General features: G+C 37.8%; 82 protein-coding genes and 1 pseudogene. 16 read left to right on the forward strand and 67 right to left on the reverse strand.

Translation table 11 applies throughout. The features are described from left to right. Positions 1-386 precede the first annotated feature (386 nt). The 13 genes from lysS to HMPREF0877_RS09350 all read right to left on the reverse strand — a co-directional run bounded on the left by lysS (position 387) and on the right by HMPREF0877_RS09350 (position 19,185). Positions 387-1,871: a lysine--tRNA ligase gene (gene lysS, locus HMPREF0877_RS09290; RefSeq protein WP_002829137.1), complete on the reverse strand. Its 1,485-nt coding sequence runs from the start codon at positions 1,869-1,871 to the stop codon at positions 387-389. Positions 1,872-1,978: 107 nt separating this feature from the next. Further along, the gene (gene hslO, locus HMPREF0877_RS09295) at positions 1,979-2,872 is read right to left on the reverse strand and encodes an Hsp33 family molecular chaperone HslO (RefSeq protein WP_040761215.1); all 894 of its coding nucleotides are present in this window, start codon (positions 2,870-2,872) and stop codon (positions 1,979-1,981) included. Between the two features lie 112 nt (positions 2,873-2,984). Beyond that, entirely contained in the window at positions 2,985-5,054 is a 2,070-nt protein-coding gene (ftsH, locus tag HMPREF0877_RS09300; protein ID WP_002829139.1) for an ATP-dependent zinc metalloprotease FtsH, read from the reverse strand. Between the two features lie 78 nt (positions 5,055-5,132). Further along, positions 5,133-5,729, reverse strand: coding sequence for a hypoxanthine phosphoribosyltransferase (gene hpt / locus HMPREF0877_RS09305; RefSeq protein WP_002829140.1), 597 nt, complete (start codon positions 5,727-5,729; stop codon positions 5,133-5,135). A gap of 106 nt (positions 5,730-5,835) precedes the next feature. Next, the gene (tilS, locus tag HMPREF0877_RS09310; protein WP_002829141.1) at positions 5,836-6,810 is read right to left on the reverse strand and encodes a tRNA lysidine(34) synthetase TilS; all 975 of its coding nucleotides are present in this window, start codon (positions 6,808-6,810) and stop codon (positions 5,836-5,838) included. Between the two features lie 273 nt (positions 6,811-7,083). Beyond that, positions 7,084-7,470, reverse strand: coding sequence for an FtsB family cell division protein (locus HMPREF0877_RS09315; RefSeq protein ID WP_002829143.1), 387 nt, complete (start codon positions 7,468-7,470; stop codon positions 7,084-7,086). A gap of 137 nt (positions 7,471-7,607) precedes the next feature. Further along, positions 7,608-7,886, reverse strand: coding sequence for an RNA-binding S4 domain-containing protein (locus HMPREF0877_RS09320; protein WP_002829144.1), 279 nt, complete (start codon positions 7,884-7,886; stop codon positions 7,608-7,610). Beyond that, on the reverse strand, positions 7,877-9,475 hold the full coding sequence (locus HMPREF0877_RS09325; protein WP_002829145.1) for a polysaccharide biosynthesis protein: 1,599 nt from the start codon (positions 9,473-9,475) through the stop codon (positions 7,877-7,879). The genes HMPREF0877_RS09320 and HMPREF0877_RS09325 overlap by 10 nt, the downstream gene beginning before the upstream one ends. Before the next feature lie 4 nt (positions 9,476-9,479). Continuing rightward, positions 9,480-12,980, reverse strand: coding sequence for a transcription-repair coupling factor (mfd, locus tag HMPREF0877_RS09330; RefSeq protein ID WP_002829146.1), 3,501 nt, complete (start codon positions 12,978-12,980; stop codon positions 9,480-9,482). Positions 12,981-12,997: 17 nt separating this feature from the next. Further along, a complete protein-coding gene (gene pth, locus HMPREF0877_RS09335; protein ID WP_002829147.1) occupies positions 12,998-13,564 on the reverse strand; it encodes an aminoacyl-tRNA hydrolase in 567 nt (188 codons plus the stop codon). Positions 13,565-13,714: 150 nt separating this feature from the next. Continuing rightward, positions 13,715-15,295 (reverse strand): amidase family protein, encoded by a 1,581-nt coding sequence (locus tag HMPREF0877_RS09340; protein ID WP_002829148.1) that lies wholly within the window; start codon positions 15,293-15,295, stop codon positions 13,715-13,717. Between the two features lie 175 nt (positions 15,296-15,470). Beyond that, on the reverse strand, positions 15,471-16,421 hold the full coding sequence (locus HMPREF0877_RS09345; RefSeq protein WP_002829149.1) for a TerC/Alx family metal homeostasis membrane protein: 951 nt from the start codon (positions 16,419-16,421) through the stop codon (positions 15,471-15,473). A 244-nt stretch (positions 16,422-16,665) separates the two neighbouring features. After that, positions 16,666-19,185 (reverse strand): YhgE/Pip domain-containing protein, encoded by a 2,520-nt coding sequence (locus tag HMPREF0877_RS09350; protein ID WP_002829151.1) that lies wholly within the window; start codon positions 19,183-19,185, stop codon positions 16,666-16,668. Positions 19,186-19,319: 134 nt separating this feature from the next. On the opposite strand from HMPREF0877_RS09350, the gene HMPREF0877_RS09355 reads away from it, so the two are divergent. Continuing rightward, positions 19,320-19,922 (forward strand): TetR/AcrR family transcriptional regulator, encoded by a 603-nt coding sequence (locus HMPREF0877_RS09355; protein WP_002829152.1) that lies wholly within the window; start codon positions 19,320-19,322, stop codon positions 19,920-19,922. A gap of 247 nt (positions 19,923-20,169) precedes the next feature. Beyond that, a complete protein-coding gene (locus HMPREF0877_RS09360) occupies positions 20,170-21,657 on the forward strand; it encodes a zinc metalloprotease (RefSeq protein WP_002829153.1) in 1,488 nt (495 codons plus the stop codon). Positions 21,658-21,827: 170 nt separating this feature from the next. Here HMPREF0877_RS09360 and HMPREF0877_RS09365 read toward each other — a convergent pair whose 3' ends face one another. The 5 genes from HMPREF0877_RS09365 to HMPREF0877_RS09385 all read right to left on the reverse strand — a co-directional run bounded on the left by HMPREF0877_RS09365 (position 21,828) and on the right by HMPREF0877_RS09385 (position 27,041). Further along, complete coding sequence (locus HMPREF0877_RS09365) at positions 21,828-22,538, reverse strand: TatD family hydrolase (RefSeq protein ID WP_002829154.1); 711 nt, start codon at positions 22,536-22,538, stop codon at positions 21,828-21,830. A 61-nt stretch (positions 22,539-22,599) separates the two neighbouring features. After that, entirely contained in the window at positions 22,600-23,244 is a 645-nt protein-coding gene (gene cbpA / locus HMPREF0877_RS09370) for a cyclic di-AMP binding protein CbpA (RefSeq protein ID WP_002829155.1), read from the reverse strand. Positions 23,245-23,480: 236 nt separating this feature from the next. After that, the gene (locus tag HMPREF0877_RS09375) at positions 23,481-25,265 is read right to left on the reverse strand and encodes a heavy metal translocating P-type ATPase (protein WP_040761220.1); all 1,785 of its coding nucleotides are present in this window, start codon (positions 25,263-25,265) and stop codon (positions 23,481-23,483) included. A 374-nt stretch (positions 25,266-25,639) separates the two neighbouring features. After that, complete coding sequence (locus HMPREF0877_RS09380) at positions 25,640-26,401, reverse strand: ABC transporter permease (protein WP_002829158.1); 762 nt, start codon at positions 26,399-26,401, stop codon at positions 25,640-25,642. Then, positions 26,394-27,041 carry an ABC transporter ATP-binding protein gene (locus HMPREF0877_RS09385; RefSeq protein ID WP_002829159.1) on the reverse strand — a complete coding sequence of 216 codons (648 nt, stop codon included), beginning with the start codon at positions 27,039-27,041 and terminating at the stop codon, positions 26,394-26,396. Before HMPREF0877_RS09385 ends, HMPREF0877_RS09380 begins: the two co-directional genes overlap by 8 nt. A 264-nt stretch (positions 27,042-27,305) precedes the next feature. Between HMPREF0877_RS09385 and HMPREF0877_RS09390 the strand changes: the two genes are divergently transcribed. Then, positions 27,306-28,274 (forward strand): AEC family transporter, encoded by a 969-nt coding sequence (locus HMPREF0877_RS09390; protein ID WP_002829160.1) that lies wholly within the window; start codon positions 27,306-27,308, stop codon positions 28,272-28,274. Between the two features lie 86 nt (positions 28,275-28,360). Here the strand turns inward: HMPREF0877_RS09390 and HMPREF0877_RS09395 are convergent, their stop codons facing one another. The 6 genes from HMPREF0877_RS09395 to HMPREF0877_RS09420 all read right to left on the reverse strand — a co-directional run bounded on the left by HMPREF0877_RS09395 (position 28,361) and on the right by HMPREF0877_RS09420 (position 32,589). Then, positions 28,361-29,008 carry a DUF421 domain-containing protein gene (locus HMPREF0877_RS09395; RefSeq protein ID WP_002829161.1) on the reverse strand — a complete coding sequence of 216 codons (648 nt, stop codon included), beginning with the start codon at positions 29,006-29,008 and terminating at the stop codon, positions 28,361-28,363. Between the two features lie 2 nt (positions 29,009-29,010). Further along, a complete protein-coding gene (locus tag HMPREF0877_RS09400; RefSeq protein WP_040761222.1) occupies positions 29,011-29,460 on the reverse strand; it encodes a DUF3290 family protein in 450 nt (149 codons plus the stop codon). A 234-nt stretch (positions 29,461-29,694) separates the two neighbouring features. Beyond that, the gene (locus HMPREF0877_RS09405; protein WP_002829164.1) at positions 29,695-30,177 is read right to left on the reverse strand and encodes a GNAT family N-acetyltransferase; all 483 of its coding nucleotides are present in this window, start codon (positions 30,175-30,177) and stop codon (positions 29,695-29,697) included. A 33-nt stretch (positions 30,178-30,210) separates the two neighbouring features. Next, complete coding sequence (locus HMPREF0877_RS09410) at positions 30,211-30,693, reverse strand: YbaK/EbsC family protein (protein ID WP_002829165.1); 483 nt, start codon at positions 30,691-30,693, stop codon at positions 30,211-30,213. 107 nt (positions 30,694-30,800) lie between these two features. Next, complete coding sequence (locus HMPREF0877_RS09415; RefSeq protein WP_002829167.1) at positions 30,801-31,754, reverse strand: LacI family DNA-binding transcriptional regulator; 954 nt, start codon at positions 31,752-31,754, stop codon at positions 30,801-30,803. 22 nt (positions 31,755-31,776) lie between these two features. Next, entirely contained in the window at positions 31,777-32,589 is an 813-nt protein-coding gene (locus HMPREF0877_RS09420) for an HAD family hydrolase (protein ID WP_002829168.1), read from the reverse strand. A gap of 271 nt (positions 32,590-32,860) precedes the next feature. Here HMPREF0877_RS09420 and HMPREF0877_RS09425 point away from each other — a divergent pair, with 271 nt between their 5' ends. After that, on the forward strand, positions 32,861-33,274 hold the full coding sequence (locus HMPREF0877_RS09425) for a GNAT family N-acetyltransferase (protein WP_002829169.1): 414 nt from the start codon (positions 32,861-32,863) through the stop codon (positions 33,272-33,274). 77 nt (positions 33,275-33,351) lie between these two features. Here HMPREF0877_RS09425 and HMPREF0877_RS09430 read toward each other — a convergent pair whose 3' ends face one another. Continuing rightward, on the reverse strand, positions 33,352-34,035 hold the full coding sequence (locus HMPREF0877_RS09430; protein ID WP_002829170.1) for a B3/B4 domain-containing protein: 684 nt from the start codon (positions 34,033-34,035) through the stop codon (positions 33,352-33,354). Positions 34,036-34,298: 263 nt separating this feature from the next. Then, positions 34,299-35,156: an NmrA family NAD(P)-binding protein gene (locus tag HMPREF0877_RS09435; protein WP_002829171.1), complete on the reverse strand. Its 858-nt coding sequence runs from the start codon at positions 35,154-35,156 to the stop codon at positions 34,299-34,301. Between the two features lie 128 nt (positions 35,157-35,284). Here HMPREF0877_RS09435 and HMPREF0877_RS09440 point away from each other — a divergent pair, with 128 nt between their 5' ends. The 5 genes and pseudogenes from HMPREF0877_RS09440 to HMPREF0877_RS09460 all read left to right on the forward strand — a co-directional run bounded on the left by HMPREF0877_RS09440 (position 35,285) and on the right by HMPREF0877_RS09460 (position 41,072). Beyond that, entirely contained in the window at positions 35,285-35,749 is a 465-nt protein-coding gene (locus HMPREF0877_RS09440) for an Rrf2 family transcriptional regulator (RefSeq protein WP_002829172.1), read from the forward strand. Positions 35,750-35,989: 240 nt separating this feature from the next. Then, complete coding sequence (gene spxB / locus HMPREF0877_RS09445) at positions 35,990-37,741, forward strand: pyruvate oxidase (protein ID WP_002829173.1); 1,752 nt, start codon at positions 35,990-35,992, stop codon at positions 37,739-37,741. 145 nt (positions 37,742-37,886) lie between these two features. After that, a pseudogene (locus tag HMPREF0877_RS09450) lies at positions 37,887-38,455 on the forward strand (LOG family protein). Positions 38,456-38,980: 525 nt separating this feature from the next. Next, positions 38,981-40,000 carry a ketopantoate reductase family protein gene (locus HMPREF0877_RS09455; RefSeq protein WP_002829177.1) on the forward strand — a complete coding sequence of 340 codons (1,020 nt, stop codon included), beginning with the start codon at positions 38,981-38,983 and terminating at the stop codon, positions 39,998-40,000. Between the two features lie 49 nt (positions 40,001-40,049). Further along, positions 40,050-41,072: a branched-chain amino acid aminotransferase gene (locus HMPREF0877_RS09460; protein ID WP_002829178.1), complete on the forward strand. Its 1,023-nt coding sequence runs from the start codon at positions 40,050-40,052 to the stop codon at positions 41,070-41,072. A gap of 68 nt (positions 41,073-41,140) precedes the next feature. Here HMPREF0877_RS09460 and HMPREF0877_RS09465 read toward each other — a convergent pair whose 3' ends face one another. Genes HMPREF0877_RS09465 through HMPREF0877_RS09480 form a run of 4 tightly spaced genes read right to left on the reverse strand, consistent with a single transcriptional unit; the run spans position 41,141 to position 43,213 of the window. After that, complete coding sequence (locus tag HMPREF0877_RS09465; protein ID WP_002829179.1) at positions 41,141-42,004, reverse strand: aldo/keto reductase; 864 nt, start codon at positions 42,002-42,004, stop codon at positions 41,141-41,143. A 36-nt stretch (positions 42,005-42,040) separates the two neighbouring features. Further along, positions 42,041-42,451 (reverse strand): cupin domain-containing protein, encoded by a 411-nt coding sequence (locus HMPREF0877_RS09470; RefSeq protein WP_002829180.1) that lies wholly within the window; start codon positions 42,449-42,451, stop codon positions 42,041-42,043. A 24-nt stretch (positions 42,452-42,475) separates the two neighbouring features. Next, a complete protein-coding gene (locus tag HMPREF0877_RS09475; RefSeq protein WP_002829182.1) occupies positions 42,476-42,799 on the reverse strand; it encodes a carboxymuconolactone decarboxylase family protein in 324 nt (107 codons plus the stop codon). 33 nt (positions 42,800-42,832) lie between these two features. Next, positions 42,833-43,213: a DUF2255 family protein gene (locus tag HMPREF0877_RS09480; RefSeq protein WP_002829183.1), complete on the reverse strand. Its 381-nt coding sequence runs from the start codon at positions 43,211-43,213 to the stop codon at positions 42,833-42,835. 139 nt (positions 43,214-43,352) lie between these two features. Between HMPREF0877_RS09480 and HMPREF0877_RS09485 the strand changes: the two genes are divergently transcribed. Beyond that, on the forward strand, positions 43,353-43,790 hold the full coding sequence (locus HMPREF0877_RS09485; RefSeq protein ID WP_002829184.1) for a MerR family transcriptional regulator: 438 nt from the start codon (positions 43,353-43,355) through the stop codon (positions 43,788-43,790). Positions 43,791-43,897: 107 nt separating this feature from the next. Here the strand turns inward: HMPREF0877_RS09485 and HMPREF0877_RS09490 are convergent, their stop codons facing one another. The 8 genes from HMPREF0877_RS09490 to HMPREF0877_RS09525 form a co-directional block, all read right to left on the reverse strand. Continuing rightward, positions 43,898-44,542 (reverse strand): GDSL-type esterase/lipase family protein, encoded by a 645-nt coding sequence (locus HMPREF0877_RS09490; protein WP_002829185.1) that lies wholly within the window; start codon positions 44,540-44,542, stop codon positions 43,898-43,900. Between the two features lie 44 nt (positions 44,543-44,586). Then, positions 44,587-45,258 (reverse strand): type 1 glutamine amidotransferase, encoded by a 672-nt coding sequence (locus tag HMPREF0877_RS09495; protein ID WP_002829186.1) that lies wholly within the window; start codon positions 45,256-45,258, stop codon positions 44,587-44,589. Between the two features lie 126 nt (positions 45,259-45,384). Beyond that, positions 45,385-45,627, reverse strand: a complete 243-nt coding sequence (locus tag HMPREF0877_RS09500) for a single-stranded DNA-binding protein (protein WP_002829187.1) — start codon at positions 45,625-45,627, stop codon at positions 45,385-45,387. 211 nt (positions 45,628-45,838) lie between these two features. Then, complete coding sequence (locus tag HMPREF0877_RS09505; RefSeq protein WP_040761226.1) at positions 45,839-47,644, reverse strand: oligopeptide ABC transporter substrate-binding protein; 1,806 nt, start codon at positions 47,642-47,644, stop codon at positions 45,839-45,841. A 118-nt stretch (positions 47,645-47,762) separates the two neighbouring features. Further along, positions 47,763-48,707: an ABC transporter permease gene (locus HMPREF0877_RS09510; RefSeq protein WP_002829190.1), complete on the reverse strand. Its 945-nt coding sequence runs from the start codon at positions 48,705-48,707 to the stop codon at positions 47,763-47,765. A 16-nt stretch (positions 48,708-48,723) separates the two neighbouring features. Continuing rightward, entirely contained in the window at positions 48,724-49,680 is a 957-nt protein-coding gene (locus HMPREF0877_RS09515; protein WP_002829191.1) for an ABC transporter permease, read from the reverse strand. A 6-nt stretch (positions 49,681-49,686) separates the two neighbouring features. Then, positions 49,687-50,634, reverse strand: coding sequence for an ABC transporter ATP-binding protein (locus HMPREF0877_RS09520; RefSeq protein ID WP_002829192.1), 948 nt, complete (start codon positions 50,632-50,634; stop codon positions 49,687-49,689). Beyond that, positions 50,631-51,656, reverse strand: coding sequence for an ABC transporter ATP-binding protein (locus HMPREF0877_RS09525; protein ID WP_002829193.1), 1,026 nt, complete (start codon positions 51,654-51,656; stop codon positions 50,631-50,633). The genes HMPREF0877_RS09520 and HMPREF0877_RS09525 overlap by 4 nt, the downstream gene beginning before the upstream one ends. 294 nt (positions 51,657-51,950) lie before the next feature. Between HMPREF0877_RS09525 and HMPREF0877_RS09530 the strand changes: the two genes are divergently transcribed. Next, complete coding sequence (locus tag HMPREF0877_RS09530; protein ID WP_002829194.1) at positions 51,951-52,853, forward strand: DMT family transporter; 903 nt, start codon at positions 51,951-51,953, stop codon at positions 52,851-52,853. Here the strand turns inward: HMPREF0877_RS09530 and HMPREF0877_RS09535 are convergent, their stop codons facing one another. The 5 genes from HMPREF0877_RS09535 to HMPREF0877_RS09555 form a co-directional block, all read right to left on the reverse strand. Next, positions 52,854-53,315, reverse strand: a complete 462-nt coding sequence (locus tag HMPREF0877_RS09535; protein ID WP_002829195.1) for a GNAT family N-acetyltransferase — start codon at positions 53,313-53,315, stop codon at positions 52,854-52,856. Between the two features lie 9 nt (positions 53,316-53,324). Beyond that, complete coding sequence (locus tag HMPREF0877_RS09540; RefSeq protein ID WP_002829196.1) at positions 53,325-53,825, reverse strand: YbaK/EbsC family protein; 501 nt, start codon at positions 53,823-53,825, stop codon at positions 53,325-53,327. 49 nt (positions 53,826-53,874) lie between these two features. Beyond that, positions 53,875-54,324: a GNAT family N-acetyltransferase gene (locus HMPREF0877_RS09545; protein ID WP_002829197.1), complete on the reverse strand. Its 450-nt coding sequence runs from the start codon at positions 54,322-54,324 to the stop codon at positions 53,875-53,877. Between the two features lie 81 nt (positions 54,325-54,405). Next, positions 54,406-55,791 (reverse strand): MFS transporter, encoded by a 1,386-nt coding sequence (locus HMPREF0877_RS09550; RefSeq protein ID WP_002829199.1) that lies wholly within the window; start codon positions 55,789-55,791, stop codon positions 54,406-54,408. 141 nt (positions 55,792-55,932) lie between these two features. Further along, positions 55,933-56,331, reverse strand: coding sequence for a LysM peptidoglycan-binding domain-containing protein (locus HMPREF0877_RS09555; RefSeq protein WP_002829200.1), 399 nt, complete (start codon positions 56,329-56,331; stop codon positions 55,933-55,935). A 173-nt stretch (positions 56,332-56,504) separates the two neighbouring features. Here HMPREF0877_RS09555 and HMPREF0877_RS09560 point away from each other — a divergent pair, with 173 nt between their 5' ends. Beyond that, positions 56,505-57,404, forward strand: coding sequence for a YihY/virulence factor BrkB family protein (locus HMPREF0877_RS09560; protein WP_040761233.1), 900 nt, complete (start codon positions 56,505-56,507; stop codon positions 57,402-57,404). A gap of 258 nt (positions 57,405-57,662) precedes the next feature. Here HMPREF0877_RS09560 and HMPREF0877_RS09565 read toward each other — a convergent pair whose 3' ends face one another. Genes HMPREF0877_RS09565 through HMPREF0877_RS09580 form a run of 4 tightly spaced genes read right to left on the reverse strand, consistent with a single transcriptional unit; the run spans position 57,663 to position 60,129 of the window. After that, the gene (locus tag HMPREF0877_RS09565) at positions 57,663-58,226 is read right to left on the reverse strand and encodes a DNA-3-methyladenine glycosylase I (protein WP_002829202.1); all 564 of its coding nucleotides are present in this window, start codon (positions 58,224-58,226) and stop codon (positions 57,663-57,665) included. Between the two features lie 20 nt (positions 58,227-58,246). Beyond that, the gene (locus tag HMPREF0877_RS09570; protein ID WP_002829203.1) at positions 58,247-59,188 is read right to left on the reverse strand and encodes a DUF4097 family beta strand repeat-containing protein; all 942 of its coding nucleotides are present in this window, start codon (positions 59,186-59,188) and stop codon (positions 58,247-58,249) included. Continuing rightward, the gene (locus tag HMPREF0877_RS09575) at positions 59,181-59,816 is read right to left on the reverse strand and encodes a DUF1700 domain-containing protein (RefSeq protein WP_138075724.1); all 636 of its coding nucleotides are present in this window, start codon (positions 59,814-59,816) and stop codon (positions 59,181-59,183) included. Before HMPREF0877_RS09575 ends, HMPREF0877_RS09570 begins: the two co-directional genes overlap by 8 nt. Next, positions 59,806-60,129, reverse strand: a complete 324-nt coding sequence (locus HMPREF0877_RS09580) for a PadR family transcriptional regulator (RefSeq protein ID WP_002829205.1) — start codon at positions 60,127-60,129, stop codon at positions 59,806-59,808. Before HMPREF0877_RS09580 ends, HMPREF0877_RS09575 begins: the two co-directional genes overlap by 11 nt. A gap of 118 nt (positions 60,130-60,247) precedes the next feature. Between HMPREF0877_RS09580 and HMPREF0877_RS09585 the strand changes: the two genes are divergently transcribed. Together HMPREF0877_RS09585 and HMPREF0877_RS09590 are read left to right on the forward strand one after the other, a co-directional pair. Beyond that, positions 60,248-60,526 (forward strand): PspC domain-containing protein, encoded by a 279-nt coding sequence (locus HMPREF0877_RS09585; RefSeq protein ID WP_002829206.1) that lies wholly within the window; start codon positions 60,248-60,250, stop codon positions 60,524-60,526. 116 nt (positions 60,527-60,642) lie between these two features. After that, positions 60,643-61,320, forward strand: coding sequence for a DUF554 domain-containing protein (locus HMPREF0877_RS09590; RefSeq protein ID WP_002829207.1), 678 nt, complete (start codon positions 60,643-60,645; stop codon positions 61,318-61,320). Positions 61,321-61,409: 89 nt separating this feature from the next. Here HMPREF0877_RS09590 and HMPREF0877_RS09595 read toward each other — a convergent pair whose 3' ends face one another. The 13 genes from HMPREF0877_RS09595 to HMPREF0877_RS09655 form a co-directional block, all read right to left on the reverse strand. After that, entirely contained in the window at positions 61,410-61,865 is a 456-nt protein-coding gene (locus HMPREF0877_RS09595; RefSeq protein ID WP_002829208.1) for a threonine/serine exporter family protein, read from the reverse strand. Further along, positions 61,866-62,633, reverse strand: coding sequence for a threonine/serine exporter family protein (locus HMPREF0877_RS09600; protein ID WP_002829209.1), 768 nt, complete (start codon positions 62,631-62,633; stop codon positions 61,866-61,868). 188 nt (positions 62,634-62,821) lie between these two features. After that, the gene (locus HMPREF0877_RS09605; protein ID WP_040761255.1) at positions 62,822-63,097 is read right to left on the reverse strand and encodes a hypothetical protein; all 276 of its coding nucleotides are present in this window, start codon (positions 63,095-63,097) and stop codon (positions 62,822-62,824) included. A gap of 173 nt (positions 63,098-63,270) precedes the next feature. Continuing rightward, on the reverse strand, positions 63,271-64,179 hold the full coding sequence (locus HMPREF0877_RS09610) for a phosphatase PAP2 family protein (RefSeq protein WP_002829211.1): 909 nt from the start codon (positions 64,177-64,179) through the stop codon (positions 63,271-63,273). 214 nt (positions 64,180-64,393) lie between these two features. After that, the gene (locus HMPREF0877_RS09615; RefSeq protein ID WP_002829212.1) at positions 64,394-65,038 is read right to left on the reverse strand and encodes a FusB/FusC family EF-G-binding protein; all 645 of its coding nucleotides are present in this window, start codon (positions 65,036-65,038) and stop codon (positions 64,394-64,396) included. Between the two features lie 161 nt (positions 65,039-65,199). Continuing rightward, positions 65,200-66,753, reverse strand: a complete 1,554-nt coding sequence (locus tag HMPREF0877_RS09620; protein ID WP_040761236.1) for a bifunctional metallophosphatase/5'-nucleotidase — start codon at positions 66,751-66,753, stop codon at positions 65,200-65,202. A gap of 80 nt (positions 66,754-66,833) precedes the next feature. Continuing rightward, positions 66,834-67,628: a phosphonate ABC transporter, permease protein PhnE gene (gene phnE, locus HMPREF0877_RS09625; protein WP_002829214.1), complete on the reverse strand. Its 795-nt coding sequence runs from the start codon at positions 67,626-67,628 to the stop codon at positions 66,834-66,836. Continuing rightward, the gene (gene phnE / locus HMPREF0877_RS09630) at positions 67,628-68,410 is read right to left on the reverse strand and encodes a phosphonate ABC transporter, permease protein PhnE (protein WP_002829216.1); all 783 of its coding nucleotides are present in this window, start codon (positions 68,408-68,410) and stop codon (positions 67,628-67,630) included. The genes phnE (HMPREF0877_RS09625) and phnE (HMPREF0877_RS09630) overlap by 1 nt, the downstream gene beginning before the upstream one ends. A 3-nt stretch (positions 68,411-68,413) precedes the next feature. Then, the gene (gene phnC, locus HMPREF0877_RS09635) at positions 68,414-69,178 is read right to left on the reverse strand and encodes a phosphonate ABC transporter ATP-binding protein (protein WP_002829218.1); all 765 of its coding nucleotides are present in this window, start codon (positions 69,176-69,178) and stop codon (positions 68,414-68,416) included. A 124-nt stretch (positions 69,179-69,302) separates the two neighbouring features. After that, positions 69,303-70,235, reverse strand: a complete 933-nt coding sequence (locus HMPREF0877_RS09640) for a phosphate/phosphite/phosphonate ABC transporter substrate-binding protein (RefSeq protein ID WP_002829220.1) — start codon at positions 70,233-70,235, stop codon at positions 69,303-69,305. Positions 70,236-70,471: 236 nt separating this feature from the next. Beyond that, positions 70,472-71,824, reverse strand: coding sequence for an LCP family protein (locus tag HMPREF0877_RS09645; protein ID WP_040761239.1), 1,353 nt, complete (start codon positions 71,822-71,824; stop codon positions 70,472-70,474). A 188-nt stretch (positions 71,825-72,012) separates the two neighbouring features. After that, positions 72,013-72,969 carry a thymidylate synthase gene (locus HMPREF0877_RS09650; protein ID WP_002829222.1) on the reverse strand — a complete coding sequence of 319 codons (957 nt, stop codon included), beginning with the start codon at positions 72,967-72,969 and terminating at the stop codon, positions 72,013-72,015. 20 nt (positions 72,970-72,989) lie between these two features. Continuing rightward, a complete protein-coding gene (locus tag HMPREF0877_RS09655) occupies positions 72,990-73,463 on the reverse strand; it encodes a deaminase (RefSeq protein ID WP_002829223.1) in 474 nt (157 codons plus the stop codon). Positions 73,464-73,774: 311 nt separating this feature from the next. Here HMPREF0877_RS09655 and HMPREF0877_RS09660 point away from each other — a divergent pair, with 311 nt between their 5' ends. Further along, on the forward strand, positions 73,775-74,023 hold the full coding sequence (locus HMPREF0877_RS09660; RefSeq protein WP_002829224.1) for a Veg family protein: 249 nt from the start codon (positions 73,775-73,777) through the stop codon (positions 74,021-74,023). 55 nt (positions 74,024-74,078) lie between these two features. Here the strand turns inward: HMPREF0877_RS09660 and HMPREF0877_RS09665 are convergent, their stop codons facing one another. From HMPREF0877_RS09665 to metG, 7 genes are all read right to left on the reverse strand, one after another. After that, positions 74,079-75,437, reverse strand: coding sequence for a hemolysin family protein (locus tag HMPREF0877_RS09665; protein ID WP_002829225.1), 1,359 nt, complete (start codon positions 75,435-75,437; stop codon positions 74,079-74,081). Positions 75,438-75,528: 91 nt separating this feature from the next. Next, positions 75,529-76,905, reverse strand: coding sequence for a hemolysin family protein (locus tag HMPREF0877_RS09670; protein WP_002829227.1), 1,377 nt, complete (start codon positions 76,903-76,905; stop codon positions 75,529-75,531). Positions 76,906-76,955: 50 nt separating this feature from the next. Next, a complete protein-coding gene (gene rsmA / locus HMPREF0877_RS09675) occupies positions 76,956-77,852 on the reverse strand; it encodes a 16S rRNA (adenine(1518)-N(6)/adenine(1519)-N(6))-dimethyltransferase RsmA (RefSeq protein ID WP_002829228.1) in 897 nt (298 codons plus the stop codon). Next, complete coding sequence (gene rnmV / locus HMPREF0877_RS09680) at positions 77,852-78,409, reverse strand: ribonuclease M5 (protein WP_002829229.1); 558 nt, start codon at positions 78,407-78,409, stop codon at positions 77,852-77,854. The genes rsmA and rnmV overlap by 1 nt, the downstream gene beginning before the upstream one ends. Further along, positions 78,410-79,219, reverse strand: coding sequence for a TatD family hydrolase (locus HMPREF0877_RS09685; protein WP_002829230.1), 810 nt, complete (start codon positions 79,217-79,219; stop codon positions 78,410-78,412). 167 nt (positions 79,220-79,386) lie between these two features. Continuing rightward, complete coding sequence (locus HMPREF0877_RS09690) at positions 79,387-81,336, reverse strand: cation:proton antiporter (protein WP_002829231.1); 1,950 nt, start codon at positions 81,334-81,336, stop codon at positions 79,387-79,389. Positions 81,337-81,429: 93 nt separating this feature from the next. After that, entirely contained in the window at positions 81,430-83,433 is a 2,004-nt protein-coding gene (gene metG / locus HMPREF0877_RS09695) for a methionine--tRNA ligase (protein WP_002829232.1), read from the reverse strand. A gap of 235 nt (positions 83,434-83,668) precedes the next feature. On the opposite strand from metG, the gene HMPREF0877_RS09700 reads away from it, so the two are divergent. Continuing rightward, positions 83,669-84,265: a MarR family winged helix-turn-helix transcriptional regulator gene (locus tag HMPREF0877_RS09700; RefSeq protein ID WP_040761247.1), complete on the forward strand. Its 597-nt coding sequence runs from the start codon at positions 83,669-83,671 to the stop codon at positions 84,263-84,265. The last annotated feature ends 92 nt before the right edge of the window (positions 84,266-84,357 follow it).

Raw genomic sequence — 84,357 nt, forward strand, 5'->3', positions numbered from 1 at the left:
GTTGCGTTTCACAACTTAGTTAGTATATCAACAATCTAAATAATTGTCAACAACTAAGTTTTATAACAAATCTTTTATAAAACTTGCGTTTCACAACTTAAACTATATTACAGTATATTCATTTGAATGTCAACACTATAATTTAGATAAGTTTTGATGTCTTTTGAATTGATTTTTTCATCGCTTCCAAAACCCAACTTTTATATAATACGACTATGATTGAGAGAATGCAAGCTTTAATTTGAATTTTATAACATTTAATTTTAGCACTTAGATATTCTTCATCAACTTATCAGATAACCCACACACCAATAAAAAAGCTGAAACAGAATTTTCTATCTGTTTCAGCTTTTTAATAGATACAATATTTTTTGCGTGTTGATATCTTAACGCATTGTTGGGAATAACAAGACGTCACGAATCGTATCAGCATTTGTTAGCAACATTACCAAACGATCGATTCCGATACCTAAGCCACCAGTAGGCGGCATACCATACTCCAAAGACTCAATAAAGTCTTCGTCAATACCTTCGGCTTCATCGTTTCCTGCTGCCCGTTCAGCTGCTTGTGCCTCAAAGCGCTCGCGCTGATCAATCGGATCATTTAACTCAGTAAAGGCATTGGCATATTCACCGCCCGAAATAAACAACTCAAAACGTTGCGCAAAACGCTTATCGTCATCACTCTTCTTAGCTAATGGTGACACTTCTACTGGATGTCCGTAGACAAAAGTTGGTTCAATCAATGTATCTTCAACAAAGTTCTCAAAGAATTCATTAATAATGTGACCAACACCCCAGTATTGCTCATACTTAACACCCTTCTCGTCAGCAATTGCACGGGCTTCTTCAACCGTGTAATCTTGCCAAAAATCAACACCAGTTTTTTCCTTGATCAAGTCCACCATGTGCTTACGTGCGAATGGCTTAGCCAAATCAATCGTGTGTTCTTGATAAGTAATGATCATATCATCGGCAACAACCTTTGCAGCAGCCTTAAAGATATTTTCAGTTTCAGTCATGACATCGCCAAGATCCCAAAAGGCAGCATAAGATTCCATAACTGTAAATTCAGGATTGTGTTTTGGATCCATACCTTCGTTACGGAAGACACGACCAATTTCATAAACACGCTCCATACCACCAACAATTAAACGCTTCAAATGTAGTTCAAGTGCAATACGCATGTACAAATCGATATTCAAAGCATTGTGGTGTGTAATAAATGGTCGTGCAGCAGCCCCACCAGCAGCATTTTGAAGCATAGGTGTTTCTACTTCTGTAAAGCCATCACCATCCATGTATGCACGAATAGCAGAAATAATCTTTGAACGCTTTTGGAAACGATCAAACGAGTCATCATTCGCAATCAAATCCAAATAACGTTGACGATACTTTGTTTCAATATCAGTCAAACCATGGAACTTGTCTGGCAAAGGACGCAAAGCTTTTGAAAGGTGCGTAATTGCAGTCACATTTAATGACAATTCTCCAGCACGGGTCTTCATGATGGTACCTTTGAAGCCCAACCAGTCACCTAAATCTGATTTTTTAAACCATTCATACGTTTCTTCACCAACTACTGGTTTTTGTACAAACACTTGAATACGTCCTGAACGATCCTTAATGTCAGCAAAACTAATTTTACCTGAACGGCGCTTTGTCATCATGCGTCCAGCAATTGCGACTTCATTTGCTTGCGCTTCTAAATCTTCACCTGAAACATCATCATATAATGTGTGTAATTCAGATGCCATGTGTGTCCGATCAAAACGGTGACCAAATGGATCGATACCTGCATCACGCAATTCGGTCATTTTTTCACGGCGTTTGATCATTTGGTCATTTAACGACACTTGTTGGTCAGCCATATTCCTATTCCTGCCTCATTTTTCTTTATTGATTCTTTGGTGCTTCCACCATACATAATTATAAGTTTGCCAATCTTCTGTCCATTTTGCAAGTCTCAGGACAAATTTTACAAACCATTTGCATCCTTGCTAGCAATAATTGCCTGCAATTCGTTTTCGTCGAAATTAATAATTTTACCAGTAAATCGATCGATAATTTCAACACCATGGTCTTCAGCTAATATTTCTTGTAATTCTGTAAGTGGTAATGTCGCCAACATCCGGGCATAGTCATGCTTCGCAATTTCTGGGTAAAGATTTACCTCAGTTGTTGACAATACTTTCACTTGTTCTTCACCAAACAAATTATTGAGTAAATCACTTGGCGTAAACCCTTCAAGCATTTGTGTGGAAATGGCTGGAAAATTAGCCAATTTATCTTCTAATGTGGCAATATCCTCATCCGTAGCATCAGGTAATGTCGAAACCATAAATCCTCCGGCCGTGACAATGGTGCCATCGGGATCAACCAATACAGATACCGCTACGGCCGAAGGGATTTGCTCCGATTTAGCCATATAGTAAGTTAAGTCATCCCCAATTTCACCAGTTACTAAGGCTACTTGCCCTGTAAATGGCTCATTTGCTCCAAAATCTTTTGTTACTGATAAAAATCCATCTGTACCAACAGCATTCGCTACGTCAGGTTGTCCCTTAGGCGTCAAAGGTAAGGTCACTTTTGGATTAGTCACATAACCACGAACCTCACCCTGAGCTGATGCCTCGACAACAACTTTTCCTGCCGGTCCTTGTCCATCAATACTGATAGCTAAGCGTTCATCGCCCTTAAGGATTGCATTTGACACCATTAATGAACCGAGCAATGCACGTCCTAAAATCGTAATTCCAAGTTGTGAAGCGTCATGAAATGTGGCAACTGTTTTCATCATATCAGTTGCTTCAATTGCAATCGCACGAAACTTACCATCGTCCGTTATCGCACGTATTAATTTATCTGCCATATTGATGTCCTTTTCTGATTGTTTTTCCGTTATCAAGTGTAACACAGAGTACATAAAAAAAGAGCCTAGGAATATATTCCCTAGCTCTTTGATACTACCTATTTATCAAACATTAAGCACGATCATCCTCGTTATCTGATGAATCATCGTCAGGTGTCAATGACTCTGAAGCAACTGCCTTTTCAGACGCAACATCTTCAGTCAATTTATCATTTGCAGCCTTCTTAGCTTGCTCGTATGACATCGGCGTTGATTCATCGGCCTTAGAATTTGCTTCGTCCGGCATCTTACCAGTGTTGAACAAGCTCAAAATTTGCTTCTCATCCAACGTCTCGTACTCTAGCAAAGCTTGCGCAATGGCTTCATGCTTGTCCTTATACTTAGTAATAATATCACGGGCTGTATTGTAACCCTCAGTTGTAATACGACGTACTTCTTCATCAACTAAACGTGAAGTCGTATCTGAGTATAATGGTTGACCATATTGTTGGTCACCATCTTTCTCTAACTGGACCATACCAAGCTTATCAGACATACCATATTGTGTAACCATCGCACGAGCAATACCTGTCGCTTGCTCAAAGTCGTTTGAGGCTCCCGAAGACTGTTGATTAAATATCAATACTTCAGCAGCACGACCACCCATCAAACCAGCAACCTGATCCATAGCGTCCGTCTTACTCATCAACATTTGATCTTCACGAGGTAACATGATTGCATATCCGCCTGCACGACCACGAGGAACAATCGTTACCTTATGCACAACACGTGCCTCGTTTAATACAAGACCAACAATAGCGTGTCCAGCCTCGTGATAAGCGACCGTCTTACGTTCTTTAGCTGAAACAACACGATCCTTCTTTGCTGGACCAGCAATGACACGGTCTTCAGCTTCATCCAAATCCTTACCCGTAATCGTATTGTTATTCTGACGAGCGGCTAACAAAGCAGCTTCGTTCAGCAAATTCTCCAAGTCAGCTCCAACGAATCCCGGCGTTTGCTTAGCAATTTCCTTCAAGTCAACACTTGAATCTAATGGCTTATTCTTCGCATGAACCTTCAAGATTGCCTCACGACCCTTAATATCAGGACGACCAACCAAAATCTTACGATCAAAACGACCTGGACGAAGCAATGCCGGATCAAGCACATCAGAACGGTTTGTTGCCGCCATGACGATAACACCTTCATTACCTTCGAATCCATCCATCTCAACCAACATTTGATTCAGCGTTTGCTCACGTTCATCGTGACCTCCGCCCATACCGTTACCACGTTGACGTCCAACCGCATCAATTTCATCGATAAAGATAATTGATGGTGCTGCCTTCTTGGCATTTTCGAACAAATCACGAACACGACTTGCTCCAACACCAACGAACATCTCAACGAAGTCAGAACCAGAAATTGAAAAGAATGGTACGCCAGCTTCACCAGCAACAGCCTTAGCTAGTAAAGTTTTACCAGTTCCGGGAGGGCCCTCTAGAAGTACACCTGATGGTATACGAGCACCTAACTTAAGGAACTTCTTTGGATCCTTTAAGAATTCAACAACTTCGACCAATTCTTGCTTTTCTTCTTCAGCACCTGCGACATCAGCAAAGCGCTTTTTGTTTTCTGATGGATCAGCCGGCTTAGCCTTTGACTTACCAATCCCCATCATATTGCCACGGCCACCTTGACCACCTTGATTCATACCACCCATCATTAGGTAGAATAAACCGACCATCAAGATCAATGGCAAAATAGTTACAAGAAATGTTCCCCAGAAATTAGTAGGCTGAGGTTTTGTGGTGATATCCGTATCTGCCTTTTCGGCAACTTTTTGTACATTTGCAATAACGGTATCACTACCAACCAACTTGGTCTCAAAGGACGTTGCCTTACCTGATTGACCACCACCTAACAATGCTGTAAAGGCATCATTATTGCTAGAATTTTTACTTGATTGTGCTTTTGTGTACTCACCCTTAACGTTGTAAACCCCATCGCCAGGTTGAATCGTGACTTTATCAATCTTTTTGTCACGTAACTCCGTCATAAATGTTGACGTAGAGATAGTCTTAGTATTTGAGGTCTGTGTGGGCCCGGCTACCCAATATATCAACCCCATAATACCGAGGACTACGATTACGTAAAACAAACTATTTCGGACAAAGTTTCCGTTTCGTTGGTTTTTCATCAATTCCTCCTATAGATAGCAATAGCAGTTACTATCTTATATTATGTACGATCTTATTAATTAATTTTTCAGTTTAAATTAGTGATTTGGTGTGATATCCACCGTGTCAACAATATCAGCATGTTGTGGATCATAAACTTCACGCTTCAAAACCCCTACATATGGTAGATTACGGTACAACTGTTTGTAATCCAGTCCATACCCTACCACAAAGGCCTTTGGTACGTCAAAGCCAACATAATCAACCGTTGCTTCGACAACTCGTCCATCTTTTTTATCTAATAGACTAGCCGTTTTTACTGATTTTGCACCACGATTCTTTAATAACTCAATCATGAACTTCAGCGACCGACCTGTATCAACAATATCTTCCATAATAATAATGTCACGTCCATTAATATCAGTCTGTAAATCTGTTACCAAATCCACATTACCTGATGATGAAATACCACCATTATAACTAGAAACATCGATGAACTCGACTTCTGCATATTGCATATGACGCATCACATCAACTGTCCACAAAACAGCACCCTTCAGTACTGATAGAATAATTGGTGTCCGTCCTTGATAGTCAGCAGCTAATTGTTCGCCAACTCGTTTGGCAGCTTTTGCAATATCTGCCTCGCTATACAATACCCGTTCGATATCATTATTCATGTCCGGCTGGTTCATGTTTTGTTAATCTCCTAAATCTTAATTCCCCTACTGTTACATAGATTTAAGAATACCATGTTTAACCCCAAATGTTTAGTCAATAACTAAAAGAACTGAAAAAGTTTTAACTTTTCACCAATCTTAACCATTGATGATTCCTTATAAGCTGTTTATAGTCATTTAACTGAATACTACCAGTAGCAACATTTTGATTTCTCATTAATTGAATGGTCTGTCGCAACTGTCGGTCTTTAACGTCAAACACTTCTTGTTTCTGTAACCATTGTTGTAGGACTAGTAATAATTGTTCTGTTGGTAATTGCCAATCTAATACACCTGCTTCTAACGCTGCCACATATTGCTTAATTTGTGGATCCGCTAATGCCTGTAAAGCTGTTAATTGGTCAGCAAAATCAATGATGTGAGCCACAGCTTGTTTATTTATGTGCTGTAGGTCAGGAATAACCGCATTTCTTAGTCGGTTACGTGCGTATTGCTGATCATCATTTGTATAATCGTCAATCCATTCTTGCACAGGTTCCTTAATTAAATCCTTTAATTCTAGCTTAGAAAGACTTAAAAACGGCCGTACAAGCTTCAGCCCATTGGTAAGCGTTTGTTTTTCTGGCATCCCAGTTAACTGCTCTAACCGACTTCCGCGCGTTAATTTATATAAAATTGTCTCGACTTGATCATTGCGATGATGTGCAGTCACGATACTGTTTGCACCGACTTGCTCAGCAACCGAAAACATCACGCCATACCGCTTTTCGCGTGCCTTTTCTTCTACTGAAACAGTTGGTACCTCTGACCAATCCAATTTTCGTATGGTTGCCGATTGTAAGTGTGGCGTATGTGCAAACACTTTCCTGACTAATGCTTCTTCTTGTTGCGCATCAGAACGCAGTTGATGATTAATGTAGATAGCACTAACTTGTGGTTGCAGATCTTTAGGCAAATCACCTGCAGTTAGCCATCTTAATAATCGTAATGAATCTTGCCCGCCTGATACAGCGACCAATACATGATCGTTGGCATCAAACAACTGCTGTTCACGAAGATGGCGAATTAAGTTAGCTCGTAAAACTCTAGGTTGCATTCCTATACACTTACTCCTTTTTTGGACTAACTTTATTATATGCTAAAAAGACAGAGTGTGAACCAATGTGGTTTGAATCCGGGTGTAAGGTCGTTTAGGTAATTTTTGGGCGGAGCAACGCGTAGAACAAGAATTTCCTAAATGATCTTACATTGAGGATTCAGCTTTTTGGAGCACATTTAGGCAGAGTGTGAACCAATGCGATTTGAATCCGGAGTGTAAGGCTATTTTCAGACAATAAAAGCCAGGATGTTTTGTCCTGGCTTTTATCAGTTAGTTTGTTAATTGCCAATTCGGAATATTAAAAACAGTTTCACCATTTTTTGTATACATGTATTTCTCACGAACCAATTTTTCCAAATAGCTATTATCACCCAAATCTTTTACTTCTTGTTTTAAGTCTGAATGTGATGCCTTTGCAGTTGATAATGTCTTGCTGGTCTCAGTTAACCCAGCCGAGGTAGTGGTGTATTTTACATATTGTTTATGAAAATTTACCATAGCCACGACAGCCACAATAATCATAAAAACACCTAGAAGAAAACGGCGGCGCAAATGAATATAGCGCGCATATTTCGCTTGTTGTGCTTCAATCGCTATATGATGCTTACCGGCAGCATTTAGTGGCCGTATATTTGATTGTTCAGTTGTTCTACGCATCACTAATCACCTTTCCGGTCGTTCATCTAAATCTACTTGTAGTCTAATTACCTTAACTTTACCGCAGGAATTAAATTTTTCTAACTCTCATTATCATTTCTTAACATTTTCATATAAAAAAATAACGGAGCGTTATTTTATTTTACGTCAGCATCAAAATCTTGTGCATACGACTCTGAAACAATACTGTACATATGCTCAGCTTCATTCTTTTTTGTTGTCTCAACAATGCGTTCTACTGCAATAACTGATGTCTTGTTACCAAAACGAATCGTTAATTCATCACCAGCCTTAACATCACTAGATGATTTTGCAGTTTTACCATTAATATCAATACGCCCTTGGTCTGAAATATCTTTTGCTACTGAGCGTCGCTTAATCAAGCGTGATACCTTTAAATATTTATCTAATCGCATGAATTTCCCTTTCGTTCTAAGAAGTGGTAGAGCTTGTACCCTTTTGGTAGTGCATACCACTCTTCTTTTGACAACAGACGTAAACGCCAAATCATCACTATAAACATAATTATACCAATTAACGCTGAAGTAATCAGCGAAAATAAACTAGCTAGTCGAGATGCTCCCATTAATTTATCACTCGCCCAACCCCATAGTCCAGCGGTTAGTAAAACGACCAGCAATGTTGTCATTAACTTGTACCACCAATTTTGGCTGTGCCATTGGCGTCGTAATTTTTTCGGTAAACGATGTAGGACAAAATATAACATTGGTACTAAGGCTAATAAAGTTGCCAAAGACGCACCCACAATGCCTAATTGTGGAATAAAAATCATATTCAAAATATACTTAACAATCATCGTCAGCAATACAAACCAGCTAACACCACGCGTATAATCTAAACTCTGTAAAACACTCGTGATGATCAAGATTAAGGTTGCTGGAATAATCGTTAGAACAAAAACCATTAATGCCTGACTACCCTCCCGCGTGCTAAACAGCACTTGGTTAGCTGCTGGCATAACCGCTATTAACCCAACTGTAGCAACACTTGATAGGATCAATGATAGCCGCAACATCATTTGAAAATCATGTATAAAGTCCCCATCTTCTTTTCGAACGGCATGAGAACGCAAAACTGGTAGTAAAGAAGTACTAACTGCTGTCGCTAGAACCATCCCCAATTGAACCAATGGTTGCCCGCGATCATAAACACCTTTCGCATACTCGGCAGCCTGTGAGCTCATGCCGTTGACTTCTAGTAGTCCTTTCGTCGAAAACGAATCAACCAACTGTAACAAAACTAGCAGACCGGTTAACATGGCCAAAAGATTGCCCTCCGACCATAGGCGCTGAAAAATGCGGATCCATCCGATTGCACGCTCTTTTTTAACAGGCTTAGTAATCGGTGTTTGCCAGACTAATTTAATCGTACGACTAATGTATAAAGTAGCTAGCATTGCTGCAAATGTAGCTGCTGCAGTCGCCCAAGAACCAATCTTGTAAACAGACCACCCCGCATGAACACCCCACCAAGCAACACCAATAATAATACCAACACGAACTATTTGTTCAATGACCTGCGAAATAGCCGTCGGTACCATATTCAATTGACCTTGTGCAAAACCGCGACCAACTGCCAAAAATGGCATGAACCAAAACATCCAAGCAACCGCTCTGATCACAGGAATCAATTTCAAATCATTTCCCATCCCGGTTGCTATCAAAGGAGCGCCACCATAAACAAACATGAATAAAATGAAGCTGATGATAAAGAGCAACCAAAACAAGCGTCGCGCAACCAACTGCTTACGTTCATTATCAGTCTGTTCCGTAATGATTTTTGAAATAAATAATGGCCACCCACTTAAAGCTAATACCACGCCAATGCCATATATCGGATAAACCTGTTGGTATACATAAAAACCTGTATTACCAACTAGATTTTGAAAAGGAATGCGATAAACAGCACTAAGAATTTTGGCAATGATTCCTGCCAATGTCAGAATACCAGCACCGGCCATTAAATTTTGACTACTTTTACTCATATTCCTAGTCCTTTTTTGGCAATAATGCTGACAAAAACTTTATTAAACTTTGCAACCATTCATCATCCGTTTGCTTTGGCTGAATAGCCATCGCAAATAGTACGGGATCATTCACTTTAATCTGACCACGAGTTTTCGTGTCAGCCATCGCTTGTTGGACTTGCTCATGAGTTATCTTAGCTTGCTTATCAAAACGAATAGTTATAATCGTCGGTTGATTAACTGTTCGCTTAATCTGGGCAACTCCCACTTGATCAGCAATTGCTTTTAACTGTGAGACTGTTAATAAACGATTGGTAGCTGCTGGTATATCACCAAATCGATCAACCAAATCATCCGTAATTTCAGCAAATTGTTCAGCCTTCGTTGCCTTACGAATACGTTGGTATAAGTCAATCTTTTGTGGACCATCTGCCACATAGTCAGCTGGCAAATAGGCTTCGACCTGCAAGTCTAATTCTGAATCAAAACGTTTTTGTTTCTTACCCTGTTTAGCAGCAACTGCCTCTTGCAACATTTGAGTATATAAATCATATCCAACAGCATTAATAAATCCATGCTGTGATTGACCCAGCAAGTCCCCTGCACCACGAATCGACAGATCCCTCATAGCAATTTTAAAGCCAGAGCCGAGCTCTGTAAAATCACGAATAGCCGTTAGTCGCTTCTCACTTTCTTCATTAAGCGAACGCGTACCTGGATAGGTAAAATATGCATAAGCAACGTTATTTGAACGACCCACGCGACCTCGTAACTGGTACAATTGCGCTAATCCCATATAGTCTGCATTTTCAACAAACAATGTATTAGCATTTGGAATATCTACCCCAGTTTCAATAATTGTTGTGGTAACTAAAACATCATATTCACCATTGATAAAGTCGACCAAAATCCCTTCCATTTGTGTTTCAGTCATTTGGCCATGAATATATGCAACCTGTGCTTCAGGAACTAAACTTTGAATCATCCCCGCGACTTTTTCAATATCAGCCACGCGATTATGTAGATAGAAAGTTTGGCCGCCACGTGCCATTTCACGTTCGATCGCATTTGCAATGACCCGTCCATTTTGTTCCATCACATATGTTTGAATTGGATAACGATTGGCTGGTGGCGTTTCAATCACTGATAGATCACGTACACCAACCATTGCCATATTCAGCGTACGGGGGATTGGCGTCGCCGTCAGCGTTAAGACATCCACATTTGTTTGCAAGCTTTTTAACCGCTCCTTATGTTTTACCCCAAAACGTTGTTCTTCATCAATAATTAGCAATCCTAAATCACCGAACGCCACATCTTTAGCTAATAAACTGTGTGTACCAATAACAATATCGATTGTATGATTCTTCAAACCAGTCTTGATTTCTGTCATTTGTTTCTTTGTTTGAAAACGCGACATCCAAGCAATTTTTAAATTGGTTCCTTCAAAACGGTTAAGGAATGAATCGTAATGTTGCTGGGCCAAAATAGTTGTTGGTACCAACATAGCCACTTGTTTACCTTCGTGAGCTGCTTTAAACGCCGCTCGCATGGCCACTTCAGTTTTACCAAAACCAACATCACCCACCAATAAACGATCCATTGGGCGTGACTTTTCCATATCTGCTTTAATTTCTTTGACCGAACGAATTTGGTCTGGTGTTTCAGGGTAAGGAAACGCCTCTTCAAAGCGACGCATTTCCTCATCATCTGGTGCAAAAGCGTAGCCTTGTTTAATTTCACGTTCCGCATACAAAGCCAAGAGATCATCTGCAATGTCCTCAACCTTTTTGGCAACTTTCGCCTTTGCACGTTGCCATTCAGTACCCCCCATTTTATTGATTCTGGGAGCTTTTTCAGCCGCACCGACATATTTTTGCACCAAATCAAGCTGTGTTACTGGAATAAATAACTTATCTCCCTTTTGATAAGCTATCGTAATATAGTCTTGCTTAACACCCCGATTTTCAATTGTTTGCATGCCTTCATAGATACCAATCCCATGATTAACATTCACAACGTAATCGCCAGGTTTCAGCTCATTATAGCTCTTAATACGTTCCGCATTTGACAGTGTTTGACGTTTTGGTGCCCGTTTACGAACTTGTTGAAACAATTCTTTTTCGGTTAACACCACTAATTTTTGCATTGGTAACTCAAATCCCGCACTTAGTGGTAGTGTTGCTGACTGCGTACGACCAGTTGCTAATCCGTCAACAGGCACTTGGTTTACTTTAATACCAAAGTCATTTAGGGTTTGAACCAATTTAACTTGTCGATCATCTGAATTAGTCAAAAAGATTACGGTCATATTTTGTTTTTGCCAACGTGTCACTTCACCTTTCAGCAAAGGCATCTGACCAAAAAATTGTTGTGTTGGTCGTAATGTCACATTAGTTAAGCTAGTTTGTCGTAATTGTCCAATTCCTCGTTGTAGTGGCGAGAAGATTAAGCTTGCTTGTTGGATATCACGTGCTTGATCAGTCAAAGACCAGCCAAAATCTGCCGTTGTCAAAACTTGTTGCTTATCAAGTTTCTCAGCCCACCAGTTTGTGTCATCTAATCGCATTTGCGCAGCATTTTCAATGGCACGTGGATAATCATCGAATACCACAATGCCATTTACTGGCAAATAGTCAAAAAGACTGGCAGCATCTGGATACAGCATATGTAAATATGCCCGCATTTCTGGCAAAATTTGTCCATCTGCTAGTGTTGTCAGTAATGGCGTGATTGCTTCAGTCAAATGCCGTTTCTCTGCACCAGCCAATTGGTCGCGTTGTTTCGTCATTGCCAACTCAAGTTGTGTTTTTGCTTTTTGACGATCATCGTCACTCAAAACTAAGTCAGCTGCTGGCAAAATGGTCAATGAATCAATATTTTTAATACTACGCTGATTTTCCGCATCAAATGACCGCATTGAATCCAGTTCAGTATCAAAAAAATCTAATCTAACCGGATAGTCTGCATCCAATGGGTACACATCAACAATTGAGCCACGAATCGCAAATTCACCAGGTTGTTCGACCGTGGTATTTCGGTGATAACCCATTTGATGTAATTTTATTTCTAAGTCTTTTAACTCATACTCATGATCAAAATCAATCGTCAATTGTGCTTGCTGAAACTTTTTAACGGGTGGCAAATAACGTTGTGCCCCCGCAATACCAGTTACCACAACAGCTTGTGGATCCGTTAATAATAGGTGCAAAGCACTAACACGCGCCAAACGAGTGTCTAACGATGTCACTGCCATTTCAGCTGCTAAACTTTCTTCAGCAGGAAAAACCGCAACGTGTTCGTTACCCAACAAAGCTTGTAAATCTTCCGCTAATTGATCGGCATGAAATTGACTATCTGACACAATCACCATTGGTTGCTGAGTTCGTTGCTGTAACGCTGCTAAATAAACCGTACGGGCAGTGCCAGAAATTCCCGTCATCAAATGACGACCGCCCTTAGTCAACCCAGTAGCTAGCTCCTGTAAAGCTTTATCCTGTTGTAAAAGTTCAGTTAGTTGCATAATGTATTTTTATTCCTTTAATTAAACTGATTCATCAGCATTGGCATGTCTTTACCGGCAGCAAAGTCTTCGAAAATTTCGACTGCTTTATCTAATCCCGCCAGTAAGTCAGGTTGTTCGTCTTTTCCAAATCGTCCTAATACATAATCGACAACTGCTTGATGAACATGTGCTGGATGGCCAATACCAAATTTCAAACGATTAAACTTTTGTGTGCCTAATTGATTAGCAATGCTTTTAATACCATTGTGACCGCCAGCAGAACCTTTCTGTCGTAAACGTAGTCGGCCAAGATCCATATCCATATCATCCTGCACAACGAGTAAGTCTGCTAGGTCTAGCTTGTAATAATCAACTAGTGGGCGCACTGCTTGCCCTGAATCATTCATATAAGTTGTTGGTTTAACTAACAAGACTTTTTCATTGTTGATGCGTACATCAGCTACAAAAGCATGATGGGCGCCGTCTTGTTTAAATGTGGCTTGGTACTTATCTGCTAATGCATCCACTGTCATAAACCCAACATTGTGGCGAGTTTGATCATATTCTTTACCAATATTTCCCAAGCCAACAATCATTTTCATTTTTCTTCTGCCTCACTTTTTATGTCATTAACGCACGAAATGGGTCGAGACCAATTAGCCCCCACCCTTGTGCATTATTTACTTGTATTAATTCTCTTAATGATTATAAATTCTAAACCAAATTATCCTGATTTAATAGTCCTAAGTCTTTTATTTTTTAGCCTGATAGTCATCAAGTGATTGTAACTGATCACTATCTTGGAATACTTTTCCTAATTGTAATAACATTTGATCTTGTCCTTTAGCTGCCTGCAATTGCACACCTATTGGCAAGCCACGTTTTGTAACATATGTTGGTAAGCTTATCGCCGGTTCGCCAGATATATTGGCTAATTGTGTGAATGGTGTTTTCGATAGACCATGTAGCCACGCATCGTAAATTAATTGCATCTGATCCTCATGGCTTAATTTTTGAATATGCTTTAGTCGCTTAACATATTTTGGTAAATAAGCTGGATCACTATTCTTAGGTGCCACTGTCGCAGTCGTTGGTGTTAAATAAATTGGATAGTCTTTATGGAATGCCGTCATCTGTCGGTCAACTTCAGCCATCTCATCAGCAACAAATTGATCACTCTCTTTTGTCTGTTTTTTATCCGCCTGATAGAGGGCCCATGTCATTGGCGAAACATCACGAAACTTCATTGGTTTCCCAGTCTCAGCTGCAATTTTTTTATTCGCATCAGTGCCCGTTGCGGTTGATGCTGTATAGTACATTTTCATCAACTTTTCACCATCAACCGGTGCGTCTTTCTTTACTACGGTATAACCTTGATTCCGTAAGAACTTAACGACTTGTTTAACTGCTCTGATAGCATCTTTACTAACTTTAGTTCCTACTGGGGACTTTACAGAATAGGCAATTGTCATCTGTTTCAAGTCAGCTGGTGCATCTTTTATCAGATCAGGATGTTCTATATTCTTCATCCCCATAAAATAAGTCTGTAAATCAGAAATATATCGTGCATTAGCAAAGTTAACCGATGAAGGAATCGTATCATCCCCAGTAATAGCACCTTGCGTGGGCTTTAAACCAATCACACCGGTAAATGATGCTGGAATACGCAAAGAACCCCCTGCATCATTTCCTGTCGCTATGGGTACAAAATCTGCAGCGACACTAGCAACTGCTCCTCCTGATGAACCACCAGTATTACGATTTAATCGCCAAGGATTATGGGCCACACCATTTAACTTTGAAACAGTGATGTTAATCAAACCTAATTCCGGATAGTTTGTTTGACCAATAATAATGAATCCAAGTGCTTGTAATTGCTTTACAAAATCACTCGTTTCTGTCGCATTCTGCTTCTTTAAGTTCTTCAAACCTCTAGTATTAGATTCTCCCTTAAGTTGTTGTCCTAATCCCTTAATTAAAATAGGCACACCATAAAAAGGCTGACCAGTATCTGTCAACTTATCCGCTTCTCGCAAAGCAGCGGATTCACGTAAACTAATGACTGCATTTAACTGTGGATTGTCTGCTTTGATGCGTGCGACTGCATGCTTAATTAGTTGTTGACTGGTTACCTTCCCACTACGAATTAATTGTGCTAAATCACTTGCAGAAGCATGCTGGTATTCAAAATATGTCACACCATAGTCTTTTGCATGCTTATGTTGTAACGTCTTCTCATTTGCGTGGACAATTAATTGCCGCGAAAAGTAGCCAATTCCCCCTGCTAGTAATGCTAAAGCAGCCCCAATTTTTATCTTCTGTTCCCGATTCACTTTACGCCCCCAAAGCTCAAGCTTTTATCATGCACATGATTAATGGATTTTTAACAACGATATCTACTATCATTTTACGCTATCAGTCATATATTTTGTGAAATACAGTGTTCTATTGTTGGGACGAAATAAAAAGCGTATCTGGACAGATACACTTTTCGTCAGTTATTTAATTTTATATCCCGTGAGCATCTTCCCAACGGGTTCTTGCAATTGATGCAATAATGGCAATCGCAAGCAAACTCACAATCACAATAAGCGAAGCAATATTTGTTATCTCAAAATGCCAGTCCATCATCTTACCTGCTTCATTAATCAACATTTTTGCACCAATAAAGGCTAAGATGAGCGCCAAAGCATATTTGATGTACCGAAACATTGGTAATAGCTTTGATAAAGCAAAGAATAACGATCTTAGTCCCAAAACTGCAAAAATGTTTGAAGTCACAACAATAAACGTATCTTGCGTAACTGCTAGCACAGCGGGAATTGAATCGACTGCGAATAAGATATCTGAAAATTCAATAAAAATTAAAGCAATTAGAAAAGGCGTCACAAACCATTTACCATTTTCTTTCACCATAAAATGTGGTTTGCTAACATCATCCTTAACTGGCAAGATTTTTCGCAAACCTTGGATCATTTTGCTATCATTTAAATCTTTATCCTTACCTTTATCGAACAACATATTTATTCCGGTATAAACCAGGAAAATGCCAAAGAGATACATTAACCATTCGAACTTGTGCAACAATGCTGCACCCCCCAGAATAAAGAGCACTCGCATCACAATTGCTCCAAATATTCCCCAGAACAACACTCTATGCTGGTAACGTGCCTCAATACCAAAGAATCCAAAAACTAAGATAAAGATAAATAAATTATCCATACTTAGCGATTCCTCTAGCAAATAACCAGTGACAAAGTCAATGGCGTGGCCACTTCCCTCGAAATACCAAATACCTGCCGCAAAAATAAAAGCTAACACAATCCACATTGCCGTCTGCAAAAGAGATTTCTTAAATGTTGGCACTTCTTCTTTTTTATTCAAGACCCCTAAATCTAATGCCAGCATTGCGATAACAAATAGAAAAAATCCAATCCAAACCCATATACTAACTTCCATTAAGTACGCTTCCTTTTTTTATATCAATACAACTACCTACCAGACCATCCTAGCAGACAATTGTATCAGGATTGTTCATGTGTTGTCCATTATTAGACTAATTAAGCTTAAAAAGGGCATCAATCCACCAAATTTAGGATTAATGTCCTTAAACGTGTTGTTTTTATTAAAAATAAAGCCGGTCAGAAAAGTCCATAAACTTTTCTGACCGGCTCTAAAATCTAACTAAAAGTCTTTATCCTAATTAATCTGCTTGCATTCCTTTAAGGACACGAAAATTGTGCAGATGAACAACAAAGTAGATAAACATTGCCAAAATCGACACAATGCCCACAATGGCTAACACCACCACCTCTGTTGCTATCGAACCACCAATCATGATTGTCTCACGCAACCCACTCACTGAATAGGTCATAGGTACAAGCGGGTGTAACCACTGATAGAACTTATTTGAAAGTTCTATTGGATAGGTTCCAGCTGCGACACTAAGTTGTAAGACAAGTAGCACCATCGAAACAAAAGCCCCCGCTTTGCCAAACCACATGTAAATGGCTGTAACTAATGCTGCATCAACATAGCTGGTCAACAGCATAAATAGTAATGTCTGTCCCGGATTAACAGGATTCATGCCGAGGACCCAGTCGCTTAATGCATAAAGTGTCAATGCTGTCATCGTAGCAATAGCAAAGAGAATGAACATCTTTGACCCAAACCAGGCACCAAGTGACGATACTTTTCCTCGTGGTGAAACCATATCCAGCATCAGGTTAAGTGCCATCATCCCAACAAACATACCAACAGAGAACATATATGGAATCATACCAGTCCCATTATTAGGTACTCGATCCTTTTCTGTATGAGATACCATCGTTGGTGTTGCCATCTGCTTGAGGGTACCCTTTGTACCCTTTAATTGATCAGCCTGTGCACCAGCCTTACTTAATTGTGTAGCAAGTGTGGTATTACCAGCATTCATTTCTGATAATGCTGGTCCCATTTGTTTGGCTGCGCTAGCTAATTGCCCAGAGCCATTGCTAATTTGTCCAGCACCACTAGCAAGTTGATTAGCTCCACTATTTAACTGACCACTCATACCAGATAAGGTCTGCAACCCATTATTTAGTGTTTGCGCCCCGTTAGACAGTTGGCTAACACCACCACTTAATGTCTGAGCACCAGATTGCAAAGTTGCAACACCATTATTTAACGTTGCTGACTTTCCCTGCAGCGTTTGCAAACCATTAGTTAATGTTTGGGCACCATCTGCTAACTGTCCAACTGCTTTTTGCACAGTGGGCACTTTGTCATTGAGTTGTTGTGAACCAGCTGCTAACTGCGAAACTGCGTCAGGTAACTTTTCCATTTCAATTAATTGATTATTAACCTGATGCAAATCTGTATTATTGACCGTTTGTGCTAATTCTGTCAAAGTTGCTTGATGTTTCTGCGCAACCTGTTCCAATTGCGTCACATTTGACTGTAGCGCCGCTGCATGTTCAGTCATTGTTGCCAATACTTGGGCAGTTTGGGTGTCACTTTGTTTGCTTGCCAATGCTTGAACAAATTTTGCCTTTTGTGCTGCAGTAATGTTGATCCCTGCTTCTTGCATAGCGGCATTCACGTTGTTAGAAAGTGCATCCTTATCAGCTGCATTAGCCTTTGCCAAAGCCTTTAAATCCGATTGTAGTGTGTTGAATTGATTGTTAATGGTTTGATTATCTGGTAATGCTGCTTTCGTATCATCCACAACGCTAGATAATGCCGCAACCTCTTTTTGTACTTTCGTCAAGTTGCCCTTCACATCATTATCAACCATTTCTTTATTCAACTGTGATAAGCCATCATTAAGCTTCGTGACACCATTAGCAAAAGTCGGTATTTGCTGATTTAACTGATTTAATCCCGTCGACAATGTCTGGCTACCATTGGCAGCTGTACCAACGGCAGCAGTGTACTGTCGTGTACCCTGACTTAATTGATCAATACCATTAATCAGTGTTGGTGCTTGCTGATTCATCTGATTCAACCCGCTGGCTAATTGTGCACTACCATTACTAGCTGTACTAACGGCAGTTGTATATTGGCCTAATCCCTGGGTTAATGTTTGGGCACCATCTTCAAAAGTTAACGAACTAGCTGCTAATTTTTCAAGATTAGTAGTAACTTGATCGCTACCTGATTTTAGGGTATCGGCACCATCCGCCAGCTTTTTATTGGCTGCACCCGCTTTCGTCATACCAGCGCCTGCCTGTTGTATTTCTTTAAAAATCGTCTTGGTATATATCTTAGTGACTTTCCCAGAAATTTGATTACCAATCTGTTTTGCACCTGATTCAGATAATTTACCCGCAATAAAGCTATGACCCGAACTTGTTTCATACTTTAGCTTCATTTGCTTGGGCTTTTTGTCTAACAATGTCGTTGCATTTGCTGAAAAATTCTTTGGAATCGTAATGACGGTATAGTATTTGCCGTCCGCCAAACCTTTTTTAGCCGCCTTTTCTGATGGGAATTTAAAATTCATCGCATCAGATTTCTCTAATTCATTTTTTAAATCATGACCAACCTTTAGCTTCTTACCCTGGTAAGTAACTGCCTGATCCTTGTTAACCACTGCTACTGGTAACTTACTCACCTCACCATAAGGATTCCACAATGATCCTAAAAAGGTAACTGCATATATAGATGGTACAAAAAACAATACAAAAATGACTAACATATAAAATTTATGACCTTTTAGCCACTGCCACTCTGATTTTAGCATTGTACACTCTCCTCCTGAAAAAATTATTGAACAACTTGTTGAATAATTTATCTATGTGCATTATATTAATGCTATTAGGGAGTTAGTGCAATAGACAATTTTTAACACGTTGTTTAATAAATGGAGCATAAATTATGAGACAAGCAGAACGTAACGCAAGAACGAAACAAAATATCAAAAGGTCTTTTATCCAGTTAATTGAAACAAAGGGCTTTACCAATATCACGGTATCTGACATCACACGTGATGCCCAGGTTAGTCGTGGTACATTTTACGTACATTATACGGATAAATATGAATTACTGTCGAAAATAGAAGACGAATTGATCATGAACATTACAAATGCTTTGAAAGATAATCTCAAAGAACCATTAAGTAATGATTCAACCCATGATAGGTCTGGGGCAACTTATCGTGTATTTAATCAAGCACTTGAATATGTAGATGGTGAACGTGAAACCATGCATGCATTATTTTCAGCAAATGGTGATCCCCAATTTTTTTCACAGATAAAAGACGTTGTTGATCATCTTTTTACTATGCAACTTGAAAAAAATGCTGGCCATTTTTCCGCTGCAATCCCCATCGATTACACTAAGGAAATTGCAATTAACAGCATTTTAAATATTGTTCGGCACTGGATCGACAAAGAAAATCCAGAATCACCTGAAGAACTAGCTGATATTTTAATGCGTAGCCGTTTTATGGCACCCCATGATTTGATTTCATTTGATTAATCATTCACTTGAACTGATTGATTATTAACTTAAATCGTCAGTGCAAATATATTAAACTTTTCTTGTCAAATCCCAAAATTATTTTTGTAATTTTTTTGTAACTTTGAAATCGCATTGTCACGGTTTTTGCAACTGACAATACCTGAAAAAAGTAACGATTTAACATCTTTCATAATTAGCATTTGTAAATAAAATATTTTACAATAAAACCCATTGAGTTCAAATGATATAAAAAGGCGGATTTTTCATGCATTTATTTAGCAAAAAAATATTCATATACTCAGGGATTACATTAAGTTTGATATCTGGTGGTATCGTGCTTAATTCAGGACTGACATATTTAAACGCCGCCACGGTACAAGCAGACTCGAACACTAACTCACAATTAGTGAATTTACTTGATCCAACAGGATTAGCCAGTACACACTTACTAGCTTCAAATTTCTATTTAAAAAACTATCAATCCAATCAATACCTAAGCAATGAATCAAATTCTCCTGCCATTACCAATCAACCTGGTGCAGATTCACAATCTTTATGGACAGGAAACTACATCACTTCAGGCCATTATCAATTGACTAATAACAATAACCAACAGTTGTTGACTGGTAATGGTTATAGCAAAATTGGTTTCTCTGAAAAAACGGAAGATAAAAATGTTACAGATAATCAATGGGAATTACAATCCGTTCCTGCTAGCGAGGTTAATGGTCAAAAAAATATCTACTTAATCAAAAATGCTGATACTGATCACTATCTAGCCCAAGATGGTAGTCAAACTTCAGTTATCTCTTCTACTAATCATAATAAATCAGCTTATTGGGAACTAGATCCTCAAACAATAGACAATGTTGCCAGAGTATTTACAACTGATGGTTTTAAGTCATTAAGCCATGATGAACAGACTGGTCTATTCAACTATACGTCTGCGACTTCTTCTCGCTCAGCACAAATGCGTGGTGTATTGAAAGGGATTGCTACTGATGAATTCTTTAGTGAGTCTGCCAGCAATCAAGCGGCTGCACTGCGCAAAGTATTAAGTAATGGTGGTTCACCAGAAGTCAATCGTGACGTTAATGCCGATGCAAGTGGTTATTCCACAACCTATAAATTATCTAAATCTAAAAAAACAACTTATGCTGAATATTCTACGGACGGCAGTGTAAAAGGTTACCGGACAGCTGTAACGTTAAATAATTCACTCACAAGACAGCCACAACAAACAATCAATGTTTATACAACAAGTGCTGATGAAGCTGAACAAGTTGCGAAAGCTTATGCCGTTATTCCATATGAATTTAGGCAATATATTACCAATATTTTCCAAACGAATAATAGTGCAAATACTTTTAATACCGGCAAAGATATGATGGCCATTCGCATGAACTTCTTACCTAAAAATGGTCAAATTGCGATGACTGGTGCCCATGAACTTGGCCATAGTTTATCATTTAATGATGCTAATTCAGATGATTATTCACACACGCAGGCATGGACAGATGCTGTTAAGGCCGACGCTGATGCTGTCTCTGATTATGGTTCTTCTAACAATGATGAAGGATTTGCAGAATTTACGCAGTTAGTCATTTCTAGTTTAGGTAACCCATACGATATTCAAGCTATCCAAACCATGTATCCACATCGTTGGGTAGCCTTTGAAACATACTTTAATTCATTAAATGGTGATGGCGCCTTAGAAAAGCTCTACTCTCCTGTGTCAACACCTTTTAACTAGGGAGTGTTACAGTATGGCTTCAGACTTTTGGAGCGCGTTTATGCTATCAAACTGACATGCTCTTAATTAAGATATTTTTAGCAAAAAGAAGTTGGAACATTTTATTTTGTCCCAACTTCTTTCAGTTTATAACAGCTAGTTATTCCCCAGCATCTAGACAATCATAGCAACTAACTAAACAAATGTTGCCAATTTTTTTCGATTTGCGCTTCTAGCTGTGTCACTGACATTGTTCGCAAATCGGCCACTTTCTGATAAACCTGTTTTAGCAATCCTGCATATTCATTAATATGAACATCTCTTTTTAAAACCCACTGAAAACTCTCCAACCCATCTGATTCAATAAACAACTGCGATAATGGCACTTTCTGCGCAAAGGTTTGTACGAATTCATCAGTTAGGACATCTGGTCCAATTGAAAAATAACTGTTCGGACGCGCAATGTATGCTGCTTGTAACTTCGCGGATGAATACCAGTGTACTAATACTGTCAAATCAGGCAATTCATTGATATCATTTAAAATTTCTGATTCACAACCTTTTGTATGTAAAATAACTGGGCGGTGTAGGTCATGCGCAAGATGCAATTGCTGCAAAAAAAATGGGCGTTGCACTGATAATGGGACATCCGTCCACACAGTGTCCAATCCAATCTCACCAATAATTGCTACTTGTGACAATAACTGCTCATCCATCGGCTGTCGTTGTGTTTCCCATGGATGAACGCCATAACTTAATATCTGCTGACTACCAGCATACTGTTCATTAAAATGAAATTCTGCACGCGTTGTTGCATTTAAAATAGTGGCAATGTGTGCCCGTTGCTGTTCTTCAATAAAAGTAACATCACCATCACTATGACTATGCATATCAATTAACATATATTCCCCTCTATAAAAAAAGCGGTCAGGCAAATTTGCCGACCGCTATATTCGTAACTCATCACATATATGATGATTGTGATAGATCCTCTAATGACTCCAAGTGGTAGCCTTTTCTAGATAAAATTTTGATGATTTTTGATAACGATCCTTCACTAACCGTATCTGGTAGTGTAAACAAAAGTCGGGTTGTCCGTGGATTTCTATCTGGATCCAAAGTCATTGCTGATGAAATCGTTGTATATCGTGAAATGATATGGGCTGCCTTTTCCAGGCTACCACGCTCACCATCTGATACTAACGTTAAACTATACCGACCCTGATTCGTTGCCCAAGAATCCGCTAGTAATCTCATCATACGACTATGTGTCAGAATGCCCATAAAATGGTTATCTTTATCCAATACTGAAACGAATGGCAAATCTTTCAGCGTAAAAAATGCTTCATAAAAGGTTGCTTCCACACGTACAAATTTTGTCATATTCCGCATATAACTAGTGACCGGTACATCCAAAGTACCACCTTCAATAATGTGGTGGTATATATGTAGCTTATAAATAGCCCCGCGAAACAATTGTCCACTTTCATCCAAAATAGGAATAGCCCGAAATCCGGAATGATCAAAGATATCTAATGCATCTTGAAGTGTTGCATTTTCACTGAGTGTTGTTAACACATCTCGAGATTTTACCAATGTCGCTAGCATTTAGACAACTCCTATCCTTAGTTTCTAATCTAATTATAATACCACGAAACCTTTACTACTGCACTGTTTTCTGGTAATCGTAACCTAAAATTCACATTAAATGAGAAAATTAGGGTCTTTATTATTATTACACTCATGATTTAAAGTAGTCTATAATTCATATAAAAAAATCGGCAATTACCAATTAGAATTGGAGAATTACCGATTTTCAAACATTCTCTGTTTTTAAAATGTACTTAACGTGCCTTCAATGCCCATAAGATAGACACTGTATCCACAACTTCTTGCAGTAATGCGCCAAACAGTGGTGGCAAGAAACCAAAACTAGCAATTAACATGAGTACTGTACAAATAACAATACCAATTAATACTGCCTGTCGGGCAACTTTCATTGTATCAGCAGCAACTTCTACTGACTTTGCAACCCGTGAGAGATCATCCTTTAAAATAACAACTGTGGCCGTCTCACTCGCTGCTGTTGCACCATGAGCTCCCATCGCAATCCCAACATCTGCTGTCGCTAATGCTGGTGCATCATTAACACCGTCACCAACCATAACAATAGGTTTTTCATTTTCTGGTGTATCATGGATAAATTTAATTTTTTCGTCAGGTAATAATTCTGCATGCACATCTTTAATACCTGCTTGAGATGCTATTTTCTGTGCTGTCTCTTTTTTATCACCAGTTAACATCAGAATATGTGCTTGCCGCTTTAACAAAGCCTGCATGGTTTTGGCTGCTTCTGGACGAATTTGATCATTAAAAGTGATGTGCCCAAAATAATGGTCGTCAACACTAACGTAGATAGCCGTTTGCCCCTGCACTTTTGTTGGCACATCTTCGGCCACAAAGCTTCGTTTACCAACTTTTACAGTATGTCCTTGATGCTTAGCGATTAACCCGTTCCCTGTCACTTCCTGTACATCATCCAACATTTCAAGTGTCAGTCCTTGTGAACGTACATAATTAACTAGTGACCTGGCTAAAATGTGACTAGAATTCTGTTCCAAACTCGCTGCCAAACGAAGTAATTCATCTTTATCATTACCCTCTGCCACTAAAACTTGGTTGACTTGCAAAACGCCTTGCGTAATCGTCCCTGTTTTATCAAAGGCAAAGGTCTTCGCCTGCGCCAATTTTTCTAGAACATCCCCGGTCTTAACAACAATTCCATTACGGGATGAACGACTCATACCTGATACCATCGTAACTGGTGCTGCTAAAATCAATGGACATGGCGAAGCAACGACCAACACTTCAGCAAAGCGGATTGGATCTTTTGCCACATACCAAGCGATTCCCGCAATCACATAAGCAATCAGAGTAAAGGGGACTGCATAACGATCAGCAAGACGAACAAAATGGGCTGGTTGCGCTTCTGATTCTCGTACCAACGCAATTAAACGTTGATACTGACTATCGTTACTCGTTTTATCAGCATGCATTGTAATGGCGTCATCCCCGTTAATCGATCCTGATAATATTTCATCACCCACATCTTTTTGAACTGGGACAGATTCTCCCGTCAATGAGGATTCATCAAACATTGTACTACCACGTAAAATATGACCATCAACCGGTACTTGCTCTTTAGGTTTTACTAATAACTTATCGCCAACATTCACATCTTCAACCCCTATCTCGACTGGATGACCATTCTCGATTCGATGAGCATATTGTGGTGAGTTTTCCAATAGAGCCTTTAGCTCTGAATTTGCCTTTTTGGCAGCGTAATCTTCAAGAGTATCACCACCAACTAACATCAATAAAATAATCATTGCTGCCCAATACTCACCAACAGCTAGGGTAGCAATAATTGCTGTAATCGCCAGTAAATCAACGCCGTATTTCCCAGACATTAATGTTTTAACCATCTCGATAAACATTGAAATGGCAAGCACTAACCCGGTTAATGAAATCAATAATTGGGCCCACTGCGGTTGTTGCAAACCAAACTGAAAAAGTACCGCAATAGCTGCAATCACAAATATACTAATCAGTTTCCCAAGATGTCTCATCACATGGCCTCCCTCTTGCACATATGTCTCGCAATATAATCATTGCCTAATATTATTATATATCAAGCATGCAAATATTGTGAATATTTGCACTTTATTTTTATATCATTAAATATAAAATTGTTTATTAATTGTAAGTGAGAAGAGAGCGAGACAAAAGTTGTTTTGAAGACGGTGTGACACGTGATTTGCGCAATTTTTGGCCGTAGCAAAGTGAAGGACAAGGATTGCGTAAATTGCGTTACATTGCGGCTTCAAACTTTTGGAACGCGTTTATGCTATAAAACTTTCATGCTGATAATTAATACATTTTTATCAAAGGCAGTTGGAACAAATTCTTTTGTCCCAACTGCCTTTCACTTAGAAATATTCTTTTATAATAATTGTAAATCTTTGTTATAGTATTGTGGATACATTAGGTAACAAGCAATAACACTACCAATACTTGTTGAAGCTAAAAGCATAAACGTTACCATAATTTGGTACATAATTGCTTTTGTCGGGTCGACACCAGCAAAAATCAATCCTGACATCATCCCTGGCAGGCTAACAAGCCCAACCGTTTTTGCCGAATCAATTGTTGGTGATAAACTCGTTCTGATTGCACGACGCACAATTTCAATCGATGCCTGTTTGGCAGTTGCACCCAATGCCAATTTCTCTAAAACTGCCTGCCGCTGATCATTAAAATTTTCATACATACTTCTGTAGGCTAATCCGATAGCTATCATCACGTTACTTGCAATCATTCCTGAAATAGGCACCATTTGGCTTGGAATGAATTTAATAACCCCAGTTAGAATAAGTAACGCCAAAGTCACACCCGTTGAAATACTGATGGCAAATAAGCTGATCCAAAAACCATATGGCATGTTATGCGCACGTTTGCGAGCATTAGCAGCCGCATTGAATATAATGATTAAAATCATCAATAAGGTTAGCCAATATTGATTAATTTTAATCACGTAAGTTAAGACATAGCCCACAACGACTAGTTGCACAACGGCTCGGAATACGCCAATCAACATGTCCTTTTCAAGGCCAATTTTTTCACGTAAGTTAATAAGTAACGCAATAATCACTAAAATGACCGCAAACATTAGTGCCGTTGGGCTCACTAGTAAATCACTATTCATGACTCTCCGCCATCCTTCCTGCCACAATTCGAATAAGATGATCTGCTTCTGAAATTTCACGCTCATCATGCGTAACAGATAACACCGTCATTCCTTCATTCTGATACCCAACAAGTAAATGATTCACAATATCTTTTGTTTGTGTGTCTAATCCCGTTGTTATTTCATCAAGTAATAAAACCTTTGGTGGAAATAACAAATTACGAATGAGTGCCACCCGTTGTTTTTGACCACCTGATAAAGTTTTGATTTCTTTCTCTAAAAATTCTTTGGGCAAATCAACATTATCCAAAGCTGTTATCGCCCGTTGCTCATCAAACGCAATATTTCTGATAATAAATGGAAATACCAGGTTATCCTTCACTGTTTGACCAAATAAACTAGGTTGCTGAAAACAATATGATATTTGCTTTCGGTAATCAACTTTATTAAATGTGGCTTGATTCTGACCATTAAAATAGATGTTTCCTGTAGTTGGCGTTAATAAACTAGCAATTAATTTTAGTAATAAGCTTTTACCAGATCCTGAAGGTCCTTCAATTGTCAGCCAATTGCCTGCTTGTACTTGTAATGTAATGTCTTTTAATAATTCCTTACCGTCTACCTCAAACCCGACTTTTTGCAAATCTAAAATAGCCATCGATTCCCTCCCAACATCCTCATAAACTCATCTTATTATACATCAGACCTACAATGAATAACATATAAAGTAAGAACAATAAAAAAGCAGACTGATTTTTAAATAAATCATCCACTTTTACTATATAATCGTTTATTTACCCAATGAGTTATGCCGCATAGCTACTTTATCTGAAATACAGGATAAATGGGTGTAAGATAGTTTTGCGGCTATTAATTATCAAAAATTTCAATATAAAACTAATTATTAAGGAGCTCAATCTATATGCTATCAACTTTTCTCATTTCACTAAATAGTGTCTTGATTATTATTACTGTTATTATTATCGGCTTCTTAATTGGTAAATCAAGAATTGTCAGTCAATATTTCATTAACGATGTCTCAACAATTGTTGTGAATGTAGCGCTACCTATTTCAGTATTTATTTCTTCACAAAACTATATCACTAAACAAAATTTCAATACGCTGTTAATTGGTTTCATCCTATCAATGATATCAATTGGTCTCTGCTTTTTGATTGCTATCCCTATTGGTCGTTCACTGCATTTACAAAAGGATCGAAAAAGCTTATTCACCAATGCTTTTGTTAATGCAAACACTTTGTTTGTTGGTCTACCTTTGAACATTGCGCTATTTGGTAATAAAAGCTTGCCATACTTTTTAGCCTATTTTGTGGCGAACACGATTACAACATGGGGCATTGGTGTCAAATTAATCTACAAGGATAATCCCGAATCAATCGCTAATTATCAAACCACCTGGCGACGTATCCTAAGTTTATTCACATCACCAATGTGGGGCTTTATCGTTGGTATTATCTGTTTCTTCATTAATTTAAAATTACCCGTACACGGTTTTTTGTATCAGTCATTCAGCTATATTGCTAACATTGTGACGCCACTTTCATTAATTTTCCTTGGGTTACAACTAGCACGAACAAAAATGGCCGCTATGAAAATAGAAAAAATCGACCTTATTGCGCAATTTGGAAAGTTTATCATGGCACCATTAATGATGTCTCTTGTTCTATGGATCAATCAGTTGCTTGGTTGGGTCAATCTACCCGATTTATTTATCAAAACATTATTAATTCAATCAGTCACACCTATGTTGACTGTCCTACCAATGCTAGCTGAACAAAATAATATGGATGTTGAATTTTCAACCCGTGTTTTAACAGAAAGTATCTTCATCTTTCCGTTTGCTGTCGTTATCATTATGCTATTTGCCTAAAATTTTAAAATATGATTTCAAAACACGTTAAAAGGACCATCAATCTATCAAGTCGATAGACTGATGGTCCTTTTAATATGTAGTAACTATGCTTCATCCTGACTACCATACGTAGCAATCTCCCATTTATGATGACGGTATTTAGCCATATAAACATCCTTAATATCAACGATACCTTGTCCATCTAATTCATGGTCTAACCATTGTTGATCTTTATCCATAACTTGTAAAACATCCGTATCAACTTTGCCATCAATAATTACTGGAAAACGAACATCTTCATCGTATTTACCAAGAATTGTGATGCTCCCATTTTGCTCTAAGATCGCTCGTTTAACTTGACTGATGTCTAATACACCTGCTGATCGTAATTTAAAATCTATTTCTTTTGCTGATAGATTTGCTTGAAGACAGTTTTTAACTAAGAGTTCACCGTTATAGATAATCGTCATGGGTTCGCCATCGATGAACTTACCGACAGCGTGGACGTGTATTTTCAAATACCGTGTGGTCAACATCAATAATGCCCAGATTGACAAAACAACCACAAATTGTGCAACCGAAATTGCTTGGTTATATAATATGCCACCAATAATGCCACCTAGAACATAATTTTGTAACTGATCCAATGGTGATGTTGGTGCTAAACTACCTTTACCACTAAATTTAATCAATAATGTGATAAAAACGAATCCAATGACTAGCTTCAAAAAAATATCTGAATATGAAAACATATTTAATCCCCTTTAACATTGATATCGCCTGCTTTGAGCCTAATTTTTTCTAATGCATATTCTGAATTATCATTATTAAAAATAATTCGATAATATCCTTTGGAACTACGTATAAGAACGTCACCTGACCCCGTTTGTAGATTGTTGACACTTAGTTTTTGTGGTTTTACTTGTAGTTCCTTTGCCACACTTTTAACAAGTGACACTTCTTGGCCGCTTTGTTGACTAGTTGTTTTAAAATTTGTGTAGTCATTAAATTGGATAGCAACCGTTAGTACCATCAACGTCCCAACAATAACAGCCAAGTCCTTATATTTAATATCACCCTTATTTGAAAAATAACGTGTCAATAGAACAATGAATGTTGTGGCCAAAATCACAATAATTGCGATTCTTAAATATGGAAATTTTGTTTGATGATCTAATAAATACTGATAAGTATAAAATGTCATTTCCCACTCCTTATGATTACTTTTCACCCAGAAAACTACGGCATACTATTTATTTCATTCTACACTAAAAAATGCATCAAAATTGGTGACTGAACGCCGATATGATGCATTAAAGTAGGATTTAATTATCAAAGGACCGCACGAGACTAATTCACTGTAAACTAAACACAATAATCCAATTTTTGGCCGTCTACATAATCTCTTGGTCGATTAGTTGCTTTAACTATGTCCATTTTATACTGACATAACAAAGAAATGATCCATTTCTGAATGTTCAGCTTCTTTTAAAGGCTTAGTCAGCTCGGTAAAGCCATACGTTTTATAGACATGAATTGCTGTTGCAAGGTTATGATGCGTCTCAAGATAAACCTGCTGATAACCAACTTCTTTTGCAAATTGAAGTGCTTGATCCAGTAACTGATAGCTTAGATGATGGCCTTGTGCCTTTTTATCAATGTACAATTTTTGTAATTCAGCAACCTTATTCTGCACATCATACTCAGCAATTCCAGCGCCACCTACTACTTCTTGAAAGTTATTAATGGCAACAAAGTACTGACGACCAGCTTTCAGCCTATAAAAATCACTGAGATGTGCCAGCTCCGGATCAAAATAAGCTGTACCTGGTATATCTAATTGATAAGCCTTTAAAGAATTCTGAACCAACTTTTTCAAATATGGATCATCGCTTTTTTGAATGGGTCTAATTGTTATCATCTATGTTTCTCCAATAGCCAAAATAATTTCGTTTTAAACCGCTTCGTTTGGCCAACCCTTACAGACATCTACCCAATGATCAGCATGTGTGTAGTTGTTCAACTCTGATAATGATAATTCAACCGCACTATGGTCATCTCCTGCAGCAGGATACACAACTTCAAAGCGTTTTAATGAGTTATCTAAAAAGATACCAACGCCATCATTTGTCATAAACGGACATACACCGCCTGGGGCATGTCCAATATAACTTTCAACCTCATCGCTATGAATCATTTTAGGTCGCTTATGAAATTCTTGCTTAAATTTTTGATTATCTACTTTGGCATCCCCTGCCATCACGATTAGTATCGGTTCATCACCTACCAAAAAAGACATTGTTTTGGCAATATGTTCCGGTTCACAATCTAAAGCATGTGCTGCCTCTAATACTGTGGCACTAGATTCATCAAAATGCTTTACCCGATTCCCTAAGCCGACTTGCTCAAAATATTGACTAACACTTTCAAAAGACACACGATCATCCCCCTTATCTTCAAATATTCAGTTAGTTTAGAACACACGGACCAATTAGTAAAATAAAAATCTCTCACTTAAACGCGTTCCAGAAGTCTGAGCCTCACTTAAATTGTCTGACCTGTTCGCAAAATTAATTCAGATGCTACTGGAATATGTTCAATTTTTTTACTAATGACCAAATTCACTGCATTTTCACCAACTTCTTCATAATGATGATCAATCGTTGATATATTCATTAAACGACTGGCAACCTCATCTTCTTGACCAATCATTGCTGGTACTGGTTGGTGATGGTCACGGTAACATTGGTAAATACCAGCTGCAATATTATCCCCATTCGCAAAAATAAAATCTGGTGGTTCAGGTAATGATAGATAATGCTCTGCAGCATGATAGCCATCTGTAAATCCTAAAATACCAGTTACTATATATTCTGATTTTGGTTTCTGATGGAACACTTGTTCGTAACAATCAATCGTGGCTCGCGTTGTTGGACTAAAGCCATAGGCCCGGTTCAAAGTTATTGCCACACGCTGAAAATTTTCTTTTTTTACGAGATCAAACACTTCTAAATATGTTTTATTACGAACTGCATATGTCGATGCAATTGGCACATCACCAAGATTGCGGCAGCATACAATCGGACCATATTTTGTATACAACAGCATCGTTTTGAGCGATAATGTATGCGATGTAAATATCAGTCCATCATATTTTTTTTGATGCAGTTGTTCTAAATACTGTCTTTCTAATTCAGAATCATAATTTGATTTTAGGGCAATCACACTGTATCCTGCATTAAATGCAGCTTTGGCAATGCTCGCTAATAGTTGTGAAAAATAAGAATATTCCAAAAAAGGCACAACAACACCAATCGTTTTCGTTTGCCCAGTACTTAAATCGCGGGCAATCGTGTTCGGCACATAATCCGTGTTTTCAACCACTCGTTGGATTGCTTGTGCGGCTTTCGCTGAAACATACCCATTTTTGTTTATGTATCGTGAGACGGTTGCCACGGAATACCCTGACAATCGTGCAATATCTTTAATATTAGCCATACTCTCCCCCCTCACACATAAATTACGGTTGATTTAATAAGAACTTTTCAATGCCGTAGGCAACACCATCAGCTGTATTAGTTTTCGTCACATAGTTTGCAGATTGTTTGACGTTCGTTGGTGCGTTTCCCATCGCAATTGATGTCCCAACTTCATAGAACATTGACAGATCGTTTTGTCCATCCCCAAATGCAGCTGTTTCTACCTGTGATAATTGTTCACGAGCAATAATATATGAGACGCCAAATGCTTTTTCCGCGATATCACTGGTAATTTCCAAGTGACTAGCATCTGATTGTTGCACGTTAATACCTGGTAACTCTAAATTCAGAATTGCTTGTTGCATAAAATCTAATTGCGTCTCGCTCAAATCAATCAACATAATTTTAAAAATACCAGTCTGACTATTCTGTGTAACCTCTGACAAATCTGAGTATTGCGGTTTCATTCCCGTAAATAATATTTCCCGATCTATCGCTGCTGAGGCATGATCAACTAACCAACTATCCTGTGTGTAGTAGCTGAGACTAACCTCCGGATACGTACTTGCTAACCAATTAATTAGTTTAATGCTGACCATCTGTTCAATCGGATACGCTTGTAATACTTGCATATCCGTACCATTCATTTGATAAATTAACCCACCATTAAAAGCCACTTGTGGTGCATCTAATGCCAAGTCATGAATTGCAAAGATCATTTCTTGTGGTGCCCGCGCTGATACCAATGTCACTGGTATTTGTGAATTTTGGATTGCAATAATTGTGTTTTTTGTAAGCAACCCCCGATCATCCAGTAAAGTCCCATCCATATCCAAAAAAATTTGTTTGATCATCCAACTTATCCCCCCAGATTTGTTTCATTCTTGCATTTATTTTAACTTATAAAATCATCTTCATGTTAAAAAGCAACAAAACTATTTTATTATTTACAATCCTGAAATGAATCATCACGTCATGCTTTATTATTTTTAGCAACGCTCTATACTAGAATATATCTTGAAAATAGCGAGGGAATAGACGATGACCATCAATTTTAGATTTGCGACGAAGGACGATTTGCCAAAAATAGTAACCATTTATAATTAAGCGATCAAACTTAAAAATGTGACTGCCGATTTAGCACCGATTTCAGTATCAGATCGTAAAAAGTGGTTTGATGCGTCATCACATGAAAAATATCCAATCTGGATTATCGCTGATGATGATCAAGTAATCGGCTGGTGTAGCCTCGGAGCATTTTATGGTCGTGCCGCTTATCAACATACTGCTGAAATTAGTATTTATATTGACGAAACCACCCGTGGTAAACATGTGGGCACTCAAACCATTCAATTTTTAGCTACGCAACTCAAACAACGTGATTTACAAAATATTGTCGCCTACGTTTTCAGACAAAATACTCCTAGTATGACACTGTTTAAAAAACAAGGTTTTGAACAATGGGGCCTATTACCTAAAGTTGCCAAAATTGATAGTCGCCATTTAGATCTAGCAATATTAGGCAAACATTTTGATTAGCTATTAAAGGAATAAATTGCATACAAAAAGGAACATTAATTACCAATGTGAAATTGGTAGACTAATGCCCCTTTAAACTATTGCATTGGCTGAATGGTCAATAACTTCCCTTGACCACCTAAATATTTTGTCGTTGCTGCTAGTAACTCATTAGCAACTTGATCGACATATTCTTGGGATGTTGCTGTATTGCCTTGTACAATGTAAAAAATATGGTTTGTCGCTGGCGTTATTTTTGTTTTCTCAACTTGGCGTGTTTCTAGATGACAAATAACTTCATTATCATCATCAATATAACCGTATTCTCCTGCCTTAATGGCTTGTGGTTCATTGTTGGCACCAATTGGTACAAATTTTTCATCGCCAGTAGTTATTCGTAAATTAACATCCCCCGCAATATGGTCAATATCATGTGCCCCAAGTGCAAGCTGACTCTTGATTGAAATGACATTATACAAATCGACAACTGGATTAATTGGGAAAAGTTCCCCTCTTTTTAAAATTAATTTTAATAATGTTTCTGGTGAAGGTCGGTTATTCCGTTTAGGTAGGTGAATACGCTTATGAAGATCGAAAAAACCTTGAATAATGGGACTACCTTTTATCTTATCAGCATCTAAGTTTGCTAAAACCTTTGTCACTTCCTCATTAATATAATCTGAGAGTTCTGTTGGATAATGCGAATTATCAACACCTGAAATCTCTACACCATCAATAACGACTCCTAAATCTGTCACTTTAGGATCTAAATTAAGTTGCATGAACAATCCCCCTTTGAATCAAACAAATAGTATCATTACAATCGAAAAAAGGTCATGATAACCTTAAAAAGTCCAACTGATATTGCAGCTATAAAACTTATTTGCTAATTACTCTAACGCATTTATCTTAATTTGCAAATAATTCGCAGCATTTGATTAAATTTTTTTACGTTTGAGAATCATAATACTTAAATAATTTCATAAAAAAGAGGTTGAGACGAAAATGTCCCAACCTTTTCTTTATGAAATTATATAAAGTATATTTACTTACCTAACAATTGTTGCAATGATTCTTTTATTGTAACAAATGGTCGACCAAGATATTGTTCAATATCACTTGGCTCAACCGCTAGGCTACCGCTTTTCACAACTGATTGTGATCCAGCTATCATATCAGCAAAGTCTTGTGGTAGTCCTGCATTATCTTGCAAAAATTGTGAAGCTGTATCCACGTCTGCATCAACAACGTCTAGTTTAGTCCCTGTAACAGACTCAACCACTTCTGCTAGTTGCTTATAGGTAATCAATGGGTTTCCAGCTTCTAAAACACTTGGGAAATCGAACTTACCAGATACGGCACGAGCACCTAACTTAGCTAGCTCACTACGTAGCACCCAACCTGCTTTGCCATCACCACCTGCATGAACAAGCTTACCAACCTTTAATGCTGCCTCAATAAGTGGCAGATCATTTTCCATATACCAGTTATTACGTAAAAATGTATGTGCGATGCCTGACGTAAGAATTGCTTTCTCAGTGTAAGCATGCTCCTCAGCCAATGGACTCGTTGAAGTATCCGCTTTATTAAAACTCGTATAGGCAATGTACGATACACCTGCATTTTTGGCTGCATCAACAACATGTTGGTGTTGTGCCTTACGTGATCCAACTTCACTACTTGAAACAAATAACAATCTATCAATACCTGAAAATGCCTTCTCTAAGGACTCAGGATCATCATAAGTTGCAATTCTAACCTGGAAACCTTTATCGCGAAGGGTAGCTGCTTTTTCTTCGCTTCTAGCCAAAGCAAAAATCTCATCCTGTGGTACCAATGTCTTTAGTTCATTTAGGGCGGCTGCACCATAGCCTCCCGTTGCACCAGTTACTAAAATAGTCATAACGATACACCCTTTCTAATTTTAAATCATAATACCTGTATTTTTATTTTGTACAGGTTTATAATAAATCATTAAGCGACGTTGGTCAATCTTCGTTTATCAAAATAACCAATACCGAGGTAATTCACATGAAGCATTCTGTACAATTTAGTGATGCCGTCCATCTTCTTGCCTATATTGCTATTTTCCATGACTCAAATCGATTATCAAGTACTGATATAGCTGCAAGTATCCAAACTAACCCAAGTAACGTACGTAAAATAATGTGTCAGTTACGTGATGCTGACCTCATCGAAACAACTAATGGTATTCCGAAGCCATGCTTAGTTAAAGATCCACATGATATTTCGTTCTTTGATATTTATCAGAGTTTGGATCATGCACAGCTTTTCCAGATAGATACCAATACGGAATCAAAATGTATTGTTGGTGGTAATATCCAGGATGTCTTGTCTGACGAATATCTTTTGTTACAGCAAGTTGTTGAAGAAAAAATGAAACAAATTTCTCTAGATCATGTTCTTAAAAAAATCAGTCAAGCGGAACTAGCCAAAAATCCAATGAATCAAAATTTTGTTTCTGAATTTTTATAAATTCATGCACGAAATATCGGTTATTTATACAGTCCATCATATGACCAGTTATAACCCTAAAAGGCTGATAAAATAACTAGAGGTAATTGAATCATTGGAATTTTAAGCTTACGATATTATGCAACTGTTACGCTCTTTTATATCAAATGTAGGCGCTTTCTTGTTGCTTCTTTTTAGTAAGTGTACTATAGTGATTGTGAAGTCGCATTGTTTTCATATAATCATAGGGGGTTATGTTAAATGAGCAAAAAGATTAATGCAGCAGAAGCCATGTTAAAAGTATTAGAGGACTGGCACGTCGACCATCTATTTGGTCTACCAGGTGGATCGTTTGATTCAACAATGAATGCGATTCATAATCGTCAGGATACCATCAAGTATATCCAAGTACGTCATGAAGAAACTGGTGCCATTGCTGCATCTGGGGAAGCAAAATTAACTGGTAAAATTGGTGTGACATTTGGTTCAGCTGGACCAGGTGCTGTCCACCTACTCAATGGATTATATGATGCCAAGCATGATCATGCACCGGTTCTAGCACTTGTTGCTCAGGTTCCGACAGCCACAATGAATACAGATTATTTCCAAGAATTAAATCAAAACCCAATTTTTGAAGATGTTTCTGTTTACAACCGAACTGTCATGACAGCTGAACAATTACCAGCTGTTGTTGACCAAGCCATCCGTAAAGCCTATGAAAATTCAGGTGTTGCGGTGGTAACAATTCCAAAAGATCTTGGTTGGGCAGATATTGATGATACTTTTGAATCAACTGCTGGTACTTTCACATTTACCGATAACTATCCGCTACCTGATGAAACTGCTGTTGCCAAAGCCGTTGATATTCTGAAAAATGCAAAACGGCCACTGATCTACTTTGGTTTAGGGGCTAAAAATGCAGATACTGAACTACGTGAATTCTCGGAAAAACTACAGATTCCATTGATGTCATCTGCTCTTGCCAAGGGGGTCATCGATAATTCATATCCAGCCTACATGTTAAGCGCTGGTCGAGTTGCTACGAAACCAGGTGTTGATGCCATCTCAAATGCTGATGCCATCTTATTCATTGGAACCAATATGCCATATCTACATTTCTTTGCTGATCCAAATGCAAAGTTTATTCAAGTTGACGTCAAACCATCGAACATGGGTAAGCGTCATAAAGTAGATGTTGGTATTCTAGCCGATGCTAAGACAACGCTACAATCACTAATTAAAGCCAGTGATACTGTGCAATCACGACCATACTATGATGCACTAGTTGCTGATAAGAAGGATTGGAATAACTGGCTAACCCAATTTGAAGATCAAAGCGATACGCCATTAACCGTCGATACCGTATTTGCCCAAATCAACCGGATTGCAGACGATGATGCTATCTTCTCAGTTGATGTTGGTAATGTCACTGTCGATAGTTTCCGTCTATTAAAGATGAAGCCAACACAAAAAATTACAACATCAGCTTGGTACGCAACTATGGGCTATGCTGTGCCAACTGCCATTGGCGCAAAAGCCTCATACCCAGATCGCCAAGTATTTTCAATTAATGGTGACGGTGGCTTTACAATGAATATGCAAGACATCCTCACACAGGTAAAGTACAACCAATCAATTATCAATGTTGTTCTAACTAATGAATCATTAGGATTTATCGAAGGTGAACAAGATGATAATCAACAACCACATTCCGGTGTTGATCTAATCGATGCTGAATTTGGGGATGTTGCCACTGCCCTGGGTGCCAAGGGATATGAGGTGCATACCTTACCAGAATTAAAGCAAGCCTTTGATGAGGCAAAGTCAGCCCAAGGTCCTGTTGTAATTGATGTTAAAATTTCTAATTTACGGCCATTACCAGTTGAACAATTGGCGCTAGAACCTAATGAAAGCTTTGATCAGGCTTATGTTGATGCCTTCATTGAAAAGTATCATGCAGCCGGTTTGACGCCAATTAGTCACTTTTTAGAAGAGCATCACGTTGAAAAATAATTAATCGCATCAAAAATAGATTTCATGTCAAAATTCAAAAGATATGAAGTCTTTTTTTATATAAGCATAAAGTGTCATCTGCTTATCACTGGTGCTAGAATAGAAAAAACAAAGTTATAATTCATACAAGGATGGTCCCTAACAAATGAAACGAATTGCAGTATATTGTGGTGCCGCCATGGGAAATGATCAAGCTTATCAAACGGCTACTATTACACTGGCACATTACCTAGCCACTCACAATCTAGAACTTGTATATGGCGGTGGCGGGGTTGGTTTGATGGGCATATTAGCCAATGAGGTCCTTGATGCTGGTGGTCGTGTACAGGGTATCATGCCAAAAGAACTTTATGAACGTAGTGCCGCTTTCCCAAGGCTAACTAATCTAAAGATTGTGGATAATATGGCTATCCGCAAGGCAACGATGCTAACCCTATCTGATGCCTGCATTGCGCTACCAGGTGGCCCTGGTACACTCGAAGAAATTTCTGAAGCTTTTTCATGGGCACGCATCGGCGATAATCCTAACCCTTGCATTTTTTCAATGTCAATGGCTATTATGATCCTTTGCAAACCATGTTTGATAATATGACTGAGAAGGGTTTTCTAACAGTTGAAGATCGTGAAAAACTACTTTTTTCCGACTCACTAGATGAAATTTTCAAATTTATTGCAGATTATCAACCACCAAAAATCAGAACATATGTCAAATAACCAATAAAATAAATTTATTTTTCAAATATAGTTGACAAAACATCCCTAAACGCGTTAATCTCTTATTAAATTAAATTATGATTAAAAAGCAATAAGGAGAATTTTATCTTTCGCTGTGTTTAGAGAGTCGCTGTTTGGTGAAAAGCGATACACAAAAATTGATAATGATCATCTCTCAGCTGTGTTGTGAACATCAATTGATTATTAAACAGCATTGGGGACACCCATTATCGTGTGAACGTCTAGTAATTTTGCTGTACGTGAGATGTTTTTAAAACAATTAAGGTGGTACCGTGCTAATGCGCCCTTAACTTTGACCAGGAATTTGATCAAAGTTAAGGGCTTTTTTCATAATAATTTGTAAAACTTGGGAGGTGATGTCTTATAGAATCCGATATTAGTCATTTAATAAATAATAATTCGACAATCAATCATCTATTTAGCCATAACAATAAGACAGACGCCTCATATGGATAATTTGTCCAACTTTTATGGCTAATCAGTCGCAGAAAGAAGGCAATCAGAATGAAATATGCAGTATTAGGATCAGGTGCAATGGGATTGCGGTTTGGTGTCCTACTACAAGAAGCCGGTTTTGAAGTGGATTTTGTAGATACATGGGATAAACAACTTAGTACCATTCGGTCACAACATGGCGTTTATGTCTCCCGTGACGGGCAAAATAAACACCTCGTACCAATCAACGTATACTCTCCCGAAGAATATGACGGACGCGCAAACATTCTGATTGTCTTTACCAAGCAGTATATGCTAGCTGAACTTTTGGATCGCTGCGCACATTTCTTTAATGACAAGCACTATGCGCTAACTTGTATGAACGGCATGGGACATATTGAAAAATTGAATCAGTACTTCGCTCCCGAACACGTTATTGGTGGTACAGCCATGATTGGTACCGTGCTAAACAAAGCAGGCGATGTGGATTTCATTGGTCAAAAAGGTGCTGGATCAGTTAACTTTGCGAATCAAACTGAACAACCAGATGACGTCACCCAGGAAGTAGTTGCTGATTTTAAGGCAGCTGGTATGAATCCAACATTAACAACTAATTTTAATGGGACTTTAATGGCCAAGGTTGTTTTCAATTCAGTGGTCAATACGCTTTGCACAATGTTTAAAGTCCGCATGGGTGAATTCATCCAGGCGCCAACAACACGTGCGTTATCTGTCCAGTTAATTGACGAAGCTTATGATGTTTGTGAACGTGCTGGTATTAAATTATTAACTTCGCGCCAAGAAGAATGGCAGCAAGTGGTCACCGTTAGTCAGACCGGTAACCCCTTGCACTTCCCTTCGATGTACCAGGATCTATCAAATGGTCGTGAAACCGAAGTGGATTATATCAATGGCTATATCTATGATTTAGGCAAAAAGTATAACTACGAAGCATCTACCCACAATTTTTTACGTCATCTGGTTCATCTCACTGAATTTACAGATAAGTTTGATGTCAATGGCTTTATTAATCAAGTTCTTGAAGATGATAAAGCTAGTGAGCAAAAAGTTGCCGCAGTTTCACAGTAAACATATTACAATTTAATCAATCAATTTATTATCACGAGGAGAATATATCATGAAAGAAAAAGTTGAAAACTTGGATTGGAACAATTTAGGATTTGAATATCACGATTTGCCCTATGACTTTGAGGCAAAGTACAAAGATGGTGAGTGGCAACCAGGTGAGTTGACGACTCGTTCATCCGTCGAATTATCAGTTGCTGCCGAAGTGCTCCACTATGGCCAAGAAGTTTTTGAAGGCCTAAAAGCTTATCGTCGTAAGGATGGTAAGATCAATCTATTCCGTCCCGAATTGAATGCTGAACGCATGGTTGATTCTGCTGAACGTATGATGATGGTTCCTTATCCAGTTGATGCTTTTGTTGATGCCGTTAAGCAAGTTGTGAAGGCTAATGAAGAATTTGTCCCACCATACGGTACAGGTGCTTCTCTCTACCTACGACCATTTATGATTGGAACAAGTAGTGTCGTTGGTGTGACGCCAGCAACCGACTATACCTTCCACATTTATGCAACACCCGTTGGTGCTTATGTAAATGGTCTAAACCCTTCACCATATACTGTAAGCGAATATGACCGTGCTTCATATGCTGGTACCGGTCAAGCAAAGACCTCAGGAAATTATGCAAGTAGCTTATTCTCTTCAGCAAAAGCTCATCAAGAAGGTTATGCTGATTGCTTATTCTTAGACCCTCGTGAACACAAGTATGTTGATGAATTTGGTGGTGCCAACTTCTTTGGTATCACTAAAGAAGGTCAATTTGTAACCCCCAAGTCAGAATCAATTTTACCTTCAATCACCAAGCGTTCTCTACTACAATTGGCTAAAGATCAAGGATTAGATCCAGTTGAACGCCCAGTACCATTTGATGAAGTCGATCAATTTGCTGAAGCTGGTGCTATGGGAACAGCTGCTGTTATTTCTCCTGTTGGTTCGTTAACTTATGAGGGTAAAAAGCATGTCTTCTACAGCGAAACTGAAGCTGGACCAGTGACGACGAAACTATACAACGAATTAGTTGGTATCCAATATGGTGACCGTCCTGATCCATACAACTGGACACAAACGGTTGACTAATTAATTTATCATTACAAAAAACAACTGAGCTCACTATGAGTCCAGTTGTTTTTTGTTTAGTAGTATTGTTATTTACCGCTGAATACAGGAAAATCACTTGAATGACCATAATCTATAACTTGTGGTAATTCTTTTAAAATCATCATATCCGCTGCGGATATTTTAAAATCAACAGCCGCATTATTAGCAATATGCGCTGAATTTACGCTCTTTGGTAAAGGTAATGTTCCCAATTCCAAGCAATAACGAATAGCTAATTGTGGAACGGAAACCTGATATTTATGAGCCATTCGTTGAATCTGTTCGTTTTGTAAAATTTCGCCATGTGCTACTGGTGAATAAGCTTCAACTAAAATATCATGTTGTTTTGCTTGTTCCAGTAAATCAAAAGAAGTGTTCCCAATATGCGTTAATAATTGGTTGACTGCAGGTTTAACTGATCCATTTTCTAAAATGTTCGCTAAATCTGTTTGCAAAAAATTAGAAACACCAATTGCGCGTATCTTTCCTTCTTTAAGTGCATCTTCCATGGCACGCCATACTGCCAAATTTTCTTCAAAATAATGATTCTCACCATGAAATTCAGCCCATGGTTCTGGGGCGTGAATCAATACTAAGTCCACATAATCCAAATCTAGTTTTTGCAATGATTCATCGATTGATTTTTTGACAGTTACATCATCTTTAAATTCAGCTTGAACTTTTGTCGTCACAAATAACTCATCTCGACTAAGTCCAGTTGCCTTTAGCCCTGCTCCAACACCTTGCTCATTACCATAAGCTTGGGCAGTGTCAAAGTGACGATAACCGATTTGTGCCGCTTGTTGCACTGCTGTAGCCACCTCATCGTTATCAATCAACCAGGTACCAAAACCTAATTTAGGGATTTTGACACCATTATTCAATGTATATTGTTCATTTAAGATTGTCATCCGTTTACCTTTCTTGTGCAACTAATTTCTATCAACTTAAGATAATGCAGAATATTCTTTATCTGTTACTGGTTCTAACCATTCTGAATCACCAGTAGTAATTGCTAAATGGCTAAACCAAGAATCCTTAGTCGCTCCATGCCAATGTTTGATACCATCATGAGCAATCACGACATCACCTGGTTGCAATCGTTGTGCTGGTTTTCCTGCCTCTTGATACCAACCTTCACCACCAGTTACCAATAAAATTTGACTACCGTTATGATGAATATGCCAGTTATTGCGACAACCAGGCTCAAATGTTACATTACCCACAGGCACACTAACATCTTTTCCAGGAATGACTAATGCATTGTTATAGCTCTGACCAATAAAGTATTGGGCGTAAGCATCATTCTTTGGTCCAGTCGCAAATACCCCAGGTTGTTCAACTTGTTTAGTTATCATTCTTCTCTCCTTGTTTAGAAAAAATTATTGTTCCGGCCAAATTTCTTTTGCCCGATTAAAGGCTGACCAAGCTTTGGGCCAACCGACATAAAAAGCTAAATGAGTAATTTCAGCAACAATTTCATCCTTCGTTATACCATTGTTTTTTCCGATTTGTAAGTGAGCGACTAACTGCTCAGTATTCCCCATAGCAATCAAAGCTGAAATCGTTATTAATGAACGATCATGTGCAGATAGCTCATCTTCTTTGCTCCAAACTTCACCAAATAAAACATCATCATTAAAGTGCGCAAATTGTGGTGCAAAACTACCTAATTGTTCTTGTCCAGCTGTTTGTTTCTTAGCCATTAAAAAATCCTCCGCTTAAAAGAAATCATTAAATTATCTAGGTAAAATTTTAACTGTTGCCCCGACAGGACCCTTTTCTAGCATAGGTGGTAAATAGGGACTATCTTGATATTTCGCTTGATATGCAGCACTAATCTTTGAATCTAGTACACTATCTCCAGCTGCATCTATAAACACTGTTTCAAACTCTTTACCTGCTAACCTGATCTTACCGGCTTGTTGTGTCATAGCTGACTGATACCATCTTGAATTTTGACCATTGTATGCTCGTACATATAAATCATGATCAACGACAACCGACCAAACCCAAGTTGGTGTGCCATATGTTTTTCCATCTGCATAAAATGGTGACACGTGCATGTCATCAGAACCTACGAATTCATCTAATTGTTCTACTGTCCATTGCTTAGTCATTTATCTTTCCCCCATTTCTAATCTTTAACAGACAGCATACTACTTAAAGCACACTTTAAGTCAATTAAAACGATTATTGTTAAATTTAGAACTATTTTTGTATAATCATTATTGAACTTAACTTTAAGGAGGCTCTAATATGAATGACTTTTCTAATAGTAAAAAATATAATATTGGGGAATTTAGCCGTCAGTTTAATTTACCTACTTCCACATTAAGATACTATGAAAATGAAGGATTGATTAAACCACAACGGTATCCAAATGGACGGCGTTACTATACTGAAGAAGATGTGAGTTGGCTTAAATTTTTGAATCATTTGAAAGGAACTGGCCTTAGTATTAAAGAACTAAAGCAATATATTCTGTGGCGTGAACAAGGAGACAGCACCATTCCGCAACGACTTGAACTTCTAAAAGCAGCTAAGCACAATTTTCTAAGCGAGTTTTCAGAAATTCAACACCACCTCCAAATTTTAAATGATAAAATTAACTGGTATGAGGCAAAGCAAACTGGCATTATTTCTGAAGAGGAGAATTTTGCAGAATATTTGCAAGTTTTGGGGCATCACGAATAATTTAAAAACAGGAAATAGAAGTTATTATATTCTAAAAAGACCTCGCAATTGTCAGACATAAAAATCCAACAATTACGAGGTCTTCATTTATTAAATTCTAAAACATTTCACAAATATCGATACATATTCTTTAAGACGATTTCATAACCAGCTGGAAACATGTGCACACCATCAAAGGTTAATTTTGGTAACAAATCACCATTTTCGTCAGCCAACCCATCATTGACATTGATAAATTCATAACCAAATTTATCAGCAAGTTGTGCGACCTGCTGACTTGCTTGTGCTAAACGCTCATTACTTCTAGCACTGTTTTGATTATTATTCTTAGCTGCTTGAATTGTTGGGTTCATAGGATAATAAGCCATGGTATAAACTGTTGTTTGTGGTAGTTTTTGCTGAAAGGTTTGTAAGATGCTTGCATAATTACTAATGAACGTTTTTTCTGAAATACCGAAATCAATATCATTACTACCTATATTAATAAAAATTTTGGCAGGTTGTAAATCGAGTACTAATTCATCAATGTGTTGTAATAAAAACTGTGTCGTTGTCCCACTAACACCCCGATTATAAATTTTTTGTTTTAACTCTAAGTTTTGTTGCATTTTTTCGATTGGAAACATCTCCATTAGAGAAGAACCTGCAAAGACAATTTGGTCTGGCAATGCCGATTTATTTGCTTTGACATATTTCCTTAAAACGTCCATTTCCCGCTGCTGTAATTGTGCGACTGCTTCTTTTTTCCCCATTTGAAAACCCCTTTTCAATCATACTTTCCCCAATAACTAGATACTTACTTATCAGCCGTAATAAAATCTAAAATTTTAAACATGATTGCTCTATTGATATCAGGAACTGGTGTCTCTAAGATATCATCCGCTGTCTGGTTAAAAATTGATCCCTGAATATACGGAAAGTCATTAACCACCATTTCACGAACATTATCAGCTAGTGGTTCAAAATGAAATTGTAGTCCCACTACCCGATGGTTCATCACAAACCCTTGGTTTTTAACTGCATCACTAGAAAATAGTAATTCTGCCTCTTTAGGCACTTCAAACATTTCTTCATGCCAATGTAATGCCACTAATTCTTCAGGGATGTCAGGGATAATTTGACTCTGCCGATACACTGGCCCCCAACCAACTTCCTTGGCTGGCGCCTTTGAAATTGCGTAGCCTAGTGTCTTAGCGATTTGTTGTGCGCCATAGCAGGCACCAAACATCGGTATGTCTTTGTTTAACAACTCCTGAATGAGTTCACGTTCTTGTTTGATCCATAACAAATCATCATTTGGACTCATTGGTCCGCCCAAAATAACTAACAAATCGGTTTCATCAACCGTTGGTAAATAGCCAAATTGATAGGGATGATAGATAAATGTTTGATGACCATTTGCTTGTGCCCAGTCCAAAATTGAACCAGGACCTTCATTAGGCGTATGTTGCAATATATTTATTCGCATAAAAACCTTTCCACACCAAAAAAGTGTCACCGGCAATTTGATATGGGTTTCGCCTGCAACTACCCGTGATATTGATTAATTATAACAATACTTTTAACTAGCTAACATTCAAATATGCATGAATCATTATTTTTTCTGATACTGACGTCGTCCATGTTGCTTATCTTTGGGTAATTCTTTAACATCTGGATAACGCCCCTGCCGGACTTGCCGCAAAAACTGATTACCAGCCATCACTTTGTCCCCGATATACAATTGGTCCCAATCTGACTCACCATACAAACTTGGCAACGAGAACTTTTCACCAGCATCAATCTTTTTTAGATTAGCATCAAAAACATCAAAAATTGGTTTCATATTTTCTTTCATGACATCCCCCTTTAATAACGAATCATCGTACTACCTTTGATGTTATTATAGAACTTCATCTCCAAGTATTGTTTTTATTGCCCTTGCAACAATATCTGGATGTTCCCAGTGAATTTGATGACGACTAAATAAAACAAGGAAGAACCTGAAACAATTTCAAAGTCCTTCCTTTACCTTTTATTTTTTTATATCTATCTCTAGCTCATTTATTCTACTTCAATTTTGAAGAAGTCAATGTCAAATTATTCCAGAAATAATTGTTTCCATTACTCAAATCAAAGCCTTTCACACGCTTGTTAACAGGTACCCATTGGTAACTATTATCTGAAGCAACGTAAGCAGCTTGATCATTCATATAGTCTTGCCACTCCTTGAACTTATCGGTACGATATTTATCATTCCAAGCCTTCTCACTGTTCAAGTCATTAATCAACTGCGTATTTTTCTTCGTAACAAAGTGACCCATGTTAAACGGTGCATCTGCGCCATATAGTTGTGTTGGTGTTGGTTCAGAAGACAAACTCCAGGCAGCAGCAAAGATATCAATTTTGTTTTGCTTTGGCTTTTGCAAAGTATCATAGAAACTATTCATTTCCATTTCCTTACCAGTAGCCATCTTGACGTTCAAACCGATCTTACGCCAACGTTGCAAGTAATCTTGATAAGTTGCGTGACTTGTAGAACTACCCTTCATAGCACCAAAGTAAATAACCAACTTCTTACCATTTGGTTGTGTACGCCACTTACCATCTTTCTTATATCCAGCCTTATCAAGTAACTTAGCTGCTTTCTTTGGACTGTATGGGAATCCCTTAGCCGATTGGTCAGAATACTTATCAAAGATTGGTGGAATCAAAGTCTTGGCACGCCATCTAACACCATTTCCGAATTTCTCATTTATGGCATCTTCATTAATCGCGTACATCATTGCTTGCCGTAGATTCTTATTTGCCATCTTAGACTTAGGGTCCATCACGTTAACTTGTTTCTTTGTGTCATATTCACCAACGTTAAATCCAAAATAGTTGTATCCTAGATCAGGATGACCAACAATCTTGTAATTCTTGAGATTTTTCAGATTCTTATAGCTGGTACCACGCATAACACCTGCTGGTGTGGTAAAGTCATACTTTTTGGTTTGGATGGCTTTATCAATACTATTAGATGAAACAACATTGATCGTGATGTGCTTAATCTTTGGTGCCTTGCCCCAATAGTACTTATTTGGAGACCAACTGGTCGACTCTCCTTCAACGACCTTATCCAACTTATATGGGCCAACGAAGACTGGATTCTTTCGAACCTGGTCAGAAGCTGCTAGTTTATCAATAGCAACACCCTTATATAGGTGGTATGGTGCGACAGTCCCCCAAACAAAGGAGTTACCAGCAAATTTCATACTTGGTGACAATGAATTGTACTTAATGACAACCGTCTTACCATTTTCACCATCAGGATAACTGAAACCAGAAATCGTTGAAGCCTTTCCTGAATGATAATCAGCCATGCCTTCAATTCGCTCAAAATCAGCTGAATATTGTGATGATGTTGACTTAGGATTAGCAATAATTTCATATGGGTACTCAACATCACGGGCAACAACTGGTTGTCCATCAGACCATTTGGCATTATCACGAATAGTAATCGTAACTGTATTATTCTGTCGATCTAATTTCTGATTAGCTAACCCACCATCAATTATTTTAAAATTATCATCCACATTAAACAAAGTACTATTTCCACCCGGACTGAATACGTTAGAATCTTCTTGATTATCTGCAAGTGTTGGCTCTGTAATTCCCTTAAAGGGTGAATCATTTGGTTCAGCTACCTTTAAAGTACTCTCATTATTTGCCTTCGTACTTTCCTTAGCACTATTCTTAAATGTGTCGGATAGTTTTGCCCTTTTCGTAGCCGCTGAAACTGTGGTTGTATTATCGATACTGAAAGTAGCTAACGATACGGCGGCCAAAACAGCCGCTGATGATACAGCCCATTTTTTACTGGTCTTGTTCATACGCTTTCCCCATTTCTTTTTCAACTCATGAAATCACCTAATATAACGACGACTTTAATTAATATTTATCACCTGATACACCACCACCCTATATGTTTTAAAGATTCCCTGTAACATGTTATTTAGCTGCCCGACGTTGTGATGCATTTGCAGCTCGGCTCATCACTTGACCGATATAACTAATTGACAGACACAAAATTATGATTTCGATTGCTGCTGGTAACCATGTCCACCAGTATTGTGTAATATTATTGGGATCATTCGCATTCGCAATCAAAGTACCTAATGATGGAATGTTTGATGGTAACCCAAATCCCAAATATGATAGTCCAGTCTCAACACCAATATTTTCAGCAAATGACAAAGTCGTATCAACAATAATCAATGAAGAAATGTTAGGCATAATTTCTCTAAAAATGATTTTCCAAGCACTAGTTCCAGAAGTAATTGATGCAGATACATAATCTTTCTTGCTTTCCGCCAACGTGCGAGATCGAATCAATCGTGATGTTCCCATCCAATAAAATAATGAGAATATTAATGTCAATGTGACTGAATTATAGTTATCAATAATGGTGACAAGTACAATAATCATCATGGTCATAGGAAGCATCATCATGAAGTCATAAACACGCTGCATCCCCCAATCAATGTAACCACCAAAATACCCAGAAATTAAGCCCCAAGCAATACCAAAAGTTGATGATATAACCGTCAACCCAATCGCGATACCAATCGAATTACGCGACCCAACAATTAATTGCATCGCAATTGATCGTCCATTAGCATCTGCACCTAGTAACAAGCCCTCATGTCCAGGTGGTGTTAAGTACGCCATGATGTTAGTTGTCATCATCTTGTCACTATTAATAAATAGTGGTGCAATCATGACAAATAATATGAACCCAACCACAATAATCAACGCGATTAACGCTGGCCGATCCGCCTTAAATTCGTTCCACAAAATCTTCGTTGATGAAGGGGCCGCTTCTTGCTTGGCTTCAGCAGTCAAACGTTGCAATTCTTGAGGTGATATTTCAGTCACTCTACTCGTTGATGCCATTTCATATGCCCCCTTTCTAACTGATTCGAATCCGTGGATCCACAATACTCAAAATAATATCTGATAATAATGTTCCTAGTAAGTTCAAAATACCAAACAACAATACCAGTGCCGTAATAACGGTATAATCACGGTAACTAATTGAATCAATAAATAACATGCCCATACCTGGATAAGAGAAGATTGTTTCAGTAAAAATTGATCCATTCAATAATCCGGTAATTGAATAGCCACCAAATGCAGCAATCGGTAAGAGGGAATTGCGGAAAATATGGTGCCGATAAATCGCTTTACTTGGCACCCCCTTTGACCGTGCCGTTCTAACATAATCAGAATGCTTAGCATCAATAACCTCAGAACGCATATACTGCACAATATTCACGGTTCCAAATAATGCGCCTAATAATCCTGGCAATAAAATGTGGAAGAAGCGTGAGCCTAAGGTACCAAACCCTTCAGCATTTGCGGAAACCGATCCCGTTGTTGGAAACCAATTTAAGACGTAACCGAAAATCCACAATCCAATGACTAAAATAACGAAAAATGGAATACAGTAAGTCACGTAGGTATACACTCGAATAATTGTGTCTGGTAACTTACCTTCATGTTTTCCTGCATATAAACCAAGTGGCAGAGCAATTAAATAGGTTAATACCATGGTAAACAATGATAACCACAACGTGTTGATGGCTCGTTCACCAATCAAATTAGAAACTGCCTCATGATACTGATAACTTTGCCCCAAATCACCATGGAATAAATGAACCACCCAATTCCAATACTGTTGATACCATGGGTCATAGAGACCATTAATTTGTTTCAAATGTTCAATTTGAGTTGCACTTGATCGCGGATTGATTGAACCTGTAAATGGATCACCTGGCATCGCCTTAGCTAACAAAAATACCAACATACTTAGCAAAATGACTTCGGGAATCATGATTAAAATTCTTCGAAAAATTGTTTTCCACATTAACCATCACCCCTTTGCTAGCTTTTCTTCTGGCAATGCCACAAAATGCGTTGGTGACACTTGAATTAGTGGATACGCCAAGCCGTCTTTATCATAATATTGACTTGATTGTTCTTGATAAATTTTTTCAATTTCTTTCCGTTGCTGCTGTCGTTCCTTACGATGTGCCACATCTACTTCAGGAATTGCTGCTAATAGTCGCTTAGTATAAATGTGCATCGGATGTTCATAGATATCTTCACGTGTCCCTACTTCAACCAAACGTCCCTTATTCATAATGGCAATATTCTGACACATATGACGAACGACACCTAGGTCGTGTGAGATAAATAAATAAGAAATCCCAAATTCACGTTGAATTTTTTTCATGAAATTCAACACTTGTGCTTGAACGGATAAATCCAACGCAGAAACTGGCTCATCTGCAATGATTAGCTTTGGATTAGTTGCCACTGCACGTGCAATGCCAATACGTTGCCGTTGACCACCTGAAAATTGATGTGGATACTTATACAGTGACTCTGGATTCAAACCAACCGTATCTAATAGTTGTAAAACACGAATTTTTTCATCTTCAGCTGACAAGTGTTGAAAATTTCGTAATGGTTCAGCAATAATATCTAACACTCTTTTTCGGGGATTTAAACTAGATAACGAATCTTGGAAAATCATCTGAACATTCTGGTTATATTTTATATTGCGGCGGGCGCTACCTTTCGTAATATCGACTCCTTCATAAAGAATCGATCCTGATGTTACATTTTCTAGACCCACAACTGACTTACCCGTTGTTGATTTTCCTGAACCAGACTCACCAACTAATCCGTAGGTTTCACCAGCCTCAATATTAAAATTGATGCCATCTACAGCCTTAACCTGATCGGTCACTCGATTCAAAAAACCTGAACGAATTGGGTAATGGACTTTTAAATTTTTGATTTCAATTAAACTCATACCCGACTCTCCCCCAAGCTTTTAAAATAAAATTCTTTATAACACGTGCACCTAACCTGATGCCCGGGTACAATTTCATGCATTGTGGGATTCTCTTCATGAGCCTCTGCTGAAATCCAAGGAATTCGTGCCGCAAAACGATCACCTGTCTGAGGCATGCGTTCAATAGATGGCACACTTCCTTGAATAACATACAAGTCGTCATTATCGACATCTTGATCCCCTTGTGGCATCGAACGTAGTAGCGACCTTGTATATGGATGACGTGGGTCACCAAATACTTGTTCCGTTGTACCACGTTCAACAATTTCACCGGCATACATCACCGCAACTTCATCCGCTGTTTCGGCTACAACCCCTAAATCATGAGTAATCAAAATAATTCCTGCATGATTTTCGCGTTGAATCCCCCGCAAAACATCTAATATCTGTACTTGAATCGTAACATCTAAAGCGGTCGTTGGTTCATCTGCAATGATGATATCTGGTTTACAAGCAATCGCAATGGCAATAATTACTCGCTGGCGCATACCACCAGAAAGTTCATGCGGAAATTGATTCGCCGTTCGTTCTGGATTAACAATGCCTACTTGATCTAATAATTCAATGACACGATCATGTTTCTCTTTGGCTGTCATTTCCGTATGATAATCCAATACTTCCTTAATTTGATCCTCAATTCGCTTCAAAGGATTTAAAGCTGATAGCGGATCTTGAAAAATCATTCCAATCTTAGCGCCACGTACTTCGTTTAAGCCTTTTTCGTCAAATTGTAATAAATCCCGCCCTTCAAATAAGACTTGCCCTGAAATATGGGTTACATCTGGATTATGCAGCCCCATGATAGTTGTCGCCAATGTACTCTTTCCACACCCAGACTCACCAACAATTGCTAATATTTCATCTTTTTTTACTTCTAAATTTACGTGCGACACCGCATCATAGTACTGCCCACTAATTTTAAAAGATGTCGAAACATCATTTAGTTCTAGCAACACATTGTCTTCAACCAATCTACTCACCTCATATCATCGCGACATAACATCCTCTGCTTAAATTTATCATATTTTTTTAATATTATAATAAACTGACCGCAATACTTCAAGTTATCTTTTAATTTTTCTATAATCTTATTGTAATTTATAGGTGAATTGTTCGTGTTTAGTGCATATAAAAAAACATCATATCAGCACTTATTGATATGATGCCATTTAAAATGATATACATTTTTCAAGACGATTATTAATGTGAAATTCCCAAATTTCCCCGCTTTTTTTGTAGTATACTAACCTTAATTTGAATGATTGGGGCAGATTATGGCAAAAAATAAAGGGCTATTTTTTATCATCGTTGGCGGCATACTATGGGGTGCATCCGGGACTTGCGCACAAATACTTTTACATGATACTGGTCTTTCGACATACTGGTTAACTGGCATGCGACTATTATGTGCGGGTATTTTATTATTAATTTACAGTTATCTACATACACATCAAAGTATTTTCACCATTTGGCGGTCACCTAAGATGGCCAGTCAATTACTCATTTTTTCTTTTATTGGCATGCTTCCCTCACAGCTAGCTTACTTTATGGCTATTAAATATGGTAACGCTGCTACTGGGACGATTCTACAATTCTTAGGGCCAATTTTTATTTTACTATTTTTAATTATACGTTGGCGCCTAAAGCCTTCTCGTACAGATATCCTATCTGTCCTACTGGCATTTTTAGGCACTTTCCTGCTGGTAACACAAGGTAATATTACCCAACTAGCGCTTTCAATCAGTGCCATTGTTTGGGGAATTTTATCAGGGTTAAGCCAAGCATTTTATAAAATTCTGCCCGGTAAATTATTGAAAAGCTATGCGACAGAATTAATAACTGGTTGGGCGATGCTTTTAGGAAGTATTCCTTTCCTACCATTGTTAACGTCTCATGCAATGCCAACATTTTCGCTTAATTCTTGGCTTGAAATTATCTTCATCATTGTGTTTGGAACAGCCATTGCTTATCTCTTTTATCTATCCAGTCTAAATTATTTAAAACCCACGACAACGAGTATGCTAAGTGCTTTTGAACCGCTAACTGCCACTTTTCTTGCAGTGGTATTCTTAGGTACGCCCTTTAATCTGGTTCAAATACTCGGCGGTGTATTAATTATTGGTGTCACATTCCTACAGGCATTATCTGCCAGAAAACCAATAAATGATCATTCATAGTTAAATTTCTTTCTCCATCACAATATCTGTTGCATGCAATCCTAGTTTTTCATAAACATGGATTGCTCTTTTATTGTGTCCAAATACATGTAACCGTAAATATTTATAACCGTATTGCTTCATTTTTTCGGTCGCTAATTCTAATGTTTGCGTCCCTAATCCTTGATTTTGGAAGTCAGGATAAATATTAATGTCATAAACAAATGCAATCTCATCATTTCCACGATAAGCTGCTAACCAAATATATCCTTTAACCTGAACATCCTCTTCAACCATATAAAAATAATTTTTCTCTGTTTCTAAACCATTTGGTAGTAATGTTTGATATTCATTTTGAGCCAATGTAGTCGCCTTAGATAGAGAGATTTTTTCTGCCTTCACCTTTTCTGCAGCATACGATCGCATACCTTGCTGTAGATATGTCTGAAATTCATCTGCAGTCATTATACGTAATTTAGCCATCCTGTCCCCCTAATCTAAATCAACAATCATCATTTGATGATGTGAATATTTTATAATTTTTAATAAATCCTCATACGTTACAAAAACAGTTGCTGTATTACTATTAGGATGAATACCAATACTATCAACTTTTTGTAACTCTTTATCCAACAACACCGTCACTTGATTTTGTTCATCATGTGGTAAGCCAAGTGGTGTAACAAAACCTGGTTTTAAACCTAAAACATCCGCCAAATCCATTTCGTTTGCAAAGCCTAATTTACTCCGACTCAATTGCAATTGTGGTGCCAATGTCTTAAAGTCAACTTTCTTCTGTCCAACAACGATACAGAGAAAGAATTCATTTGTTTTTCTTTTTTTAAGGAAAAGATTTTTTATCACGACATCATTTGGCAAATCTAATTGGTTAGCTTCTGCCATTGTCCAAACAGCTTCATGCTTGACTTCATTATAGGGAATAGCATTTTGTTGCAGAAAATCAATTGCTTCTTCGTATGCAGATAGAGTCATCGTCTCCCCCTTTCTCCGGTACAACTAGCAAATATCAAAAATTATGCATTTAAGCTAATGTTTGCCTATACAACTTCATCTGTCTATCCATAAAATCTGTTATCATTTTTTGATATTGAAACCCTAGCTTCTCATAAAAATCTTTCAATTGTGTCATGACATAAATTTCTTGATAACCAAGTATCCGCGCTTCATTAAGCACCAATTTAACAATATGACTAGCAATATTTTGACTACGATAGTCTGGTAGTACATACAATGTACTAAAATAAGGGGATTCAGGGATATTGGCAATATCCTGATCAACTAACGCACCAACACCCACAGCTTGATCTTCATCCAATGCAATAACTACTCTTTCGTTATTGCCCATTTGCTTGGCCATTTTCTTAGCAATAAATTTTGCTCCCGACCATTCAAAGTGATTGACTTGCTGTTGGTAATTGTCCCAAATATTAGGAGCAATATTTGATTGCTTTAGTACTTTATAGTTAACCATGATTTTCCTCCCTCTTTTATCTATTTGTACGATATCAAAAAAGCGACCAATATGTAAACCATACTAGCCGCTCAATTATAACTATTTTGCTGTCTTTGTCTTCATATAAATTACTAACCAAATCAAACTGATAGCAACAATGACTGTGCTAAACCAGATTAGATGACTGAATCCAGTTGCTGTCTGAGTTGCGATTGCTGCTTTGGTTGTTCCTGATGTTTGGATAAACAATGCCGCAACAGTTGTCCCAACAGCTCCGATGAATTGTTGCACCGTATTAAAAATGGCATTAACATCCCCAGATTGTTGGGGTTTAACTTCAGCCACACCGGCAGTCATTGCCACACTAAACGTTAAGTTTCGTGCCAAAGTGAATACAACATACACAACGGTTAAGCCAATCGTCGCAATATTTGGTGCCATCACTGAGAAAATAATCATGACAACCAGGAATCCAAGTGATCCCCATGTCAATGGCTTATTAGCTCCTAAACGATCATACATTGACCCATAAACTGGTGCAACTGCTGAACCTAATAACGAACCAGGCATTAGAATAAAGCCTGCAACCATTGTTGTTGTCCCCAATGTTAATTGACTATACTGTGGTAAAGCAAAATTAACGGCCAAGTTAATGGCTTGGGATGTTGCATAAATTAATAATGCCATAACCAGAGCCTTGCTACGGAAAACACTGACATCAATTAATTGATTAGTTGATCGTTTTGCAGCTTGGATAAATCCAATCATCGCAACAATGGCTACTAATGCCAAAATGATAATCGCGGCAGTGAGTCTACCAGACTCTAGTTGCCCTAAAGCTAATATCGCTGATACTAGAGAAATACCGATTAATATAAATTGACCATAGGCAAATTTATTTTTTGATGTTGGCTTCTGATTATCTAAATTAAACCAGCCAATTAACAATGAAATAATTGTCACGGGTAGAATAATCATAAAAATAGCCCGCCAACCCAATGTATAAGTGACAACTCCTCCATAAACTGGTCCTAAAGCTGGGGCCAAAGAAATAATCAATGTTCCAAAGCCCATATATTTACCAAGTTGTGACATTGGGACACTGGTAAATATAACATTAAAGGCCAGTGGTAAGGCAAAACCTGTTCCAACTGCCATAATCAATCGACCGAATAGTAATAACCAAAAACTTGGTGCAATAATTGCAATAATATCGCCCACTACAAAGGCAATCCAACCAATCATGTAGGTTTGTCGTTTACTTAAAATGGCGTTAAAATGTGCTGATGTTAACATCAATAGCGCAACAACCAAAAGATATGCTGTTGTTAACCATTGGACAGTTCCCATTGACTGGTGAAATTGTTGAATTAATTCTGGAAAGGTCACGTTCATTGACGTTTCCGTTAAAATACCTGAAAAGCCCAAGATTGCTGCTGCGACAATCGACCAAATAACTCTAGATGAAACTTTTTCTTCGTTCATAACTCCTCCTACTTATCTAAAAGTGCCTGATTTCCATTTAAGCACATTTTTAGGGAGCGTGTAAGTATCATTTATGTTACAAAAAGAAGTTGGAACAAATTCCCTTGTTCCAACTTCTTTTGGCTAAAAATGTAACGCAATTTATGAAGAGCTTTTTACCTTCAGCGTCTGTCCAGCTTCTAGATTATCCAAATCAATTGATGGGTTTAAATTCTGTAATTGCGTAACCGTTAGCCCGTATTTTGTGGCAATTGCGTAACCAGTTTCCCCTTGCTGTACCGTAACCTTCTTCTTAAAAGAGGTTGTTGCTTTACTACTTGTAGAGCTATCTACAGCACTATCTGATGATGAGGCAGCTTCAGTTGTTGCACTTGATTTACTACTGCTGCTAGAACTAGTTGAAGCAGATGTTTGTTGCGTATCTTTATTAGTTAATGCGCCATAAGCAACTGGTACAGTAAAACCAATAGCAAACAACACTACATAACCGATAAAGATAAATGCCCAAAATTTCAATCGTGAAGGACGTCTTGATTTCATATTTTCTCACCTTTGTTAATTATTGTGAATAGCGTAACATGTCTATGGATAATTTGCACTTATTTTACAATTTTTGATTTATATAATAGTTAAAAATAATTAATTGTACGAACTAGCCATTTATTTGCTAAAATAAAATGATTATTGTCAATTTTATCAGGAGAATTGAAGTCGTGAAACAATTTTTTAAAAATCTTATAAATAACAAACTGGTAGCGACAATTATTGACGTGACCTCTCGGGTTGATATTATTACAGCTAGTTCATCGATTGCCTACTTCGGACTATTATCAATATTCCCTGCCATCGTCATCTTGGGAACTTTACTACCTTATTTAGGATTAAAAATTGATACCGCATTAAAATATGCCCAAACTGCTGTTCCCGAATCTGTCTTTACTTTTATTGAACCAATTATTCGATCAATTCTAAGTCAAAATGGCGTTGGCGTTCTATCAGCTTCTATTATTATCACACTTTGGTCACTATCTCGTGTGGTCTCTTCAATTCGTATTGCTCAAAATGGTATTTATAATGTACAAGCAAACAGTGTCGCTATTTTTGATCGTTTCATTTCAATGTTTTGGCTAATTATTATTCTGGCCATTATTGGTGTCTTATTAATTATTGCATCAGTTGGCTCAAACATTTTAGAAGCCTTACCAATTAGCAGCAACATTGTTTATCAAATTGAATCAGCGAAGCGTTTAGTTGTTATTTTAGGATTATTTATTGGCGCGTTTTTATTCAATACCCTTTTACCAATCAAAAAACCTCGAATTATTTGGATTTTAATCGGAACAATCATTCAAATCACGCTTGTTATTTGGCTTGCCAAAGCATTTGGATGGTATGTTAACATTGCTGCACAAGCCTTTACTTTTTACCAAGCTTTAAGTTCAGCAATTATTTTGTTACTATGGATCAATTTTATCGCCCTAGCATCATTGATTGGGACAATAATTACAGCCATTTTAGAGGAACTATTTCCACCACGGTCAAGTGACAGAGCCAGTAATTGGTACATTTTAAAATTATTTTTCCGTAATTCAGGAAAAAACGTAAAAAAATAGTTGTATTGTCGGACGAAGTGCGTTATATTAATAACAGTTAATAGGAATCGCATTCCCTTTGACTATATGTACAACAGACTCATAACACTAAGTCAATTGGCTTAGCCGTAGGACTAACTGACCTACAACCTACTCCTTAAAATATATCCATAGACATTTCTTACTCTTGTGTTTATGGTCAATGCTATTGTATACCCTTTGGGTAATGGCATTAGAAAAGCACCAGTAATCCCACGTTGCTGGTGCTTTTCATTTGTATTATTTTTTGTGATATGGACATGTCATCTCGTGATCATTAATTAACCCAGCTGCCTGTAGAAAAGAATAGATAGTAACTGGACCCACAAATTTAAGTCCTATTTTTTTCATTGCCTTAGACACAGATGTTGCTAAATCATCTTTTGCTGGTACATCTTGATAGTTGATAACGTGGTGATCAATGGTCTGATTATCGACAAATGACCATAACCATTGATCGAAAGTCTGCCCGCTCTGTTGCAGTGCTAGAATCGCTTGCGCATTATTAATAGTTGCTTGGAGCTTTAATCGATTGCGAATAATGGTTACATCTTGCATTAATTGTTCAATATTTGCTTCCGTATACTGTGCGACTTGTTCTAAATCATAATTTGCAAACGCCTGCCTAAAAGCCTGTCGTTTATGTAAAACGGTTCGCCAACTCAAACCTGCTTGATAAGTTTCTAAGCTTAATAATTCAAATAACTTCTGGTCTCGATGCTCTGGATGCCCCCATTCAGTATCATGATACTGAACCATCAACGCATCTTTTTCATCAACCCATTGGCAACGTTTTGATGTCATCACAAAATCTCCCTACAGTACTATTTAATCGTTATATTACCATCCGAAACATCAACATTAAATTGATTATCAAATGATTGACTGCTATTCAGATAACTATTACCATAATTGGTCCCATACACTTTGACTCGTCCATCCGATGCCTGCATCTGTAGACCAACGTTAGTTAATTCTGAAGCTTTTAATGAACCATCCATAATCGTCATAATATTATGACCTGTAAGTTGACTGTTAACTAGCTTAACACTTCCCTTATTTACCTGAATGGCGCTGGCATCAATCGTCGTTTTTTGTAAAATCGTTTTACTACTATCTGCCGATAACATCAGACGACCAAGTTGTGAATTATTTGTATTGATATTACTATCACTGCTGTTTACTGTCGTCTGATTAGCTTGTAAATTATTCAATGACATCTTTGAATCGTGAGCTGCAACTGACAAATTTTGTAATTGTGTGTTGTTTATTTGGATATCAGCAGCTGTTGCAGTTAGTGTCACACGATTTGCACGTAGGTTTGCAATATTCATGGCACCATACATAGATGATTGTCGATATTCCGTTAATTTTTTATTCTTTGGCACACTAATAATCAATTTTTCTGGCTCATGTTTCCCAAAGCCCACTTCATAACCCTTTTCTTGATTAGGCACATAGCGAATTTTTAGTTGCTTACCATTTCGTTTAACATGTAAAAAATTAGGGTTAGTGATGCGTCCTTTAATTTCAATACTTTGTTGCGTTCCTGTTTGAAAAGTAACCGGCACATTCGCTGTTTCCACATCAATCTTAGTCACTGATTTTACGTAATGATGTACAGATTTAATTTGTGAAACCTCAAAATGGCCATTATGCCAGCCCAAATTATTTTGACCACCATGTGCTAGACCAACAATCATAATGATGACACCAAAAGAAATCACAATGAATCCAGTTAAAACAAATCGAAAACCTTTATGCATGATGTGTTACCTCTTTACCCTTATGTGAGAATCGACGCCCAACATATTTAACAAAACGCATCAATGCTCTAAAGACTGTGCGAATAATGGTCACTCCAACAGGCCAGGCAACAAACTGTAGCCCGACAATAATTAATCCGATACCACCTTGATATAAACCGGTGGCCCAATTGCTTGACAGAATTGCCAAGCCGCCAAAGATTTGAAATAAGCCTGTCAGTAGATAATAAATTAGCGCCACAATCACAATTGCGGCAATACCAATTGTCGCAAACAAACAAATTAAAATTAACAGCATGGCCGGCACCCAAACAATTGATGTCAGTAATCCCTCCAAAACAATGCTAATTAAGTTAAATTCTTGTTTGATCCAGTTTTGGCGATCTTGACGAGTACTTTCATGTTCATATGTATTATGTATATCGTCCTCTTCAAGGCGCAATGAATAGTCGACCAAAATACGACGTGCCAGCTGTTTTGGTGTTCCTAACTCTGAAATTAAACGCTCGCCAGATAACTGCGCATCTGCAGCATATTCCTGATAAAAACGAATAACATCTTCCTGTTCGTCCACTGTCAATTGGCTTAAATAGACTTTAACCTGCGTAAAATAAATACTATTTTCCATTAGCATCTCCCTCTAACATCAAATCATTAATTTTACGACTAAAGTCACGCCACTCATCTTGAATACGTGTCATTTCTTTATAACCCAAGTCGGAGATACTGTAATATCGACGATTACGACCTTCAAAAGGTTCATCATATGTTGTTACCCAATCACGTTTTTTTAAACGACGCAAAACAGGATACATTGTTGACTCTGACACTGCAAAGCGCTCCTGAACTTGTTTTGTCAGTGAGTAACCATATAAATCTTCTTTAGAAAGTAGCGCCAATACCAACCCATCCATTAGGTCACTTGATAATTGCATTGTCATAATTCAACTTCCTTTACAATACTATAAGTCATATAATATAATACAAGTATAGGGAATCGAAACTTGTCTGTAAAGTGTTTTAATTCCCACGATATTCTATGAGAAAGTGAGAAATATTATGGCTAAAGATAAGAAATTAACAAAATCAAATGACCGTGTACTAAGTGGTGTGCTTGGAGGCGTGTCAGAATACTTTGACTTGGATGCTTCACTAGTCCGTTTAATTTTCGCCGCAGCAACAATTTTTACTGGATTCTTCCCATTTGTGTTCATTTACATTGTTGCCGTCGTAATCATGCCCGATTCACCAAATACCCACCAGTATAAGTATCGATTTGATGAAGATGCTGAAGAAAAGCGCCGTGACGTTACTCCTGACGAAGATGACCAAATCTAAAGCAAACTTACTTCAGTTAAATTAAATAATAGCGTTTTAAAGGGATGGGACAATGAGCGTTCCATCCCCTTTATGCTTAAAATGTGTTAATAATTCTTACATCAAGGAGCAAACTTATGTTTGGTACTTTTTTTAATGTGACCATGATTATCCTGGGGAGCCTAATCGGTAGTTTAACCAAAAAATATATTAAACCTACCTATCATACTGTGTTAATGCAATCCATTGGCCTAGCTGCTATTGTGATTGGTATTCACGCAGTCATTAACCCATTAGATCAAAGTACATTACCCGTACTTTTTATCATCAGTTTGGCGATTGGTGGTATTATCGGGACAGCCATTAATATTCAGGATCGATTTGACCAAGCAATTCAAAAATTTACAAACAGCGATCTATCCACTGGACTAGCAACCGCCATTTTACTTTATTGTTTTGGGTCACTCTCTATTTTAGGTCCAATCAAAGCTGCCTTGCAGCATGACTATACTTTCCTGTTGACCAATGGTGGCTTAGACTTTATTACTTCAATTGTCTTAAGTGCAACTTTTGGTCTTGGTATCATGTGGGCTGCTGTCGTTTTATTTTGCTGGCAAGGTGGACTGTATCTCTTAGCGCTACTCTTCCAAACAGCATTGAGCACCACCCTATTAAATGAGCTCACAATTATCGGTGGTATATTGATTTTAGCTTCCGGGTTAAGCGTACTAGAAATCAAAAAGATCAATACACTGAATCTACTACCTGCGTTGTTGGTTCCACCAGTGGTGTTAGCCATCATGCACTTTATTTGATTATAAGTTGAATAATTTTAACGAAAAAGCTAAGCCAAAATTTTTTCTGGCTTAGCTTCTTTTAGTAATTATTTATAAACTAATAGGTTCTACCCCTGACCATTACTGCGACGACGTACAATACCCCGGCGAATACGTCTAAAAATTGCCTCCGCAATTGCAAAGCCAATATCAATTGCCATCGCAATGACCAGTGTTTTGATTAAATTTCGTCCAGCGTTAAGATAATGACCTAACGTAAATTCTTTTAAGCTCGTATAAATAATAATGCCTGGCACAAGTGAAACCAATCCTGGAACATACATCATATTAACAGGTGCTTTGATCAGAATGGCAGACACATTACCCAGTAAACCAATGGTTAGCGCCGCCAAAAAATTTTGTAGAATGAGATTGCCTGTTACTTGAACGGTCAGTAAATAAACTGTCCAGCCACATGCACCAGTTACACCAGCTAGAAATAAGACACGTCGGGGCACATTAGTAATAATGCCGAAACCGACTGTTGATAAAAAACTGAAAATAAATCCTAAGACAAGTTCCACTTATAGGCCTCCCGTCATTATATGGGCAATAAAGCTACCGACAATGGCACCAATTCCGATTGAGCCAGCAATCATAATTGCATCCACACCACGAACAAGACCAGATAAAATGTCACGATCAATAATTTCTCGTAATGAATTTGTTAATGGTACACCAGGCACTAACGGCATCAGCGAACTAATCATAATATTAGCAGCACTATCTGCAATACCAAAATATTGTAATAGAGTTGCTAATAAACTAATAACTAAACCACCAACAATGGCACTTAGATAAGGTGCTGTTGAGTGTGCATTCCCCCACTGTGAAGCAAGATATCCTAAAATACCAACGAAGAATGCCAATGCAAGATCCGTCCAAGAAGCTTTGAATAACAGCATTGGTGCAACTGATACAAAACCGGCGCCAATAATTTTCTGAGTCCATGTAAAATCAATCACCTTATGGTCAATAATATGCACCTTACGTTCTAACTCGTTAAAGTCAATTTCATGAGCAGAAAATTGTCGGGACAGCGTATTTATTTCATCCACCTTTTGCAGATTAAAACTTGAGACATTCGGCTTAACAAGATGGGTTGTTGAGCCACTTTCTGTACTGATAAATATTGCTGTCATTGTGGCATGACAGTTAAGATTGATGCCTGCTGCTTGACCAATATACGCAATTGTTGACTCTACTCGCGTTGTCTCTGCACCACTTTCAAGCAATATTTTTGCAACCAAACCACAAACATCAATGATATTATTCACACGCTTCTCAATCATATTTGTTTCCCCACAAACCCATTTAGTAAATAAATAATATCACATAGAAATCGTATTTTATACCTAGTTTTATTTTCTGAATAACTACGCAAACAAAAAGGGTTAGAACAGTATAAACTATTCCAACCCACTAAAAATTAATTTTATAATATGAAATCAGTAGCAGGATTGCTTTGCAACAAAAACTGTTAATGCCCAAATAACTGAAAGGTATTAACAACTCCCCAAATCCATTGTTTACGTTGCAATTTTGTTAGAAGCTGCCACCCATCCTGTGATAAATGTTGCTGATAAGATAATTGTCGTAAAGCTCTGATTATATCAATCATCTCTTTTTCTTGCGAGCGTTTTTGACGTTGTAAACGATCAGTTGCCTCACTAATTATATACCCTTCATCAACAGTTAATTTTGGATGTTTAACCACAAAGTTTAATAAATATTGTCTGAGATCTTGTCTAAGCATACTATCACCCATATCTGATTGCGATTCTACTTCAACATTGATGTTGATTGTAACGTAATTTCTGTTATTTGTCTGAGTTAACGTATGTTAAACATGAAAATTTTTGTGAGCGCAAAGTTTAGGAAAAAATAGCGCAATTCACGTTACACACCAGCTTCAAGACGACTTTTGTCTCACTCTCCTAACGTTTGTCCCTTAACCACATACTGATAATAAAGAATCCGGAAGATATAAATAATCGTTGCTGTAATGAAGAATGAAGCGACGACATCCCCCATAAAGTGGGCGCCAATGATTACACGCGCAATTCCCATCAGCGCACCGTAAACAATACCAATAACCCACCAAGTTTTTTGTGCCTTACCTTGAAAGAACCAAGAAAGAACAATCAACAATGTTGCCGCCTGGGTATGTCCTGAAGGAAATGACATATGACCATTAACACCATTAATAGTTAACCAATTAGTATAGTTACTTTGACTTTTATTCAACTCATACGGACGCACCCGCCCCCATATTTCTTTTAGACCCAAATTGACTTGCAAAGAAAACCAAACAGTTAATGAGGCAAAAATAGCAATCACTAATAATTGTTTGATTCGCACTAACTTAAGACGATTAAACCAATATTGCAAAGCCAAGGTCAAAATAATAAAAATAATAATCCAGATACCATAAGCCTTACCAACACTGAGCGCCGTTGTCGCACCATCACTATTTGCAAGACCAATTGCTTTATGATGATCACTGTTCGACTGTACCGACAAAAGATAACTTTCAACTTCATTAAGATACTGTTTTAATTGCCAACCCGATAGTGCTAGTCCACCAAATGCCAAAAGACCTTTAAAAAGAGTTGTCTCTTGTACTTTTAATGCATAAGCAACTGCTATTTGTCCACTAACAACAAAAATTAAATACTGTGGAAATTCACCAAAACTCTGAAAAATGGTACCAAATACACTATTATAATTGATAAAAGTATTGCTAATCTGTAAGTCTGCAAATGCTGCAATAAATAAAAGAACAAAACAAACGATGACACTGATTCCAAAAAATTGCTTTTGTCTAGCAACTGACATATAACATACTCCTTTCACATTCAAGAAAACCACCTGTACAAGTCAATCGTAAAATTTTAAGGTAACGAATTAACCGATTTTACGTAAGCGTTGTGTAAAGTTTTCATTGAAACCGTGAATTTAAGTATTTTGAAATTAGCTTCTTCATAAAAATAGAGCCATGAATCTACCCACTTTCTGAGTAGATTCATGGCTCTCCTATAAAAGATCACTTTTACTGTTTTTTAATTGTCGTCACAAATTCATCAAAGTAAGCTCGTTCATGTAAATTACGGTTACACTGTAAGCTATCCACACAAATATAATTGCCCTTCTTTGTATACCGACCATCTCCTCGTCGTTTATTTAACGCCAAGAACATCGACACATTTTCTTCATGATGACAAATAGCGCAATACCCTTTAACAACTGGACTTGAAACATCACCAACAAGTCCCAATAACTGTTCATCCTCGTAATACAAGATATACTTACGTTGCGTTGCAATATCATTCCAAGCAAAGAATGTATAATCACGCCAATCAACCACCGTCAAATCAGGTAACGTTAATTTTTTTGTTTTACGAAAGACCTGTGCAATTTGCTTCTTGTTAGGCGCAACAAATGGTGTAACAAATGGCTTCAGTTCCTGCACCATCTTCTCGGTTGCACGATGACGCAAACGACGATCCATAATATTTGTCAATAATTGATCAATTTCTGGATAATCACCTGGTACTGTTTCATGAATTTCCTCTGCTGCTAATTCTTGCAAAGCAGCAACAGTACTTAAATCATTTACCGATTGATATTGATGCACTAAATTGTACACAATTTCATTGATTTTCATGTATTGATAGGGTTGCATAGTTAATGTCATTTTTTATTTCCTTTCTTTTCTTCCGATCAGAATCATTAGAAAGAAAGTTTCTAGTGATTCAGTTAACAATTGTTAACCGCGTCACTAGAAGATACTAAACGTATCATCTTATCACCTCCTAAGGTCGTCTTAGTTTAACAAACTCCCTTAAAAAAAGCAATTTAGAAGATAACTGTTAAATTCGTTGGTTGCTCAATATGAATTTCAGGGTGAGCCATAATATACTCACCAATTAAATCTGCCGTTTCGCGCTGTACCTCACGAACGACTTTATCTGTCGAAAACATTGGGAAGTTGCCAGCACCACCAGCACGATAATTATTCATGGCAACTTCATAAGTGGCCATCATGTCCAATGGTTGACCATCCTTTTCAATAGCAACTACTCGTTGTCCCATTGGTTGACTAATATCAAAGGTATAATCTATCCCACTCCAAATATCGTAATTATAGTGCTGGACTTTAGGCGTTGTGAATAGTGGATTAATAGTTAGCTGTCCATCATCTGCAACCTTAAAGTATCGGGCATTTACTTCTAAAGCATCTTTAATATCTTGCCCCGTCAATTTTTCAACAACTAGTGTATTAGGAAAAATATAGTTCGTCATGATATCACGTTGTGACACAGCATTTCCTAGACCGCGAACTTCATCATTGAACAATGCCGTATTGGAAATATCCGTATCCGTTGCAGCCATTTGCACCTGATTGACTAATTCAATAAATGGATGATTATGTGCACGTGCTGCAAAGTGATCAACCACCTGCATATTATCACCAACATGACCAACAGGTGTGTCTAACCATTGATCCACCTTTTCTTGCAAAGGTTCGATGATAGCAACAATATCCTCACGTTCTGGAGCATTGCCTGTCGCCAATAATTCTGCTGTTGCTGAAACACATTGATTTGATTCATTAAGTGTTAGGGTCATCAAGCCAACATGATCACCCCGATAGCCTGGTTGAGTCGTTGGCACACCATGAACAACCTCCGCAATTTCACGGTGTTGATGACCTGTTACAAGTGCATCAACTCCTGCTAGTTGTAACAATTGATAACCTTGGTTTTCTGAAGTTACCCGCTCTAAAGGCTGACCAGTTTTTAAATCTTCGGCAAAACCACCATGATAAGCTAACACTAACACATCAACGTGTGGTCGTACTTCTGCAATATACTTTTTAGCAACTGCGACTGGATCTTCAAAAACCAGTCCCTTAATATGTGCTGGTTGTTCCCAATGGGGAATGAATTGGGTTGTTAACCCAATGACACCAATGTTTACACCTTGACGTTCAAAAATTTTATATGGCTCACCCACAAACGGTTGTTGTGTTGTTTCATCCAAAATATTGGCATTTAATAAATTAGGCGTCTCTGAAAATACTTTTTCAATATACTCACGTCCAAAATTAAATTCATGATTTCCCAGAATCCGCACATCGTATTTCACTGTATCGGCTAATTTTTGATAGACGTCCGTCTGATCAGTTGCAACTTTTTCAATATAGTTGGTTAATGGTGACCCTTGGATAAAATCACCATTTTCAATGGTTAACGTAATATTTTCTGATTGTTGCGCCTGCTGTTGATAATCTGAAATAACTGTCGCCGCACGTGATAGTCCCAGTCCATCGTTTAATAAAGGGCGACGAAAATCATCTGCTCGTATATAGCCATGGACATCTGACGTTGACAAAATAGATAGTTGCATTTTGTTCTCCTTATTTATAAATAATAAAAAGGCTGGTACCACATCGTGTGCCAGCCTTCATCATCTCGTATCGTTACTAGTTAGACCAAACGCTTACGTAATTGTCCAGATAAGAAATCTATCACTGTGACCATCACGATAATTCCCAAAAGAATAATACCAACCTTTGACCACTGACGTGTTTGCAAAGCGAAAATCAATGGTGCTCCAATACCACCAGCACCAACAATTCCTAAAATAGCTGCAGAACGAACTGCAATCTCAAATCGGTAAAGTGTATAGTTCATAAACTCTGGCATCACTGCAGGAATAGTTGCTAAAGTTAAGCCATCAAGGGCTGATCCACCCGCAGCAACAATCGCTTCATTCGGTCCACGATCAATATTTTCAATAGCTTCTGAGAATAGCTTCCCCAGCATACCAATCGAGTGGATTGACACGGCCAAAACACCCGCATAAGCACCAGGACCAACAGCCTTAATAAACATAATTGCCAGAACGATTTCTGGGAAGACACGAATAATCGTCAAAATTAGCTTACCAATCGTTGAACGTGGTGTAAAGAATCCCTTCTTTGTTCGTGCTGCCAAAAATGCAAATGGTAACGTCAACACGGCTGAGATAAACGTTCCTAGGAAAGCAATCGCCAATGTTTCAATCAAGGCACTAATCAAATCTTCACCATCACCCGAATAAACGTATGACCAATCTGGATGGAATAGTCCGTGAATAATAGATTTCGTTACCTGCATTGCTTGAGGCTTCACCGTTGACAAAGGAATACCTGAGAAAGCCCAAATAAATAGTAATACCACCAAGGTTGCTATGATCCATGGACCATATTTTTGCCACGGATTTCGTTGAATTTTTTGCATTACGCCAACGCCTCCCGTAATCGATTAGAAATACCGTCGACGATAATAACAACAACCAGAATAGCCAAAATAACCACAGCTGTTCGATCGTAACGGAATAATGACAGTGTCTGATCTAGGTACAAACCAACACCACCAGCTCCCAGGTAACCTAATACGGTTGATGCTCGCACATTGATTTCCAATGTGTACAGGAAGTAACTTAAGAATTGATTCATAACTTGTGGAATCACCGCAAAAACAATTTTCTGAATACCGTTCGCACCAACAGATGTTAAAGCTTCAATCGGTCCATCATCAATTGTTTCAATTGCTTCATAGAACAACTTAGAGATCATACCAAAACTAAAAATAGTTAACGCACCAACTCCGGCCATCGGACCGATACCAACGATAGCTACGAAGACCGCTGCTAAAAGTAAATCTGGTAATGCACGTACTAAATTCAAAAAGAAACGAATAATACCACGTAAATATGTGTTTTTTACAATATTTCGTGCTGCTAACAAGCTAAAAGGCACTGCAATGATTGTTCCCAACAATGTACCAACTAGCGCCATTTGAATGGTTTCAGCAATAGGGGTAATAATTGCCGAAACAAATGTCCAATCTGGGTGCATCATCCGCAACAATAAATCCCAGAATTGATCCCAACTAAAGTTTGCAGTCGCACCAGTATTATAACCCGATCCAATAAAAATTAAGACAAATAGGAGGACAGACAAAATGCCCTTAACATGCCACTTTTCACTGAATTGGCGTTCAGGTAAAGTTGCGTTCATATCCTACTCCTCATCTCCAGTTTCAGCATAAATACCATCAAAGTCGTCGGCATTCACTTCAGCAATGGGTTTATCGTAAACTAATTTACCGCCACGTAATCCAACAATACGTGTTGCATATGCCATCGCTAACTCCACACTGTGCAAATTAACAACCACGGTCATCCCCATGTCGTTCAAATGTTGCAAGTCATCCATAACCATCTTGGTTGTTTTTGGATCAAGTGAAGCAATGGGTTCATCGGCCAAAACAATGTTTGGTGATTGCATCATTGAACGAGCAATTGCCACACGTTGTTGTTGTCCACCTGATAATTCATCAGCACGTGTGTAATATTTGTCTAACATATTCACACGATCCAAATTAGCAGCAGCCTTTTCTTTATCTTCTTTTGAAAATAAACCAAATGTACTTCTAAACGTTGAATAATAACCAACTCGACCTGCCAAAACATTACGAGCAACTGTTGCACGTTTCACCAAATTGAAGTTTTGGAATATCATCGCAATATTACGTCGTTGCTGACGTAATTCTTTACCCTTTGCCTTAGTAATATCCACACCATCAAGTAAAATTTCCCCTTCGCTTACATCATGTAAACGATTAATTGCTCTTAATAAGGTACTTTTACCCGCACCAGATAAACCAACAATCACCACAAACTCACCTGATTGTATATCTAAGTTGATATGATCTAAACCAATCGTTCCATTAGGATAAATCTTTGAAACATCATTAACTTTTATGGTGCCTACACCATTGCCCATACTTCTGCCATCCAATCCTATATAGCTCTACAAATAATATATTTTTCAAATATGTACAAAGCGAGACTCGCCATAGCATTATTGTATGACAAGCCTCACTTTCAGAAATGCTGTTATAAACAGATTACTTAATATTTTCAACCTGGCCTTGGTACTTACGAACAGTATCAAAGTTTGAATCCTTTGACTTTGTTACACCAGCCCAGCTATAAACATCATTCAAGACCTTCTTACCCTTTTCAGTCTTTGAAACCTTGATCATAGCATTTTGGATAGTCTTTGCATCAGCCTTTGAGATACCCTTACGCAAAGTAATCGTATCGTTAGGAATCTTAGCCGTGTACTTTAGAACACGTGTATCCTTAAAGACATCAGGATTATCCTTCTTAACTAGGTTACGGGCGTCATCAAAGATGAAAGCAGCATCCGTGTCACCGTTGACAACTGAAATAACTCCTTGATCATGACCCTTAACAGTCACAAGCTTAGAATTTTTGATAACATTCATGCCCTTCTTGTTCAAATCAACAACTGGGAAGATATAACCAGCATCAGAAGTTGGGTTTTGAACAGCAATCTTCTTACCCTTCAAATCCTTAACATTCTTAATACCTGAGTCCTTCTTAACAACAACCAATGCACGGTAGTAATCAACTAGCTTATCTGTATTAGAACCATCATTCTTCTTATCGTTAATACCATAACGTTGTGATTGTAAGATAACTTTAGCACCATATTGCTTGTGGGCTTGTACGTATGGGTCAGGTGGTAAGAATCCCATATCCACCTTTCCTGAACCCATTGCCTCAACAACTGTGTTGTAATCAGTTGAAATTGTTACGTGTACTGGAATACCCAGTTGCTTCTTTAACAATTTCTCCAATGGCTTTGCCTTTGCTTGAATTGTATCTGCTTGAGATGATGGTACGAATTGTACATTCAACTCTTTCAAATCAACCTTCTTTGATGCTGCATCTGCTGATAGTGCTGGTACAGCTGATACTACTGTCGTTGCCAACATTGCAACAGTGGCTCCCGCAACAAGTCTCTTAAACATGCCCTATGTGCTCCTTAATTTTTTGTCTTGTATACCCGTGTATACGATTTCTTAAAGGTTACTTAAACAATAACAACGAACGATAAAAATGTCAACACTTAAATTGTTCAGTTATATTTAAAAATAAAAGCAAAAATTGGATAGTACCAATTTATTGTTCGCATTTTTATGCAAAAATTATACAAAAAAAAAGCAGTAAACGACATTCGTTTACTACTTTCAATAACTTTAAAATTCTAATAACCTGCACCGGCACCAGCTCCGCCGCCACCATAATAATCAGTACCTGTACCAGTTGTCCCAGTACCACCATACGTACTATCTGTTGTCCCGTAAGTACTATCTGTCGATGTCGTACCATACGTGCTATCAGTTGACGTTGATGAAGAATTACTATCTGATGGCAATCCATTAGCTGCCAATGTTGATTCAGAAACGTTACCCCCGTAAAGTGTCCCCGTTTTCTTATGCTTCAACCCTAACGAAGAACGCAAAACATTCGTTACGCGTTGTTTCTCACTTTGCGTAATTAACTCTGAAGAACCAGAAGTTAATGACACTGATGTTCCTTGCGCATGATCTGTCTTAATTGTTTTCGCAGCACCCAAGTACTTTGAAGCAGCCGTCAACATATCACCAAAGGTCAAATCAGTCTTTGTAGAGTCAGAAATTGTACTCAAAAACTTTTGATTAATTAACTTAGTTGGATTACTCTTTGCCTTATCAACAATCGCTTGCAAAACCAAACGTTGCCGAGCTTGACGTCCATAATCACCTTGTGGGTCATCATAACGCATACGAGAAAATGCTAGTGCAGCAGCCCCATCCATTTTCGTGTATGTTTTCGTAGAACCATTCTTATTCAACGTATAAGTAGATGAACCCTTGGTAAAGTTATAAATGATATCACCATTATCATGAGCAGTATATGGGTTATATCCGAACGTTAATGGTGACTTTACTTGCACACCACCTAATTGATCAATAACCTTCTCTAACCCATTCATATTAACTAATGCATAGTAATCAATGGGAACATTTAACCACTTTTGAATTGTTTGGATCGTTGTTTTAGCTGATCCATATTCATATGCTGAATTTAGTTTTTGTGGGAATTGATCTTCATATCCTACTGGCGCAATTACCGAATCACGAGGTAGTGACATAATCGTCACTTTTTCTTTTTTCGGATTAACTGTAACTAACATTAATGAGTCAGTACGCCCTTTATAAGTTCGATCTAATTCTCCAGTATCAGTCCCTAATAATAGAATTGAAAATGGCTTACCATTTTTAATAACATTTGAGACATTTCGTTCTTTAGTTAGGCCAGTTCCTTGAAAGGAGTTATCAACCGCATTTTTTGTATTATTATAAGCGATACCAAACATTGCACCGACTGCCAGAACAATTAATGCGATTACAAACAGAATAGCATTACGAATGGTGTGGTGTTTCCGCGGACCTTTTCCGCCACCGCCTGGCAGCGAATCCTTATGTTCGCGTGGTCCACCTTCACGTTTTTTACGCTTATTCTGTTTATTTTCAGCTTCACGACGAGCCGATCGAGTTTGTGGCTCATTATCCATGAGCATCTCCTCTCTTAACTTCAATAATTGATTATTCACACAATGACTTTGTTCAAGAATTAATCTTTTTGATTTTATAAAAGATTTCTTTGACAAAGCTTATAGTAACTTATATATCTTACCATAATTTGAAATCTAACATGTATAATCGTTAATCAAAATTAAGCAGTTTGTGATAATTTATACCACTAAACGGCTACGGGTGCCTTAATACTAGCATGTGGATTGTAATTATTAATCTTAATATCAGCCATTGTATACTCTGCAATGTCCTTAACATCTGGATTTAACGTGATAGTAGGCAATTCACGCATTTCACGTTGTAATTGTTCTGTCACTTGCTCAATATGGTTTGAATAAATATGAGTATCTCCAAAGGTATGCACAAATTTGCCTGGCTCTAAACCAGTCTGAGCGGCAACCATGTGTAATAACAATGAATATGAAGCAATGTTAAATGGCACACCTAAGAAAACATCGGCTGAACGTTGATACAATTGTAGACTTAACTTACCATCTGCCACATAAAATTGAAATAAAGTGTGGCATGGTGGTAAGGCTTGTGTTGGCACATCTTCCGGATTCCAGGCTGTTACGATTAAACGACGTGAATTTGGATTCGTCTTTATTTGGTCGATTACATCTTTAATTTGGTCGATAAAACCACCTTGAACACGTCGCCAATGCCGCCATTGCGCACCGTAAACATCTCCCAACTCGCCATACTTTTGTGCGAATTCATCATCATTTAGAATACGATCGACAAATATTGCATGTTGTTCATCATATTGTGCTTTAAATGCATCATCTACTAGGGAACGACGACCAAAATCAGTCATATCCGGACCATCATACTCTGCTGATTCAATCCAATTTTTAAAAGCCCACTCATCCCAAATATGATTCTTATGCTCCAATAAAAACTTGATATTCGTATCACCCCGTAAGAACCACAATAACTCACTTTTAATCAAGCCAAATGGTACGCGTTTTGTTGTTAATAACGGAAAACCTTCACTCATATCAAAACGTAATTGGCGACCAAAAACTGACCGTGTACCGGTCCCTGTACGATCTCCTTTAACAGCACCATTATCGAGTATATCTTGTGCCAAATCTAAATATCCTTGTTCGTTTTTACTCATATTAGTTTATACAACCTTTCTTATAGATAAGCATCAAAATCAATTTTTTGTAAATCTGCTGATGTCACGTTAATTTGTTCAATTGCCACATTTTTAGTTTGTAGTAATTCTGCTACAAAATCATCATTATGATAATTTCGTAAGTAATTAATTTTTTTAATACCTGCTTGCAACAAAAGTTTTGTGCAATGTACACACGGAAAATCTGTCACAAAAACTTGTGCACCATCAGCACTTATTCCCATTTTAGCAAGTTGCATCAATGCATTTTGCTCGGCATGTACCGCGCGAATACAATGCCCGTCAACAACTAAATCGCCAACTTCTGTACAGTGTGGTGTCCCTGATACTGATCCATTATAGCCACTGGCAATTATCCGACCGTCTTTCACTACGACAGCACCAACGTGTAGACGTGTACAGGTACTGCGTGCAGCCAGCATAATGGCCTGTAGCATAAAATATTTTTCCCAAGCTATTCGTTCATCCGCCATTTTAAAGAACCTTCTTGTTTGTCTTAGTTGTTCCTAATCTTAGCAAGGATAGAACTGAAATAAAAGTCCTAAAATTTTTCAAGTAAGTAAAAAACCTCTACACAATGAAGTGCCACAACCTAAAATTAATTTTTATCAAACTTTCTTATCTAAGTCTATAAATTGATAGAATTTCATTGTTCCAAATGTCTAACATATACCTGATTGATTTTAAATTTCATTTATGTTAAAATTAGACTAACTTTGGTTTATCTAATTTTAGATAATATTCACGCAGCGATTTCATTTGTCGCTGGCTATGGGGGTGCCCCATGAGAGGAGTTCTTATGCCTGCAGCATTAGCAGAAATTAAGCAACAATTAGATGCACACATCGGTGAACAAATTACTTTGACAACCCATGAAAGTCGTCACCGCACCATTGAACACCAAGCAATCGTTCGAGATACCTTCCGTTCAGTTTTCGTCCTTGATTTAGAGCAAGACGGTCACGAATTTGATCGCGCTTCATTTAGTTACACTGATATTTTAACTGAAAACATTGAAATTGCTTTTGCATAATATTGAAAAAGCGTTAACCATACTGAAATCATCATTATGGTTAACGCCTTTTTATTTATTCTGTTAATTCAGTATCTTTTTTAGCTAAACGAACAATTTCAAATTCGTTAATATATGCTGCTTCATAATCCAGCGGTGTAATCTCAAAGTTCTCTAGTCGCACTGTATCCCCAGCTCTGGTCTCTGGGAATTGTTCAATGATAAATCCTGTCAATGTTACCATATCTGATTTATCAAAGGCCCGAATATCTGTTTTAAAATAACGTTCAAAATCATAAACTGTCATTTTTCCAGATACTTTATAATGCATTTGTTGTTTATCATCAGATCCTAGCTTTTCAACTAAATCATCAACAACCCAATCAACTTCATCACGAACCGAGCCAAATAACTCTTCGTAGATATCCTTATCAGTCACAATTCCCGATGTACCACCATACTCATCCTTAACGACAATCATCGGTGTTCGTTTTGAAATCATCAACTTCAAAACATCTTGAATTGGCATGTTTTCAGGTACATTCGGCATATTACGGATAATTTTACGAACAGGCGCCTGACGATCAACTTCTGCCTGACGCATAATATCATAATTAAAAACATAACCTAAAATCTTGTCTTTATCACCATCCGCTACGACTGGAAAACGTGAATGTTTCGTTTCAAAATATGCGTGCAAAGCATCATCAATATTATCTTGAACATCTACAACGAATAATTGGGTACGATCGATCATAATATCATTGACCACTTTATCATTCATTTCAAAGGCACGTTCCATAAAGACATAGTCTTCATCTTGTAACTGTCCAAGCCGTGCTGCATTACGTGACAAGCTCAGAATTTCCGCTTCTGAATAGACTTCGTTTTCTTCAGAAGCCGTACGTAGTCCCATCAAGTGAGTGACACCAGTTGCTGATTTATTTAATAGCCAAACAAATGGATAGAAAATCACATGGAAAAACCGTAAGGGTCCGGAAACAAACAATGCAACCTTGACAGGAAATTCAATTGATACATTTTTTGGTACTAATTCAGTCAACACCACTTCGATGTAGGTTAACAAAATCAATGCCACAATTGATGCAATCGCTGCTGCACTAGGCCCGGTCATTTCTTTTAACACACCACCGATAAGTAATAAGTGGGCAATGGTTTCTTCACCCATCCAACCTAATACCAAACCAGTAACCGTAATACCAACCTGGGTTGTTGACAAATACTCATTTAAATTATCAATCATGTGAATCGTGGCTGCAATTTTACGCGATGGTCTTTCACGTGCCTCTTGTAACTCCACTAATGCGCTACGCCGAACTTTTACTAAAGCAAATTCTGCCGAAACACATAATGCTGCGAACATTAACACTAAGATTATCACAATAATTGATAGGATTAATCTTCCTTCACTCAAATTAATTTCCTACTTTCGAATATAGTTGTTTATAAGGCAAATTATAGCAAAAAACACCCGACATTTATCGAGCGTTTCATGAATTAGTCAATTAAGCACGTACTGACTTTTCATTGACTTCTTCTGCATCTTCCTCTTGCTCAATTGGCAGTGCCACAACTTCGAATTCTTCAATATAAGCATCTTTAAAATCTAGTGCCGTTATCTCAAAGTTTGCAATGCGAATACCTTGACCAACTTGGAAGTTTGGATGTTCATCTAACACATATCCTGTCAAAGTAACTTTTTCTGAGTTTTCGAAAGATTGAATTTCTGTTTTAAAGAAACGCTCAAAATCGTATAGCGTCATTTTACCAGATACTTTGTAATGCATGTTGCCTGCCGCATCAGACCCTAGCTTTTCAACCAAGTCATCGGCAACATCATCCACCTCATCACGAACCGAACCAAACAGTTCTTCATAAATATCTTTATCAGTAACAATTCCTGACGTACCACCGAACTCATCCTTTACAACGACGATAGGTGCACGATGTTCAATCATTTCTTGTAAAACTTCTGTGATTGGTTGCGTTTCAGAGACAACCGGTAAATTACGCAAAACAGTTCTAATAGAAGCTTCTGGACTAATACGTCCTTGACGTACTAAATCATATGAAAAGACATAGCCAAGAATCTTATCCTTATCATTGTCAGCAACTACCGGCATTCTCGAAAACTTTTCTTCCAAGTACAAATTCAAAGCATCTGAAATAGAATCCGTCACATTAACAACCGTTAATTGTGTTCGATCAATCATAATATCAATTGCTTCTTTATCATTCATCGCAAAGGCACGCTTCATGAAAGTCAAGTCTTCTTCATCAAGTTCACCTGCGTCGGCAGCATCTCTTGATAATGATAGAATCTCGGCTTCTGAATAAATGTCTTCATCAGGATGGGTACTGAATCCCAAAATCTTGGTAAAAAATGCAGCTGCACGATCAAATAACCAAATTAATGGATATAGAATAACGTGGAAAAACATCACAGGACGTACAATTGCTAGCAACATCTTGACTGGTTGATCAATCGCAATGTTCTTGGGAACCAAATCCGTAAACACCGCGTGTATGAACGTAAAAATCAAAATGGCAGCCACAGATGACACACTGTGGGCAATCGCAGCTGGCAATATTTCTGCATTAATAATAAGTGTGGCAATAAAATCTTCACCCAACCAACCTAAAATCAATGACGTCAATGTAATGCCGACCTGAGCAGTTGATAGATACTCTGATAAATGATCCAACATGTTCAATGCATGAGAAATCTTACCTGAAGGTTTCTCACGTGCTTCTTGCATCGCACGCAAAGAACTTGGACGCACTTTAACTAAAGAATACTCCGTTAAAGTGAACAAAACAGCTAACAGCAAAATAATTATAATAATCACTAAGTTAGTGATAATAGACGGACCGGAATCCATGATATACCTTCTTTCAAAATTAGTTCTAGTTATGATTATACCAAACAGCGCTACTTGCTGTACACACCTGTTTTTACTAAAGCATTGTGTAAATCAATAAATTTTTCTAATGACAATTTTTCGGCCCTAATTCTTGGATCTAAATCAATATCAGCTAGTGCTGCTGTTAATTTCGCCTTCATCGCATCATCCTTACCAAAAGCTGTAATCAAATTATTCCACAGTGTCTTTCGACGCATTGTAAATCCGATTTTGAACAAATTAAATAGTTGCTTTTCATTATGTGGCAAGACTTTTAATGGTTCACGTGGTGTCAAAGAGATAATTGCGGAATCTACATTTGGATTAGGGACAAATGCCGTTCGTGAGACCGTAAATGCTAGTGTTGCATTCATACGATATTGCACCGCCAAAGTTAGCGCACCATAGTCCTTTGTTCCGACTTCAGCCGACAATCGACTAGCCACTTCCTTTTGCATCATCACCACAATATTTGCAAACTTTACATCTGACTGTAGTACCTGCATCAAAATTGGTGTTGTAATGTAATAAGGTAAGTTCGCAACAAGCTTTAATGGCGCCTCAGGATCAGTAAAATGTTCTTTGATCGCTTGTTCTAAATCAACCGTTAAAATATCTTGGTTGACCACTGTCACGTTATCATATGGTGCCATTGTATGTTCCAAAACCGGAATTAAACGATCATCAATTTCAAATGCGACAACTTGTTTAGCTGCCCGCGCTAATTGTTCGGTTAAAGCCCCAATTCCTGGTCCAATTTCAATAACATTGTCCGTTGGTTGTACATTCCCAGCTGCAACAATGTTTTTTAGTATATTAATGTCTGTCAAAAAATTTTGACCTAAAGACTTTTTTGTATTAATACCAAAACTATTCATAATGGCTTGCGTCCGCATTGGCGTCGCAATATCTGGTACATCTGTCATTAATCTTCCTCATCTAATTCTTTCAGAACCTCTAACAAAGTTTGCTTTTTAATACCAAACATTGTTAATCGATTCATTAATTGTTTACCATTAACGTATCCTAGGCCCATTTTCTCAGCTACATGCTCACGTCGCTTGGCAGATTCACGACCGGCAATCAATCCTAAATGGCGTAAGTCTGATAACGTAATGTCAGATGTTACAGCAGCAGTCTCAGCAGTATAAACTGATTTTAGCGCTGTGCGTAAAGTCTCGGGTGTGGCATATTCAATGCCAAGACTATGGTGCTTAATCAAGCGTCCTGCTTCATCTTTGGTCAAAAAAGCATGTTTTGCTTCAGGAACAGATTTACTAATTAATTTTCTTAAACGCTCCCCATTAAAATCGGGATCAGTAAATATAATTACGCCTCTCGTCGCTGCCGCTTGCTTGATTGCTGCCACCATCTGCTCATTTAATGCAGACCCATTCGTCTCAATCGTATCAGCAACAACGGCATGTCGAAGTGCTTCCGTATCTGCACGTCCTTCTACGACAATAACTTCTCTAATTTTCATCTACTTTTGATCTAAATGCCATAAGCGATGGGCATTATTTGTCGTAATTTCAGCAATTTCATCGTAACTTTTGCCTAATAGCTCAGCAATATATGCAATTGTATAATGTACATACATTGGTTCATTAGGTTTACCACGCATAGGCGTTGGTGCCAAATATGGCGCATCTGTTTCTACTAATAATCTATCCAAGGGTACTGATTTAACTGTCTCTTGGACATCCTTAGCATTCTTAAATGTTGCAATCCCCGAGAATGAAATATACATGCCTAAATCAATAAACTGTTTTGCTTCCTCTGGTGTTCCCGTAAATGAATGCATAACGCCACCAAATTCTTCAACATGCGCCTCTGTTAATAAGTTGTACGTATCATTCATTGCGCTACGCGTATGAACCGTCGCCGGTAGTTTAAATTCACGTGCCAAGGCTAATTGTTGACGGAAAGCTTCTTTTTGACTAGCTGCTGATGGATTTTCATCCCAATAGTAATCCAAACCCGTTTCACCAACACCGATAACTTGATCATCTTGTAATTGTTCGCGATAAATAGCTAATGTGTCATCATTAATTTCTGAAATATCTTCAGGTTGCCATCCAATAATTGCATGCATACCCTTAAATTCACGAGCTAATTGAAGTGCACGTTCATTTGATTGCATATCATAGCCCACAATATTCATTTCGACAATTCGGAATTCACGTGCACGTGCCCAGTAAGCAGCAACATCGTGCCAGAATGTATCATCATTCAAATGTGTATGTGTATCATAGCCATCTGCTGGCTGATTACCAGAATTATAAATTGCCATTTCGACTCCTCTATATCATTACTTATTTTTTCTTCATTTTTTTAATGCTAGACCTTTATTATTCTAGCAAATGTCTTTTAAAAATACCAAAAAGCTCACTCATACCAGTATATTAAGCATAACACGACAGCCAATCCCACAACATAGGAATTTCGGTTTTTATCCATCTATTCTTCGACACTATTTGCTAATGTAATTGCTTCCGCATTAATCACTTCATCGTACAATGTTTTTAGCAAACTTGGATTACTATCGCCACTTGCACGTTGTTCTTGGATATAAGTTAATTCAGCTTGAAAGGCTTCCAACAAAATACGTTGTTGGTCTGATGAATTTGATTTTTGATTTTGTAGCATTGCTTGTTGTTGTGTATAAGCATTTCGTAAAGCAATCAATTGTCGTGGATTATCTGTCTCCTTTGGTAGCTGCTGTATATAATCCGTCATTGCGGTATTCATAATGTTGATTACTTCTTCCACAGCTTGACTATGGCTATACGCTCTTAGTTTTTGATTATTGATTGATTTATGGATAAACAATCGTTTAATAAGCCCTTGCCAAATTTTGAACCGATGCTTACCAATTTTTCCAAATCCATTCTGTAATGATTGCATACGGTTATACAACATGAGCGCCTGATCTGAAACCGCACTATTTTCAGTGGCTTTTGCCATTGCATTATCTGCAACTTCAAACAACGTACGATACGCTTGCTTGCGTTCAGATTTATTTATTTGTAAGTCGCTATAGCCAAGCTGATCTTGCAATTGTTTCATAACTTCATGCTTTGTGTTTTGAGACGTCTCAACATCACTAACATAGGCAATGGCCACATTCACCATGCTTGTATGTACCTGAACATATGCAGATTCTTCAAAAGAAGGTGCTGATCGTTTTAGTAATTTAGGTAACAGAATTACCGGCACTAGTAAACTCAAAATGATGACAGTCGATGCAACCAATAACAAGTCGTTTCTTTCCGTAAAAGCAACACCATGACTTAATGTAAATGGTAATGAGAACGCCATTGACATTGTAACCGCTCCATGGACGCCACCAATAGCAAATACAAAACTATCCATTTTTGTATTTGGATCATTACTACGACGATCACTATAACGTCGCGCAAGGTATCTAAACACCGTCATAACGATATATAGCGCTAACCCCATACCAATCAGTGTCAGCCATGTTCTAACTGGTTGTAGAATATACTCTTTTGCAACCTTAACCAATGATGTACCAAGCAATACGAACACTAAGCCGTTTAAGAGTTGTGCAATAATATCTGTTAGTTGCAGCGTTAAATGATTTAATTTTGGCGCCATAAACTGTGTTTGTTGCTGTTCAATATTAGACATCACACCCATCACAACAACAGCAATAATTCCTGAGACGCCCAAAACATGTTCTGAAATCCCAAAAACGATGATTGGTGCAATAAAGTATATTAAAACATGTGCAACTGTATCGTCAAACTCACCTTTTAATAAGTGTTGACGAAGATATATATAAATAAATCCAGCAACGCCACCCGCAACAACACCACCTATTGCAACAATCAAGAATTGACCAAATCCGTGTACGAAAGAAAATTTTCCTGTATTCATCCACAAAATAGCTAACTCTAAAATAACCAAACCAGTGGCATCATTAAACAAAGATTCCAAACTTAGCGATCTTTTGATATTCTTTGGCATGTCCAATCCGTTTGTAACTGATTCAAGAGCGGTTGCATCAGTTGGCGTAACGATTGCTGCCAACGCTAACGCAAACGGCAAAGCCCAACCAATTGCAAAATGACCAAAAGTCATTAAAACCACAACCGTTAAGACCGCCAAGACACCTGCTAATTCAATAATCGAACGAAAATGCTTCGAAATTAACTTTGCTTGTGTTCGCTGTCCTTCATAAAACAATAGTGGTGCAATGACTAACATCATAAACCACTCAGGATCTAACATAATCACAAATTTATTGATCACTGGCAAACTAGCTAATAAAATACCGCCAATAATTTGCCAGAGAGCTTGGGGCATTTTTGGAAATGCTTGTGTTAAAAAATTAGCGATAATAATCGTTAAACATACATAGGCTAATGCATAAAATGTCGCCATAACAATCTCCTCCTCGGATTTGGTAGACCGTTTTAATAAAAAAGGATTGAGAAAATTCCCCAATCCTTTAAACCATTCAATAGATATAAATAATTATCCTAATTCTGAACCAGCTGCAATCTCATCCGGCAAAATTGATAAGGTTACCTTACCATCTTTTTCTGCGGAAAGTAACATTCCTTCAGATAACTCACCCATCATCTTACGTGGTTTTAGGTTAGCAACATAAGCAACTTTCTTACCAACTAATTCCCCATATTCTGGATAGAATTTTTTAATTCCAGATAGGATTGTTCGCCCATCAGCTGAACCATCATCCAACTTAAAGCGTAATAGCTTGTTAGATTTTTCAACTTCTGAGACTTCTTTGATTTCAGCAACACGTAACTCAACCTTATCAAAGTCATCAAATACAATCTCGTCCTTGGTTGTTATCTTCTTTGGTGCCTTTGGATTAGTGCTTGAGCGTGTTTGCTTGCCACCGTTACCTGTCATATTGTTACGAATGTATTCAACTTCAGCCTCAACATCAACACGTGGGAAAATAGGCTGACCTTTTTCAACAACCTTGCCACCCGTAGGCAAATCTTCAAATTGTAATTCAGAAATCTGTACATTAGAATCCTGCAAACCTAATTGTTGGAAAATCTTTTGTGGTGCCTGTGTCAAAATTGGTTGTAATAGGATAGCAACAACACGAAGCGCAGCAGCTAAGTGTGCCATAACTGATGCCAAAACATCTGCTTGGCTGTCATCCTTGGCTAAGGTCCATGGTGTTGTTTCATCAATGTACTTATTAGCACGTGAAATAAGTTGCCAGATTGCTGCCAAAGCATCTGCAGTATGCATTGATTGCATGTTAGCATTATAAGTTGCAATTGTGTCTTGGGCTGTTTGTACTAATTCACGATCAAAATCAGTCAATCCTGTATTTAGCTCAGGAATGACACCATCTTCATATTTATTAATCATCGCAACCGTACGATTTAGCAAATTACCCAAATCATTTGCTAAGTCATAGTTTAACTTTGAGACAAAGTCTTCTGGTGTAAAGATACCATCATTTCCAAATGGCATTGCACGAAGCAAATAGTAACGAACAGCATCAATACCATAGCGGTCAGCCAATGTATCTGGATAAACCACATTTCCCTTAGACTTTGACATCTTACCATCACGCATCGTCAACCAACCGTGACCCACGATGGTTTCTGGTAATTCTAAGCCTAATGCATGTAGCATAATTGGCCAGTAAATTGTGTGGAAACGAACGATTTCTTTACCAACTAGATGCACATTAGCTGGCCAATACTTATCAAACATAGTGGTGTCGTCAGACATATAACCTAACTTAGTAATGTAGTTAGATAATGCATCAATCCACACATAAACCACATGATCTGGATCTGATGCTACTGGAACACCCCACTTAAATGCTGTACGTGTCACAGCTAGGTCTTCCAAACCGGGTTCAATAAAATTCTTGATCATTTCATTCATACGAGCAGAAGGTTGAATAAAGTTAGGGTGTGTCTTGTAGTAATCAAGTAGCCAATCAGCATACTTGCTCATATTGAAGAAGTATGATTCTTCCTTTACTAACTCAACTTCATGACCAGAAGGTGCTTTCCCACCAATCACATTACCATCATCATCACGATATACTTCAGCTAATTGTGACTCTGTAAAATACTCTTCATCATCAACTGAGTACCAACCTTCATATTGACCTTTGTAGATATCACCTTGATCCAAAAACTTCTGGAAAATCTTTTGAACTGCTTTTTCATGATAATCATCAGTTGTTCGGATAAATCCATCGTTACTGATTTCCAAATCAGACCATAATTTTTGAATATCTGCGGCCATCTGATCTACATATTCTTTTGGTGAAATATTTAGCTTTTCTGCTTTTTGCTCAATCTTTAGCCCGTGTTCATCAGTTCCTGTTAGGAAATATACATCTTCATTTAACAAGCGGTGGTAACGTGCTGCTGCATCAGCAAGTACTGTCGTGTATGTATTACCAATATGCAATTTACCAGATGGATAGTAGATTGGTGTCGTAATGTAAAAAGTCTTTTTCTCTTCTGCCATGTTCTGTTTTACCTCCCACCTTACAAATGAGTAAGGTGTTAATTTAGTATCTATATTGTTTGTCTGACAATAATTATAGCAAAGTTTAGAACTTCTCGCTGAAAAATCAAATTCGAAATTAAATTGTTTATTAATAGTTAGTTTAATATTTGACAATCTAACTAACTTGTTTTATTATTTAGTTAGTTAATATATTAGCGAACTAAATAATAAAACACACTCAATGGAGGATATTATGAAAAAAGAAACTATTATCAAAAATATTTTGACGATTGCTCATCAACCATATGTTGTCTTTTCTACAAAAATAGATACACGAAATGATAAGTCAATCGAAACATTAAAAATTTTATCAACTACTGAGAACATAACTGCAAGTTACCTATCAGAAAAATTTGATATCAAACCCTCAAGTGTCTCACAGATCGTTAAGAAATTGGAGGACAGTGGTATGGTTACGCGTGAAAAATCTGGCACGGATTCCCGAATCAATTATTTAAAACTAACTGATAAAGGACGTGAAAGTTTAATCGAAAGTGATGCAACTGGACAATCATTGCAAGATGCCTTGTTTAAAGACTTCACTGATGATGAACTGACGAATTTTGATAGTTATCTTACAAGATTAATAGATAATATTTCAAATGACGACTTTAAAAAGCAACTACATGATGTATTTAGTGATGATGAACGTTGGAATCACTTCGATAGAATGAGCGCCCGTTTTGAACGTGAGCGTTCACGCATGTTGGATGCAGAACATGCCCACCGTCATGGACATCCACATCATTTTCATGGTGGATTTGGTGATGGCCAACGACCACATTTTTAATGTTAGTCTATTAATATAAATTTACGAGAAGAGGCTGGGACGGATGTTGTCTCAGCCTCTAATTTTTGTGCTAAAAACGTATTAATTCATAC

The organism is Weissella paramesenteroides ATCC 33313, assembly GCF_000160575.1.
GTDB classification, from domain to species: domain Bacteria; phylum Bacillota; class Bacilli; order Lactobacillales; family Lactobacillaceae; genus Weissella; species Weissella paramesenteroides.

Coding starts and splice junctions, on each gene's coding strand:
- HMPREF0877_RS09375 (WP_040761220.1), bottom strand. CDS start 25,265: ATGAGACATCTTGGGAAACTGATTAGTATATTTGTGATTGCAGCTATT.
- HMPREF0877_RS09550 (WP_002829199.1), bottom strand. CDS start 55,791: ATGAACGAAGAAAAAGTTTCATCTAGAGTTATTTGGTCGATTGTCGCA.
- HMPREF0877_RS09620 (WP_040761236.1), bottom strand. CDS start 66,753: ATGCAACTATCTATTTTGTCAACGTCAGATGTCCATGGCTATATACGA.
- spxB (WP_002829173.1), top strand. CDS start 35,990: ATGAGCAAAAAGATTAATGCAGCAGAAGCCATGTTAAAAGTATTAGAG.
- HMPREF0877_RS09430 (WP_002829170.1), bottom strand. CDS start 34,035: ATGCAACTTAATTTAGATCCTAAAGTGACAGATTTAGGAGTCGTTATT.
- HMPREF0877_RS09320 (WP_002829144.1), bottom strand. CDS start 7,886: ATGCGATTAGATAAATATTTAAAGGTATCACGCTTGATTAAGCGACGC.
- HMPREF0877_RS09700 (WP_040761247.1), top strand. CDS start 83,669: ATGAAAAAAGAAACTATTATCAAAAATATTTTGACGATTGCTCATCAA.
- hpt (WP_002829140.1), bottom strand. CDS start 5,729: ATGAACCAGCCGGACATGAATAATGATATCGAACGGGTATTGTATAGC.
- HMPREF0877_RS09660 (WP_002829224.1), top strand. CDS start 73,775: ATGAGAGGAGTTCTTATGCCTGCAGCATTAGCAGAAATTAAGCAACAA.
- hslO (WP_040761215.1), bottom strand. CDS start 2,872: ATGGCAGATAAATTAATACGTGCGATAACGGACGATGGTAAGTTTCGT.
- HMPREF0877_RS09570 (WP_002829203.1), bottom strand. CDS start 59,188: ATGCATAAAGGTTTTCGATTTGTTTTAACTGGATTCATTGTGATTTCT.
- HMPREF0877_RS09455 (WP_002829177.1), top strand. CDS start 38,981: ATGAAATATGCAGTATTAGGATCAGGTGCAATGGGATTGCGGTTTGGT.
- HMPREF0877_RS09465 (WP_002829179.1), bottom strand. CDS start 42,004: ATGACAATCTTAAATGAACAATATACATTGAATAATGGTGTCAAAATC.
- HMPREF0877_RS09400 (WP_040761222.1), bottom strand. CDS start 29,460: ATGACATTTTATACTTATCAGTATTTATTAGATCATCAAACAAAATTT.
- HMPREF0877_RS09480 (WP_002829183.1), bottom strand. CDS start 43,213: ATGACTAAGCAATGGACAGTAGAACAATTAGATGAATTCGTAGGTTCT.
- HMPREF0877_RS09530 (WP_002829194.1), top strand. CDS start 51,951: ATGGCAAAAAATAAAGGGCTATTTTTTATCATCGTTGGCGGCATACTA.
- metG (WP_002829232.1), bottom strand. CDS start 83,433: ATGGCAGAAGAGAAAAAGACTTTTTACATTACGACACCAATCTACTAT.
- HMPREF0877_RS09490 (WP_002829185.1), bottom strand. CDS start 44,542: ATGGGGAAAAAAGAAGCAGTCGCACAATTACAGCAGCGGGAAATGGAC.
- HMPREF0877_RS09460 (WP_002829178.1), top strand. CDS start 40,050: ATGAAAGAAAAAGTTGAAAACTTGGATTGGAACAATTTAGGATTTGAA.
- HMPREF0877_RS09505 (WP_040761226.1), bottom strand. CDS start 47,644: ATGAACAAGACCAGTAAAAAATGGGCTGTATCATCAGCGGCTGTTTTG.
- HMPREF0877_RS09510 (WP_002829190.1), bottom strand. CDS start 48,707: ATGGCATCAACGAGTAGAGTGACTGAAATATCACCTCAAGAATTGCAA.
- HMPREF0877_RS09315 (WP_002829143.1), bottom strand. CDS start 7,470: ATGCGTAGAACAACTGAACAATCAAATATACGGCCACTAAATGCTGCC.
- HMPREF0877_RS09520 (WP_002829192.1), bottom strand. CDS start 50,634: ATGAGTTTAATTGAAATCAAAAATTTAAAAGTCCATTACCCAATTCGT.
- HMPREF0877_RS09600 (WP_002829209.1), bottom strand. CDS start 62,633: ATGATTGAGAAGCGTGTGAATAATATCATTGATGTTTGTGGTTTGGTT.
- HMPREF0877_RS09535 (WP_002829195.1), bottom strand. CDS start 53,315: ATGGCTAAATTACGTATAATGACTGCAGATGAATTTCAGACATATCTA.
- ftsH (WP_002829139.1), bottom strand. CDS start 5,054: ATGAAAAACCAACGAAACGGAAACTTTGTCCGAAATAGTTTGTTTTAC.
- phnC (WP_002829218.1), bottom strand. CDS start 69,178: ATGGGCAATGGTGTAGGCACCATAAAAGTTAATGATGTTTCAAAGATT.
- HMPREF0877_RS09435 (WP_002829171.1), bottom strand. CDS start 35,156: ATGACTATTTTAGTAACTGGTGCAACGGGAGGCTATGGTGCAGCCGCC.
- HMPREF0877_RS09650 (WP_002829222.1), bottom strand. CDS start 72,969: ATGAGTAAAAACGAACAAGGATATTTAGATTTGGCACAAGATATACTC.
- HMPREF0877_RS09655 (WP_002829223.1), bottom strand. CDS start 73,463: ATGGCGGATGAACGAATAGCTTGGGAAAAATATTTTATGCTACAGGCC.
- HMPREF0877_RS09355 (WP_002829152.1), top strand. CDS start 19,320: ATGAGACAAGCAGAACGTAACGCAAGAACGAAACAAAATATCAAAAGG.
- tilS (WP_002829141.1), bottom strand. CDS start 6,810: ATGCAACCTAGAGTTTTACGAGCTAACTTAATTCGCCATCTTCGTGAA.
- rsmA (WP_002829228.1), bottom strand. CDS start 77,852: ATGACAGATGTACCAGATATTGCGACGCCAATGCGGACGCAAGCCATT.
- HMPREF0877_RS09685 (WP_002829230.1), bottom strand. CDS start 79,219: ATGGCAATTTATAATTCTGGTAATCAGCCAGCAGATGGCTATGATACA.
- HMPREF0877_RS09585 (WP_002829206.1), top strand. CDS start 60,248: ATGGCTAAAGATAAGAAATTAACAAAATCAAATGACCGTGTACTAAGT.
- HMPREF0877_RS09390 (WP_002829160.1), top strand. CDS start 27,306: ATGCTATCAACTTTTCTCATTTCACTAAATAGTGTCTTGATTATTATT.
- HMPREF0877_RS09580 (WP_002829205.1), bottom strand. CDS start 60,129: ATGACAATGCAATTATCAAGTGACCTAATGGATGGGTTGGTATTGGCG.
- HMPREF0877_RS09405 (WP_002829164.1), bottom strand. CDS start 30,177: ATGATAACAATTAGACCCATTCAAAAAAGCGATGATCCATATTTGAAA.
- cbpA (WP_002829155.1), bottom strand. CDS start 23,244: ATGCTAGCGACATTGGTAAAATCTCGAGATGTGTTAACAACACTCAGT.
- pth (WP_002829147.1), bottom strand. CDS start 13,564: ATGAAAATGATTGTTGGCTTGGGAAATATTGGTAAAGAATATGATCAA.
- HMPREF0877_RS09610 (WP_002829211.1), bottom strand. CDS start 64,179: ATGTCAGTTGCTAGACAAAAGCAATTTTTTGGAATCAGTGTCATCGTT.
- lysS (WP_002829137.1), bottom strand. CDS start 1,871: ATGGCTGACCAACAAGTGTCGTTAAATGACCAAATGATCAAACGCCGT.
- HMPREF0877_RS09545 (WP_002829197.1), bottom strand. CDS start 54,324: ATGGTTAACTATAAAGTACTAAAGCAATCAAATATTGCTCCTAATATT.
- HMPREF0877_RS09360 (WP_002829153.1), top strand. CDS start 20,170: ATGCATTTATTTAGCAAAAAAATATTCATATACTCAGGGATTACATTA.
- HMPREF0877_RS09495 (WP_002829186.1), bottom strand. CDS start 45,258: ATGCGAATAAATATATTGCAACATACGCCTAATGAAGGTCCTGGTTCA.
- HMPREF0877_RS09485 (WP_002829184.1), top strand. CDS start 43,353: ATGAATGACTTTTCTAATAGTAAAAAATATAATATTGGGGAATTTAGC.
- phnE (WP_002829214.1), bottom strand. CDS start 67,628: ATGCAAAAAATTCAACGAAATCCGTGGCAAAAATATGGTCCATGGATC.
- HMPREF0877_RS09555 (WP_002829200.1), bottom strand. CDS start 56,331: ATGAAATCAAGACGTCCTTCACGATTGAAATTTTGGGCATTTATCTTT.
- HMPREF0877_RS09380 (WP_002829158.1), bottom strand. CDS start 26,401: ATGAATAGTGATTTACTAGTGAGCCCAACGGCACTAATGTTTGCGGTC.
- HMPREF0877_RS09575 (WP_138075724.1), bottom strand. CDS start 59,816: ATGGAAAATAGTATTTATTTTACGCAGGTTAAAGTCTATTTAAGCCAA.
- HMPREF0877_RS09350 (WP_002829151.1), bottom strand. CDS start 19,185: ATGCTAAAATCAGAGTGGCAGTGGCTAAAAGGTCATAAATTTTATATG.
- HMPREF0877_RS09500 (WP_002829187.1), bottom strand. CDS start 45,627: ATGAAAGAAAATATGAAACCAATTTTTGATGTTTTTGATGCTAATCTA.
- HMPREF0877_RS09470 (WP_002829180.1), bottom strand. CDS start 42,451: ATGATAACTAAACAAGTTGAACAACCTGGGGTATTTGCGACTGGACCA.
- HMPREF0877_RS09395 (WP_002829161.1), bottom strand. CDS start 29,008: ATGTTTTCATATTCAGATATTTTTTTGAAGCTAGTCATTGGATTCGTT.
- HMPREF0877_RS09605 (WP_040761255.1), bottom strand. CDS start 63,097: ATGCTTAGACAAGATCTCAGACAATATTTATTAAACTTTGTGGTTAAA.
- HMPREF0877_RS09640 (WP_002829220.1), bottom strand. CDS start 70,235: ATGTTTAAGAGACTTGTTGCGGGAGCCACTGTTGCAATGTTGGCAACG.
- HMPREF0877_RS09540 (WP_002829196.1), bottom strand. CDS start 53,825: ATGACTCTATCTGCATACGAAGAAGCAATTGATTTTCTGCAACAAAAT.
- HMPREF0877_RS09590 (WP_002829207.1), top strand. CDS start 60,643: ATGTTTGGTACTTTTTTTAATGTGACCATGATTATCCTGGGGAGCCTA.
- HMPREF0877_RS09440 (WP_002829172.1), top strand. CDS start 35,285: ATGAAGCATTCTGTACAATTTAGTGATGCCGTCCATCTTCTTGCCTAT.
- HMPREF0877_RS09325 (WP_002829145.1), bottom strand. CDS start 9,475: ATGAGTAAAAGTAGTCAAAATTTAATGGCCGGTGCTGGTATTCTGACA.
- HMPREF0877_RS09415 (WP_002829167.1), bottom strand. CDS start 31,754: ATGGCTAATATTAAAGATATTGCACGATTGTCAGGGTATTCCGTGGCA.
- HMPREF0877_RS09565 (WP_002829202.1), bottom strand. CDS start 58,226: ATGACATCAAAACGTTGCCAATGGGTTGATGAAAAAGATGCGTTGATG.
- HMPREF0877_RS09615 (WP_002829212.1), bottom strand. CDS start 65,038: ATGACATTAACTATGCAACCCTATCAATACATGAAAATCAATGAAATT.
- HMPREF0877_RS09365 (WP_002829154.1), bottom strand. CDS start 22,538: ATGTTAATTGATATGCATAGTCATAGTGATGGTGATGTTACTTTTATT.
- HMPREF0877_RS09475 (WP_002829182.1), bottom strand. CDS start 42,799: ATGGCTAAGAAACAAACAGCTGGACAAGAACAATTAGGTAGTTTTGCA.
- rnmV (WP_002829229.1), bottom strand. CDS start 78,409: ATGAAAATTAGAGAAGTTATTGTCGTAGAAGGACGTGCAGATACGGAA.
- HMPREF0877_RS09345 (WP_002829149.1), bottom strand. CDS start 16,421: ATGGAAGTTAGTATATGGGTTTGGATTGGATTTTTTCTATTTGTTATC.
- HMPREF0877_RS09670 (WP_002829227.1), bottom strand. CDS start 76,905: ATGGATTCCGGTCCGTCTATTATCACTAACTTAGTGATTATTATAATT.
- HMPREF0877_RS09420 (WP_002829168.1), bottom strand. CDS start 32,589: ATGATCAAACAAATTTTTTTGGATATGGATGGGACTTTACTGGATGAT.
- HMPREF0877_RS09645 (WP_040761239.1), bottom strand. CDS start 71,824: ATGGATAATGAGCCACAAACTCGATCGGCTCGTCGTGAAGCTGAAAAT.
- phnE (WP_002829216.1), bottom strand. CDS start 68,410: ATGAACGCAACTTTACCTGAACGCCAATTCAGTGAAAAGTGGCATGTT.
- HMPREF0877_RS09515 (WP_002829191.1), bottom strand. CDS start 49,680: ATGTGGAAAACAATTTTTCGAAGAATTTTAATCATGATTCCCGAAGTC.
- HMPREF0877_RS09385 (WP_002829159.1), bottom strand. CDS start 27,041: ATGGCTATTTTAGATTTGCAAAAAGTCGGGTTTGAGGTAGACGGTAAG.
- mfd (WP_002829146.1), bottom strand. CDS start 12,980: ATGCAACTAACTGAACTTTTACAACAGGATAAAGCTTTACAGGAGCTA.
- HMPREF0877_RS09690 (WP_002829231.1), bottom strand. CDS start 81,336: ATGGCGACATTTTATGCATTAGCCTATGTATGTTTAACGATTATTATC.